At 46.9% G+C, this 115,343-nt stretch carries 81 protein-coding genes and 2 pseudogenes (2 of these 83 cut by a window edge); 33 read left to right on the forward strand and 50 right to left on the reverse strand.

Translation table 11 applies throughout. From position 1 onward, the window contains the following. Together icd and BACSA_RS00575 are read right to left on the reverse strand one after the other, a co-directional pair. Positions 1 to 475, reverse strand: the 5' portion of a protein-coding gene (gene icd / locus BACSA_RS00570) for an NADP-dependent isocitrate dehydrogenase (protein WP_013616183.1). 794 nt of this gene lie to the left of the window's left edge; 475 of the gene's 1,269 nt are visible here — the first part of the coding sequence; it begins with the start codon at positions 473 to 475; the stop codon falls past the left edge of the window. A gap of 100 nt (positions 476 to 575) precedes the next feature. Next, positions 576 to 2,822, reverse strand: coding sequence for an aconitate hydratase (locus BACSA_RS00575; RefSeq protein ID WP_013616184.1), 2,247 nt, complete (start codon positions 2,820 to 2,822; stop codon positions 576 to 578). A gap of 361 nt (positions 2,823 to 3,183) precedes the next feature. On the opposite strand from BACSA_RS00575, the pseudogene BACSA_RS00580 reads away from it, so the two are divergent. Next, positions 3,184 to 3,684 (forward strand): annotated as a pseudogene (locus BACSA_RS00580) (glycoside hydrolase family 127 protein); the annotation flags it as partial. A 298-nt stretch (positions 3,685 to 3,982) separates the two neighbouring features. Here BACSA_RS00580 and BACSA_RS20490 read toward each other — a convergent pair. The 7 genes from BACSA_RS20490 to BACSA_RS00620 all read right to left on the reverse strand — a co-directional run bounded on the left by BACSA_RS20490 (position 3,983) and on the right by BACSA_RS00620 (position 18,489). Then, positions 3,983 to 5,248 (reverse strand): glycerophosphodiester phosphodiesterase family protein, encoded by a 1,266-nt coding sequence (locus BACSA_RS20490; RefSeq protein ID WP_245546563.1) that lies wholly within the window; start codon positions 5,246 to 5,248, stop codon positions 3,983 to 3,985. Between the two features lie 17 nt (positions 5,249 to 5,265). Beyond that, complete coding sequence (locus BACSA_RS00595; RefSeq protein ID WP_394358875.1) at positions 5,266 to 7,509, reverse strand: GH92 family glycosyl hydrolase; 2,244 nt, start codon at positions 7,507 to 7,509, stop codon at positions 5,266 to 5,268. A gap of 284 nt (positions 7,510 to 7,793) precedes the next feature. Next, positions 7,794 to 9,410, reverse strand: coding sequence for a RagB/SusD family nutrient uptake outer membrane protein (locus tag BACSA_RS00600; RefSeq protein WP_013616187.1), 1,617 nt, complete (start codon positions 9,408 to 9,410; stop codon positions 7,794 to 7,796). A 23-nt stretch (positions 9,411 to 9,433) separates the two neighbouring features. After that, entirely contained in the window at positions 9,434 to 12,448 is a 3,015-nt protein-coding gene (locus tag BACSA_RS00605) for a SusC/RagA family TonB-linked outer membrane protein (RefSeq protein WP_013616188.1), read from the reverse strand. 195 nt (positions 12,449 to 12,643) lie between these two features. Further along, on the reverse strand, positions 12,644 to 13,573 hold the full coding sequence (locus BACSA_RS00610; RefSeq protein ID WP_041583807.1) for an Rpn family recombination-promoting nuclease/putative transposase: 930 nt from the start codon (positions 13,571 to 13,573) through the stop codon (positions 12,644 to 12,646). A gap of 194 nt (positions 13,574 to 13,767) precedes the next feature. After that, entirely contained in the window at positions 13,768 to 15,432 is a 1,665-nt protein-coding gene (locus BACSA_RS00615) for a RagB/SusD family nutrient uptake outer membrane protein (protein WP_013616190.1), read from the reverse strand. A 21-nt stretch (positions 15,433 to 15,453) separates the two neighbouring features. Further along, on the reverse strand, positions 15,454 to 18,489 hold the full coding sequence (locus BACSA_RS00620; RefSeq protein WP_013616191.1) for a SusC/RagA family TonB-linked outer membrane protein: 3,036 nt from the start codon (positions 18,487 to 18,489) through the stop codon (positions 15,454 to 15,456). Between the two features lie 118 nt (positions 18,490 to 18,607). On the opposite strand from BACSA_RS00620, the gene BACSA_RS00625 reads away from it, so the two are divergent. The 5 genes from BACSA_RS00625 (at position 18,608) to BACSA_RS00645 (ending at position 22,955) form a co-directional block, all read left to right on the forward strand. Continuing rightward, positions 18,608 to 18,811, forward strand: coding sequence for a hypothetical protein (locus tag BACSA_RS00625; protein ID WP_144005162.1), 204 nt, complete (start codon positions 18,608 to 18,610; stop codon positions 18,809 to 18,811). A 315-nt stretch (positions 18,812 to 19,126) separates the two neighbouring features. Continuing rightward, a complete protein-coding gene (locus BACSA_RS00630; RefSeq protein ID WP_013616193.1) occupies positions 19,127 to 20,344 on the forward strand; it encodes a hypothetical protein in 1,218 nt (405 codons plus the stop codon). Positions 20,345 to 20,383: 39 nt separating this feature from the next. Beyond that, positions 20,384 to 22,033, forward strand: coding sequence for an OmpP1/FadL family transporter (locus tag BACSA_RS00635; protein ID WP_013616194.1), 1,650 nt, complete (start codon positions 20,384 to 20,386; stop codon positions 22,031 to 22,033). Positions 22,034 to 22,047: 14 nt separating this feature from the next. Continuing rightward, positions 22,048 to 22,503, forward strand: a complete 456-nt coding sequence (locus tag BACSA_RS00640) for a DUF3990 domain-containing protein (RefSeq protein ID WP_013616195.1) — start codon at positions 22,048 to 22,050, stop codon at positions 22,501 to 22,503. Next, the gene (locus BACSA_RS00645; protein WP_013616196.1) at positions 22,500 to 22,955 is read left to right on the forward strand and encodes a hypothetical protein; all 456 of its coding nucleotides are present in this window, start codon (positions 22,500 to 22,502) and stop codon (positions 22,953 to 22,955) included. Before BACSA_RS00640 ends, BACSA_RS00645 begins: the two co-directional genes overlap by 4 nt. A gap of 90 nt (positions 22,956 to 23,045) precedes the next feature. Here the strand turns inward: BACSA_RS00645 and BACSA_RS00650 are convergent, their stop codons facing one another. Both BACSA_RS00650 and BACSA_RS00655 read right to left on the reverse strand, forming a co-directional pair. Continuing rightward, positions 23,046 to 25,535, reverse strand: a complete 2,490-nt coding sequence (locus BACSA_RS00650) for an alpha-L-arabinofuranosidase C-terminal domain-containing protein (RefSeq protein ID WP_013616197.1) — start codon at positions 25,533 to 25,535, stop codon at positions 23,046 to 23,048. A gap of 11 nt (positions 25,536 to 25,546) precedes the next feature. Next, positions 25,547 to 27,424 carry a family 43 glycosylhydrolase gene (locus BACSA_RS00655; protein ID WP_245546613.1) on the reverse strand — a complete coding sequence of 626 codons (1,878 nt, stop codon included), beginning with the start codon at positions 27,422 to 27,424 and terminating at the stop codon, positions 25,547 to 25,549. 263 nt (positions 27,425 to 27,687) lie between these two features. Here BACSA_RS00655 and BACSA_RS00660 point away from each other — a divergent pair, with 263 nt between their 5' ends. Then, on the forward strand, positions 27,688 to 30,042 hold the full coding sequence (locus tag BACSA_RS00660) for a beta-galactosidase (RefSeq protein WP_013616199.1): 2,355 nt from the start codon (positions 27,688 to 27,690) through the stop codon (positions 30,040 to 30,042). Positions 30,043 to 30,215: 173 nt separating this feature from the next. On the opposite strand, the gene BACSA_RS00665 is transcribed toward BACSA_RS00660, so the two are convergent. The 9 genes from BACSA_RS00665 to BACSA_RS00695 all read right to left on the reverse strand — a co-directional run bounded on the left by BACSA_RS00665 (position 30,216) and on the right by BACSA_RS00695 (position 37,465). Next, positions 30,216 to 31,205, reverse strand: a complete 990-nt coding sequence (locus tag BACSA_RS00665) for a Gfo/Idh/MocA family protein (protein ID WP_013616200.1) — start codon at positions 31,203 to 31,205, stop codon at positions 30,216 to 30,218. A 15-nt stretch (positions 31,206 to 31,220) separates the two neighbouring features. Next, a complete protein-coding gene (locus BACSA_RS00670; protein WP_041583808.1) occupies positions 31,221 to 32,039 on the reverse strand; it encodes a transporter substrate-binding domain-containing protein in 819 nt (272 codons plus the stop codon). A gap of 10 nt (positions 32,040 to 32,049) precedes the next feature. Further along, positions 32,050 to 34,146 (reverse strand): putative porin, encoded by a 2,097-nt coding sequence (locus BACSA_RS00675; protein WP_013616202.1) that lies wholly within the window; start codon positions 34,144 to 34,146, stop codon positions 32,050 to 32,052. A 117-nt stretch (positions 34,147 to 34,263) separates the two neighbouring features. Beyond that, complete coding sequence (locus BACSA_RS00680; RefSeq protein WP_013616203.1) at positions 34,264 to 34,809, reverse strand: 2-oxoacid:acceptor oxidoreductase family protein; 546 nt, start codon at positions 34,807 to 34,809, stop codon at positions 34,264 to 34,266. A gap of 27 nt (positions 34,810 to 34,836) precedes the next feature. Next, positions 34,837 to 35,604: a thiamine pyrophosphate-dependent enzyme gene (locus BACSA_RS00685; RefSeq protein ID WP_013616204.1), complete on the reverse strand. Its 768-nt coding sequence runs from the start codon at positions 35,602 to 35,604 to the stop codon at positions 34,837 to 34,839. A gap of 19 nt (positions 35,605 to 35,623) precedes the next feature. Beyond that, positions 35,624 to 35,800 (reverse strand): hypothetical protein, encoded by a 177-nt coding sequence (locus BACSA_RS20005; protein ID WP_013616205.1) that lies wholly within the window; start codon positions 35,798 to 35,800, stop codon positions 35,624 to 35,626. A 14-nt stretch (positions 35,801 to 35,814) separates the two neighbouring features. Then, on the reverse strand, positions 35,815 to 36,894 hold the full coding sequence (locus BACSA_RS00690) for a 3-methyl-2-oxobutanoate dehydrogenase subunit VorB (RefSeq protein WP_013616206.1): 1,080 nt from the start codon (positions 36,892 to 36,894) through the stop codon (positions 35,815 to 35,817). Between the two features lie 45 nt (positions 36,895 to 36,939). Further along, positions 36,940 to 37,167, reverse strand: coding sequence for a 4Fe-4S binding protein (locus BACSA_RS19055; RefSeq protein WP_013616207.1), 228 nt, complete (start codon positions 37,165 to 37,167; stop codon positions 36,940 to 36,942). Positions 37,168 to 37,186: 19 nt separating this feature from the next. Further along, positions 37,187 to 37,465 carry a tetratricopeptide repeat protein gene (locus BACSA_RS00695; protein WP_013616208.1) on the reverse strand — a complete coding sequence of 93 codons (279 nt, stop codon included), beginning with the start codon at positions 37,463 to 37,465 and terminating at the stop codon, positions 37,187 to 37,189. A gap of 180 nt (positions 37,466 to 37,645) precedes the next feature. Between BACSA_RS00695 and BACSA_RS00700 the strand changes: the two genes are divergently transcribed. Next, positions 37,646 to 39,940, forward strand: coding sequence for a bifunctional dihydroorotate dehydrogenase B NAD binding subunit/NADPH-dependent glutamate synthase (locus BACSA_RS00700; protein ID WP_013616209.1), 2,295 nt, complete (start codon positions 37,646 to 37,648; stop codon positions 39,938 to 39,940). Between the two features lie 558 nt (positions 39,941 to 40,498). Continuing rightward, positions 40,499 to 41,956 (forward strand): Na+/H+ antiporter NhaC family protein, encoded by a 1,458-nt coding sequence (locus tag BACSA_RS00705; protein WP_041583809.1) that lies wholly within the window; start codon positions 40,499 to 40,501, stop codon positions 41,954 to 41,956. A gap of 226 nt (positions 41,957 to 42,182) precedes the next feature. On the opposite strand, the gene BACSA_RS00710 is transcribed toward BACSA_RS00705, so the two are convergent. From BACSA_RS00710 to BACSA_RS00750, 9 genes are all read right to left on the reverse strand, one after another. Then, entirely contained in the window at positions 42,183 to 43,541 is a 1,359-nt protein-coding gene (locus tag BACSA_RS00710; protein ID WP_013616211.1) for a dipeptidase, read from the reverse strand. Positions 43,542 to 43,709: 168 nt separating this feature from the next. Beyond that, a complete protein-coding gene (aroC, locus tag BACSA_RS00715) occupies positions 43,710 to 44,786 on the reverse strand; it encodes a chorismate synthase (protein WP_013616212.1) in 1,077 nt (358 codons plus the stop codon). A gap of 175 nt (positions 44,787 to 44,961) precedes the next feature. Further along, positions 44,962 to 45,876 carry a TPM domain-containing protein gene (locus tag BACSA_RS00720; RefSeq protein ID WP_013616213.1) on the reverse strand — a complete coding sequence of 305 codons (915 nt, stop codon included), beginning with the start codon at positions 45,874 to 45,876 and terminating at the stop codon, positions 44,962 to 44,964. Between the two features lie 9 nt (positions 45,877 to 45,885). Further along, positions 45,886 to 46,467 carry a LemA family protein gene (locus BACSA_RS00725; protein ID WP_013616214.1) on the reverse strand — a complete coding sequence of 194 codons (582 nt, stop codon included), beginning with the start codon at positions 46,465 to 46,467 and terminating at the stop codon, positions 45,886 to 45,888. A gap of 242 nt (positions 46,468 to 46,709) precedes the next feature. Next, positions 46,710 to 47,687 carry an alpha/beta hydrolase gene (locus BACSA_RS00730; protein WP_013616215.1) on the reverse strand — a complete coding sequence of 326 codons (978 nt, stop codon included), beginning with the start codon at positions 47,685 to 47,687 and terminating at the stop codon, positions 46,710 to 46,712. A gap of 124 nt (positions 47,688 to 47,811) precedes the next feature. Then, positions 47,812 to 48,555 carry a shikimate dehydrogenase family protein gene (locus BACSA_RS00735; RefSeq protein ID WP_013616216.1) on the reverse strand — a complete coding sequence of 248 codons (744 nt, stop codon included), beginning with the start codon at positions 48,553 to 48,555 and terminating at the stop codon, positions 47,812 to 47,814. A gap of 103 nt (positions 48,556 to 48,658) precedes the next feature. Continuing rightward, the gene (ubiE, locus tag BACSA_RS00740; RefSeq protein ID WP_013616217.1) at positions 48,659 to 49,399 is read right to left on the reverse strand and encodes a bifunctional demethylmenaquinone methyltransferase/2-methoxy-6-polyprenyl-1,4-benzoquinol methylase UbiE; all 741 of its coding nucleotides are present in this window, start codon (positions 49,397 to 49,399) and stop codon (positions 48,659 to 48,661) included. A 156-nt stretch (positions 49,400 to 49,555) separates the two neighbouring features. Beyond that, on the reverse strand, positions 49,556 to 50,503 hold the full coding sequence (locus BACSA_RS00745; protein WP_013616218.1) for a phosphoribosylaminoimidazolesuccinocarboxamide synthase: 948 nt from the start codon (positions 50,501 to 50,503) through the stop codon (positions 49,556 to 49,558). 90 nt (positions 50,504 to 50,593) lie between these two features. After that, positions 50,594 to 51,574 carry a PhoH family protein gene (locus BACSA_RS00750; protein WP_013616219.1) on the reverse strand — a complete coding sequence of 327 codons (981 nt, stop codon included), beginning with the start codon at positions 51,572 to 51,574 and terminating at the stop codon, positions 50,594 to 50,596. A gap of 205 nt (positions 51,575 to 51,779) precedes the next feature. Between BACSA_RS00750 and BACSA_RS00755 the strand changes: the two genes are divergently transcribed. From BACSA_RS00755 to BACSA_RS00765, 3 genes are read left to right on the forward strand one after another with little or no spacing between them, the layout of a single operon-like run. Continuing rightward, positions 51,780 to 52,388: a DUF5715 family protein gene (locus tag BACSA_RS00755; RefSeq protein WP_394358876.1), complete on the forward strand. Its 609-nt coding sequence runs from the start codon at positions 51,780 to 51,782 to the stop codon at positions 52,386 to 52,388. A gap of 4 nt (positions 52,389 to 52,392) precedes the next feature. Next, entirely contained in the window at positions 52,393 to 53,199 is an 807-nt protein-coding gene (truA, locus tag BACSA_RS00760; protein ID WP_013616221.1) for a tRNA pseudouridine(38-40) synthase TruA, read from the forward strand. A 6-nt stretch (positions 53,200 to 53,205) separates the two neighbouring features. After that, on the forward strand, positions 53,206 to 55,065 hold the full coding sequence (locus tag BACSA_RS00765; protein WP_013616222.1) for an SLC13 family permease: 1,860 nt from the start codon (positions 53,206 to 53,208) through the stop codon (positions 55,063 to 55,065). A gap of 228 nt (positions 55,066 to 55,293) precedes the next feature. Here BACSA_RS00765 and BACSA_RS00770 read toward each other — a convergent pair whose 3' ends face one another. Together BACSA_RS00770 and BACSA_RS00775 are read right to left on the reverse strand one after the other, a co-directional pair. Next, positions 55,294 to 56,067 (reverse strand): TIGR03915 family putative DNA repair protein, encoded by a 774-nt coding sequence (locus tag BACSA_RS00770; RefSeq protein ID WP_041584142.1) that lies wholly within the window; start codon positions 56,065 to 56,067, stop codon positions 55,294 to 55,296. Between the two features lie 49 nt (positions 56,068 to 56,116). Further along, the gene (locus tag BACSA_RS00775) at positions 56,117 to 57,001 is read right to left on the reverse strand and encodes an aldose 1-epimerase family protein (protein ID WP_013616224.1); all 885 of its coding nucleotides are present in this window, start codon (positions 56,999 to 57,001) and stop codon (positions 56,117 to 56,119) included. 151 nt (positions 57,002 to 57,152) lie between these two features. Here BACSA_RS00775 and BACSA_RS00780 point away from each other — a divergent pair, with 151 nt between their 5' ends. The 3 genes from BACSA_RS00780 (at position 57,153) to BACSA_RS00790 (ending at position 61,459) form a co-directional block, all read left to right on the forward strand. Beyond that, the gene (locus BACSA_RS00780; RefSeq protein WP_013616225.1) at positions 57,153 to 59,186 is read left to right on the forward strand and encodes a tetratricopeptide repeat-containing sensor histidine kinase; all 2,034 of its coding nucleotides are present in this window, start codon (positions 57,153 to 57,155) and stop codon (positions 59,184 to 59,186) included. A 13-nt stretch (positions 59,187 to 59,199) separates the two neighbouring features. After that, positions 59,200 to 59,949 (forward strand): LytR/AlgR family response regulator transcription factor, encoded by a 750-nt coding sequence (locus BACSA_RS00785; RefSeq protein ID WP_013616226.1) that lies wholly within the window; start codon positions 59,200 to 59,202, stop codon positions 59,947 to 59,949. A 136-nt stretch (positions 59,950 to 60,085) separates the two neighbouring features. Further along, positions 60,086 to 61,459 (forward strand): DUF5723 family protein, encoded by a 1,374-nt coding sequence (locus BACSA_RS00790; protein ID WP_013616227.1) that lies wholly within the window; start codon positions 60,086 to 60,088, stop codon positions 61,457 to 61,459. Between the two features lie 279 nt (positions 61,460 to 61,738). Here BACSA_RS00790 and yfcE read toward each other — a convergent pair whose 3' ends face one another. Further along, positions 61,739 to 62,278: a phosphodiesterase gene (gene yfcE, locus BACSA_RS00795; protein WP_013616228.1), complete on the reverse strand. Its 540-nt coding sequence runs from the start codon at positions 62,276 to 62,278 to the stop codon at positions 61,739 to 61,741. A gap of 214 nt (positions 62,279 to 62,492) precedes the next feature. Between yfcE and BACSA_RS00800 the strand changes: the two genes are divergently transcribed. After that, positions 62,493 to 63,689, forward strand: coding sequence for an OmpA family protein (locus BACSA_RS00800; RefSeq protein WP_013616229.1), 1,197 nt, complete (start codon positions 62,493 to 62,495; stop codon positions 63,687 to 63,689). Positions 63,690 to 63,708: 19 nt separating this feature from the next. Beyond that, entirely contained in the window at positions 63,709 to 64,923 is a 1,215-nt protein-coding gene (locus tag BACSA_RS00805) for a hypothetical protein (RefSeq protein WP_013616230.1), read from the forward strand. A gap of 75 nt (positions 64,924 to 64,998) precedes the next feature. Here the strand turns inward: BACSA_RS00805 and BACSA_RS00810 are convergent, their stop codons facing one another. Further along, positions 64,999 to 65,391, reverse strand: coding sequence for a hypothetical protein (locus BACSA_RS00810; protein ID WP_013616231.1), 393 nt, complete (start codon positions 65,389 to 65,391; stop codon positions 64,999 to 65,001). Positions 65,392 to 65,532: 141 nt separating this feature from the next. Between BACSA_RS00810 and BACSA_RS00815 the strand changes: the two genes are divergently transcribed. After that, positions 65,533 to 67,863, forward strand: a complete 2,331-nt coding sequence (locus BACSA_RS00815) for a sugar-binding domain-containing protein (RefSeq protein ID WP_245546614.1) — start codon at positions 65,533 to 65,535, stop codon at positions 67,861 to 67,863. 227 nt (positions 67,864 to 68,090) lie between these two features. On the opposite strand, the gene BACSA_RS00820 is transcribed toward BACSA_RS00815, so the two are convergent. Together BACSA_RS00820 and BACSA_RS00825 are read right to left on the reverse strand one after the other, a co-directional pair. Then, positions 68,091 to 69,284, reverse strand: a complete 1,194-nt coding sequence (locus BACSA_RS00820) for an acyltransferase family protein (RefSeq protein ID WP_013616233.1) — start codon at positions 69,282 to 69,284, stop codon at positions 68,091 to 68,093. A 374-nt stretch (positions 69,285 to 69,658) separates the two neighbouring features. Further along, positions 69,659 to 71,248, reverse strand: a complete 1,590-nt coding sequence (locus tag BACSA_RS00825; RefSeq protein WP_013616234.1) for a DUF6377 domain-containing protein — start codon at positions 71,246 to 71,248, stop codon at positions 69,659 to 69,661. Positions 71,249 to 71,531: 283 nt separating this feature from the next. Here BACSA_RS00825 and BACSA_RS00830 point away from each other — a divergent pair, with 283 nt between their 5' ends. From BACSA_RS00830 to BACSA_RS00850, 5 genes are all read left to right on the forward strand, one after another. Then, entirely contained in the window at positions 71,532 to 73,388 is a 1,857-nt protein-coding gene (locus BACSA_RS00830; protein WP_013616235.1) for a glycoside hydrolase family 13 protein, read from the forward strand. A 255-nt stretch (positions 73,389 to 73,643) separates the two neighbouring features. Then, on the forward strand, positions 73,644 to 75,827 hold the full coding sequence (locus BACSA_RS00835; RefSeq protein WP_013616236.1) for a glycoside hydrolase family 97 protein: 2,184 nt from the start codon (positions 73,644 to 73,646) through the stop codon (positions 75,825 to 75,827). A 278-nt stretch (positions 75,828 to 76,105) separates the two neighbouring features. Next, positions 76,106 to 79,111 carry a SusC/RagA family TonB-linked outer membrane protein gene (locus BACSA_RS00840; RefSeq protein ID WP_013616237.1) on the forward strand — a complete coding sequence of 1,002 codons (3,006 nt, stop codon included), beginning with the start codon at positions 76,106 to 76,108 and terminating at the stop codon, positions 79,109 to 79,111. A 24-nt stretch (positions 79,112 to 79,135) separates the two neighbouring features. Beyond that, positions 79,136 to 80,803, forward strand: a complete 1,668-nt coding sequence (gene susD, locus BACSA_RS00845; RefSeq protein ID WP_013616238.1) for a starch-binding outer membrane lipoprotein SusD — start codon at positions 79,136 to 79,138, stop codon at positions 80,801 to 80,803. Between the two features lie 24 nt (positions 80,804 to 80,827). Next, entirely contained in the window at positions 80,828 to 81,997 is a 1,170-nt protein-coding gene (locus BACSA_RS00850) for a SusF/SusE family outer membrane protein (protein WP_013616239.1), read from the forward strand. Positions 81,998 to 82,261: 264 nt separating this feature from the next. Here the strand turns inward: BACSA_RS00850 and BACSA_RS00855 are convergent, their stop codons facing one another. The 3 genes from BACSA_RS00855 to BACSA_RS00865 are packed head-to-tail and all read right to left on the reverse strand — an operon-like array spanning position 82,262 to position 83,687. After that, positions 82,262 to 82,537, reverse strand: a complete 276-nt coding sequence (locus BACSA_RS00855; RefSeq protein WP_013616240.1) for a type II toxin-antitoxin system YafQ family toxin — start codon at positions 82,535 to 82,537, stop codon at positions 82,262 to 82,264. Beyond that, the gene (locus BACSA_RS00860; RefSeq protein WP_013616241.1) at positions 82,534 to 82,776 is read right to left on the reverse strand and encodes a hypothetical protein; all 243 of its coding nucleotides are present in this window, start codon (positions 82,774 to 82,776) and stop codon (positions 82,534 to 82,536) included. The genes BACSA_RS00855 and BACSA_RS00860 overlap by 4 nt, the downstream gene beginning before the upstream one ends. A gap of 20 nt (positions 82,777 to 82,796) precedes the next feature. Beyond that, on the reverse strand, positions 82,797 to 83,687 hold the full coding sequence (locus tag BACSA_RS00865) for a glucosaminidase domain-containing protein (protein ID WP_041584146.1): 891 nt from the start codon (positions 83,685 to 83,687) through the stop codon (positions 82,797 to 82,799). 552 nt (positions 83,688 to 84,239) lie between these two features. On the opposite strand from BACSA_RS00865, the gene BACSA_RS00875 reads away from it, so the two are divergent. Continuing rightward, complete coding sequence (locus BACSA_RS00875; protein WP_013616244.1) at positions 84,240 to 84,716, forward strand: cytidine deaminase; 477 nt, start codon at positions 84,240 to 84,242, stop codon at positions 84,714 to 84,716. A gap of 15 nt (positions 84,717 to 84,731) precedes the next feature. Here the strand turns inward: BACSA_RS00875 and BACSA_RS20440 are convergent, their stop codons facing one another. The 4 genes and pseudogenes from BACSA_RS20440 to BACSA_RS00890 form a co-directional block, all read right to left on the reverse strand. Next, positions 84,732 to 85,229, reverse strand: a complete 498-nt coding sequence (locus tag BACSA_RS20440) for a GNAT family N-acetyltransferase (RefSeq protein WP_174490723.1) — start codon at positions 85,227 to 85,229, stop codon at positions 84,732 to 84,734. Beyond that, positions 85,203 to 85,739 (reverse strand): annotated as a pseudogene (locus BACSA_RS20445) (GNAT family N-acetyltransferase); the annotation flags it as partial. The gene BACSA_RS20440 and the pseudogene BACSA_RS20445, both read right to left, overlap by 27 nt. A gap of 311 nt (positions 85,740 to 86,050) precedes the next feature. Continuing rightward, complete coding sequence (gene nifJ, locus BACSA_RS00885; protein WP_013616246.1) at positions 86,051 to 89,608, reverse strand: pyruvate:ferredoxin (flavodoxin) oxidoreductase; 3,558 nt, start codon at positions 89,606 to 89,608, stop codon at positions 86,051 to 86,053. Between the two features lie 43 nt (positions 89,609 to 89,651). After that, positions 89,652 to 90,830: an ATP-binding protein gene (locus BACSA_RS00890; RefSeq protein WP_013616247.1), complete on the reverse strand. Its 1,179-nt coding sequence runs from the start codon at positions 90,828 to 90,830 to the stop codon at positions 89,652 to 89,654. Positions 90,831 to 91,197: 367 nt separating this feature from the next. Between BACSA_RS00890 and BACSA_RS00895 the strand changes: the two genes are divergently transcribed. The 6 genes from BACSA_RS00895 (at position 91,198) to BACSA_RS00925 (ending at position 98,886) form a co-directional block, all read left to right on the forward strand. Continuing rightward, positions 91,198 to 92,364, forward strand: coding sequence for a hypothetical protein (locus BACSA_RS00895; RefSeq protein ID WP_013616248.1), 1,167 nt, complete (start codon positions 91,198 to 91,200; stop codon positions 92,362 to 92,364). Positions 92,365 to 93,098: 734 nt separating this feature from the next. Beyond that, complete coding sequence (locus tag BACSA_RS00905; protein ID WP_169311429.1) at positions 93,099 to 94,802, forward strand: tetratricopeptide repeat protein; 1,704 nt, start codon at positions 93,099 to 93,101, stop codon at positions 94,800 to 94,802. Positions 94,803 to 94,974: 172 nt separating this feature from the next. Then, entirely contained in the window at positions 94,975 to 95,367 is a 393-nt protein-coding gene (locus tag BACSA_RS00910; RefSeq protein WP_013616250.1) for a hypothetical protein, read from the forward strand. A 100-nt stretch (positions 95,368 to 95,467) separates the two neighbouring features. Continuing rightward, positions 95,468 to 97,750 carry a carboxypeptidase-like regulatory domain-containing protein gene (locus BACSA_RS00915; protein ID WP_013616251.1) on the forward strand — a complete coding sequence of 761 codons (2,283 nt, stop codon included), beginning with the start codon at positions 95,468 to 95,470 and terminating at the stop codon, positions 97,748 to 97,750. Between the two features lie 23 nt (positions 97,751 to 97,773). Then, positions 97,774 to 98,082, forward strand: coding sequence for a hypothetical protein (locus BACSA_RS00920; RefSeq protein ID WP_013616252.1), 309 nt, complete (start codon positions 97,774 to 97,776; stop codon positions 98,080 to 98,082). Positions 98,083 to 98,241: 159 nt separating this feature from the next. Next, positions 98,242 to 98,886 carry a serpin family protein gene (locus BACSA_RS00925; protein WP_041583814.1) on the forward strand — a complete coding sequence of 215 codons (645 nt, stop codon included), beginning with the start codon at positions 98,242 to 98,244 and terminating at the stop codon, positions 98,884 to 98,886. Positions 98,887 to 98,967: 81 nt separating this feature from the next. Here the strand turns inward: BACSA_RS00925 and BACSA_RS00930 are convergent, their stop codons facing one another. The 6 genes from BACSA_RS00930 to BACSA_RS00955 all read right to left on the reverse strand — a co-directional run bounded on the left by BACSA_RS00930 (position 98,968) and on the right by BACSA_RS00955 (position 106,525). Continuing rightward, on the reverse strand, positions 98,968 to 101,103 hold the full coding sequence (locus BACSA_RS00930; protein WP_013616253.1) for a peptidylprolyl isomerase: 2,136 nt from the start codon (positions 101,101 to 101,103) through the stop codon (positions 98,968 to 98,970). 108 nt (positions 101,104 to 101,211) lie between these two features. Further along, entirely contained in the window at positions 101,212 to 102,471 is a 1,260-nt protein-coding gene (locus BACSA_RS00935; protein ID WP_013616254.1) for a hemolysin family protein, read from the reverse strand. Positions 102,472 to 102,490: 19 nt separating this feature from the next. Beyond that, positions 102,491 to 103,111, reverse strand: a complete 621-nt coding sequence (gene lptC / locus BACSA_RS00940; protein WP_013616255.1) for an LPS export ABC transporter periplasmic protein LptC — start codon at positions 103,109 to 103,111, stop codon at positions 102,491 to 102,493. Positions 103,112 to 103,121: 10 nt separating this feature from the next. Beyond that, a complete protein-coding gene (locus tag BACSA_RS00945) occupies positions 103,122 to 104,483 on the reverse strand; it encodes a tetratricopeptide repeat protein (RefSeq protein ID WP_013616256.1) in 1,362 nt (453 codons plus the stop codon). A 34-nt stretch (positions 104,484 to 104,517) separates the two neighbouring features. Beyond that, positions 104,518 to 105,810, reverse strand: coding sequence for an OmpP1/FadL family transporter (locus BACSA_RS00950; protein ID WP_013616257.1), 1,293 nt, complete (start codon positions 105,808 to 105,810; stop codon positions 104,518 to 104,520). Further along, complete coding sequence (locus BACSA_RS00955) at positions 105,794 to 106,525, reverse strand: type III pantothenate kinase (RefSeq protein ID WP_041584150.1); 732 nt, start codon at positions 106,523 to 106,525, stop codon at positions 105,794 to 105,796. Before BACSA_RS00955 ends, BACSA_RS00950 begins: the two co-directional genes overlap by 17 nt. 142 nt (positions 106,526 to 106,667) lie before the next feature. Between BACSA_RS00955 and lnb the strand changes: the two genes are divergently transcribed. From lnb to secA, 3 genes are all read left to right on the forward strand, one after another. Then, the gene (gene lnb / locus BACSA_RS00960) at positions 106,668 to 107,846 is read left to right on the forward strand and encodes a lipoprotein N-acyltransferase Lnb (protein ID WP_013616259.1); all 1,179 of its coding nucleotides are present in this window, start codon (positions 106,668 to 106,670) and stop codon (positions 107,844 to 107,846) included. Next, entirely contained in the window at positions 107,843 to 109,426 is a 1,584-nt protein-coding gene (locus BACSA_RS00965) for an alkaline phosphatase family protein (RefSeq protein WP_013616260.1), read from the forward strand. Before lnb ends, BACSA_RS00965 begins: the two co-directional genes overlap by 4 nt. Before the next feature lie 98 nt (positions 109,427 to 109,524). After that, entirely contained in the window at positions 109,525 to 112,821 is a 3,297-nt protein-coding gene (gene secA, locus BACSA_RS00970; protein WP_013616261.1) for a preprotein translocase subunit SecA, read from the forward strand. Between the two features lie 438 nt (positions 112,822 to 113,259). On the opposite strand, the gene BACSA_RS00975 is transcribed toward secA, so the two are convergent. Continuing rightward, positions 113,260 to 113,997, reverse strand: coding sequence for an HAD-IA family hydrolase (locus tag BACSA_RS00975; RefSeq protein WP_013616262.1), 738 nt, complete (start codon positions 113,995 to 113,997; stop codon positions 113,260 to 113,262). A 3-nt stretch (positions 113,998 to 114,000) separates the two neighbouring features. Then, positions 114,001 to 115,343: the 3' portion of a glucose-6-phosphate isomerase gene (locus BACSA_RS00980; RefSeq protein WP_013616263.1), read on the reverse strand. 7 nt of this gene lie beyond the right edge of the window; the window shows 1,343 of its 1,350 coding nt (coding positions 8-1,350); its start codon lies off the right edge, out of view; the stop codon is at positions 114,001 to 114,003.

Raw genomic sequence — 115,343 nt, forward strand, 5'->3', positions numbered from 1 at the left:
CGGGAGTTCCCTGTTCCCATTCGATGCCTGCATAGATGTCTTCCGTGTTTTCGCGGAAAATGTGCATGTTTACTTTTTGCGGTTCTTTCAATGGGGAAACGACTCCCTTGAACCAGCGTACCGGGCGCAGGCATACATAAAGGTCGAGGGTCTGGCGCAGGGCTACGTTCAGCGAACGGATGCCTCCGCCTACGGGAGTGGTCAGCGGCCCTTTGATGCCTATCAGGTATTCGCGGAAAACATCAAGGGTGGCTTGAGGGAGCCATTCGCCTGTTTGGGCAAATGCTTTTCCTCCTGCAAGCACTTCCATCCATTCGATGGAACGTTTGCCTCCGTATGCGGCTCTGACCGCTTCGTTCACAATTTTCTGGCATACCGGAGTGATTTCGGCGCCTACTCCGTCACCTTCTATATAAGGTATGGTTACACAGTCGGGTACAATCAGCCGGCCGTCTTTCATTTGTACTTTGCTCATAATGGATTATTGTTTTAAATTTAGGTACTGGTAGACCGGATTTTTAGAATCTATTTAAAACCTAGTCAACTGGTATCTAGTCCCTGGTCCCTGATATTGTTTATAAATTCAATGCCGCTCCGGCTTTAAACCACTTTATCTGCATTTCATTATATGTATGTGCGGCTTCGAAAGTATCTTCGCTTCCGTCGGCATGCCTCAACTTGATTTGCAGGGGTTTTCCGGGTGTGAACTCTCTTAATCCGAAGACAGAGATGCGGTCGTTTTCCTGCACTTTATCGTAATCGTCTTTATGGATGAATGTCAGAGCCAGCATGCCTTGCTTTTTCAGGTTCGTTTCATGGATGCGGGCGAAACTCTTGGCAAGAACGACTCTTACGTTGAGAAAACGCGGCTCCATGGCGGCATGTTCGCGGCTGGAGCCTTCTCCGTAGTTTTCTTCGGCTACTACGATGGAGGGAATCCCTTTTGCCTTATAGCTTTTGGCAACGGCGGATACGGCTTCGTATTCTCCGGTCAGGGTGTTCAATACCCAGTTCGTTTTCCCGTTGAAAGCGTTTACGGCTCCCATCAGCAGGTTGTTGGAGATATTTTCCAAATGTCCGCGGAACCGTAGCCACGGGCCTGCCATGGATATATGGTCGGTGGTGCATTTCCCTTTTGTCTTGATCAAGAGCGGCATGTCGATAAGGTCATTTCCGTCCCACGGTGCGAATGGTTCCAGTTTTTGCAGGCGTTCCGAATCGGGATGTATGGAAACTTCGATGGATTTGCCGTCGGCAGGCGGGGCAATGTATCCGTTGTCGTCTACGGTGAATCCGTTTCGGGGCAGAGTTTCGCCGGCAGGTGCATCCAGTTTCACCTGTTCGCCCTTTTCATTGGTAAGGGTATCGGTCAGTGGGTTGAAGCACAAGTCTCCGGCGATGGTAAGTGCCATAGCCAGCTCCGGTGAAGCTACGAAGGCGTGCGTATTCGGGTTCCCGTCGGCACGTTTGGCAAAGTTCCGGTTGAACGATGTGACAATCGAGTTGGCTCTGTTCGGGTCATCGGTCACCCGTTTCCATTGTCCGATGCACGGGCCGCAGGCATTGGTCATAATGGTTCCGCCTACGGCTTCGAAGGCGCTTATCATGCCGTCGCGCCGGGCGGTGCAATAGATTTGTTCCGATCCGGGATTGATTATCAGGGGAGAAGCCATCTTGAGGGCTTTCTCCTTTACCTGACGTGCCAGTGAGGCTGCCCGGCTCAGGTCTTGGTAAGACGAATTGGTGCACGAACCGATTAATCCTACTTCCATGCGGCGTGGGTAACCGTTTGCTTTTACTTTTTCTGCAAAATCCGAAATGGGGCAGGCGGCATCAGGTGTAAACGGCCCGTTGATATAAGGTTCCAATGCCGACAGGTCGATTTCGATGATGCGGTCGTAATACTTTTCCGGTTGTGCCAGCACTTCGGGGTCGGCTTGCAGGCAATCGGCACACGCCGATGCCAGCCGGGCTATCTCTTCACGGCCGGTGGCACACAGGTAAGCGTTCATCTGTTCGTCGTAAGGAAAGATGGAGGTGGTCGCGCCTACTTCGGCGCCCATGTTGCAGATAGTGGCTTTCCCCGTTGCCGAAATCGATGCGGTCCCTTCGCCGAAATATTCGATGATGGCATTGGTCGCTCCTTTTACGGTAAGGATGCCGGCAAGTTTCAGTATCACGTCTTTGGGGGCAGCCCATCCGTTCAGGCTTCCTTTCAGGTGCACGCCGATGAGGCGGGGCATTTTCAGTTCCCATTCCATGCCGGTCATTACGTCTACGGCATCAGCTCCGCCTACTCCGATGGCTATCATGCCCAGTCCGCCTGCATTGGGCGTATGCGAATCGGTGCCTACCATCATGCCGCCGGGAAAAGCGTAGTTTTCCAATACGACCTGGTGGATGATGCCGGCACCCGGTTTCCAGAATCCGATGCCATATTTGGCAGACACGCTTTGCAGGAAGTCATACACTTCACGGTTCACCTGGCAGGCGGCAGGAAGGTCGGTTTGTACACCTTTGTAGGCTTGTATCAGATGGTCGCAGTGTACCGTTGCAGGAACGGCTGTTGTTTCTTTGCCTGCATTCATGAATTGCAGCAGTGCCATTTGCGCCGTGGCGTCTTGCATGGCAACGCGGTCGGGGCGGAATGTGGCATAATCTTCGCCTCGCCGGAAGCGGGGTTGTATCTCCGGATGATACAAGTGGGTATATAAAATCTTTTCGGCAAGCGTGAGAGGCTTGCCGCTTGCCTGTTGAGCCGCTTTTACCCGTTTTGCATACGAGGCGTAAAACGTTCTTAGCATGTCGATGTCGTAAACCATAAGACTTTTTGTTTAATGAATTGTTTTTATTTCACAAATGTAAGGGAAATGTTTATAAAAAGCAAGATTTTGCAAGCGGAATGCTTTGTTTAGTGTTTATTTGTTAATTATTCTGCTTTGTTTTGTATATTTATGAGGAAAGCATATCGTTTCAGAAACTTTTTGGAGAAATTCAAAACAGTTTCTAAATTTTGCTCAGGTTAATTTTGTGAATTGTTTTCGAGGATGTTTTTCTGATTTTATGAGGAGGATAGCGGGCTATCTGACGAATAAAATCGGGAAAACAGACCGGAAACAAACGCAAAAGGACCTGATAGAATATTACTTTATTGGAAAATTTAAACGACAGGCTCTAATGGCAGAGCCGGTGCGCACTACGTTCCGTCTGCGCTATCCTTCATGGAGCAAAGATGTGCAAGTCCGTGTTAATGGCAAGCGGGTGAAGGTACGCCAGCAGCCCGGCTCGTATATCGCGATAGAACGGGAGTGGAAGGATGGCGACCGCATCGAAGCGACCTATCCGATGCACCTGACGTTGGAGTCCGCGCCTGATAATCCTCACCGCGCCGCCCTGCTCTACGGTCCGGTGGTGCTTGCCGGAGCCTTGGGTACGGAAGGAATGTTGCCGCCTGCCCCCGATTCGGACCCGTTGAAGTATAACGACTATTACACCTACGATTACCATATCCCCGAAGGGTTGCCCACCGGCTTGATATGGGATGCCGGACATCCCGAAAACTGCGTGCAGCGGATTTCGGAGGACGGTTTGCGCTTCCGCACGGCAGACGGCGTGACGGTGTTGCCCCTTTACGATGTGCATCGCCAGCGTTACGTGGTGTATTGGGATATAGTTGATAATTAGGAATATTTAGAAACTGTTTTGAATTTCTCCAAAAAGTTTTCTTGCCTTAATGTATTTGTTTGCGTGTGTGCTTTGGGCGATTTTTTTGTCCTTTCCGCTCCTGTTCTTCGTCAGATAGCCCGCTATCTTCCTCATCACACAAACGGAAATGCCTCAAAAACTCATCCCAAATCAGCACACGATAAACTCAAAACAGTTTCTTAGTAAATGTCCCTAAAACATATAATGGCATATGAAGATGATAGAGCATAATCACTTCATATGCCATTTATGGTTTGGCGCACTTTGTGGTGGCGTTTTATTTATTGAGTATTTTTTGGAAAAGTTCAGGCTGGTCCAGATTGACCAAGTCTGGCTCTTTTTCTATTGCGGTGCGATAGGCTTCTTCTGTACCGTTCTGGATAGCCGCCATAATGCGGATGCCGTTAGCCTTGCAGAACGCCTTGAATTCCGGTGTGATTTGTTCGGGATTGATTTCTACGTACGATGGGCGGCATACCGTCATCCAATATTGCAGGCGGGCGATGTCATCCGCATTTACTTTGACTTTCATTTCCGGAGCAAGGCGGACAAACTCTTTCAGCATTCCTTCATCGGCGAACCAGAAGAAACTGTTCGTGGCGAATCCTTTCAGGCGGACCAGTCTTACGAGGTCTTTTACGGGCGTGCCGCGTTTCACATCGAAGAATACATTTGCTTTTCCGTAGAGCGAATCGAGCATTTCCGAGATGCGGGGGATACGTGTGCCGGCATATTCTTTTCCAAACCAACTTCCTGCGTCTAATTTGTCCACTTCGTCAGAATTCATATCGGCTAATGCGCCTTGCCCGTTGGTGGTGCGGTCGAGGGTCTCGTCGTGCAGGTTATACAGCACTCCGTCTTTGCTTTTCCGTACATCCAGCTCTATCCACGTGGCACCGTGTTCCAAAGCTGCGTATGCCGAAGCCACCGTGTTTTCGGGTGCCAAATGGTTGGCGCCCCGGTGTACCACTACCTCTATCGGGTCCTTGTATGTAGCAGAAGGATGCTCTACCTGCCAGTTTACGTTCAGCGGATTGTTCTGCATCTTCCATATCAAGGGCAGGGACTCATTATCCAATATCCATATTTCTGCTCCTTCGGTTTGGTCTATGCAATAGATGAGCGGGCATCCCAAGGCTTCTCCTTTTTTGTTTCCTTTCTTGTAAACCGTCTGGTTATAGTGAAATGCCCCGGTCGTCTTCAGTTCCTTGTAGGCTTGGCGTGAGAGCATGTAGGCGGTTTCGTTTATGCCTAACAGGCGGTTTTCTTTGTCTACGGGCTGGAGGAAGCATAATGAGTTTCCCGCTTCTTGCGATGCGGGAGCCATCAGGTAGCTTCCTTTTTGCCAATGCAGGTTCCGCAAGATGCGCCAGTCGATGCGCAACGTGTCGTTCTTTTCGCGGAATAACATTTCGTATTTGCGGGTCTGTCCGTGGAGTTTGAACACGAACAGTAATGTATCGGGCAGGGCGGTTTGCGCGCATATACTTCCGGTGCAGCATGCACCTATAATCAATAAGGAGAGAAGATATATCTTTTTCATGATGCAACTATATTCGTTTATAATCCTAATTCTGTTCCCCATTTGCCGGGTTTGTTTCCCATCTTCAAAACCAGTTCTCCTCCTGCTACGAGGTCTTTATGGCGCAGGGCGGAGTAAGGGTAATCCTTCCCGTTCAAAGTAGCCGACTGGATGTACCGGTTCTCATCCGAGAGGCGTTCTGCTCGGATGGTAAAGTCTTTTCCGTCTTCCAGATGGAAGGTGGTTTCCTTCAGCATCGGGGCATGTATCAGATAATAGTCTTGTCCGGCATTGGGATAAAGTCCTGTCATGTGGAAAGCAAGCCACGAAGACATCGCTCCCGAATCATCGTTTCCGGGAAGCCCCATCGGAGAGTCGTTAAAGTGGGTGGTGATGATTTCGCGGATGCGGTCATCGCTCCGCCAGGGTTTCCCTATCCAGTGATACAGGCAGGGGGTAAGAAACGAAGGCTCGTTGTTCACATTATAAAAGCCTTTGTCGAAGAAGATGTCGAGGCGTTCTTCGAATTTCTCCTTCCCTCCGCATTGTGCGATAAGCCCCGGCACATCGTGAGGGATGCTGAGCGAGTATTCCCACGAGCTGGCTTCGTAGAAGAACATGTCCCACCACGGGGTGTACCACGGTCCTTCGAAGGTGACCGGTGTGTAGGTGTACGTAGGCTTCTGCACTTTCGAGCTACCGAAAGGTATCTGGTCGAGCCAGTTTCCCTCCTTGTCGCGCGGCATGATGAATCCTTTTGCCCCTTCGTGTTCGTAATCGCTTCGCCACAGGTTTTTCCAATTCTCCGATTGTTTCAGGTAGTGTCGGTAGAGGTCTTCTTTTCCCAGTCCTTTGGCTACCAGAGCAATGGCATAATCGCAATACGCGTATTCCACGGTGCGGTTTCCTGCGCGTGGAATGCCATACGGGATGTAGCCTAATTCCAGGTAGGGAACCAGTCCGCCCCGTCCTTCCGCTTCCTGGTTTCCTCCGGGAGGCACGGTAGCATCCTGCAACATCGCTTTCAGCGCCAGTTCATAGTCGATGCCTTTCAAGCCTTTCACAAAAGCGTCGGCGATGACGATTTCGGCATTCGAGCCTCCTTGCGTACGTCCGTTGGCGTTTCCGCTTCGTGCATCGGGCATGTATCCATCCCGTTTATAGATGGTGATGAGCGAGCGCACGATGTCGGTTTCGCGTTGCGGGTCGATAAGTGTGATGAGTGGGGTAGAGGTGCGGTAAGTGTCCCAAATGGCGTAATAGTCATCGTAATAAGGCTCAGGGTCGTTCCAAAGCGGATTCTCTCCGGTGCGGTCTACGGGCATAATCATCGTGTGGTAGAGCGCGGTATAGAACATCCGCTTTTGCGTTTCGGGAGTATCGGGAGCGATTTCAATTGCCTTGAACAGCTTTTCCCATTGGACTAACAAGTCGTTATGTACTTTCTCGAAAGACCAGTGGGGAATGTAGGTACGGGCATTGTGCTTTGCCCGTTGGCTGCTCAGGAAGGAAATACCTATTTTCAGTTGTACTACCGAGTCTCCTTCGGCAAAGCGGAGCAAGGCACCCGTCTTCTCATACGAGTCGAACTGGGAACGTTCATCGGTGATGTCGCTTCCTTTCCACGTGCGGCTTTGGACGAAAGGCTTGTCGGTTTCGGCATAGAAGTAGACCGTATAGGCACGCCCGTTGTTCCAGCCTCCCCGGATACGGGTGTAGCCGCTCACTTCATGGTCGGACAGGATTTCTATTTCCGAGCCTACGAACTGCTGGGCTTCACGTGCATCGGGCACGGGGCTTTCTCCCAAGAAGAAACCGGCATCGATAGCCAATGATTTCAAGGAATCAGCGGGATAGGTGAAGCGGTAGAACGAAGCCCGCTCCGTGGTGGTGATTTCCGTACGGATGCCGCTCTGCTTAAATCGGGTATCGTAATATCCCAGCCGGATATTTTCGTAAGCCCGATAATCCAAGTGTTGGGTTTGGTCCATTCCGTTGCAGAAAGGCGTCACTAAAATATTCCCATACTTGGGACCTCCTCCGGTTCCGCTTACGTGTACTTGCGAGAATCCGTCCACCCGTTCGGGCATGGGCAGCCAGCCGCTATTGGGTGAAGGAGTGCAGTCGGGAGAAGGTTTGACCATTCCATAAGGGCAAGACGGACCGATAAATACCCGTCCCAGTCCTTCCGACCCGATGCGCGGGTCTACATAGTCGGTCAGTTGCGTTTGAGCGGAGGCGTATAGCGTCCCGCTCAGGCACAAGCCAAAGGCTATGCCCATCAGTTTTTGTAGTTTCATGCGGTTCTGAATTGATTTGTACAAAAATACTATTTTTAATGCAGAAAGGGAACAAAAGAAACGAAGACTTCTGATGTTTTTTGCAAATCAAATTTGTTCTGCTATAAATACCAAGCCATTTATGCCCGGCGTGACCTCGGAAAAGGCAAAACCCAAGAGTTTCATGTCCGCCGAAACCTCGGACAGGACAAAACTCTTGGGTTTCATGTTTGCCGAAGGTTCGGCAATATATCAGAGTCTCAAAAAAGAATCTGTGTTAAAGCGTATCAATATCCGGCGTTTTGGTTCCAGTTCGTGTTGGATTGCAATACGCTTTGGCTCAACGGGAAGATACGGTTGGTCAATAGAGCGTTGTCCGGATTGATGTATTTGAATCCCCAAGGACGTTCATAATCTCCAAAACGGATCAAGTCGTTGCGGCGCCAGTGTTCATCCAGAAATTCACGGCCACGTTCATCCAAGATGTCTTGCAGGGATGGAGCTTCTGTGAGCAGTGGGGCGTTTACATACGAACGGATTTGGTTGAAGAGGCTCATGGGGGTATCCCCTTGTGTCGCTGTTCCTCCACGGGTAATGGCTTCGCATTTTGTCAGGATGATATCCGCATAACGGAAGATAGGAATATCGTTGTCCTGATTGCGCTCATAGAGGTTATAGTCATCGGGATCCGGATAGAACTTGATGGAACGGTATCCTTGTCTGGTTCCGTTTGCGCCTACATCAAGGTCGCCATCTTCTCTGATGAGAGTGATGTTTTTAGTGAATACCACTTGTTTTCCTTCGTACATGTGGGGAACATCGGTGACTTCTCCGGTTTCGGGGTCATATTGGTAAACATAAATGGAATCTTGTGCCGGATCGCCTACGACGACATCATTACGGCGGTCACCGGGGAGGCAGAATAGCTCGGCAAATTCAGGATTCATGGCAAAGTTTCCACCGCAACTTGGGGTCAGTACGGTAGTGTAGAAACCGTTGGCACCTCCGTAACGCCATGTACGGTAACGCGCATACATCATGCCTTGGCTAAGAGTCGCTTCGTAAGGAACGGCATAGATGAAATCTTTGATATGCGACCCGTTGGTATACATGAATTTTGTCTTATAGTCATCGCTCAGGTCGAACATTCCCGAGTTGATGATACGGTCGCAAACCGTGATGCAGTCGTTCAGTTTCTCATTGGCGTCATCGGGACTCCAGCTTGCACTGGTAACGTCTTGTGTGTAGACATTCCAGTTGATATAAAGTTTGGCAAGCAGGGCGTCTACCATCCAGCAAGTCGGAGTACCGTATGTGGATTCGTTTACTTCGCTGGGGCAATCGTCGCGCACTGCAAGCAATTCCGATTCTATCCAGCGGGCTACATCGGCACGCGGAGAGCGGTCTATTTGGGTGGCACCTTGTGTCAGGTTATCATCGGCAATAGGGGTGTCGCCAAAGTTGTCCATGAAAAGGAACGTGTAGAAGGCGCGTGCAGCCCGGACCGGAGCGGAAAGTTCTGTATCGCCTTCTTCCAGGTCGCGCAGCAATATATTGCAATTGGTTATTCCTGACAATAAGCTGCTACATACATTCAACTGGTTATCATTGGCAGAAGCATTCCATGAGTGGGTGGAGCAGTTTGAATATTGGCGCCCGTCCAGCCAACCGCCATCGAAGCAAACCGCAGAATATTCGTCTGAACTAAGCGAAAGCAATTCATCGTAGCGGCGGTTCAACGGATCACGAAATGCGTAATAAGCGTTGCTTATTCTGGCTTCCAATGCCATGTCAGAGTCCATGGGATAATCCGTATATTGGGATTTGATATCCACATCCAAGTCTGAACAACTGATAGTTGCGAGTGCCAGCATGGCACCGGTAAATATGTTTTTTGTTTTCATATAATTCTGTTCCCTTGATTAGATTAGAAATTCATATTAACACCCACCATAAAGCTGCGTGTACGGGGATAATTGCTGTTGCGCATATCCATGCCCGGTGTTAAACCGCCTAAGTTTACTTCAGGGTCGATGCCTTTGTAACCCGTAATGGTGAATACGTTATTGCAAGTAGCGTAGATACGCATGTTGTTTACCCAATTGCCCAATTTGCCGAAGTTGTAGCCTAAGGTCAGGGTAGACAAACGCAGGTAAGAACCGTTTTCCAAATAACGGGTAGAAGGAGCTTGTGCACGAGAGTCATTATAGTTTTGCTCGGTGGCAACTTCTGCCAGAATATTTTTACCGAAACTTCTCAGCAAGGTGGGGTCGCTGTAGCTTGCGCGGATGGCATTGAATATCTTGTTTCCGGCTACGCCTTGGAAGAACATACTTAATGACCAGTTTTTCCAAGTCAGGTCGTTGTTCCACCCGAATGTGATTTTCGGTTGTGCCGAACCTGCCATACGGCGGTCGGTGTCATCCGGAGCATCGGTTACGCCAATCAGGTTTCCGTTTTCGTCGTAGTCATTGAATACGGACATTCCATTCTCATCGTATCCTGCCCATTCCCATAAGTAGAATTGTCCGATAGGAGCACTTTCCATTAAGCGTTGTACATGCTGGTTCGAATAACTGTTGATATTCGGGTCTGCCATTTCAATAAAGTTTACGCTGAATTCAGAATTAGACATAGATACGACTTCGTTTTTATTGTGTGATAGATTAAGCGAAGTGCTCCAGGTAAAATCTTTGGTTTGTACCGGTACGGCATTGATGGTGATTTCGATACCTTTGTTGCTGATGTCGCCTACATTGGCAACCATTTCGCTGTATGGATAAATCAGGGTTGATACTCCGTAGCTGTAAATTAAATCACTTGTCTTTTTATTATAGTATTCGATGGTACCGGTCAGGCGGTTGTTGAAGAAACCGAAATCCAAACCGACATTGAACATACCGGTCTTTTCCCATTTCAAATCCGGATTAGCATTTCGGGTTGCACCCAACACGTGGTAATTGTTTCCGTCAGAGCCGGTGAACCAACCGGTAGAACCGTATACCTGGCGTGCATAGAAAGCGTCGAATCCCAAAGAGTTACCGCTCACGCCATAACCGATGCGGAATTTCAGGTCATCGAATATATTTTGGTCTTTCATGAAGTCTTCTTCGATGATGCGCCATGCGGCAGATACTGCGGGGAAAGTACCCCAACGGTTGTTGGCACCGAATGCGGAAGAACCGTCGCGGCGGATAGTGGCTTGCAACAGGTATTTGCTTTTGTAGCTATAGTTGATACGTCCATAGTAAGAAATCATGCGCAGGGTAGAAAGCAGAAATTGTGAGTTCAGGTCAACGATTTCGTCTTGTGACATGCTGTTAGCCAATGCCAAATTGTAGTAGCTTAAGTCATCATTATAGAAATTATAAGCCCGGATTCCGAAACCGTCGTTATTGTCTGACTGTTCCCAAGAGTAACCCAACATAACGCCTACCTTGTGCGCATCATTGAACGTATGGTCCCAGTTGATGTAGGTTTCCATTTGTTTCTTGATGTTTTCTACAGTGCTGCGTTCAGCATCGCCGTTACGGGAAGTGTAAGTAACGATTTGTGATTGAGAAGAATGATACTTATTATAAATGTATTGTTCGTTCTGATAAGATAGGTTCAGGTTCCAGTCCAAACCGTCAATGATGTGTACTGTTGCTTTGGCTACACCTTGCAATAGTTTTTGTGTTGTCTTGTAACGGTCTTCGTTAATCAAAGATACCGGATTGTAATATTGCGAAGTGGTTCTTCCGTAATAAGTCCCGTCTTCATTGTAAATCGGATTCAGAGGCAAATAGTAATTCATGGCATCCAATGCGCTTCTGCCTTCGTTGTCTGTAGGACCGCTTTCATTGTTTGAAATGCTGGCGTTTACGTTGAACGAGAGGTCTAACCGGTCGTTGAATGCTTTGGTCTGCAAGAAAGAACGGGCGGTCAGACGGTCCATTCCTGTTCCGCGTACAACTCCTTGACGTTCGAGGAAGTTAATGGATGCGTTGTATGAGGTCTTTTCGTTTCCCCCGTTAATCGCCACATTGTGATTGTGGCTGAAAGCTGTGCGGAGCACTTCGTCTTGCCAATTCACGTCTGCCGGATTGTTTACGTCGTAATAACTTGACAAATCGATTCCGTTGGCGTCCGCGTATGCCAATACTTCATCGGCAGTCATCATGTCCAAGGTGTTCAAAGTCTTGTCCCATGCTACATATCCGCTGTAACTTACGTTGGTACGTCCATCCTTATTGCCTTTCTTGGTGGTGACGATGATTACGCCGTTGGCAGCTTTCGAACCATAGATGGCGGTAGCCGAAGCGTCACGTAATACATCGATGCTTTCAATGTCTTCCGGCGCAATGAGTGAAAGGCTTACACCCGGCACACCGTCTATAACGTAATAAGGCTCCATAGCTTCGCCTGTACGAAGTGTAGAGGCACCACGCAAAGAGATAGAAGCCGAACCGTTCGGGTCACTGGTGTTGGCGATAGTCAGACCCGGCACTTTTCCTTGCAGCAATTGTGCCGGAGTGGTGTAGACACCCACATTCAGGTCTTCGGCTTTTACGGTAGTGATGGAGCTGGTTACGTCCTTGCGTTCCATCGACCCATAACCGATAACTACTACTTCGTCCAATAGCTGAGCGTCTTCCGACAAGGTAATGTTAATGGTATTTGATTGGACTTCTACTTCTTGAGTCACGTAGCCAATGTAAGAGAAAACCAAAGTTTTACCTTTTTCTACATTCACAGTGTATTTGCCGTCGATGTCGGTAACGCTGCCATTGGTCGTGCCTTTTTCAACTACACTTACCCCAATTAAAGGCATTCCGGTGTTGTCTATAACAGTACCGGTTACTGCGTTTTGGGCAAATGCATACGTACTTACTAAAAGAAAAAATGCAAAGGAAAGGATTTTCCTTAGCAGGTGTTTGTTTGTAATAAGTTTGCTTTGCATACGATAAATGTTTAATAGGATTTAAATTCGTTGCAAAAGTAAAATAGCGGTTTTGCAGCGGTATTGCGTCCACTTTTCGTTTGTATGCAAATCTTATTACAAACCTGTTAAATCGTTTCCTGAAGTTATGATGTCTATATTATTATATATAAAAGGTAGAAGTAAGTACGCAAGTTTATTGGCACGAACATATAATTATAGTTGTTTTATTTCATCTTGCGTAAGTTGTGTACACTGGGCTATGTCTTTTATGGAAAGTCCTATCTCTTTCATCTTTTTTGCAACTTCTTTTGCTTTCTTTTTTTCTCCTTCCGCTCTTCCTTCTTCTCTTCCTTCCGCTCTTCCTTCTGCCATTCCTTCCGCTCTTCCTTCTTTAAAGCCTTCCGTATGTCCTTCGTCCCAGCCTGTCTTGATAACACTGCGTTGGTAGCGTAAGGCTTCCATATCTCGGTAATAAGCACGTTTCTCTACATCAGGTAAGGTGTCAATGCGGAGTCGTTCTCTTGCTTCCGGAAGTCCTTTCGCCGTAGCTTCTTTATCTATTTCTCCAGTCTTAAGGAATTTAATCCATTCGTCAAGAGGAGTTTTTGCTACTTTATCGAAATCATTTACGCGCAACACATAATATTCGGGAAAGATATCGTCGGCATCTTTTCCTATAAAGAGTTCTTGTTGGCGTGCGGATAGCTTTAGAAAGTTGTTTGAGTCGTGTAAACTACGAAAGACTATTTCCCCATGATATACATAGTCTTTACTTTTAACCATGCTGAAATAAACAATATTGATAGTATAAGTCTTGTATATTTTGCTATAATCTGCTTCCCAATTGGTATATTGCGATAGGATGTGAGAAGCACCATAAAGTAATTTGTGATAATAGTATAATTCGCGATAGTTTTGGATTTTGATGATAAGCTGCTTGCCTTTGCTGTCTTCAACCAAAATATCGGCACGGTTAAACTTATCTGTTTCATCCGTTTGGTTTGATTCGCTTTCCAAGAAACGGCAAATGCGTAAGTCTTCATTCAGCAATGTAGAAAGAAAACCTTCCAGCACGACATAATTGCTTTTGTCACGCAATAACCTTTTCATTGCCCAGTCGAAACGTATAAAATTATCTTTCATATCCTGATATTTATCGCTTGTGTGCAAATATACTGATTTATTTTGTTTTGGGACAAGAATGGAGGGAGTTTTTCTGATATGGAGAAATGAGGTGAAGAATGGAAAAGCCTTGCGCTACATCCGGTGTCATCGCGACAGCGGATGCGGCACAAGGCAAAGGTTATGGTTTGGAAACTTAAAAATGAATGTTCAGGTTAATATCCCGGATTCTGTTCCCAATTTGTATTAGCGTTCAATACATTAATACTTAACGGCCACAAGCGATACTGCGGGTTAGAGGCATTGGGGTTGAAATCGTTTTTGAATCCCCAGTCGCGTTCGAAGTCGCCGAAGCGGATTAAGTCGTTGCGGCGCCAGTGCTCATCCAAGAACTCACGGCCACGTTCGTCCAAAATCTCTTGCAAGCTTGGGTCTCCTACAATTTGGGGAGCATTGACATACGCACGGATTTGGTTGAACAAGCTCATGGGGGTGTCGCCGTTTGTCGCTGTCCCGCCACGTACGATGGCTTCACATTTCATTAGGATGATATCCGCATAGCGGAAAATGGGGAAGTCGTTATCTTGATTGCGGCTGTATACATTATAGTCGTTGATATCCGGGAAGAATTTGATGGAGCGGTAACCTTGTGTCCATCCTTTTAAGTCAGCGCCGCAGTTTAAGTCTGCATTCGGAACTACCGGAGGGTCGGCGGTAAGGTCTTCTTTTAAAGTAATGGATTTGGTGAAGGTTACATTTTCACCTCCATACGTGTTGCGTACACTCGTCGGCTCTCCTGTATTGTTATCGTATTGGTAAACATCAAATGTTTCCATACCGATATTTTCACCCGTACTTCCGGCGATTACATCATTCCGGCGGTCGCCCGGCAAGCAGAACAGTTCAACGAACTCGGGTGTCAAAGTCATATTGCCACCTACAGAATTAGTCATTTCGATGCTGTAAAAGCCATTGCTGTTCTGTCCGCGCCGCCAGGTTCGGAAGCGGGCAAAAGTCATACCTTGTGTAGTTACAGCATCAAAAGGCATGGCATAGATAAAGTCTTTGATTTGCGAACCGTTAGTGTACATGAACTTCGTTTTGTAATCATCGCTTAAATCGAAATTTCCTGACGCAATGATACGGTCGCAAGCGGCGATGCAGTCATTTAGTTTTTCATTAGGCGCATTTGCCGACCAGCTTGAACTGGTGACATCTTGGGTATATACGTTCCAGTTGATATATAGCTTTGCCAATAAGGCATCTACCATCCAGCGGGTAGGTTTTCCGTATGTAGAGGCGTCTACATTTTCATAACAATTGTCGCGGACCGCGAGCAGTTCCGACTCAATCCAACGGGCTACATCGGCACGCGGAGAACGTTCAATTGCTTCGTTATCATCCAATAAGTGGTCAATGATAGGTGTGTCGCCCCAATGTTCCATAATCATGAAGGTATAAAATGCACGGGCTGCACGTACCGGAGCAATTTCTGGAACATCTTCACCACCCATGTCAAAAATAATGCGGTTGCAATTGGTGATGCCTGTTTGCAGTTCATTGAACACGTCCAATTGGCTAGCTGAGTTGGTCGGGTCAATCATGTGAAGCGAGAAATTTGCCATATCGCGGTTGTTCAAATAATCAGTATCAAAACTGACCGCCGTATATTCATCGGAGTTACAGGAAACGCCTTCATCGAAACGTCTGCCGATAGCGGCACGGAATGCATAAAATGCATTGTTCATTTGTGCTTCGTAGGCGATTTCTGAATCGGGAAATTCGGTATATTGTGATTTGATATCTACGTCAAGGTCAGTACAACTGACACTTGTAAGTGCCAGAAGGGCGCCGGAAATAAGAATATGTTTTGTTTTCATAATAGTCTGTCTGTTTTTAAGTTAGAAATTCACATTTACACCAACCATAAATGTACGGGTGCGTGGATACGTGGCATTACGCCAGTCGATTCCGGGAGCCAAGCCTCCAAGGCTGATTTCAGGGTCAACGCCTTTATATCCGGTAATGGTGAAGACATTGTTGCAGGTTGCGTAGAGTCTCAGGTTATTTATCCAGTTGCCCAGCTTGCCGAAGTTGTAGCCTAATGTCAGTGTCGACAAACGGAAATACGAACCGTTTTCAAGATAACGGGCTGAAGGCGCATGGGCGCGGGAGTCGTTTGCATTTTGACCGGTTATGGCTTCTGCTAATGCGTTTTTCCCATTGGCTATTTGACCGGTGTTGTTATAATAGGCGCGTGTAGCATTAAAAATCTTGTTTCCTGCCACACCTTGGAAGAATGCGGTCAGTGACCAGTTTTTCCAGTTCAGCTCATTGTTCCAGCCGTAAACCAATTTCGGCTGTGCGGAACCGGCTTTGCGACGGTCTTCATCGGTAGGAGCATCGGTTGTGCCGATTAGATTGCCTTCAGCATCATAGTCATTGAATATAGAGCCTCCGTTTTCGTCATAACCAGCCCATTCCCATAAATAAAATTGTCCGATGGGAGAACCTTCCATGATGCGCTGTACGTTTGAGTTGGTATAACCTGCGATATCTGTATTGCCTTGGTCGATATAGTCTACCGAGAATGTTTCATTAGAAAGCTTTTCTACGACATTCTTGTTGTGTGAAAGGTTAATAGAAGTACTCCAAGTGAAGTCTTTGGTTTGTACCGGAACAGCATTTAACGTAATTTCGATACCTTTGTTGCTGATGTCGCCTACGTTAGCGGTCATCCAGCCGTATGAATACCGGTTGGTAGAAACCGGATAATCGTAAATCAGGTCGCTGGTTTTCTTGTTATAGTATTCGATTGTACCCGTCAGGCGGTTATTGAAGAAACCAAAATCAATACCGATGTTGAACATGCCGGTTTTTTCCCATTTCAGGTCTGGGTTCGAGTTGCGCGTTGCGCCCAGAATGCGATAATCGGCAGAGGTGCCGCTTGCGTTTACGTAGTTAAACCAGCCGGTCGAGCCATATACTTGGTGTGCATAGAAAGCGTCAAACCCTAACGAGTTACCGCTGACACCGTAACCGATGCGGAGTTTTAAATCGTCGAAAATGTCTTGGTCTTTCATAAAGTCTTCTTCAATAATGCGCCATGCGGCGGATACGGAGGGGAATGTACCCCAGCGGTTATTGGCTCCGAATGCGGAGGAACCGTCACGGCGTACAGTCGCTTGCAGCAAGTATTTGCTGTTAAAGCTATAGTTGACACGTCCGTAGAACGAAATCATGCGCAAGGTTGAGAGCAGGTAATTGTCGTTTACATCGCTAATGTCGCTGATGGAAACATTGTTCGCCATTGACATGTTATAATACAGTAAGTCATCGTTGTAGAAATTATAGACTTTGGCACCGAAGCCATCATTATTGTCCGCTTGTTCCCAAGAGTAACCCAACATGACTCCTACTTTGTGCTTGTCGGCGAAGGTATGGTCCCAGTTGATGTAAGTTTCCATTTGTTTGCGTACGTTTTCTACAGCCATGCGTTCTGCTTGGCCATGGCGGGATGTTTCCAACTGAGATTGGGTGCTGTTGTAGTTGCTGTAGATGTATTGCTGGTTTTGATAAGAGAGGTTTAAGTTCCAATCCAGGCCGTCAATGATATGTAAGGTCGCTTTGGCAACGCCTTGCAACAACTTTTCTTTTGTCTTGCGGATGTCTTCGTTTGCCATTGAAACCGGATTGAAGTTTTGCGAGATTTGCAAGTTGCTGTACCATGAACCGTCGGCGTTCTTGACAGGAACCAGCGGGCTGTAATAATACATGGCATCCAATACGCTTCTTCCTTGAACACTTTCACCTCCGTTGCTAATCGGACCGCTGGTGCTGTTGCGTACACTTGCGTTCAAACTAACAGAAATATCCAAACGGTCGTTCAATGTCTTGGTCTGTACAAATGAACGTGCGGTAAGCCGGTCCATATCAGTGCCTAATACTACCCCTTCGCGGTCTAAAAAACTGATAGATGCGCTGTATTGCGTTTTTTCATTCCCGCCGTTGATAGATACATTGTGGTTGTGGCTGAATCCGGTACGGAGTATTTCGTCTTGCCAGTTGGTATTGGCTGGGTTATTGGCGTCATAATAAGGTGAAAGGTCGATGTTGTTTGCGCTTGCATACGACAATAGTTGGTCTGCAGTCATCATGTCCAGGGTTTTCATCGTATGGTCCCATGCCACATAACCGCTATAACTTACGCTGGTACGCCCTTCCTTATTGCCTTTTTTGGTAGTGACGATAATTACGCCGTTGGCAGCTTTTGAACCGTAAATGGCTGTAGCCGAAGCGTCACGCAATACATCGATGCTTTCGATGTCTTCCGGCGCTACCAAAGACAGGCTTACGCCCGGGACGCCGTCAATGACATAGTAAGGCTCCATGGCTTCGCCTGCGCGCAGTGAAGAGGCACCACGCAAAGAGATAGAAGCCGAACCGTTCGGGTCACTGGTGTTGGCGATAGTCAGACCGGGCACTTTTCCTTGCAGCAATTGGGCCGGAGTGGTGTAGACTCCTACGTTCAGGTCTTCTGCCTTTACCGAAGTAATAGAACTGGTCACATCCTTGCGTTGCATGCTGCCGTAACCGATGACGACGACTTCTTCCAAAGACTGTGCGTCTTCTGCCAGCATTACGTTGATGGTGTTTGAATTGACTTTGATTTCTTGCGAAATAAATCCGATGTAGGAAAACACCAATGTCTTGCCTCGTTCTACATTGACGGAGTATTTCCCGTTTACATCGGTAATGTTACCGTTGGTTGTTCCTTTTTCCACTACATTTACCCCGACTAAAGGCATTCCGGATTGGTCTTTGACCGTTCCCGTAACTGTGTTTTGGGCAAAAGCACAGGTACACACGAAGAGAAAAACTGCGAGAGAAACGAGTTTTCTCTGCATCCATTTGTTAGTTGTCTGTTTGCTTTGCATAAATTATTAGATTTTAGTGTTTGACTTAACATTGCGAAATCGCAACGTTTCTTTACACAACGAAGTTATATAAATATTTCTGTAAAATTGCAACATGTATTACAAAAATGTTTCCGCCATGTTTGATAACATAAAAATAATGGCGAAGATTTTTCTTCAACCGGGTCGTGCGGCTTTCTGTCCCTGCTTGTGCGGGAGGGCAAGTGCGGTCGTTTTTAAGACAGATGAGGTTGCTCCGGCAGACAAACTTGCATTCTCAGCGAGTTTTTACATGCTGAAACCTTGGTTTCAAGGTGCTGAAACTTTAGTTTCAATTCGCTGAAACAACAGTTTCAGTTAGCTTAAACAAACGTGAAACTATGTTGCCTTGCGGAATGCGGCTGTATGCTGCTGGAAATAAGTGCGTTATGGGTTGGCTCGACATCAGGGCGAACTGCTTTACGAGGCGCGTTTTTCCGCCTTGCTTGTTATGCGGAGGGTTGCCAATGTGAGCCAGTAGTCGGGCATCGTTGCATGACAAATAGGGAAATTCCTATCGGGAAATAGGGATTTCCTACTTGCGGAATGCAGGAATCTTGTTAACTTTGTATTGCCGCAGAAGGCATTATATAATAGTAGGTATTAAAATGGTATGGATATGAAAACAAGATTAGGAATTTTGTTGTTGACAGCTTGCATGCCGTGGCTGGCTATGGCACAGAATGACGACCTTTATTTTGTTCCGAAGAAGGAAAAGAAGGCGGAAACGAAAACCGAGGTGCGTCAGGTGACGAGGCAGACAACAACGACTACAACTACAACGGCATCGGTTTCTCCGGGTACAACGGTGGTGGTAAAGGACGTGACGGGGAAAACGCGTGACATTGATGAATACAACCGCCGGTATACATCGAGAGAGAATACGTTCAGCATGCAGAACGATACCTTATACATAGAAGAGAAGCCCTATGGAGAGCGGGGCGAGTGGGTGAACGGCTTCGAAGGCTCGCAGGACGATTACGAATACGCCATGCGTATCGTCCGTTTCCGTAGTCCGGCGTATGCCATTCCCATCAGCAGCCCGCTGTATTGGGATGTGGTGTATGGCGCGTTCCCGTCGTGGGACTGGAATGTGTACGATGACGGACTGTATGCGTATGTCTTCCCGACATATACCAATCCGCTTTGGTGGGATTGGCGCTGGAACTGGAGTATAGCCGGTCCCCGTTGGGGATACGGTTGGGGATGGTACTCGCCGTGGTATTATGGCGGTTGGTATTCTTCGTATTGGTATGGCGGTTACTGGGGCGGCTGGTATGCCGGCTATTGGGGACCGTGGCATCATCCGCATCCGTATTGGGGAGGCGGATATCATCACCACTATCGGGGATTTACCGATTATCGCCCCACACGTTATATGACTTCGGGCGGTTCGTATACGCGTAATTCTTCGCGTTATGCCACAAGCGCTTCGCGTGTGACGAATGGGAACATAAGCCGGGCAAGAGGAAACAGTGCTGTGCGGCGTTCTTCTATCGGAAGAGTCGTGCAAGGTTCCGGAACGCGTGGCGAAAGCCAGTCCGTTCGTCCGGGAAGAGCGGTCATACGTGGAAACAATGCTGCTGGAACTGTGCGTTCAGGTTCACGCTCGCAAGGCGTATATACGCGTCCCAGCCGGAGTGTAGACCGCACAGGTTCTTCGTATAACCGTCCGAGCAGTACACGCCGGAGTGTGAATTACAACAATAGCAATTCATTTAACCGTAATTCAACGACACGGAGCAATAGCTTCAACCGCAGTTCGGGCGGAAGTTTCAACCGTAGCAGCGGTGGAGGTGTTAGCCGTTCTTCGGGTGGCGGAGGTCGCAGAAGATAAGCTATAGGTAATAAAAGGTATATAAAGGAAGCAACAAAGATGAAAGCAAAGATAATTTCTTTTGGAATATTGGCAATGGCTGCTTCTGCAGCTGTTGCCCAAACACAATATGATGCCGTCCGTTTCGGCACGGGAGAACTGAACGGAACGGCGCGTTTTGTAGGTATGGGAGGCGCGATGAGTGCCTTGGGCGCAGACATATCGACTATGGGGACGAATCCGGCAGGTATCGGGATGTTCCGTAGTAATGATGTCTCTGTCTCGTTCGGATTTAACAAGAACATGACGGAGAGCGATTTTGGCGGGTCGGTCATGAAAGACGACCGTACACGGGCTTCTTTTGACCAAATCGGCATTGTATATAGTATGAAAATCGGAAACCGTACTGACTTGCGTTACCTGAATTTCGGTTTCAACTATCATAAGCTGGCTAATTTCAACCGCCAATTCTCGTCGGGAGGCAATCTGAACGGTGCTTCGATGAGCTGGCAGATGCAAGATATGATGTTGAACTCCGGCGATGTCTATTCGCAGGAAACTTTCAACGACCTGCTTGATAACGATAATCCATACCGTTCGGACGCTTTTCTGTATACGCCTTTCCTGAGTATGATGGGAGCACGCACAGGTTTAGTGAGCAGCTCGGGCGATTTTGGAGATACCAGCGAGTTTTATATGATGGGCTGGAACGGTCAGAACGGTCAATATTACAGCCGCGAGGAAGGCGGCATCAATGCATACGACTTCAATGTGTCTTTTAACGTGAAAGACCGTTTTTATTTTGGTTTGACTTTAGGTGTTTATGATGTGAATTATCATCGCTATTCTTCGTATGCCGAAACGATTGTGGATGATTACGAAGCGGATAACGGAGGGTTTACACTGAATAATTGGTTTGATACGGAAGGTACGGGATTTGATTTGAAATTCGGAACCATTATCCGTCCGTTCGAGTATTCTCCTTTCCGTATAGGTCTGGCAGTACATACGCCGATATGGTATGCCTTGTCAGACACGTATACATCAACATTAGGCACCAATGTATTGGCTATGCCTGAGGATTATAGCGAGAATTTGGGCGAGTATTTTCCCTCGGGAGCGTATGGATGGGATTATTTGTTGAATACGCCTTGGAAGGTGAATGTAAGCATGGGTACAACTGTGGGTACCGTGTTGGCGCTGGATGCGGAATATGAATATGCGAATTACGGCGCATCGAAATACAAAGACCGTGACGGATATGAACTGGCTTCTTCGAATGAAGCGGTCGACAAGTATCTGAAGAGCACGCATACGGTACGTGTCGGTATGGAGGCGAAATTGACACCGAAGTTCAGTTTCCGTGCAGGATACAATTACATGACTTCCCCGATTAAGGATAATTCGGCACGTTATGTTCCGAGCTTGCCGACGAATGCGGCGGATCAGATTGTTTACGATGTGACCCGTACAGACCCTGAATATCATAACTTGAAAGCCCGCAATACATTGACATTGGGTTTAGGCTATCGTGGAAATCTGTTTTATTGCGACGTAGCTTATAAATATGATTTCTATAAATCGGATTTCTATATGTTCGATGACTATCGTTTCTCGGATGACGGCAATTCGATTGTGGGACGTAACCAGCCTGCAGAAGTGAATCATGACCGCCATCAGTTGCTCTTTACGTTAGGAGTAAATTTCTAACAATATTTCTTGTTATGGAGTTATATCACGGAAGCTATATGGCAATACCTTCTCCCGAAATCGTAAGAGGTAAATTTACGAAAGATTTCGGGGAAGGATTTTATTGTACAGAATTGAAGAGACAAGCAGTAAAATGGGCAAAGCGGTATGATACGCCAATAGTGAATATGTATGATTATCATAGGAATGACGCTTTGAAGATTTTACAATTCGACGGTATGACAGATGAATGGTTGGATTTTATAGTTGCTTGCCGAAGCGGAAAGCCTCATAACTATGATATTGTGATAGGTGCAATGGCAAATGATCAGATATATAATTATGTGGCAGATTTTATGAATGGTGTTCTTACGAGAGAGCAGTTTTGGGTATTGGCAAAATTTAAATATCCTACGCATCAGATAAGTTTCTGCACATGGGATGCTTTAAAGTGTATTACTTATAAAGGTTATGAGGAGGTAAAGGAATGAATGGTAGGGAAGATCGCAAGCTGAATGATTTGTTTTTCGTGTGCAGCTTGATTGAATATGTAGCACGAAAGACGAAGAATGAGCGTAAGATAATCGTAAATGCTTTGGGACATACAGGGCTGGAACATTTTTATGATTTGGCTGAGGTTTACCATTGTGAGAATATTGATAAAGTGACAAGCGAAATAATAAATAAATATCATATATCCATCGGGAAATATGACAATGTGGCTAAAGCGGAAGACAATGTGCCGACACATTGGGATATAGGAAAAGTGATGCAACGGTTAGTGTTGAAAGTGTCGGAAGAATCTCATAAAGACATTATCAGTGCACTTATTGAGGTCTACAATTCGTGGATAGTTCCTAAGATAGATAATTATAACAGCTCGATGTATTACGAGAATACGAGTTATCAGTATGCATCGTATTGTGCGGGAAGGGCTTTATAGGATTAAATGAATTGAACACAGAGACACAAAGGGACAGAGGAAATATTTAAATTATAAAACTCTGTGCCTTTGTGTCTCTGTGTTTTTTAGTTATTCTTTTGCCGAGAACCGAATTACGCTGAATGAGTAAGGCGGTAGGGTGTAAGATAACTTGTCACTGGCTTCTAATGCCTTTTCTACCGGTTTGGCATTCTGGTCGTCAGGGTCTCCAGAGAGAACGGTTACTTTGGCTTGCTTGTCTTTGGCGTCTGCCGGAAGATTCAGTTGGGAGTTGACAGCTGCGGGAAGCAGATTAACTAACTTGATGATTAAATCTCCGGTTTGGCTGTCACGCACGATGGAAGAAGCGATTCGGCTGCGTACATCGTTCCGGTTGTTATCAATTTTACTTTCGGCAGGCAGGTAACGGTCGCCTGAGTTTTGACCATACAGCAATTGGGTATAATATCCTACCGAGGGTTTTACTTCTTTGTTGTTGAAGTAAATCAGGTCCGGGTTCCATTGCGTGTAGCCTTCTTTCGCCAATAGCGGTGCATACGAAGTCATCAACACCATGTCGCCGTTTCTTTCTACAGCAGTCAGATACAGGGCTTCTGCCAATGCGGTTTCAATATTATTGGGACGTCCGGGCAAGTGGGCAGCATATTCGCCTAAATAGACTTTCGATTTCGAGCGGTCGTATTTGTCGTAATAGTTCTGATTGTAGATAAACCAGCCCGGTGTATTGTAATAATGCTCGTCGACCATTGGCACGTTCAGGCGGTCTGCCAAGTTCCAGCCTTCTTCGTAATCTGTTCCTTCATAGAACGGGCCTACTGTGCCGATAACCGTAATTTCGGGATGATGTTTCTTAATGGCATCATAAATCAAGGTGAAACGTTCTTCGAAAACATCGGTTATCAGGTCTTCATTTCCTATTCCGATGTATTTCATATTGAACGGTTTCGGGTGTCCCGATTCTGCACGCAGTTTAGCCCATTGGCTTTTCTTCGGGTCACCGTTGGCATAGTCAATCAAGTCGAGGATGTCTTGAATGTATGCGTCCATTTCTTCCATTGGAATACCTCCCTGTTGTCCTCCGCTCAGCAATTTGCCCGGAATGCATGCCGAGTTTTGGCAAGGCACACCTGCAGCGATTACCGGTAAAGGTTCGGCACCGATGTCTTCGCAGAACTGGAAGTATTCGAAATAGCCTATTCCCATGGTCTGATGGTATCCCCAAATGTTTTTCATGGGCTTGCGGGTTTCTAATGGACCTACCGTATTTTTCCAGCGATAGATGTTTTCCAATCCTTGTCCATGCGAAGCACAACCTCCGGGGAAACGTACAAAGCGCGGTCGGATGTCTGCAATGGCTTGTGCAAGGTCGGGACGGAGTCCGTTCTTATGCCCTTTGAAGGTATTTTGAGGGAAGAGTGAAACCATGTCCAAGTCGTATTCTCCTTCTGTCAATAGGCTTATGCCCAATGTGGCAGCATCGGCAGAGGCTTTTGCCTGTAGGGTTGTAGAAACTTTTTTCCAGTCTTTAGAAGATATGCTTACCGTTTTGTTGGCAAGTACAGAGCCGTCAGGACTGTATAGGCTGATTTTTGCCTTTCCGCTTTTCCCGGCTGTGCGGGCGAAGAATGAGAAATCGTATTTCTCGCCTTCCTTAATGACCATGCCGTCAAATCCGGTATTGCTCAGTTCCGCTCCGGCTTGGTTTACTTTCAAGGATAAGTAGTGCGAGTTGTTTGGATGAATGGGAGAGGAGGTTTGTATGCTCATTTCCGCTCCTTCGCCTTTCAAAGACCAGGCATAAGTAGGTCCCCATTCTTTTACCCGATGGTTTTCTCCTGCTACATATTCGAAGTCGCGGTTTTGTACCAGTTCGGCGTATAAGCCTCCGTCTGCTCCATAGTTGATGTCTTCGAAGAATACACCGATGAGTTTATCGCTGATGGCTTTTTCCTTTTCAGGTTGTACGGTCAGTTCTAAATTGACAGGTTTGAGGTCGGCAAAACGGGTCTTGTCTTGGTCGGTTTGCTCATTATACAACTGATTCCGGTATTCGCAACTTTCGGCAAACCGTTGCAGGCGTTCTACGTCATACCAAGCGACTTTTTGCAATGTACCTTCTTCGGGCGTGTTATTTATCTTGGCGGTCTGTTGCGGATATTTGCTCCACGCATCGGAGATATATTCCTTGTATTGGGCATCAGTAAAGTAGCTTTGTCTTTTCCAGTTCAGCAGGTCATCCGAAGCGGCATGCGCGAATTCTTTTCCATTGCCATTCAGTTGCCAAATGCAATGCCATACGCCTTGTGCGTCGCGGTACAGTTCGGGTTTTATCATCCGTTTTTCTTTTCCCCACGCTCCGTAATCACATTTGACGTATCCGTGTCCGTTCCCGATGCTGAACCATTCTTCTCCGTCTCTGCTCCAGGCGAATTTCAGTCCGCTTCGCCCTTCGTCCGGTGTAGTGGCATACGAGAACAGGTAAATCGAGTCGGGTTGGCTTAGTCCTACTTGTGCGGATGCCTGTACAGGCACAAGTCCCATGCAGGCACAATATGCTGCAAGCTGTATAAAATGTTTCATGTTTCAGATTCTTATTTGGTTAATGTCACGCGTTTGATGGTTCCGTCTTCATTGAACTCAAGCCGGTCGATGCAGACTTCGCGGTGTACGCCCGGACCTTTGTCTTTATCCAGATAATTCTTGTTGATGCGGTGGTAGACGATGTACCATTCATCGGTGCCGGGTTTGCGTATGACTGAGTTATGTGCCGGTCCGTAGATTTCTTTAGCCGGGTCTTGAATGGTTACGATAGGGTCTTTGGCTACCTTTATCGGACCGAGAGGCGAATCGGATGTGCCGTATGCCACATGATAGTTGGGCGAGCCGGTATCGTCTACCGACCATAAGAAGTAATAGGTACCTTTCCGGTAGAATACATACGGGGCTTCGCGGTAGGCATAGTCTTTCAGGCTTCCGCCTTTGGGAGTCAACACCTTGATGGTTTCTTTCTTTACCGATACCATATCGCTGTTCAGTTCGGCTCCTGCCATGTAACCGTTTCCCCAATATATATAAGGAGTGCCTGTCATGGGGTCGGTAAATACATCCACATCAATTTGCTGCCCGTGTCCGGCAGGAGAATCGGTGATGATGGGTTGTCCCATGTCCTTAAACGGACCTGTGGGCGAGTCGGCTACGGCTACACCGATTTGTTTGCGCGAATTGTCGTTCGGGTTGCCGCTATAATAGAAGAAGTATTTGTATTTTCCGTCTATCAGTTTTTCTTCAATGGCGGGTGCCCATGCATTGCCGTTTGCCCAAGGAACTTGTGGAGAGCGCAGGTCGAGGATTACGCCTTCGTAAGTCCAGTCTTTCAGGTCGGGAGAAGAGAATGCCGTGAAATACCAGCCTCCCCAACCGGGCTGACCGTCGGTAGTGGAATAAATGTAATATTTATCGGTTTTCTTTGAATAAAGTATTTCCGGGTCGGCATGAAAACCGGGCAATACCGGATTCTGAGGCAATTCGCCCAGTTCCTCCGGCTTTCCCCATTTATCTGTAATGCGTTTCAGTTCAGCACGGGTAATGGGGATAACGGTTCCGTGGCGCGGATGGAAATCCATACTGACGGCATGGTCAATAACCTTGAAATGTTCCAGGTCGCTTGTCTCGGTAAACTGATAGGCACCTTTTATATATACGTCATACATCAGGATGTATTTGTCCTGTCCTATCAGTTTGAATGTGCCTGCACCTTCTACCGCTTCCTTGGTCTGTTGCTTGTAGTCGGGGCTTTCTTTCCATTCTCCTGAAGTGAGCGAGCGGGTAGTGGCTGTTTTGATGCCGTTTCCATGTCCTTCTGTTTTATAGAATAAATGGTACACTCCGTCTTTATAGACAATGTCTCCGTCAATGCAGGATTTCTTGTCGGCAGGTATAAATAAAGGTTTAGGTTCACCGGTCAGGTCGGTGAAGTCCTCGTTGGCGTATGCGTAATAAATAACGTCCGGTCCGCCTTCGTATTGCATGGACCAGTAAAGCATATACTTGCCTGCTTCTTTATCGAAGATGGTCTGAGGCGCCCATACACGTTTCAGTTTTTCCTGTCCTTTATAACGCTTCTGCATGTTGATGATGGAGTGCGACCAGTTGACAAGGTCGGTAGATTTCAGCATCACCAGAGCGCGGTTCGAATCCCATCCGTTATCCGATACCATATCGGTCACGACCATGTAGAAAGTCTTTCCGTCTTCACACCGCAGGATATGCGGGTCGCGTACGCCTCCGGTCGAACTGATGACTTTCGAGTCGAGCACCGGCTTGTTGCCGTTCAGTGCATAAAAAGAATACCCGTCCATACTGACGGCAAAACGTACCGCTTCTTCACTGATGTGGTTTCCGGTGAAATACGTGAAGAGATAGCCTACATAGTCTTTTTCTTCTGTTTGGGATGCCTGTACTGTAGACATTCCTCCCAGAATCAGTGTGATTAGAGTCAGGATAGTTGTTTTGCAATTCATGGTTTATTCGTTTTTTTGATTAGATTCGTTAATAGCTAAACAAAGATAAAAGATTATCCGTTACGGTGTATGCTTTTTCGGCTTTTTGATTGGTTTGTCATGCCAAATTGACCGATTTGTTCCTATTGGGACGAATCTTTTTTCATTATCTTTGCGAACGAGAGAGGCTACGGCTCTATTGAAACTTATTTGTTAACTTAAAAAAAAAATGTATGAATAAATGGTCAACCATTGGCGTGTCGCTTCTGCTTTCGTTTGGGGCGATGGCTGGCTTCCAGTCGTGTTCGCCAAAAACCGAGAGTGGAACATTCGAAGCAGGAAAGGGGACTTTCTTGCTCAACGGAGAGCCTTTTGTGGTAAAGGCAGCCGAATTGCATTACCCGCGTATTCCGCGTGCCTATTGGGAGCATCGCATCAAGCAATGTAAGGCTTTGGGCATGAACACGATTTGCCTGTATGTTTTCTGGAATTTCCATGAAGAGAAGCCGGGAGAGTTCGACTTTACCGGGCAAAAGGACTTGGCTGAGTTTTGCCGCCTGTGCCAGAAGAACGATATGTATGTCATCCTTCGTCCCGGTCCGTATGTATGTGCCGAGTGGGAAATGGGCGGTCTGCCCTGGTGGCTTTTAAAGAAAAAAGACATCCGTTTGCGTGAGGACGACCCGTATTTCCTGGAACGTGTGGCTATCTTCGAGAAGGAAGTTGCCAATCAGGTGGCTGGATTGACCATACAGAAGGGCGGTCCTATTATTATGGTGCAGGTAGAGAATGAATACGGTTCGTATGGCGAAAGCAAGGAATATGTAGCGAAGATACGCGACATCGTGCGCGGGAATTTCGGCGATGTGACCTTATTCCAATGCGACTGGGCATCCAATTTCCAACTCAATGCATTAGACGATTTGGTGTGGACCATGAACTTCGGTACGGGTGCGAATATCGATGAGCAATTCGCTCCTTTGAAGAAGGTACGTCCCGACAGCCCGTTGATGTGCAGCGAGTTCTGGAGCGGATGGTTCGACAAATGGGGAGCCAATCACGAGACCCGTGCGGCAGATGATATGATTGCCGGCATTGATGAAATGCTTTCAAAGGGTATTTCGTTCAGCCTTTACATGACTCACGGCGGTACCAACTGGGGACACTGGGCAGGTGCTAACTCGCCCGGATTTGCACCGGATGTGACTTCGTATGATTATGATGCGCCTATCAGCGAATCGGGAAAGATTACGCCGAAATACGAGAAATTGCGTGAGACCTTGGCGAAATATATGGACGGAAAGAAGCAGGCTAAAGTGCCCGATGATATCCCGACTATCTCCGTACCGGCTTTCGAGTTTACCGAAGTGGCTCCGCTGTTCGCTAATCTGCCCGAACCGAAGAGCGATGATACCATCCGCACGATGGAAGAGTACGATCAGGGATTCGGAAGCATTCTTTACCGCACAACTTTGCCCAAGATTGACCGTTCGGCTACACTTACCGTAACCGAAGCTCACGATTATGCACAAATCTTTATTGACGGGAAATATATCGGCAAACTGGACCGCCGGAACGGGGAAAAGCAACTGGATATTCCGGCATGTGCCGAAGGCGCGCAATTGGATATCTTGGTGGAAGCCATGGGACGTATCAATTTCGGACGGGCTATCAAAGACTTTAAAGGAATTACCGAAAAGGTCGAATTGAAGAACGGAGGACGTACTACCGAATTGAAAGGCTGGAAGGTTTATAACCTGGAAGACCGTTACGAAGGGTATAAAGGTTTGAAGTTTGAACCGCTGAAATCGGTAAAAGATGCGCAAGGCCAGCGTGTGCCGGGTTGCTACCGGGCTACATTCCACGTAGAGAAGCCGGGCGATACGTTCTTGAACTTTGAAACATGGGGCAAAGGCTTGGTTTATGTAAACGGATATGGCATCGGCCGTATTTGGGAAATCGGTCCTCAGCAGACGCTTTACATGCCGGGTTGCTGGCTGAAGGAAGGCGAAAACGAAATTCTTGTATTCGATATCGTTGGTCCGAAAGAAGCCCGTACGGAAGGTCTGGAAGAGCCGATATTGAACCAGTTGCTGGTGAATAAGCCGTTGACCCATCGCAACGAGGGTGAAGAGCTCCGGCTTGCGGGAGAAACCCCGGTATTGAGCGGAAGCTTCAAAGCGGGCAACGGATGGCAGGAAATGAAATTCGGCAAGCCGGTTTCGGGACGTTATGTCTGCATAGAAGCCTTGAATGCGCAAGACGGAAAAGACTTGGCATGTATTGCCGAAATGTATCTGCTTGATGAAAACGGAGAACGTCTTTCGCGTGAACCGTGGATTGTAAAATATGCGGATAGCGAAGATGTATCGCAGGTAAACCGTTCGGCGGATAAGATTTTCGATTTGCAGGAGTCTACTTACTGGAGTACCGAAACCGGTTCGGCTTATCCTCATGCGGTTGTAATTGATTTGGGAGCGAAGCATACCCTGACTGCAATCCAATATCTGCCCCGTATGGAAAGCAATGTGCCCGGCGGCATCAAGGACTTTAAAGTCTATGTAAAGGAAGGAAATTTCAATTATTGATTTTTGTTTTGCCAAATGATGTGGCTATATGCGGGCGAAAACGCGTATAGCCACATCGGCAAACACAACCGCTCTCATCAGCAAACGTAACAGGCTGCATCGGATGATGCAGCCTGTCGCGTTTTTATCCGTTAAAGGACAAGCCTGTTGGACCGGTAAAATGTATCTGAATCTTACAGTTTGTTCAGAATGCGGTCCATTACCCAGTTGGTGGGAGTGGCACTCACGCCATCGCAGGTACAGATGGCTTTCCCTTGCAAGTGCTCCACTACAGCTTTGATTAGCGGGAGCTGTACGTAAGGCGGATTTTGAGGCAATATCTCTTCCCGTCCGCGCTCGGTATGCAGCCCGATAGGTTCGTAGGTGAAGACCGAGAAACAAATCATGCCCTTGTCTCCGATGATTTCGATGCGGTCTTCTTTGGCAGACTCGTGTGCCACAAAGCACCATGAACCCGAACCGGGCAATCCGGATTCAAATTTGAAGCAGGCGCTGATGGTGTCTTCTGCCTGATACAATCCGCCCCGGTTGCTCTTGTAGCCTTCGGCTTCCAGAATGCAACCGAACATTTCCTGCAACAAATCCAGCTGGTGAGGAGCCAGGTCGTAGAAATAACCTCCTCCTGCAATGTCGGGCTGTACCCGCCAAGGCAGGTTGGTGCTGTTATAGTCCAGGTTACGCGGAGGTTGTGCGAAACGGATTTGAACATTGATGACATTGCCGATTTCGCCTTCTTCTACCAATTGGCGCACTTTTTGGAAATAAGGCAAATAGCGCCGGTAATATGCCACAAAGCAAGGCACGCCGGTCTCTTGTGAGATACGGTTGATGCGGGCACAGTCTTCGTATGTGGCAGCCATTGGTTTTTCGATATAGACAGGCTTTCCTGCTTTCATCGCCATAATGGCGAATGTGGCGTGTGAAGAAGGCGGTGTAGCGATATAAATGGCGTTTACGTCTTCATCCCCAATCAGTTCTTGCGCATCGGTATACCAGCGCGGGATATTGTGCCGGCGGGCGTACGACTTCACTTTTTCCTCGTCACGGCTCATGACGGCAACTACTTTCGAGCCTTCTATCATGTTGAAGGCGGGGCCGCTTTTCTTTTCGGTTACTTCTCCGCAGCCGATAAAGCCCCAGTTAACAGTGTCTAATTGTATCATATTATAAGGTATATATCAGTTAAAATATTTTTGTTGCAGTTGGCGGTAAGCTTCAGTCTTGCTGAATTGGTCCAGCCAAAGGTTGAGGCTGTCGAGCAGGGCAGGAGCGTGTTTGTTTACGCCCCATGCATAAAATTGTGTGAAGCTTATGGCTGTGTTGATGTCGAGGTTGGGGAAGCGTGGCAACAACTGGCTGGCTATATTTTCATCGCATACGGCATAGTCGATGTCTTTTGCCGCTACCATGGCAAGCAATTGCTCGGGACCGTATTGGGCTACGTCTTCAATATAAATGGTATCGGCTATTTCATTCATCAGGTTGTGAATCCGGAGTAAGGCAGGGGAGCCTTTGATGACATGCAGCCTTTTGTGTGCCAAGTCCAGTTGGCTTTTAATGTATGTGCTGTCTTTTTCCCCTTCTTGCTTGCGTTGTACCAATACTTGTTTGCTTAACGTCAAAGGGCGGGTAAAAAGCAAGGTGTCTTTTGATTGGGTCGTGACAACGGTGCCTGTAGCCAGAATGTCGTATTTCCCTTCGATTACTCCTTTTAGCCGTTGCTCGAAGCTCATTTCGGGAGTTATCTCTAACCTGAGTTTTTGGGCAGAGGCAAAAGCGTGCAGTAGTTCGTAATCAAACCCTTGCAGGGTATCATTGGTTACATGATAACTGATGGTGTTGTATTCTGTAACGGCACGCAATACGCCTGATTCGATGATTTCGGCATAGTTGCGTGGGCGGTAGGACGGTTTTTCTTCTTTTTGTGTATTGAATGCGATAATGCCTATAATAACGGCAAATGCTGCCATTCCATACTTGACCATTTTTTTTCGCATAAGCTAAAGATTAATCAAAGAAGTTCCATGAAATGCCGATTTTAAACAAACGCGGATTCAATGGATAATGGGGAGCAAGGAAATAGCTGTGTGCTCCTCGTCCTTGAATCAGGTTATACATCATCAGGAAGATACGGGTACGTTTCAGGTGCAGGTTAATATATCCGTTCAGTAGCGGATAATTCCCGAGTTTATATCGTGTCTCTTTGTTTTGCAGATAGAATTGCCCGATAGCCGGTGCATAATCGGGTGCATAATATTCTGTAAAGTAACGGACATCGGCACCCATTTCCACTTCCAGTACCTTTTTCGCCAGTCCGAAACTGAGGTAGAGGTTGTGGTAAAGTGTAAGTTTGGGAAGCGGCAGGATGTCCTGGTTGCTGGAGGTCTGGTAAGTCACTTCATTGTCAAGGTGCAGGATACCGACTTTAAAGTCTTGGCGGAGCGAAGCACTGAACACCTGAATGCTTCCCGAATGTTGGGCTACGCCTACATTGTTCAGGAAAGAAGCGGACGTTTCCGAACCTTCCTCTCCACCTGTGACTACCGATGTATTATCCAAGTAAGTATAGTTTGTGATATTCTCCACTCCTGCCTTCAATTGGGTGCGCCAGCGGTCAATGCTCAGTTTGCCTTCGATGCGGGTTCTCATCATTTTAGACAAATCGTTGTTGTCCCACCAGTAATGCTTCGAATGGAAATGGCGGTAATAAAAGGTCGGGTTCTGGTTTTTAATGAATGCGTTTGCCTCCAGGCGTACGGTGTCGTTAAAGAGGCGGAAGTTCATGTTTCCGTTTCCTTCTACCGAGAATGCTCCGGCGTCTTCGCCTATCAGGGCGAATTCTCCCGTTACGTTGTAGTGGAACATCTTTCCTTGTTCTTTAATCAATTGTCCTCCTACCGAAATGACATTTTCAGTGTATTTGGTCGGAATGCGTTGCCCGGGTGTGCCTGTAATGGTATCGGTCATCGTAAACTGCCTGAGCTCATGGCTGATGAAAGCCGTCAGTCCGGCTTTTGCCCATTTATTGAATCCTTCACGGAGTGAGATGCCGAACGTGTTTTTTACCGCAAGGTAATCGGTTTTGTCCCGTTCCACGTCTGGCAAGAAGTTGTTCAAGAAGTATTCTTGATTCTGCTCTTCGTTTTGCGAGATGTACTTGCGTTTCGCTATATCTACTTTCAGCGTGTGCATAAAGCTGGTGACTGGCACAAAAACTTGCGTCACGAGGGTGTCGTTCTCATTCGGATTGTCACGGTAGAACCCGAGATTGTAACGGTGTGTCAGAAAAGCATGATATCCTGTATTATGGTTCCAAATATCAGTCAGGTTGGTAGGAATTTCACTATTGGCGTAGGTTCTTCCGCCTTCTGCCATATCAATAGGCGCACTGACATAGCGGTCATCGGTAATACCTCCGTTTTCAGCCACTTTCAGGTTGTCATTGATAAAGCTGAAGTGCATGTTGTATTTGTCGCCTAAATAATAGGCGAAAAGATTTCCGTTGAATAGCGCGGTGGATTGGTGTGCATATTTCCCTCGTCCGTACACGTAGTCAATATTGAAGCCGAATCCAAGCCGTTTATTGGCATTTACGGCAAAATAGGCTTTGAACCGTTCTTCTCCGTCGCGGCTGCTTCCTTGTTTATAGTAAGTCAGGTTGACGAAAGGGGATTTGGTATTGGTATAGGTTACGTCTTGCGGCTGCAGGACAGTGTAGTCGTATGGGTCGAAAAAGAAAAATTGGCTGGCGTCTTTCCGGTCGAAGTACACATGTGCGATACGTGGGGCACCCAGGTTTCCCAAATAGGTATAATGCCCGTACGGACCTCCTGTATCGTTTGTGTTCTGAAAGCCATGCTGTAGTGTATCAACCGGCACTTCGGTGCGGTTGCCGAAGCGGGCGTCAATTTTCCACGAGGTCAGTCCTATCGGAATCGTGCTGGCGTCGTTGACAGCTGTTGTGTCTATCGGATTGCCATTGCGGTCGAATCCGTCTCTGTCTGTTCCTGAAGCAGAACTGCCGAATTGGTTCGATAAGGTGTTTTGTGCGGATATCGTTCCGCATATCAATGCTATGATTGCTGTAATAAGTATCTTCTTCATAATGGAGGCAAAGATACAAAAGAAAAACGAAATGCAAGATAAGTTGTGTATGGAGTTTATATTTATTAAAGGAGTGACGACGCAAAGCCACATCGTCACTCCTTTACTCTTGGAGAGTCACTTCACTTCCTTGATGATATCCATACCGATGTGGATAGCTTCTTCGTTCATCGGAATCAATTTGTGATGGCGTTCTGGCAAGGTCTTGTAAAGGGCTTTCACGACACTTTCTATCGAGACTACCGGACGGAGTTTCAATAAGCCTCCTAAAACAATCATATTGAATGTCTTTGCCATTTTGCGTTCGTTCGCTTCGTCCATGGCATCAATGCGGTAGACATGAATGTCTTTCCGTGTAGGAGGATTGATAATGCCGTATCCGTCATAAATCAGGATGCCGCCCGGTTTCACTTTGTCTTCAAATTTAGCCAAAGAAGGTTGGTTTAAGATAATTGCCGTATCGTATTTGCTCAGAATCGGCGATGAAATCCGTTCGTCACTAATGATGACAGTTACGTTTGCGGTGCCTCCACGTTGTTCAGGACCATAGGCAGGCATCCATGTAACTTCCTTGCCTTCCATCAGTCCGGAATAGGCAAGGATTTTCCCCATCGACAAAACGCCTTGTCCGCCAAATCCTGCTATGATGATTTCTTCTTTCATGTTGTTTTAAGTTTTTGAGTTCATGACTTAAATAGTCGTATCTTTCAAATCTCCCAGCGGATAGAATGGGAACATGTTTTCTTCCATCCATTTGTTGGCAGCTTCCGGAGACATCTTCCAGCCCGAATTGCAGGTTGAAACGATTTCTACCAAACTCGAACCTTTGTGTTGCATCGAGTTTTCGAATGCTTTACGGATGGCTTTCTTGGCTTTACGGATGGCTGCCACGTTTTGCACCGATTGGCGGGTCACGTAGCAGGTGCCTTGAAGCGTAGCGGCTATTTCGGTCATCTTCAACGGGTAACCGTGAATTTCCGGATTGCGTCCGTAAGGGCAAGTGGCTGTTTTCATGCCGATTAGGGTTGTGGGAGCCATTTGGCCGCCTGTCATGCCGTAAATGGCATTGTTGATAAAGATAATGGTGATATTGTCGCCACGGTTCAGGGCATGGATGCTTTCGGCTGTACCGATACATGCCAAATCTCCGTCACCCTGGTACGTGAATACCAGACGGTCGGGCCATAGGCGTTTGATGGCTCCCGCCAAAGCGGGTGCGCGTCCGTGGGCAGCTTCCAGGCAATCTATGTCCAAATAATTATACATAAATACCGCGCAGCCTACCGGACTGATGCCGATGGCTTTTTCGGTCATTCCCATTTCTTCGATAACTTCTGCTATCAATTTGTGCACTACTCCGTGGCTGCATCCCGGGCAATAGTGCATCGGGTTGTCGTTCAGCAATGTAGGTTTCTTATAAACCAGGTTTTCGGGTTTTACTATATCTTCTTTCGTCATAATTTATCCTCCTTGTCGGTTAGCGTAGTAAAAAACGGAGCATATACTCAATCATTTTGATGAAAATAGAGCCTCCGCATACGTAGAAGAAGAGTGTCTTGTCATCGGTCTGTGTGAAATAGAGGATAACAGAGGCAAGTGCTCCTATCATAAAAATGACATTCAGTATGGTTCTGATTCGGTCTATATTGTTCATGGCCTGTTCTTGTTTTAACGGATGATTTTAGATTTCAACGCATCAACCACTTCATCCGGGTCGGGCACAATGCCTCCCAAACGTCCGAAATGTTCTACCGGAATGTTGCATTCTACCGCCAGTTTGACGTCTTCAATCATCTGTCCGCTATTTAATTCGACAACAAGGATGCCTTTTACGTTTTTAGCCCGTTCTGCCAAGGCTTTGCTTGGGAAGGGCCATAAGGTGATGGGGCGGAACAGGCCGATTTTAATGCCTTCTTCGCGTGCATGTTCCATTGATTTCTGTGCGATGCGGGCACATGAGCCGAAGGCTACTATCAGGTATTCGGCATCTTCGCAATTGATTTCTTCATAGCGTGTCTCGTTTGCTTCGATTTCCGCATATTTGGCTTGCAGGTGCAGGTTGCGCTGTTCCATTACCGCCGGGTCAAGTTCGAGGGAGGTGATGACGTTCGGTCTGCGTCCCTTGCGTCCTGTAGCCGCCCAAGGGCATTGGGCAATGATTTCTTCTTCCGTGCGGCGCGGACGGGGTTCGGGCAATACGACTTTTTCCATCATCTGGCCGATAACACCGTCGGCAAGGATCATTGCCGGGTTGCGGTATTTGAAAGCCAGTTCGAATGCCAGTCCTACGAAGTCTGCCATTTCCTGTACCGATGCCGGTGCCAATGCGATAACATGGTAATCGCCATGCCCTCCTCCTTTCGTTGTCTGGAAATAATCGGCCTGGCTGGGCTGGATGGTTCCCAGTCCGGGACCTCCGCGCATCACGTTTACCACCAGGCAGGGGAGTTCGGCACCTGCGATGTAAGAGATGCCTTCCTGTTTCAGGCTGACGCCCGGGCTGGATGACGAGGTCATCACCATTTTTCCTGTGCCGGCGCCTCCGTATACCATATTAATAGCTGCCACTTCGCTTTCTGCCTGCAGGACCACCATGCCGGTTGTCTCCCACGGTTTCAGTTCGGCAAGAGTTTCCAATACTTCTGATTGGGGAGTGATAGGATAGCCGAAGTAACCGTCTACGCCGAACCGGATGGCGGCGTGGGCAATGGCTTCGTTTCCTTTCATTAAGACTACTTCTTCTGCCATATCTTTTTTGAATTTTAGTTTTTAAGTTTCTAAGTCCTTAAGAACTTACGCTTCTTTCGCTCTGTATACAGTCAGACATGCGTCCGGACATACGATGGCGCACGAAGAACATCCGTTGCAGGTGTCTTCTACAATCTGCTGTACATAATTATATCCTTTTTGATTAACTTTAGAGGTGAGTGACAAAACGTGCAACGGACACGCTACAACACATAGGTTGCAGCCTTTGCAGCGTTCTGTATTCACGACAACTACACCTTTCATTTTAGCCATAGTAAACCTTATCTTTAATTTATTGATTAAACATATCTTTGTTATAGAAATTAAGAATGTCTATCACCATGTTCCGCGCTTCGGATGCCGGACTGTCCGGATTGATGTCTATGGCTTCCTGATAATTGTTCAGGGCGCCCTGCCAGTCTCCTTGCTTGCGGAATGCGTTTCCCAGTAAGTAATAGATGTCATCGGCATCCTCGGGCTGCTGGTTCAAAAGCTGGTTTAACCGGCTGACGGCTATGTCAACATTGCCTTCATCTATCCAGTCTTTTATCTCTTTCAGTCTTTCGGTCATGGTTACGGAATCATTTGTATTGTCGGCAAAGATAGGTTTTATTTTCTATCAAATTGTCTTTTCGCCCGAATATTTCGTATTCTTTCCTGAAAAAAACGTTACTTTCTTGGTATTTGGTTGGCAAATGTGCTTGAAAAGTCTAACTTTGCAACTGCTGAAACTAACTTATTTACATAGACAATGAATAAAATTATTTCTAAAGAACATTTTTCGGAGAAGGTATTCAAGCTGGTGGTAGAAGCCCCCTTGATTGCCAAATCCCGTAAAGCAGGGCATTTCGTGATTGTACGTGTCGGCGAAAAAGGCGAACGTATGCCCTTGACCATTGCCGGTGCCGACCCGGTAAAAGGTACCATTACGCTGGTCGTACAGGAAGTGGGCTTGTCGTCCACCCGTTTGTGTGAGTTGAATGAAGGCGACTATATTACCGATGTAGTGGGGCCGTTGGGGAAGGCTACGCATATCGAGAACTTCGGTACGGTGGTTTGTGCCGGAGGAGGTGTCGGCGTGGCTCCGATGTTGCCTATCGTCCAGGCTTTGAAAGCTGCGGGCAACCGGGTGATAACCGTACTTGCCGGGCGTACCAAGGAACTGATTATCCTGGAAAAGGAGATGCGCGAAAGCTCGGACGAGGTGATTATCATGACCGATGACGGCTCGTACGGAAAGAAAGGGCTGGTGACCGAAGGCGTCGAAGAAGTCATTAAGCGCGAGAAAGTGGACAAGTGTTTTGCCATCGGACCGGCGGTGATGATGAAATTCGTCTGCCTGCTTACCCGGAAATACGATATACCCACCGATGTGTCGCTTAATACCATTATGGTGGACGGAACGGGTATGTGTGGCGCCTGCCGTATTACCGTAGGAGGGAAGACCCGGTTCGTATGTGTGGACGGGCCGGAGTTCGACGGGCATCAGGTAGACTTCGATGAAATGCTGAAGCGTATGGGGGCTTTCCGCGATATCGAACGCGAGGAAATCCATAAGCTTGACCCGGTAGACCCTGATGCATGCGAGGCGGTCAAGGCGTTGGATGACCGTAGCGCTCCGTGGCGTGAGGCATTGCGCAAGTCGATGAAACCGAAGGAACGTACGGCTATCCCCCGCGTTAGGATGAACGAATTAGACCCCGAATACCGTTCGCACCGCCGGAAAGAGGAAGTCAACCTCGGCTTGAATGAAGAACAGGCACTGACCGAAGCCAAACGCTGTCTGGATTGTGCCAATCCCTCTTGTATGGAAGGCTGTCCGGTTGGCATTAATATTCCGGGATTCATCAAGAACATCGAGCGTGGCGAGTTCCTCGAAGCGGCACGGGTGTTGAAGCAGACCAGTGCCCTGCCAGCCGTATGCGGCCGGGTCTGCCCGCAGGAAAAGCAGTGCGAGTCGAAGTGCATCCACCTGAAGATGGGGCACGAAGCGGTAGCTATCGGTTATCTGGAACGTTTTGCAGCCGATTACGAACGGGATAGCGGGAATATTTCTGTTCCCGAAATAGCCGGAAAGAATGGCATCAAGGTGGCGGTTGTCGGCTCGGGCCCTGCCGGCTTGTCGTTTGCCGGCGATATGGCGAAATTGGGCTATGAGGTAACCGTGTTCGAGGCATTGCACGAGATAGGCGGCGTATTGAAATACGGCATTCCCGAGTTCCGTCTCCCGAACAGGATTGTGGATGTCGAAATTGATAACCTGGCGAAGATGGGCGTGCAGTTCGTGAAAGACTGCATTGTGGGCAAGACGATTTCGGTAGACGACCTGCAGGCGGAAGGGTATAAGGGCATTTTCGTGGCTTCGGGAGCCGGGCTGCCTAACTTCATGAACATACCCGGAGAGAACTCTATCAACATCATGTCATCGAATGAATACCTGACCCGTGTCAACCTGATGGATGCGGCAAGTGAGGATTCCGATACGCCGGTCACTTTCGGCAAACGTGTCGTAGTGGTAGGAGGCGGAAATACGGCTATGGACTCCGTGCGTACGGCGCGCCGCTTGGGAGCCGAACGCGCCATTATCGTTTACCGCCGTTCGGAAGCCGAAATGCCTGCCCGTATCGAGGAGGTGAAACATGCCAAAGAAGAGGGAGTGGAATTTATGACACTGCACAATCCGATAGAATATATTGCCGACGAGCAAGGCCGTGTGAAACAGGTCGTTCTCCAGAAGATGGAATTGGGCGAGCCCGACGCTTCGGGACGCCGCAGTCCGGTGCCCATTCCGGGTGCGACCGTTACCTTAGACATCGACATGGCGATTGTCAGCGTAGGCGTATCCCCCAACCCGATTGTGCCTAATTCGATTCCGGGATTGGAATTGGGGCGCAAGGGCACCATTGCGGTCAATGAGAATATGCAGTCATCCATTGCCACTATCTATGCCGGAGGCGACATCGTGCGCGGAGGCGCTACGGTGATTCTGGCGATGGGAGACGGACGCCGTGCCGCCGCGGCTATGGACAAGCAATTGCGCGGATAATTGACAAAGGATAATTAGTGGAACACAGAGACGCAGAGGCACAGAGTCTTATTTACGATTTTACAAATTACGGAGTACGGTTTCATATCAAAATAGTAAATGGGACATTGAAAAATAAATTATAGTAGAACAAAATTGGTTTGCGAAAAATGGATTGGAACACAGAGACACAAAGGCACAGAGTTTTATTTCTTTGAGAGAACAGAGTTCACGGTGCAAAGTGCTGACTTTATGATCTTTGCTTTTTCTGTATAATTATTTCTCCGTGTCTCTGCGTCTCTGTGTTCGATAAAGAATCACATTGATTTTTCGCAATCCATTTCCGATTAACTATATTATGAATATTCGCATTCTACCCAATTGCCTTGTAGGGGCGTATCGCATACGCCCCGAAAACATCCGCATGGGTTAGTTGGCGCATTCGGGCGTATGCGATACGCCCCTACATGGGATGTTTGCGGATATCCAAATACAATATTCCTCTGTGTCTCCGTGTCTCTGTGTTCCGTTATTAATTGATAGAAAAATATGGATACAAACGAGCGAGTGCAATCTACTATGCGCCGGCTGCCCTCGTGGCAGGTTTCGCTGGTGCCTTTTGGGGTATTGACCCTGTCGTTAGTGGTCGTAATCAAGATTTTTGGGGCGGATGCGCTTTTGGGCGGAAGCCAGGTGTGTCTGTTGCTGGCAACGGCTGTTACAGCGGCTATTTCCATGTTTGTTTACAAAGCCTCATGGAACAGGCTGGAGACGTGCATTTTGGATAACATCCGTGCCGTAGGGTCGGCTATTCTGATTCTGTTTCTTATCGGCGCGATAGCCGGAACATGGATGGTGAGCGGCATTGTGCCCGCCTTGATTTGTTACGGCTTGAAAATCATTTATCCGGCGGTGTTTCTTGCGGCGGCGTGCGTGATATGCGCGTTGGTATCGGTCATGACGGGAAGTTCGTGGACTACCATTGCGACCATCGGCGTGGCGTTGATTGGCATCGGGATTGCCCAAGGGTTCGATCCCGGCTGGACGGCAGGAGCCATTGTGTCGGGAGCGTATTTTGGGGATAAGATTTCCCCTTTGTCCGATACGACGGTGCTGGCTTCTTCCGCTTCGGGGACTCCCTTGTTTACGCATATCCGCTATATGATGATTACCACGGTTCCTTCGCTGGCTGTTACGCTGGTTGTCTTTCTGGCGGCAAGCCTGATGCATCCGCCGGTAGAAGCGTCGCAGGCAGATGAGTTTGCCGGCGCATTGGAAGCCGCTTTCCATGTCACTCCCTGGCTGCTGGCGGTCCCGGTGCTTACGGGGGTGCTGATTGTGAAGAAAGTGCCCGCTATCCTGACGCTGTTCTGTGCGGCGGTAATGGCGGCGGTTTTCGCGCTTCTTTTCCAGCCTCAGGCGGTGTGGGCGGTAGCTCATCCCGATTTGCCCGCCTCGGCTTATCCGGGGCTTTCGTTTTGGGATGCCTGCAAGGGGGTGGCCGTCACGTTTTACGGCTCTACCGCCATTCAGACCGGCAATGCCGCCATCGACTCGTTGATTGCCACGCGCGGTATGACGGGCATGCTCAATACGGTTTTCCTGATTATCTGCTCGGTGACGTTCGGAGGCGTGCTGGCAGGAAGCGGCATGTTGAGGAGCCTCACCGAATTGTTCGCGCGCTTGGCTCATCGGGCGGTTACGCTGGTCGGGGCTACGGTTGGGACCGGAGTAATGTGTAATGTCGTTACGGGCGACCAGTATATCTCCATTCTGCTGACCAGCAGCCTGTATAAGAAATTGTATGAGCGGAAAGGGTACGAAAACCGTTTGCTGAGCCGTGCGGTAGAAGATTCGGCTACGGTCACTTCGGTACTCATCCCGTGGAATTCGTGCGGCATGACGCAAGCCACGGTCTTGAAGGTGCCGACGCTGGAGTACCTTCCTTATTGCTTTTTCAATATCTTGTCCCCGTTTATGTCGGTGCTCATTGCCGCGATAGGCTATAAGATTTTCCGGAGGAAGACGGAGGAATGAAGAATGAAGAGTGAAGAATGAAGAATTCCATGCGGGCGAAGCGATTCTTCATTCTTTTGTCACGCTGGATTTGTAATCCAGCGTAATCCATGTGTGGATTTGTAATCCGCATCATCAGCCAACGGTGCTTGTTTTGCATGAGCGTCATGCCGTTCGCCTTTTCCGAGGGCTTGGCAGACGCAAACGGCTTGGTTTTGACATAAGACGGATGCTGCTGATTATGGGCTTATAAGTCCAATGCCTTATAAAATTCTGTAACCGCTTCGATTCCTTTTCGGAAGATGTCGAGGCGGAAGTTCTCGTTGGGCGAATGGATGGCATCGCTCTCCAGCCCGAAGCCCATCAGGATGGTTTTGATGCCGAGAATCTGCTCGAAATCGCTGATGATGGGGATGCTTCCTCCGCGCCGTACCGCCAACGGCTGCTTGCCGAATGCTTTGGCGAATCCTTGTTCCGCTGCCACGTAAGCAGGGTGTGTGATGGGGCATACGTAGCCCTCGCCGCCGTGCATCGGGGTTACCTTGACTTGTACGTATTCGGGAGCGATGCTTTGGATATAGCCGGTGAACAGGCGCGAGATGGTTTCGTGGTTTTGGTGGGGTACGAGGCGGCATGACACCTTGGCGTATGCTTTGGATGGCAACACCGTTTTCGAACCTTCGCCTGTATACCCTCCCCAAATGCCGCAGACATCGAATGACGGACGGCAACTGTTCCGTTCCAGCGTGGAATATCCCTTTTCGCCTTTCAGGGCTTTCACCCCGATAGCTGCCTTGTAGGCTTCTTCATCGAAGGGGATGCTGGCTATCATCCGGCGTTCGGCTTCGGGTACCGGCTCTACATCGTCATAGAAATGCGGGATGGTGATGCGTCCGTCGGCATCGGTCACCTTCGCCAACAGTCCGCACAACACGTTGATGGGGTTTGCCACCGCTCCGCCGAAATGTCCCGAGTGGAGGTCGCGGTTGGGTCCTGTCACTTCGATTTCCCAATATGCCAGGCCGCGCAGGCCGGTGGTGAGCGAAGGCAGATCGGCTCCGAGCATGCTGGTGTCTGATACAAGAATCACATCTGCACGCAAGAGTTCGCGATGTTCTTTGAGGAAAGCGTTCAGGCTGGGCGAACCGATTTCTTCCTCGCCTTCGAAGATGAATTTCACGTTGTGGCGGAGCAGGCCTTCGCGCACCATGTATTCGAATGCTTTTACCTGAATCATGGATTGCCCCTTGTCGTCGTCCGCGCCGCGTGCCCAGATGCGTCCGTCGCGGATTTCCGGTTCGAATGGCTGGCTGTTCCAAAGTTCCAGCGGTTCGGCGGGCATCACGTCGTAGTGGGCGTAGACCAGTATGGTAGGTGCGTTCGGGTCAATGCGTTTCTCGGCATACACTAACGGATTGCCTTCCGAAGGCATAACCATTGCCTCATCGGCTCCGGCTTCCAGCAGCAGCTGGCGCCAGCGTTCGGCGCAGGCGAGCATGTCTTCTTTGTGTTGGGGCAGGGCGCTGATGCTGGGGATGCGGATCAGGCTGGCCAGTTCGTCGAGGAACCGCGCTTCGTTTTCTTGGATGTATTGCTTGATTTCCATGTAATTGTGTGTTTTTGTTTCACCACAGATTACACAGATTTAATTAATAATTAATAGTTAATAAATAATAATTGTATATTCTGTTCTATACGAAAAACTGACATCCGGCGTGACCAAATTATTAATTGTTAATTGTTAATTAAATCTGTGTAATCTGTGGTGAGAGGTTTACATTCGGGTGGTTTTGTTCAATAAGTAATAGTCGAGGATGGTCATGGCAGCCATCGCCTCTACAATGGGGACTGCACGGGGCAATACGCAAGGGTCGTGGCGCCCGCGGGCTTTCAGGATGGTTTCGTTTCCTTCTTTATCTACCGTGGGCTGTTCCATGAGAATGGTGGCTACGGGTTTGAACGCTACACGGAAGTAGATGTCTTCTCCGTTGCTGATGCCTCCCTGAATGCCTCCCGAGCGGTTGGTGTGCAGGGCAATATGTCCATTTTCGTTGTAGAACACATCGTTTTGCTGGCTCCCTCTCAGTTCCATGCTTCCGAATCCTTGCCCGTATTCGAATCCTTTGGCGGCGTTGATGCTTAGCATGGCATTCCCCAATGCGGCATGAAGCTTTCCGAAGGCGGGTTCTCCCAGTCCGACAGGGCATCCTTGGATGATGCAGCTTACCGTTCCTCCTACGGTATCGCCTTCACCCTTTACCCGGAGGATAAGCTCTTCCATTTGCCGGGCTAATACGGGGTCGGGGCACCGCACCGGATTGTCTTCGATGTGTCGCAAGTCGTATTGGGTATAGCTTTTGTCTAACACCAGTGTGCCTACTTGTGACGTGAATGCCGTAATCTGTACGCCTATCTCTTTTAACGCTAGTTTCGCCAAAGCGCCTCCTACAACGCGGGATATGGTTTCGCGTGCAGAGGAACGCCCTCCGCCCCGATGGTCGCGTATGCCGTATTTCTGCGTATAGGTGAAATCGGCATGTGAGGGGCGGAATACATCTTTCATGTTGTCGTAGTCGGACGAATGCTGGTTGGTGTTCCATACCACGAACCCGATGGGGCATCCCGTTGACACCCCTTCGTAGATGCCCGAAAGGAATTCTACGGTGTCGGCTTCCTTGCGTCCGGTAGTAAGGGCGGACTGGCCCGGGCGCCGGCGTGCAAGCTCGTTCTGCACAAAGTCTTCATCGATGCGGATGCCTGCGGGGAATCCGTCTATGATGCCTCCGATTGCCTTCCCATGCGATTCGCCGAAGCTGGTTAATGTGAATATGTTTCCAAAAGTGTTGCTCATTTGAGTTTTAAGTTTTTAGGTTTTTGAGTCTTTGAAACGCAGATTTCCGCAGATTCACGCAGATTATTTTATAATTTATTTTCAGTGTTGTCTGTGTTCTGATATTTAATCTGCGTTAATCTGCGTTTCAATTTCCGGTATGGAAATTGTCAATTATCAATTCCTCTGTGGTGAATTAGAATTTGCTTCCTGCGCCTCCGCCTCCGAAGTCTCCTCCTCCGAAACTTCCTCCGCCGAAGCCTCCGCCTCCATGTCCTCCTCCGCCTCCGAAGAACGGACCGCCTAAGAAGGGCCAGCCGTTTCCGCCGCGGTGGTGGAAATCGTCATCGTCACGTATACGGCGTTGCTTGCGCACCACATTGCCGCAATTCCCGCATACGTATGTTGTTTCTTCTATGCGCTCGCCTTCTTGTGAAAAGTTCTGTACGGAAATCTGGCGGAGCTTGTATTTATGGCACTGGGGACAACGTTTGCGCTGCTTGGCGCTGAGCCACAGGAACAGGGGCACAAGGATGAAGCAACAGAAGAAAATCGTAAACAGGAGCAGGGTATCGTCTTCGCTTTCTCCGGAAGGCTGGGCGGGGGAGCCGGTTTCTTCTAATCGGGCGCACAGGGCTTGGATGCCTGCCAACATGCCTGCATCCCATTCGTCTTTACCGAAATGCGGGTTCATGTAGCGCACTTGTATCCGTTTGCATACGGCATCGGGGAGGTCGCCTTCCAGTCCGTATCCCGTAGCGAACTGGATGCACCTTTCGCTTGTGGAGAGCAGGATGACCAACCCTTTGTCGGTTTTTTTCCTGCCTACTCCGTTTTCCCTTCCCAACCGGTAGGCGAAATCAAAACAGTCTCCGCCTTCTATTTGCCCTACCGCTACTACCAAAGTCTGTATTCCCGTTTTGCGTTCGAGGGCATACAGTGCCGTATCAATGGCATATACCGTGGTTTCGCTCAAGATGCCGTCGGGGTTGCTTACGTAGCGCCGGGCATCCTGCAGGTGTACCATGGGAATGTCTTCTACCTTGTATACCTTGGCCTGTGTCCAAAGTACAAAGGCGGATAGCAAGAAGAGTAACAACTGTTTTTTCATAGGCGAGGGTTAGAACTTGACTTCAGGGGCTTGATCGGCTCCTTCTTCCGCTTCAAAGTACGGGCGTTTCTCGAATCCGAAGATACCTGCGAAGATGTTTTTCGGGAAACGGCGGATGGCGGTGTTGTATTCGCGTGCCGTTTCGTTGAACTTGCGCCGCTCTACGCTGATGCGGTTTTCCGTGCCTTCCAGTTGTGCCTGAAGTTCCTTGAAGTTTTCGTTGGCTTTCAGGTCGGGATAGTTTTCGGTCACGGCAAGCAAGCGTCCCAAAGCGCTTCCTATCTCGCCTTGCGCCCGTTGGTAAGCCGCCAGTTTTTCAGGCGTAAGGTCATCGATATCGATTGACATTTGTGTCGCTTTCGCACGGGCCGATACTACGGCATCGAATGTTTCTTTCTCGTGTGCCGCATATCCCTTGACGGTATTTACAAGGTTCGGAATCAGGTCAGAGCGCCGTTGGTACTGGTTTTCCACATTGCTCCAGGCGGTTCCCACTTTTTCTTCTTGTGTCACCATCGAGTTATACGAAGAAACACCGTATCCTATCAGTACGACAAGTACTACAATCACGATAATCCAAGTTTTTTTCATACAATTATTGTTTTATTGGTTTTACTTTTCTGTTTTTGTCTGCTCACAAAGATACGTCTTTTCTTTTAGAGCCTGTTTAAATTTTCCAATAAAGTAATATTCTATCAGGTTCTTTTGCGTTTGTTCCCGGTCTGTTTTCCCGATTTTATTCGTCAGATAGCCCGCTATCTTCCTCATAAAGTCAGAAAAACATCCTCGAAAACAATTCGCAAAATTAACCTGAGCAAAATTTAAACAGGCTCTTAATTTCCAATTTCCGTTTCATTGGAAAGGCAGGGCATAACAAACGCTTTTACTTTTTCGGTGTACGCTTCGGGATAGTTACGGTACGAATGTGCATGGTCTGTCTCCGGAACTATCCATAGCGCCTTAGGTTGAGGTTTGGCTTCGTAAAGCTGGTATACCATCCGTGTGGGCACAAAGTCGTCTTTCTCTCCATGAATGAAAAGCATGGGTTTGTGGCATTTCTTTATCTGGTTCAGTGCGGATGCCTCGTGGAAGTTCCATCCGTTTTGAAGTTGGCATATCCATTCCGTCACGTATAGTAAGGGAAAGGCGGGCAGGTGGAACAGGTTTTTCAGTTCCTTTTCGAACTGGTCCCATACGCTGGTGTATCCGCAATCCTCTACGAAGCACCGTACATAGTCGGGGAGCGTTTCGCCGGAGAGCATCATCGTAGTGGCTGCTCCCATGGAAATGCCATGTACTACGGTGCGGATGGAGTCGCCGAAGATGTGCGGGGCGGCATCTATCCATTGCATCACGTCTTTCCGGTCGAGCCATCCCATTTGGATGGCGTTGCCTTCGGTCAATCCCGCATAACGCAAGTCGGGCAGGAGGATGTTGTAGCCTAAAGAACGGTTGTAAAGGTATCCGATGTGGAACATGCGGATGGCATTGTCTGTATAACCATGTACGATGACGGCAGTATGTGCCGTAGGTTGCGGTGCCCGTACATAAAAAGCGTGCATACGGATGCCGTCGGGAGCGGTGATAAAGGTGTCGCGCAGGGCTTGGCATCGGGTCAGGCTGTCTATCCAAGGCACGATGTGCGGGTATGTCTGGCGCATATATGCCATCGAGCCTTCCATGTCTTTCCCGCGGTTTACGGGGCGGAGGGAGAAGTCGAGCATATACAGCCCTGCTCCGATGGACAGTCCGATAAGGAGGAGCAAGGTGGCTCCACCTATGACGAGGGCTTTTTTCTTTTTCTTATCCATTCCGTGTGATTTTTTATTGCACACAGAGACACGGTAATTATCAATTGTCAATTAAAAAAACTCTGTGCCTTTGTGTCTCTGTGTTCCATTCCATTTTCGCAAACCCATTCTGTTTTGTACTCACTTATTGGTTCCATATTTCCCATGACCCGAAGGCTTGGAGCAAGAGCATTTCGAGTCCGTTTTTTACAGCGGCTCCCCGGTCACTTCCTTTTTTCATGAAGAGTGTCGTGTCGGGATTATAAAGCAAGTCGTAGAGTAAATGTTTGGAAGTAAGGCATTCGTAAGGAATATTCGGGCACTGGTCTGCTTGCGGGTACATTCCCACAGGGGTACAATTGACGATGACCTTGTATTCGTCCATGATTTCGGGAGTAAGCTCATCGTAAGTAATCGTTTGTTCGTTGTGCTGGTTTCTGGATACGAAAAGCGTTTCCAGCCCTAATTCTTTCAATCCATAGTTGATAGCCTTCGAAGATCCTCCGGTCCCCAGGATGAGCGCTTTCTTGTGGTATGATTCCAGCAACGACTCTATCGAACGGGTAAAGCCGATAACGTCCGAATTATATCCTGCCAGTTTTAGCTTCCCCTTAACCTGTTCGAATTTAATGACATTGACCGCACCGATTTTGGCGGCTACCGGGTCTACCCGGTCTAAGAAGGAGATAACTTTCTCTTTGTAAGGAATAGTGACATTTAATCCGCATAAATCGGGATTCATTGTCACGACTTTGGGAAAGTCTTCGATGGTTGGTATCTCGAAATTGATGTATTGCGCGTCAATGTTTTCCGATGCGAATTTCTCATTAAAAAAGTTCTTGGAAAAAGAATGTCCGAGCGGATAACCTATCAAACCAAATTTTTTCATGAATATAAGTTTTTTAAGTTCTTGAGCTTTTGAGTTCTTAAGTTCTTGAGTTTATTAATTCCTGTTATGCATGAAGAACTTAAAAACTTAAAAACTAAACGGGTTATTTAGTTGCAAAGTATAGCGTGCAGATGCCCATGGTCAGCCTTTTGAATGCCACTTCCCGAAAGCCCGCCTTGCGGAGGATGCCTTGCATCACTTCTCCCTGAGGGAAAGCCTTGATGGAATTGGGCAGATAGGTATAGGCACTACGGTCTTTAGAGAATAGTTTTCCTAAATTCGGAATAACCACTTTCGAGTAGAGGGCATAAAGTTGCTTCATCGGGAACCATTCGGGTTCGGATAGCTCCAATATCACAAGATGTCCGCCCGGAATCAACACCCGATGCATTTCTTGCAGCCCTTTGTCCAGATTCTCGAAATTACGCACTCCGAAAGCCACGGTGATGGCATCGAAACGGGCATCGGGAAAGGTAAGGGCGGTGCAGTCTTCTTTGGCGAAAGAGATATGTGCTTCCAGGTTTGCCTGTTTCACTTTCTCTCTTCCCACGTTCATCATCCCTTCCGATATATCTGTTCCTATCAGTTCTTCGGGCTGGAGCATGTGGTATGCCTGTATGGCAAAGTCGCCCGTGCCTGTAGCTACATCCATGATGTGTTGAGGGCGGTAAGGCTTGAGCAGGCGGATTGCTTTACGCCTCCAGCTTTTATCAATGTCCAATGAGAGCAGGTGGTTCAGTTTGTCGTAGGCAGGGGCGATGTTGTCGAACATCTTCTCTACCTGCGCCGCCTTCCCTTCGCTTTCATTATAAGGTTTGATTTTCTCTTGGGGGTAATGAGTCATGTTTTTTAATGTGCTAATTGTTATAATGAACAATGTGCTAATGTGTCAATGAGTTTTTAATGTGCTAATGAACAATGTGCTGATAGAAAAAATATTCCCACATTAGCACATTCTCGCATTAGCACATTGTCACATTCTCACATTCTCACATTGTTATCATTCCATCAGATAGTCCATCACATTCTTTTCGATACGTTCGGCAAGGTGGTCAGTATCGGCTTTTACAAACGGTTCGCCTGTGATGTGTTCGAACAGCTCGATGTAACGGTCGCTGATAGAGTTTACGATTTCGGGAGTCATTTCGGGCACCTGTTGCCCTTCTTTTCCTTGGAAGCCGTTTGCCATCAGCCATTCGCGTACAAACTCTTTCGATAATTGCTTTTGGGGCAATTCTTTCTCGAAACGTTCCTGATAGCCTTCCGAGTAGAAATAGCGGCTGGAGTCGGGCGTATGGATTTCGTCCATCAGGTAAATCTGTCCGTTGTGCTTTCCGAACTCGTATTTCGTGTCTACCAGAATCAGTCCTCTTTCGGCTGCGATTTGTGTGCCGCGTTCGAAAAGGGCGAGGGTATAACGTTCCAGAATTTCATATTCTTCGGGAGTGGCAAGTCCGCGGGCAAGGATTTCCTCTTTCGAGATGTCCTCGTCGTGCATGCCCATTTCGGCCTTGGTGGTAGGAGTGATAATCGGGTGGGGGAACTTCTCGTTCTCACGCATGTTGTCGGGAAGGCGTACGCCGCAAATCTCGCGTACTCCGCTCTTATAGGCACGCCATGCGCTTCCGCACAAGTATCCGCGTACAATCATTTCGACGGGGAATCCCTGGCACAATACGCCTACGGTCACCATCGGGTCGGGAGTGGCAAGTTTCCAGTTGGGGCAAATGTCGGCGGTAGCATCCAAGAATTTGGCTGCTATCTGGTTCAGCATCTGTCCTTTATAGGGGATGCCTTCGGGCAAAACCACATCAAAAGCCGAGATGCGGTCGGTAGCTACCATAATCAGTTTTTCATCGTTGATGTTATACACATCACGTACTTTGCCATGATAAACACTTTTCAGTCCCGGAAAGTGAAAATCGGTTTTTGTTAAAGCTTTACTCATATTGCTATATATATTATAGGTGTATTTTTTTTAGTTGACAAGCTTCGGTTGACAAGTTGGCGAGGTTCTGAATGCCGTTGGTAAAACAAATCAGGACCTTGTTCCCTTGTCAGCTTGTTGCTTTGTTGCCTTTATCTCTTCTTCGAACTTTTCGTATGCCTCCACAATGCGGGTCACCAGCTTGTGGCGCACGATGTCTTTCTTGTTCAGCTCGATGAAGCTGATGCCTTTTATTCCTTTCAGAATCTTCAGGGCTTGTATCAAGCCTGAAGTCTGGTGCGAGGGAAGGTCTATTTGCGTCATGTCGCCCGTTACAATCATCTTTGTGTTCAAGCCCATGCGGGTAAGGAACATCTTGATTTGTTGGGTTGTGGTGTTTTGCGCCTCATCGAGAATCACCACGGCATCGTTCAACGTCCGTCCGCGCATGAAAGCGAGCGGAGCAATCTGAATGATGTTCAAGTCCATGTATTCCTTTAGTTTGGCTGCCGGAATCATGTCTTGCAGGGCATCGTAAAGCGGTTGCAGGTACGGGTCGATTTTGTCTTTCATGTCTCCGGGAAGGAAACCCAGCTTCTCGCCGGCTTCTACCGCCGGTCGGCTTAAGATGATTTTCTTGATTTCCTTGTTCTTCAACGCCCGCACGGCAAGGGCTATCGCCGTATAGGTCTTTCCCGAACCGGCAGGCCCGATGGCGAAAGTCAGGTCGTTCTTCTCGAATTCCTTGACCAGCTTCAACTGGTTCTCGCTTCGGGGCGTAATCGGTTTTCCCGTCACGCTGTATACGATGGCATCGCCCGTCTTTTCTACCGCAGGCTTGTTCCCTTTGATAATGTCCAGAATCGCTTCCTCGTTCAATGAATTGTATTGTGCGCAATGTTTCTCCAAGTCCAGAACGGTTTCTTCGAAAGCGCACATTTCTTCTTCATCTCCCATAACTTTGATGACATTTCCGCGCGCCACGATGCGCAGCTTGGGGAATAATGCCTTAATCATCTGCATGTTGGCGTTATTGGCGCCATAGAAGATTACCGGGTCGGTATCCTCCAGTACGATATGCTTTTCTATCATTCAGTCTTTGCTCGTAATTAAATTTTCTGCAAATTTAATCATTCCTTTGAATCTACAAACGCCTTATCGGGCAAATTCTTTCTTTTTTCATCTTGTGTTTCATCGAATATCCTTATCTTTGCGTGTCTTAAAATGGGAAAGTATGAAGAAAATATCGGATATAAGCTTGATTGTGTGCGGATTCCTGCTGCTTTTGGGAAGCTGTATGGAGCCCGACCGCACAATCGTGCTGAACAACCCTCACAATATACGGGGGGTGGTGAGTTATAAACGGAGTTTCAATGATTTGAACGATGTGCAGCTTGCAACGGCGAAGCGTATCGGCATCCGTCCGATAGCATCGCGAAAGGACGCCGAAGACGAGGTGGAATCTTCCCACCTTACCCGAATCGCTCCGTGCGAGCGGTACGATGTGGATTCGTTGACTCACTCCATTCCTTACCTCATCCCGAAAGCCGAAGCCTTGCTTGATACCATTGGCGTCAATTTTCTCGACTCGTTGAAGCAGAAGGGGCTGAACCCGAACAAGATAATCGTGACCTCGGTGTTGCGTACCAAAGATGATGTGAAACGCTTGCGCCGCACCAACGGGAATGCTTCGCTTAATTCGTGTCATTTTTATGGAACCACGTTCGATGTCAGTTGGAAACGGTTTGTGAAAGTAGAGCATCCCGAAGGACGCCCCATGCAGGATGTGGGGGCGGATACGTTGAAGATGGTGCTCTCGGAAGTGCTCCGTGACTTGCGGAAAGCCGACCGGTGTTACGTAAAGTACGAGTTGCGTCAAGGATGTTTTCACATAACGGCACGGTGAGCGTATGGCACGGTATTTCATGTATTTAGGATACGACGGTACGAATTATCACGGCTGGCAAATCCAGCCCAACGGGGCGAGTGTGCAGGAAGAGTTGCAGAAAGCGCTCTCTACCTTGATGCGCCGTCCGGTAGAAGTGGTGGGGGCAGGACGCACGGATGCGGGAGTGCATGCCAGCCTGATGGTGGCGCATGCGGATATAGATGCGTTGGCGGATGCGGCTATATGGGTGGGCAAACTCAACCGCTTGCTTCCGCCCGACATTGCGGTATACCGTATGCGGAGGGTTGCGGACGATGCCCATGCCCGTTTTGACGCTACTTATCGGAAGTATCAGTATCATGTCACGACAAGCAAGAATCCTTTTCTCCGGCATTATGCGTGGCGGGTGTTCCAGCCGCTTGACTTCGGGCGGATGAACGAAGCCGCTTCCGTGCTTTTCGAGTATACCGACTTTACGAGCTTCAGCAAGTTGCATACCGATGTGAAGACCAACAATTGCCGCATCCTGTATGCCCGCTGGGAGCAGACGGGAGCGGATGAATGGGTATTTACCATTCAGGCAGACCGGTTCTTGCGCAATATGGTGCGGGCGGTGGTAGGTACGCTGGTCGAAGTAGGGAGGGGGAAGCTCACCATAGAAGGGTTCCGCCGGGTAATAGAAGCGAAAAACCGGTGCAGTGCGGGTACGTCTGTGCCCGGAAATGCCCTTTTTCTGGTCGATGTGGGGTATCCCGAACATTTGTTCCTTGATGCGGAAGAAAAGGCTTCTGTTTCTTCTGCGGTGAATGATAGTCATTTAAATAGTTGATTTATTATGCTGGTTACATTAATTATATTGGTGCTTTCGGCGGCTTTTTTCGTTTCGGGAAAGGTCCGTTCGGATATCGTGGCGCTTTGTGCCTTGATAGGCTTGTTGGTATTTCAGGTTCTTACCCCCGAAGAAGCTTTATCGGGCTTTTCCAATTCGGTGGTGATAATGATGGTAGGACTGTTTGTAGTAGGCGGCGCTATCTTCCAGACCGGGTTGGCGAAGATGATTAGTTCGCGCATCCTGAAGCTTGCCGGAAAAAGCGAGCTGAGGTTGTTCTTGCTGGTCATGCTGGTCACTTCGGCTATCGGAGCTTTTGTGAGCAATACGGGAACGGTAGCCCTGATGCTCCCCATCGTAGTAAGCCTTGCCGCAAATGCGGGCATGAATCCCGGACGTTTGTTGATGCCTCTTGCCTTTGCAAGCAGCATGGGAGGCATGATGACGCTTATCGGTACGCCTCCCAACTTGGTTATCCAGGATACGTTGGTGCATGCCGGATTCGAGCCTTTGTCGTTTTTCTCGTTCTTGCCGGTGGGCTTGATTTGCATGTTGACCGGTATTCTGGTCTTGTTGCCTCTTACCAAATGGTTCCTTTCGAAAAGGAAGAAGAAGGACGAGGAGGTTTCTTCCGGAAAATCGTTGAGCGAACTGGTGAAGGAGTATGGCTTGGCGCACAACCTGTTCCGCCTGCGGGTAGATGCCGCTTCGGATATCGTAGGGCAAACGGTGCAGACGCTGGATGTGAGGCGGCGTTATGGACTGAATATTCTGGAGGTGCGCCGTGGGGAAGCATCGCAACACCGTTTCCTGAAGACGGTTACGCAGAAGCTGGCTTCGGCGGATACGGTTATTCAGGCGAATGACGTATTGTATATTAACGGAGACGCTTCGGCGGTAAACCGTTTTGCCGGCGAGTGCAGGCTGGAGATGATGGACGGACATGCCACCGAGGAAGCTGGCAATGGCGAACGCTCATTGGGCTTTTACGACATCGGCATTGCTGAAATTGTGTTGATGCCTACCTCCAACATCCTCAATCAGCGGGTGAAAGAAGCCGGTTTCCGCGATAAGTTCAATGTGAATGTGCTGGGCATCCGCCGGAAGAAAGAATACATCTTGCAAGACCTTGGCAACGAGCGGATGCATAACGGCGATGTGTTGCTTGTGCAAGGGCAATGGCAGGACATAGCCCGGCTGACCAAGGAAGATACCGATTGGGTCGTATTGGGGCAGCCGCTTGCCGAAGCCGCCAAGGTGACACTGGATTACAAGGCACCGGTGGCAGCGTTTATTATGGTTTTGATGGTGGTGATGATGGTGTTCGACTTTATTCCGGTGGCTCCCGTTACGGCGGTGATGATAGCCGCCATGCTCATGGTGCTTACGGGGTGCTTCCGCAATGTGGAGGCTGCATATAAGACGATTAACTGGGAAACAATCGTGCTTTTTGCCGCAATGCTTCCCATGTCGCTTGCCTTGGAGAAAACCGGCGCTTCCGAATCCATATCCAATTCCTTGGTGAGCGGGTTGGGGGCTTACGGACCCATAGCTTTGATGGCTGGAATTTACTTTACCACTTCTCTGATGACGATGTTTATCAGCAATACGGTGACGGCTGTGCTTATGGCGCCTATTGCCTTGCAAAGCGCGGTGCAGATAGGGGTTAGTCCGGTTCCGTTCCTTTTTGCGGTGACCGTAGCGGCAAGCATGTGTTTCGCTTCTCCGTTTTCCACTCCGCCCAATGCCTTGGTGATGCCTGCCGGGCAATATACGTTTATGGATTATATTAAGGTGGGTCTTCCGTTGCAGATTATCATGGGAATCGTGATGGTATTCGCGCTTCCGATGCTTTTCCCGTTCTGACGGGGGAGACACATAGTCTCAATAAACGATGCGGGCTGCTTGTTCTCCGGCATCAGGCTTTTGCGTGGCGGGTCCTCACAGGTCAGGACTGCAGTTTTATGGGGTCAGGACTCCAGTCCTTACAGCATAGGACTGCAGTCCTTGCCGGGAGGACTGGCGGAAGGAGCAGGATGTCTTAGGTTATGTATGCGTTTGCGTGGGGGAAAGCGGATGCATGGCGGAGGCTTTTCAGCCTTCGTTCTTTTCGGTCAGAAACTTCCAGTACCGGACGGGCATATCTTTTTTGTGCTTTACGGGATTGAGCCGTTCGCGGATGCAGATGGAGTCGAAATAGTTTTTCCAAAGTGCTTGGTATAGTTTTTCGTTTTTGTCCAACAGGTTTTCGTCTACTTTCCCTGTGCGCAATGCCCCTTGGCTGGCATGGGTGAATGTGATTTCATCGACGTGTGTGCCATTATAGGAATAGCCGTATTTGCGTTTGGCATCGTAGATAATCCAAGGCTGGTCGGCAAAACGGTCCCGGAAATGTCCGATTGTGAGTGGAATGACATCGTAGAGCGGCTCCATTATTCCGAAATAAGTGCCGTCTGCCAGCTTTTGGAAACGCATGAACTGGAGGATGCGGTACCGTTCTCCGCTCACTTTCCTTCCCAGTTGGGTTACGGAAAGGATGGTCGGGTCGGCAAAGTCGGTATGGATTGGGACGGGCGAGTCTACTACTTTTTTCATGTACCGCAAGAGGAGCATGGGGGCTTCGGGCGTTTCCGAAAGCCAGCAATAAGTGAGTAGGGTAGCGTTCCGTCCCGGAAGCTTCCGGCACAAGGCTTTCCATACTCTTTCGGCTTTGCCAAGGTCGGTTATGACGCGGTGCACTTCATCATAGAACAAAGGCAAAGGCTCTGCTTCATGCAACAAAGCATGGGGGAAGCTTTTTCGGGCGTATGCATCAAACAGAGCCGTAAGCAATCCTTCGAATGTGCGGTCGTATGTGAAAATAATCATTCTGACTGATGTCATGGAATTAAGCATTGGCCATGCTGGAGGGCGCGGGTTATTTAACGTCCTCCAGTATGATAGAGTATCCGGCATTGAAACTCTTGCCGGGTTCGAGCGACTGCATCCATCGGCGGTCCTTGAACTCTCCGTGATAACCTACGGCATCACATCTTCCATACCACGGCTCGATGCATACAAAAGGCACATCGGGATGGGCTATGCTGGGTGACCAGATAGCCACAAGCGGGCTTTCGAATTCCAGGCTGATGTAAGGATTCTTTTGCTTGTCGGTCAGTGTGATTTTCTTCAGCTGGCTATTGTCGAAAATGTAGGTGTCACATAGGAAAGTCGCGGGTGTCAGTTCCAGCATGCCATTGTTTAGTGTAAGCGTCTTCCGCTTTTCAGAAGTACATCCTTTTTCGGTAGGAAATACAAAGTCCAATGTGTCTTTATTTTCCCCGAAGTCAAGGAATCCCCTTTCGTTTGTGACCGGGTCCAAGTCGCGGTAGTAAAATGCCGGATGTGCCCCGATTTGGAAGTACATGGTTTCGTCTCCGGTGTTCTGTACGCTCCAAATCACTTCAATTCGGTTTCCTTTCAAACGGTATCCTATTTCGAGCACAAACGGGAACGGGTATTTTTTTAATGTTTCCTCATCGCTCTCCAAGCTGTAGATAAGTGCATTGTCTTCTTCATAGGTAAGCTGGAAGTTCATGTCGCGGGCGAATCCGTGTTGTCCCAGTTCGTAAATGTGTCCTTTGTGACGGTAAATATTATTCCATACCCTGCCTACGATAGGAAAAAGTACGGGTGAATGGCGTCCCCAATATTTGGGGTCGGCTTGCCACAAGTATTCGGTGTCATTCGCTACGATGCTTACAAGTTCGGCTCCGTGGCCGGCGATTTGGATGCTTACTTTGTCGTTGGATAGTGTTTCCATATCTTTCTTTTTTAGTTGTTATAGTTTACGTCAGGTATATTCCTTTCCCAAAAGTAGTAAAATTCTTTGCTCGCAAGAATAATTTTTTGAAGTAATTTTTGTTGTGTATATTATTTTTACATACATTTGTGATAGTCAATAAGAGAAACCAATGTACCGGAAGATTATAATAAGTGTATTTGTCTGTCTTGCCTTGCTATTGGTAAGTAATTGTGGCAGGCGGAAAAATGTAGGGGAACATCTGATGTCTTGCCGTTTCTTGTTCGAACAATGGACGGATACGTTGAGTAATGACCCGGCATACGTTTGCGCACAAGTAGATAGCCTGCTTGTCCATGTAAAGGACAGTGTGGTATATTATCAGGCGTTGGTGCTGAAGTCGAAAGCGAAAATGTTTATGTCCGAAATTGATTCGGCTGAGTGCTTGTTGGATGCAATCAGCCGGTTTTGCTCGAGTCATGGGGATTCAGGGGAAAAGGTGTGGATGTTGTCTGCGGATGCCGCCAACATGAAAGGAAACCTCTATGTGCGTAGGGCGGTCTATGACTCGGCGAGGGACGCTTTTTCCAATGCTTATCGCCTGTGCGAGAAAGCCGGAGGATATGACAAGCTGTTTGATATCTCTTTAAATTTGGCTGATTCATACGTAGTAGAAGGGGAATATGACAGGGGTGCCTTTTGGTATCGGAAAGCCTTGAGGCTTGCCGATTCATTGGATTTGGGCGATGAGTATCGTTTCCCGGTATATTATGGCTTGGCTCAAGTCAATATGAATTTGCGTGATTTTGGCAGGTGTGATTATTTTTTCGATTTAGCCGGAAAATATTACGATAGGATGAAGCCTTATGAGAAGCATATTTATCTGAATAATCGGGGAAATTCGTATTATTATCGGGAAGATTATCCGTCTGCCTTGGCTTATTTCCGCCGTTTGCTGGCATTTTTAAGCCAGTATCCGGAAATGAAGTTCGAACGGAATCTGACAATGGTGAATATGGGGGAAGTCTTCTTGTTGATGAACGAAACCGATTCGGCTACTTATTATTTGGACCGGTGCTATCCTTATTTCCGGGAAATAGGGAATACGACGGCTTTGTATTACATCGATACGCAATTGATAGAGCTGGCATTGAAGAAAAACAATTTGGCTTTGGCACGGAAACGCTTGCGCGATGCGGTAAAGCCGGATTTCGTTGATCCGAATATGCTCCATATCCGCAACCGCTATTTGCAGCATTATTTCGAGGAAAGCGGTAATTTCCGGCAAGCTTACCTTTATCTGAAAGAAAACAACCGCATTGATGATTCGATACGGAATGAGCGTGTGAAGATGCGTACGGCAATGATTGCCTTGGAATACCGGCAAGACAGTACTTTGATGGAAAAGGAAATGCTCATCCAGCAGAATAAGAATAAGGTGCTGCGTCTGAACCAATGGCTTTATGGAGGTGCGCTGGTGGTGCTTCTTGCGGTGATGTTCGGAGTCTTTGCCTTTCTTTATCGGAAGAAGAAGCGCCTTGAGAAAGAGCGCAACCTGCAGATGTCGATAAACTCGTTGCGTTTGGCAAATATCCGTAATCGTATTTCTCCACATTTCATCTTTAATGTGTTGAACAGGGAAATGCACTTGCAGCGGGAGTCGGAAGGAGACAGATATATGAAAAGGCTGGTGAAGCTGATCCGGCGTAATCTGGAATTGGCGGACAGCTTATCGGTATCATTGCGTGACGAGTTGGATTTTGTCCGGACTTATATTGACCTCGAAAGCGCGACTTTGCAACCGGATTTCGTTTATACGTTCGATGTTGACGCTTGTATTGACACGGCAAACGTACAAATACCTTCGATGCTGGTGCAAATACCGGTAGAGAATGCAATCAAGCATGGCTTACGGGGAAAGCCAGGGCGGAAGCGCTTGTGCATTCGGATAGTTAAAGAGGATGAGAGTATTATGATTGCAATTCGGGACAACGGAGGTGGTTTCCGGAATGCAGACAGTGTGATGGCCTCTTCTAATGGGACGGGTACGGGCATGAAAGTGATTACCCGTACGCTTCAGCTGCTGAATGCATATAATCGCTTTCCAATTGAGATGAGAATCGCCAATATAGAGATAGAACACGAAGCTGGGTGTGAGGTTTATTTTAAAATACCCATAGATTACTCGTTTGAATTGAAGAAATAAAAAGAACTTTTTTATGGAACAGGTCTTTAGAACAATTATAGTTGACGATGAGGAAAGTGCAATCGACAACCTGTGTTTCGAATTGCGCCGTTATGTTTATGTTTCGGTAGAAGGAACGGCTCGGACCGGTGCCACAGGGCTGAAATTGATAGAAAAAGTCAAGCCTGATTTATTGTTTTTGGATGTGGAGTTGCCGGATATGTCGGGAATGGATGTCGTGGCAAGATTGCGAGACCGTATTTCATGGGATATGCGTGTGGTTTTCTATACAGCCTATAATAAATATGTAATAGATGCTTTGCGCAGTTCCGCATTTGATTTCTTGCAAAAACCTGTAGATTCGGATGAATTGCAATTGATTATGTCCCGCTTGTGCGGACAGGGAAATAAGGGGGATGTCAGCAAGTTGGAGACTGTGTTTGCCGGACGTCCGTTTATGTTGGTTACGCCTACAGGGGATTTGCGTTTCGTCCATGCTTCCGAAATCGGTTTTTTCCGTTATCTTTCGAACCGTAAATTATGGGAAGTCGCATTGACCGATGGTACATTTTTGCCCTTACGCCGTAATACTACGGCCGAACAATTGTGTGCTTACGATTCGGTTTTTGTTCAGATACATCAGTCGTTTATCATCAATATGCATTATTTGATTATGGTGCAGGATAACCGTTGTATCATGTATCCGCCTTTCAATGCCGTTGAAGATTTAATCGTTTCCAAGAAGTATAAAAAGAAGATGCAAGAGCGTTTCTATCAATTGTAACTTTTGACCGTATAGTCGTTAAATTAGAACGGTTAGTATGGAAAAATGCCCGTTTAGTGAAGAATGAGCTTTTCATAAGATGCATGACATTTAATTATTGTTTATTTTTGCAATAATTATTAACGATAGAGCTTATATGAAAAGTTTGTTAAGTAAAAAAATTGGATTAATTGTGGGGTGCGTGTTGTTTGGGGTAGCGGCTCACGCTCAGTATCTTCGTTCTTCGTATTTTATGGAAGGAACAAGTTCGAGATTGCAATTAAACCCTGGGTTACAACCTACAAGAGGATATTTTAATGTTCCGGTTTTGGGTTCATTTAATATCGGTACTTCTTCGAACGTATTAGGTATCAACGATATCGTTGATGTGCTGGATTCTGGAGAAGATATATTTGAAAATGATGATTTATACAGTCGGTTAAAATCAGATAACCGCCTGAATGTAAATCTCAATACCGATATCCTTTCTTTTGGCTGGTATGCGGGGAAGGGATTTTGGAACGTAAATGTTGGTTTACGTGCTGATGTGGGAGCTTCCATTCCCCAGTCTATGTTTGAATACTTGCGTAAGGTAAACAGGACGGAAGACATTAATGGCAGTTTCTCGAATATGAATTTCAATCTGAATGCTTATACCGAAATCGGTTTGGGGTATTCTCGTCAGATAACCGATAAACTTTCTGTGGGCGGACGTGTGAAAGTGCTGTTAGGAATAGCACGTGCTGAAATGGCAGTTGACAATTTTGATATTTCTGTGGATGACGCATTGGTGAACGGTGATTATACGAACTTGAATCCTTATCAGACGTATGGTCGTGCTATGGTCAATGCCCGTGTTTCCACGACGATGAAAGGCGGAGGCTTGAGCTTTGATGAAACTACGGGGCAGATTGACGGGTTTGACATTGATGGAAGTAATTTTGGTATAGCGGGTGCAGGATTCGGCATCGACTTGGGAGCCAGTTATAAGGTATGGGATAATTTGACCGTATCAGCTGCTGTGCTTGATTTAGGATTCATCAAATGGAAAGAAGGTGAAACTACAGTGGCTGCACCTGCTAACGGCTCTTTTGAAGTGACTGGCAGCAATTATCAGGATTTTATAGATGGAGACTTCTTGAGTATGGATAGGTTTAATTTTGTGCAAGATAAAGAAGCGGCAGAAAATGTCAAGACTACGTTGGCGTCTACTATCCTTTTGGCTGGCGAATATGGATTGCTTGATAACAAGTTGAGTGTCGGTGCCATATATACAGCGCGTTTTGCCGAACCAAAGACATTGAATGAATTAACCCTTTCGGCTACTTATCGTCCGAAGAGTTGGTTCAACATAGCAGGAAGTTATTCTCCGATTCAGGCAGGCGGTAAATCATTTGGTCTTGCGTTGAAATTAGGTCCTTTGTTTTTGGGTACTGATTATATGTTTTTCGGAAATAGTTCGAAAGCCGTCAATGCATTCTTAGGTTTGTCCATCCCATTGGGGAAGCAAAGATGTTCAGATGATATTTGATTGATAGATAAATAAATACAAAGTTTTAGTTGTTAATTGAGAAAGACTCTCTTAGGGCAGTAGTTATTTTGTCTTGTCTGTCTTATATTAGAAAAACTGCTTTCCCTAAGTGCAGTCTTTCTTTTATAGCTAATCAGAACAGAAATTATTGAACGCAGAGGCACAGGGACACGAAGAAACAATTTATTTTTCAATGTACGATTTCAACGGTTTAATTGTACTTCGTAAATTGTAAAATCGTAAATAAGACTCTGTGCCTTTGTGTCTCTGTGTTCCATTTTACAGCCGGACGGATTTGAGCAGAGTCCCGTTCAGTTGGTGAATGGAAATGGTCCCGTTTTCGTACGTGGCAAAAGTTGGGGCATTGCCTCCTTTGGGGAATGTGATGGAGCCGGTGTTGCAAAATAATGCAGTCGGTTCTTTTTCCAGTTTCCATAAATGTGTATGTCCGTAAAAAAACACATCATGTTTTCCTTTCGGAAGGTTATTTTCATTGTAAACATGTCCGTGAGTCAAGAAAAGTTTTTTCCCATTGTCAACGAGTAAGGCATAGTCTGCCATTATCGGAAAGTTTAAGAGCATTTGGTCTACTTCCGAATCGCAATTTCCGCGGACAGCAATGATAGGGTCGGAAAAATTATTCAGGCATTCGGCAATGCCTTTAGGATTCAGGCCTTCCGGCAGTCCGTTCCGGGGACCGTAATTTAAAATGTCACCTAAGATGCAAAGCATATTGCATTGTGCTTTTTCATAAAAATCCAATACTTGCTCCAAACGTGTTAAGGAACCGTGGATGTCGGATACCATTAAATATTTCATATTGTTTTCGGTTTATGCTATATTTTTTCATGCAAAAATAAGGAATATTTAAAGAAAAACGAGGCTTTCCCATTTACTAATTTTTTATGGATAAGTTTAAATTTAGTCTGCTTATTCGTGTTTTGGATTATGATAGTTTCAAAATGATATTTTACACTTTTGAAGAATTATGAAATCTGGGTATATTCGTTTTCAAATTTTAAATGAAAGAAACATGATAAGTAGAAGATTTTTGTTTGCAGCCATGTTTTCTGTCTTGTGGCTGTCATCGTTTGCACAACTGACGTCCGACCGTATTTATTTGGGTGTCAAAGGTGGCGTTGGGCTTTCATGGGCGAAGTATTCTGAGTTGAAAAACCGTGATCCGAAAATGTTGTTTGGAGGTTCTGGTGGCGTGTTTGCAGAATTTGAGTTCGGTGAGAATCGTTTGTTTTCTATCCGTCCTGAAGTGGATTGGCTTTCTCGTGGAACCAAAATCAGTGATAATGATTTGGATTATAAGTTAAAGCCCAAGTATGTAGATGTGCGTTTGCCATTGATATTTAATTTCGGAGACTATGAAAGTGTCCGTCCGTATGTGTATGTAGCTCCAATAGTAGGGTTTGTCAGAGGAGGAGATATTTCGTTGACTGAAAACGGGATAGATTACAAAGTAGATGTATCGGAAGCAAATATGGCTGGCACTTATTTTGGAGGTGCAATCGGTGCAGGTGTGAAAATACCGATTTTACTGAATAATAATAAACGGTTGCAACTGGCATTTGAGGCGAACTATCAGCATGGTTTTACTGATACCTATAGCGATATGGAGAAGAATGGGGAAGCAATTGCGGTCAACCGTTTCTGGTATGATATCCGAGGAAACCGTAAATTGCATGGCTTGGAAATTACCGCTTCATTGTCTGTTCCATTGAGCATATTCAAACGTGCGCCGAAGAAAAAAACGCCAGTTCCGGTTTATGTTCCCGAACCTGTGGTAGTAGAAGAAAAACCGGTTGTCGTGGAAGAGAAACCTTGTTATACGTTAGAAGAGATTATGGAATTGTTGGGTAAGGGCGAGTCTATTACAGGTAAGACCATTTGTGCGATAGACATCATTAATTTTGAATTTGATAAGAGTACCATCAAGAAAGAGTCGTATCCGTATCTTGACAAAATTGTGCGCTTGATGAAGAATACGCCGATTCATGTGGTTGTAAGAGGGCATACGGACAATGTTGGTGATGCCGATTACAATATGGAACTTTCGAAAAAACGTGCGGAGGCCGTTTACAATTATTTATTGAAAGCGGGTGTAGAACCCAGTCATTTGTCGTATGAATATTACGGCATGACGCGTCCTATCTCGACCAATGATACTCCGGAAGGTCGTTTGATGAACCGTCGTGTAGAATTTGAAATTACCGAATAAGATATAAGGAGGAAAGATTATGAAAAAGATAAATGCAATAATAAGTAGCTTTGCGTTTTTATTGCTGGCTGTATTGATGTCTGCGTGTAATAAAGACGGCATTGAAACCATTGTGATAGAAGACGGACAGCCGAGTCTGGCACAAATGCTGATTGGTCGTTGGAATCCTACAGGAGGTGAAATGGCAAATCCCAATACGGGGGAAGTGACAGAAGATATAAATATAAGTGATATCCCATGGCTGGATTTTGGAGAAAACGGAATAGGTTCATGGGGTAATGGAGGAAGCGGAACCGGTGGAAGTGCCGGAGAAAGCTTCGATTGGAATGCAGATGAGGGGAGTGGACCCATTATCGGCGGTGGAAGCGGTTATGACGGTGAAGGTCCTTCTGTTACTTTTGGAGGCGAACGTTGGTATATCTTCCAGCTTACCGAGCGTATCTTGATTATTTACCGATTTTATGGCGACTATATTATCATTTATTACTATTATCGTGTAGGTGATTATAATGAGCCGGAACCTGAACCGACACCGGAACCGGATAACCGTAATGTAATTACAGAAATTCGGGAAACGACCCTTCAGGGTGCAGCAGCTCCGTCTGTTGTTAAAATACATAGTTTTGCTTATGACGGTGAAGGGCGTATTCAAAATTATACCATTATAGATGGAGATTATACGTATGAGTGGACATATAGCTATGAAGGTGTAGAAGAAGTGTATGTGTCTGGAAGTGAATCTTATATGGGATATATAGGTGTAGAAGGCATTAATTCGTTGTATAGCTTGCCATCGTCCGGTACAAATCAAGTTTTGGTTGCTAGCCCTCAATATAATAGTGATGGGTATATGCAGTCATTAAATAATAATGTATTGGATTATGAAAATGGAAACTTGTCAACTTTTAATTGTCGTGGCTCTGTTTATACTTATGAATATACGGAGGAGAAAAACAATGCAAATATTGATTTGAACTGTTTTATTTCAAATTGCAGTATGTATGAGTATGATTATAGTCACTTTTCATTGTTTGCGCCATTCGGGTTTTATGGAAAGTCATCTGAAAATTTGATTTCTAAGGAAATTTGGTTTGAAAGTGCTGATTTTGATTATGAATATACTTATGAGAAAGATGAACAAGGAAGAATTTCTTCGATTACAAGAAGAACGGTGCCTCGATTCAGTGGAAACATATTGAGTATGACCACTTATAGAATCACTTATGCGAATTAATTCTCTCTTTCATACATAGATTGTAGTTAATCCAAGGGAAGCGAGGTTGTTTGATAAGCAACCTCGCTTTATGCTTTATTCATTCTCTTCTTTCAGATCCTGCAGCTGCTGTTTTATATCATCTACAAAATCATTTGCCTGTTCCATAATATCATCGAATTGCTTTTTCAGTTCCTCATGATTGAACTCGGCGGCTTTGTCTGACATCTCTTCTGAGAATTTTTCCAGTTCTTTCCGTTGGTCTTCGGTCATGTTTTCCAGTACTTTTTTGCCTTTTTCATTGATGCTGCGGTATTCTTCGCCTACCCGTTTCCAGTCTTCTTCCGTATAGGTAGATGCATTTTTGAGAGTTTCTTCGGTCAGGTTTTTCATGTCGTTCACGTAATCTTGGGCACTGTAGCTGGTGCATGCGGTGAGGCATATACCGGCAAAGCCGATGGCAAGGGCAAGGTGGGATAGTTTTTTCATAAATAGAAGTTTTTTGATGTGAGTAAATACAAAGGTAAACAAATTCTTGAAACCTGGCGGATATTTTTTTTATTTTTGCAACAGATTCAGAAACCAAAATTGATACCCATGAAAAAACAGATTCTTATATATGTATTTCTGATGCTGTGCCTTTCGGTTTCGGCATCTTCCGGAAAACAATTGTTCAATGACGGCTGGCGGTTCCAGTTAGGAGATATTGCAGAAGCGCAAAACGAAATGTTCGATGACGGGGCATGGAGGAAACTGGTTCTTCCGCACGACTGGAGCATCGAAGGACGTTTTGACAAGGATGCACCAGCCGGTAATGATGGAGGCTATTTACCTGCCGGCATCGGATGGTACCGCAAGACGTTTGAACTACCCAAGGCTATCGAGGGCAGGAAATACCAACTTTATTTCGAAGGAATCTATATGAACTCGGAGGTCTATGTCAACGGGCAGCGTGCAGGCGGGCATCCGTATGGCTATTCTTCGTTTTTTGTAGATATTACATCGTATGTGAAAACGGGAAAGAATACGGTGGCGGTCAGAGTTGATAATTCGCAGCAGAAGAATTGCCGTTGGTATACAGGTTCGGGAATTTACCGTAATGTGTGGCTGGTTGAAAGTGAACTGGTGCATATCGCAAATTGGGGGATTCAGGTAACAACTCCCGATTTGCATACAGCAGTCATTAAGACTGACATAGAGAACGAAACGGATGAAAAGAGGACAGTTGAAGTAAAAACAGAAGTATCCGGACAGCATCAGACTGAAACAATCGTGCTGGAGCCGGGTGAGCGGATTGGCGTAACGCATACTCTGACATTACCCGATGCAAAGCCTTGGTCGCCCGATACCCCGAACTTGTATACCGCCCGCATTACCGTGACCGAAGAAGGGGAAACGGTAGATTGTAAAGAAGAACGCTTCGGTTTCCGTACTTTGGCCTGTTCAGCCGAAAAAGGTTTTCTGTTGAATGGAAAGGCTGTCTTATTGAATGGCGGATGCCTGCATCACGACAACGGCATTTTGGGGGCGGCTGCCTACGACCGTGCCGAATGGAGGAAGGCAGAGCTGATGAAACAGGCTGGTTTCAATGCCGTACGTACTTCACACAACATTCCTTCGGAAACTTTTCTTCATGCTTGCGACGAGTTGGGGCTGTTGGTTATCGATGAAGCTTTCGACGGTTGGCGTGATGCCAAAAATACGTATGATTATCATACGTTGTTTGACGAATGGTGGAAACGTGATATTGAAGCGATGGTGCTCCGCGACCGCAATCATCCCAGCATCTTCTGCTGGAGCATCGGTAATGAGGTCATTGAGCGGAAGAAGATAGAGGTCGTAACTACGGCACGCAAACTGGCAAGCCTTTGCCGCAAACTGGACCCGACACGTCCGGTGACATCGGCGCTTGCCGCATGGGACAAAGACTGGGAGATATACGACCCGTTGGCTGAAGCACACGATATTGTGGGGTATAATTATATGATACATAAATCAGAGGGAGATCATCAGCGTGTCCCTTCACGCATCATGATGCAGACTGAATCGTATCCCAACGATGCCTGGAAGAATTTTCGTAAAGTAAAAGACCATGCATACATTATCGGTGATTTTGTATGGACGGCGGTAGACTATATCGGTGAGTCGGGTATCGGGCGCTGGTATTACGAAGGCGATGTGCCGGGCGAGCATTACGAACGTCCGCTCTATCCGTGGCATGCAGCTTATTGTGGCGACATCGACCTGACCGGGCTGCGCAAACCTATCAGCCATTACCGCTCCATGTTGTGGAACGAAACGGATGGCGGGCATCTGTATATTGCAGTAAAAGAGCCAGATGGTTATAAAGGTAAGATACAGACCACCCTTTGGGGGACATGGCCCACTTTTGCCAGTTGGAATTGGGAAGGGCATGAAGGCAAACCGATTGAAGTGGAAGTATATTCGCATTATCCTATGGTGCGGCTTTACCTGGATGACCGGCTGATAGGGGAAAAGCCGGTAGAGGAAATGAAAGCGGTTTTCTCCTTGACCTATACACCGGGCGTGCTGAAAGCTGAAGGCATCCGCAATGGAGAAACTATCGAAACACAGACCTTGCGAACAGCAGGAAAACCTGTTGCTCTGCGCCTTACAGCGGACCGAAGTAAGCTCAATGCCGACGGGCAGGACCTTTCGTTTATAGTAATAGAGGCAATCGATGCGGAAGGGCAGACCGTACCGGTGGCTGATAACCGGTTATCGGTATCTGTCGAGGGGGCGGCTACGTTGCTTGCTTTAGGCAATGCCGACATCAAAGACGAAGACCCGTATTTCGATTCTACGCATTGCTTATGGAAAGGACGTGCATTGCTGGTGGTGCGTTCCAATAAGAAGAGCGGTAAAGCAAGCATACAGGTATCTGTCGGGGATATCGGCGGAAAGGATGTGAAGCAGCGTCTTTCTCTTTCGTTCAGGTGACGTTGAAGCATTGGGGGCAGCACACAGAGACTGGCATCATCTGTGTGCTGCCGGTTGGTATTGTTTATTATGAATGTCCACGGTTAGCCAATCCGGCTGAGTTGAAAACGCAGTATATATCCATAGGCGTATGCAGTATATATTCAAATGCGTATGCAGTATATATTCAACCGCGTATGCAGTATATATTCATTTTTCAGGACTATATATTGGCTGTGGGCGGACATTCATTTTGTCTTATTTGCATCAGAAGGGGTGGCAGGTTTGAACAATTGCTTTTTCAGCCATTCACGTACTGGCAGGTCGTAGAGGCGGTAAGCTCCGTATGCTATCAGAATAGCAAGCAGGAAAGTGCTGACTGCAACGAATATGTGTGTGCCTGTGGGGGCATCTTTGTGGCTGTTTGCCCATGCCATTTGCATATAAATAAGCGGGTAATGGGTGATGTATAGTGGAAAAGATATATCGCCGAGGAACTTATTGATGCTTTCCGAGGTGCTTCCCTTTACGCTGCTTCCGGCGCCTATGGATACGATAAGCGGAAAGAAAACCAGGATACAGGCAGCTTCGTAAAGCCCGTTTGTCCAGCGTGCGTTTCCTTCCGGACCTAATCCCATCCAGGGCATGCACAGTAATACGACAATCATTGCCGAGCACCACCAGAATCCTCCTTTTACCTTGATAAGTTTTCCGGTGCGCGACAACAGCAGTCCACAGAAGAAAGGATAGAGCAGGCGTGTCAATCCTATCTGTAATTGGTCGGGAGAAAGACACCAGCCTCCTATTACCGTATAGGAAGCCGAAGAGCGTGCAGCCAGGAAACCGAAAATGTCAATGTTCAGGCAAAGCACGAGGGTCATGATACCGAAGAGTACCACACAGGCACCCAATGCTTTTCGTGAAAAGTGCCTGAAAAGGACGGCATATAAGAAATTGGCAAGATATTCCCATTGCAATGACCATGCCGGACCGTTCAGGGGATTGGTTTCTCCCCATCCACGGATGTCCATCGATGTGGGTATGGGAATCATGGTAAATGCCCATAGCATAATCAGGGCTGTTTTATACCAAGGCGTGTCTCCGATAAGCGGAAAGCTGGAGCAATCACCGAAATAGAATAGGGCGGCTCCAAACAATGAACCGAATATCACCATCGGATGCAGGCGGATAAGCCGCCGTTTGACAAATCCCCATGTCGACATACGGTCCCATCGGTCATCGTAAGCATATCCTATGACAAATCCCGACAAGACAAAAAAGAAGTCTACAGCAAGATAGCCGTGATTGATGGGCTGGCTGGTACCGCCGTGGTAATAGGTTTCAAACAAATGGTAGGCTACGACAAGCACAGCGGCTACACCGCGTAGTCCGTCCAGTATTTCGTAGCGTGGCTTAGAGGCAAGATATACATTGCTTTTCATGCGTAAAATATTTTATAGTTAATCGGAAATGGATTGCGAAAAATCAGTGTGATTCTTTATCGAACACAGAGACGCAGAGACACGGAGAAATAATTATATAGAAAAAGCAAAGATCATAAAGCCAGCACTTTGCACCGTGAACTCTGTTCTCTCAAAGAAATAAAACTCTGTGCCTTTGTGTCTCTGTGTTCCAATCCATTTTTCGCAAACCAATTTTGTTCTACTATAAGTAATTGTTTATAATCAGTTTATAGGATAAAAAATCACCACAAGGGGCACAGAGTATCACAGAGCAATATTGTAGGTTCTGTGTGTCTTTGTACCTTCTGTGGTGAAACATCAATTCTTTATGTACACATACTTCGCATTCCGTTTCAGAGCTTCATCACGTCCTGTTCGAATGTTTCCTTGTTGAACTTTACCTTGTTACGGATGCGGCTGCGGTAATTGTAAACCGTAGCGAGAGAATAGCCGAGGAAGTGCGCGATGCGTGCGGTATCGGTTACTCCGAGGCGTATCAGGGCAAAAATACGCAACTCTGTATTCAAAAGCTCTCCTTTTTTGGGGTATATTTTCCCGTCGTCCGTTAGTAATGCATTGAAATCATCAATAAAATTAGGAAAGAGTTCGAGGAAAGACTTGTCGAATTCCATATAAAAATCCTTTCGTTCATCGCGCAAGAACTGGTCGGAACGGATGGCTTTGAACAAATCATCGATGCGCGAAGCCATTGCCAGTTTCTCCAGCGAACGCCGGTATTGTTCCAGCTTGTCGAGATAACTCACGCAACGGTCCAGGTAGTTGGCGATATATACCTCTTTTATCTTACCGGTTTGTGCCAACTTTTTGTTCACCGTCTTCAGTTCTTCGTTAGCCGCCGAAAGGTTCACCCGCATGAGCGATAATTTCTTGTTCCATGAATACAGGCGTAACGCTACGATGACGAGCAGCACCGCTATCACCGCCAACGTAAAGAAAAAGATATTCATCATACGCCGTTCGTTCGCTACACTGTCAGAGTAGGCATCGTTGACAATGGGAAACACTTCAGTCACTTCTAAAAAACGCAAACGGGCATTGCATGCAACGGCATCTTCCATTGAACAACGAAGGTAGCGGTAAGCCCGTTCGATATCTCCCTGCCGGTAAAGAACCCATGCCAGCCGCTGGAGGGAAGCGTATTCACGCACTGCCATGGTGAGGTCGATAATGGCGGTCTGGGCCAAATAATAAATCTGCATTTCGACATCGCCTTTCGCTTCATAGACTGATGCCAGTGTATAGTTGACGTATGCCTTTTCCTGCATGCTCATCGGAGCGGACAAGGTTTTGTTCAGTACTGGAATGGCGGCATCGAATTGCGATTCGATCAACATCTTTTCAGCCAGCGAAATGCTCCGTCCGGGACCTTCGGGCACCAGCATCAGCACCGAATCACGGTAACAGGCGGTCTTGCGGATGTATTTTTCCTTTTCCGAAAGGATAATGGTGTAATCCGCCATCCAGCCGTAATAGGTACGCATGGCGTAGTAATACTTTAACCGCACGTCCGGAGTCACCAGGTTGCGGTCTATCTGCTCTAAAGTCTGTAAGGCTTCGTTATATGCTCCCATAACGCCCATCGCATCGGCACGGTTGATAATCACGTCGGCTTCCGCTCTCTGTGGCTTTTCCGAACCGACATACCGTTCCATCTCATCGACATAATGCAAGGCGGAATCCGCCTGATAATGCAAGTATTGAGTGAACAGTTCACTACAGATTGTGTATCTTTGTGCATTATCGTATTCGTTGGCAAGGCGTTGCTTCAGTTGGGCTATCGTTCTTTCCCGTTCTTCGCAGTGCTCTTTTTTCTTCCCGATTACCTCGTCCAATTCTTTCAGAATCCGTTCGTTTGAAGACTGCCCCATGCAAGCAAACGCAAGAACATGCGACAATACAATTAATATAATAGTTTTTTTCATACAATCTGATTTATATTTTTCACCTTTAAATTTAAGATAACTATCTTATTCTCATTGTTTTAATAATATATTCCACTTATATTCCACTTATATTCCGCTTCCAAATGTACGAAATATTCCTCTATTTTCCTATTTTTGTTTAAAAGAAAAGTAAATAGTTCCAACGGGCTATGCACATACTTGCGTTAGCCTACGCATATACTTGCATTGGCTTACGCCGATATATGCATCAAGGCATGATGGCATTAACATTAATTCATACTATCATAAAACAATTATTATCATGAAAAAACTATGGCTTACCCTGCTTGCCGCTTTTGCTTTCTTGGGATTCAGCAAAGCGGCTCCGGTGATGGAAATCGACCGGATAGCCCCTAACTTCTGGTGGTCAGGAATGAAAAATCCCGAGCTTCAAATCATGCTTTATGGCAAGAACATCGCTACGTCTGCGGTTTCGGTTACAGGCAAGAACATCGTCTTGAAAGAAACCGTAAGGCAAGACAGCCCGAATTATCTTTTTCTTTATCTTGACCTGACGGATGCTCCCGCACAGACATTCAATATCGTCCTGACTCAAGGGAAAAAGAAAACGGCTGTCCCTTACGAATTGAAGCAACGTGTGCGCAAGGGGAGCGACATACAAGGATTCACTTCCGAAGACGTGCTTTACCTGATTATGCCCGACCGCTTTGCCAACGGCAATCCGGAAAACGACATTATAGAAGGTATGAAAGAGAACAAGGTAGACCGCAATGATCCGTTCGCACGCCATGGGGGCGACTTGAAAGGCATTGCCGACCATCTGGACTATATCGCCGATTTGGGCGTGACCGCTATCTGGCTCAACCCCACACAAGAGAACGATATGCCCAGTGGCTCATACCACGGTTATGCCATCACGGATTATTATCAGATAGACCGCCGGTTTGGAAGCAACGAGGAATTCAAAGACTTGGTAGGTCAGGCACACAATAAAGGGTTGAAAGTGGTGATGGACATGATATTCAACCATTGCGGAAGCGAAAACTATCTTTTCCTTGACAAACCTTCGAAAGATTGGTTTAATTTCCGTTCGGAATATGTGCAGACTTCATTTAAGACCGCCAGCGTGATGGACGTTCATGCCAGTCAGTATGAGAAAAAAATCGCCACCGACGGCTGGTTTACCCAAGTGATGCCAGACTTGAACCAGCGCAATCGCCACGTGGCACGCTATCTTATCCAAAGCAGCATCTGGTGGATAGAATATGCCGGCATCAACGGTATCCGTCAGGACACTCATCCGTATGCCGATTACGATTTCATGAGTCAATGGTGTAAGGAAGTATTGGACGAGTATCCTTATTTTAATATAGTAGGCGAGACCTGGTTGAACAGCAACGTGTTGGTATCCTATTGGCAAAAAGACAGCAAACTGGCTGCTCCGAAGAACTCTAATCTGCCTACCGTAATGGACTTCCCCTTGCAGGGGCTGATGAACCAGGCTTTCGATGAAGAAACGACCGAATGGGCAGGAGGATTATACAAGCTGTATGATTATCAGACACAAGACTTGGTATATGCCAATCCGATGAGCCTGCTGACATTCTTCGATAATCACGATACCGCCCGCTTTACTACCGATGACGAAAAAGCGCAAAACATCAACCGTTATAAGCAGGCTCTGGCCTTTCTACTTACCACACGAGGCATTCCGCAAATCTATTACGGAACTGAAATCCTGATGACGGGTGACAAGGCGAAAGGAGACGGTGACTTGCGCAAAGACTTTCCCGGAGGCTGGATAGGGGACGCTACGGACAGCTTTACTCCCGAAGGACGCAAAGGCTTGCAGAAAGAAGCCTTCGACTTTACCCGTAAGCTTTTGAACTGGCGCAAGGGAAATGACGTATTGGGAAAAGGTTCGTTGAAGCATTATTCTATTCAAAGCGGAACGTATGTGTACGAACGCAAGTACGACGGACGTTCGGTGGTGGTAATGATGAACGGAACCGGTCAGGCTCAGACGCTCAATCTCACTCCGTACCGTGAAATCCTGCCCCAAGCGGAAGCCAAAGATTTTCTAAGCGGACGTACCGTAACATTGGGCGAGACATTGGAATTGCAACCGAGGGAAATCCTCTTGCTGGAGTTCAATTAAATGAAGAATGAAGAATTAAGAATGAAGAATAAGACATAAAGGTATTCTTCATTCTTAATTCTTCATTCTTCATTTAAATCCTGTTTCTATTTTACCACTTACAAACAATACATAGCGCACTAATTACCAGTAAATTATACTTTATACATCTTTATATTTTCCGTCATACGAGAAGAAATCGTTTGAAAGACACATAATTTTGCTTCCAGAAAATTGTAGCACAAATTTCATTAACTTTTAATACCTATTAAACGTATGAACATCAAGAAAAGTTTTGCCCTCATGGCAATGTGTGGCTTCGCCTTTTGTGCAAGCGCGCAAAAGTTGACTTCGCCGGACGGAAATCTGGTGATGAATTTCAGCCTTAATGAGCAAGGCGCACCTGTGTACGACCTTACTTATAAAGACAAAGCAGTCATCAAGCCCAGCACATTGGGATTGGAACTGAAGCGGGAAGACCCCGAAAAGAAAACCGACTTCGAATGGACCGAAATGAAAGACAAAGCCGGAGTAGACAAACGGGCTAATCTGATGACCGGATTTAAAATCAAAGACACACGCACCTCTACATTCGATGAAACGTGGCGTCCGGTATGGGGCGAAGAAAGCGAAATACGCAACCATTACAATGAGCTGGAAGTTACCCTCGACCAGCCGATGAACAACCGGTACATCGTTATCCGTTTCCGCCTCTTTAATGACGGACTGGGATTCCGTTATGAATTTCCACAACAACAAAACCTAAACTATTTCGTAATAAAGGAAGAGCATTCGCAATTTGCCATGGCGGGCGACCACACCGCTTATTGGATTCCGGGCGACTACGATACGCAGGAGTATGATTACACTACGTCCCGTCTTTCCGAAATCCGTGGCAAGATGAAAGACGCCGTTACGCCCAATTCATCGCAATACGTATTCTCGCCGACAGGCGTACAGACCGCATTGATGATGAAGACCGATGACGGACTTTACATCAACCTGCACGAAGCGGCATTGGTAGATTATTCGTGTATGAGCCTGAACCTGGACGACAAGAATATGGTATTTGAATCCTGGCTGACTCCCGATGCCAAAGGAGACAAAGGCTATATGCAGACTCCGTGCAACTCGCCTTGGCGTACCATTATCGTAAGTGATGACGCACGCGACATTCTTGCTTCACGTATCACTTTAAACTTAAACGAGCCTTGCAAGATAACCGACACGTCATGGATTCACCCCGTAAAATACGTAGGCGTATGGTGGGATATGATTACCGGACGTGGCACATGGGCTTATACCGATGACGTATACAGCGTGAAATTGGGCGAAACCGATTACATGCAGACCAAACCGAACGGCAAGCACTCTGCCAACACCGAAAACGTAAAACGCTACATCGACTTTGCAGCCAAGCATGGATTCGATGCTGTATTGGTGGAAGGTTGGAACCAAGGCTGGGAAGACTGGTTCGGAAAGAGCAAGGATTATGTATTCGACTTTGTAACCCCTTATCCCGACTTCGATGTGCAGGAACTTCACCGTTATGCCGCAGGGAAAGGCATCGAGATGATGATGCACCACGAAACTTCCTCATCGGTACGCAACTATGAACGCCACATGGACAAGGCATACCAGTTTATGGTAGACAATGGCTACAGTTCGGTAAAGAGCGGTTATGTAGGCGACATCATTCCGCGGGGCGAGCATCACTACGGACAATGGATGGTAAACCATTATCTCTACGCCGTGACCAAGGCGGCAGACTATAAGATTATGGTCAATGCCCACGAGGCAGTGCGTCCTACCGGCTTGTGCCGTACGTATCCGAACCTTATCGGAAACGAATCAGCCCGCGGAACGGAATACGAATCATTCGGCGGAAGCAATGTAAACCATACGACTATCCTTCCGTTTACCCGTCTGGTAGGAGGCCCCATGGATTACACACCGGGTATTTTCGAAACAGATTGCAGCAAAATGAATCCGACCAATACGTCGCGTGTACGCTCTACCCTTGTGCGCCAGCTTGCTTTGTATGTCACGATGTACAGTCCGCTCCAAATGGCTGCTGATGTGCCGGAAAACTACGAGCGTTTCATGGACGCTTTCCAGTTTATCAAAGACGTGCCTGTAGATTGGCAAAGGACTGAATACCTGGAAGCAGAACCGGGAGAATATGTTACTATCGCCCGTAAAGATAAGCATTCGAATGACTGGTATGTAGGATGTTCGGCAGGATATAACGGACACGAGTCGAAGCTTACGCTCGATTTCCTCGATCCGGACAAAAAATATGAGGCAACTATCTATGCCGATGCAAAAGGCACCGCATGGGATAATAACCCGCAGGCATATACCATTACCAAAAAGAAAGTGACCGCCAAGACCAAGCTGAACTTGAAAGCCGGCATCGGCGGAGGATACGCGATATCGATAAAGGAAATAAAAGATTGATTTTTTCAGGATTAGTTGGATGATTTTTTGAACACAGAGACACCGGGACACAGAGTCTTTTTATAGTTAAACTAAAGGCATAATCACAAGAGATAAAAATAAATCTCTGTGCCTTTGTGTCTCTGTATTCAAATTAAAGAAAGAAACATACAGTTCTCAATAGGTAAATACATAAACAAACGCATCCGCAAGTCCCCTCCTCTGGGAGGGGATTTAGGGGAGGCTACAGAAAGAGAGAACCAATTTTATTATTCATACTTAAACTAATAAACATGAAAATGAAAGATTTGAAAAGACGAAACAAGCTCCTGCTGCTATGGCTGGCGGGAATGCTGTTCTCCGTACAAGCCTTTGCGCAAAGCATTACGGTCAACGGAGTAGTGAAAGACAACTTGGGTGAACCGGTTATCGGCGCCAGCGTGTTGATAAAAGGCACTACCACCGGTACGATTACCGACTTCGACGGTAATTTCACCTTGCAAGCCAACCAGGGAGACATCATCGCTATCTCCTTTATCGGATACAAAACGCAGGAACTTCCTGCTGCTGCCAACATGAACGTCATCCTGTCAGACGATGCCGAATTGTTGGACGAAGTAGTGGTTATCGGTTATGGTCAAGTGAAGAAAGACGATGCCACCGGTTCGGTTACGGCTATCAAGCCCGATGAATTGAGTAAAGGTATCACGACTAATGCACAAGACATGTTGGCTGGTAAGGTAGCCGGTGTAAGTGTCATTTCGAACGATGGTACTCCAGGCGGCGGTGCAACCATCCGTATCCGCGGAGGTTCTTCATTGAACGCCAGCAACGACCCGTTGATTGTCATCGATGGATTGGCGTTGGATAATAGCGGTATCAAAGGTATGTCGAACGGACTTTCTATGGTTAACCCGAACGATATCGAAACCTTCACCGTATTGAAAGATGCTTCGGCTACCGCTATCTACGGTTCGCGTGCGTCAAACGGTGTCATTATCATCACTACTAAGAAGGGAAAGAGTGGACAGGCTCCGCGTGTAAGCTATAGCGGTTCGGTATCGGTGTCTACTACTCAAAAACGTTACGATGTATTGAACGGGGACGAGTTCCGTGACTATGCACACCAATTATGGGGCGACAATTTGCCTGCTGAACTGGGCGATGCCAATACCGACTGGCAAGACCAAGTGTTCCGCACAGCAGTCAGCACCGAACATAACGTATCTATCAACGGTGGATTCAAGAACCTGCCTTACCGTGTATCGTTAGGCTTTAACAAGAACAATGGTATTGTGAAGACTTCCGATTTCCAACGCTTCACTGCATCGGTCAACTTAGCTCCTTCGTTCTTCGATGATCATTTGAAAGTGAATGTGAACGCTAAATACATGAACGGGAAAAACCGCTATGCAGATGGAATCGGCGGTGCCATGGCCATGGATCCGACCCGTCCGGTATATAGCGATGATCCGATGTATACAACTTCAGGAGGATATTACCAAACGATGCAAGCAACCTCAGCTTTCTCTGACCCCGACTGGAACTATACAACAAACGTGAACACTCCGGGAAACCCCTTGGCTGCATTGGAACAAAAAGACGATACGGCTAACAGCAACGACTTCGTAGGAAACGTAGAAGTGGACTACAAATTCCATTTCCTGCCCGACCTCCGGTTGCATGCAAGCATCGGCGGTGAATATGCAGAGGGAACTCAAACCACAATCTGGTCTCCCTATTCCTACTCATACAACTACTACGGAAGAAACCAGCTTTCGACCGAATACAAGTATAACCTTTCTTACAACGTATATGCGCAATACATCAAGGAAGTGGGCGACCACATGATTGACGTGATGGCAGGTGGTGAAGAGCAACACTTCCACCGCAACGGATATACCGAAGCGCAAGGTTGGGACAGCTATGCCGGAGTGGCACACGACGTGCAAGAACGTGGTCAGACTGCCTACGCAACCCGTAATACATTGGTATCTTATTTCGGACGTTTGAACTATTCATACAAGAACCGTTATTTGCTTACTTTCACCATGCGTTTCGATGGTTCATCACGCTTTGCCGACGGAAACCGTTGGGGTAAGTTCCCTTCGTTGGCATTGGGTTGGAAACTGAAAGAAGAAAACTTCTTGAAAGACGTGAATTTCCTTTCTGACTTGAAACTTCGTTTGGGCTGGGGTATTACCGGTCAGCAAGACGTAACCGCCGACTTCGCCTATATGCCGTTGTATATCGTGAGCGATGACTATGCACAATATCCGTTTGGAGACGAATATTATCATTCTTCCCGTCCGAATGCGTTCAACACGAACCTGAAATGGGAGCAGACAACTACATACAATGCCGGATTGGACTTCGGATTCCTGAACGGACGTATCGTGGGTAACATCGATGGATATTACCGTAAGACCGATGACTTGTTGAATAGTGTCAAGATTCCGGTAGGAACCAATTTCAATGCCCAAATGCTTCAGAACATCGGTTCGTTGAAGAACTACGGTGTGGAATTTTCTATCAATGCCAAACCGGTTGTTACGAAAGACTTCATGTGGGACTTGACTTATAACTTTACTTGGAACCACAATGAAATTACCAAGCTGACCGGTGGAGATGATTCTAATTATTATGTAGAAACTGGCAATAAAATCAGTCGGGGAAACAACACCAAAGTACAAGTGAACAAAGTAGGCTATCCGGCTAATTCGTTCTATGTATATCAACAAGTGTACGATGAAAACGGCAAGCCTATTGAAAACATGTTTGTCGACCGTAACAATGACGGTATCATTAATCCTGACGATAAGTATATTTACAAGAAACCGGCTGCCGACTTCCTGATGGGTCTTACTTCGAAGATGACTTACAAGAACTGGGACTTCAGCTTCGCGCTCCGTGCCAGCCTGAACAACTATGTATATTATGACTTCTTGGCAGGCAAAGCCAATACCAGCCAGTCGGGTATCTTCTCGAACACTGCTTATAGCAACACCACCAAAGAAGCGATTGCATTAGGCTTTACCGGACAAGGTGACTATTACATGAGTGATTATTTTGTACGTAACGCTTCATTCCTCCGTTGCGACAACATCACATTGGGTTACTCGTTCCAGGAACTCTTCAAGAGCCAGGCATACAAGGGTATCGGAGGACGTATCTACGCTACTTGCCAGAATCCGTTCATCATCACTGCATACGATGGACTTGACCCTGAAGTGCAGAGCGGTATTGACGGAAGTCCTTATCCGCGTGCGTTGACGTTCTTGCTGGGATTAACTTTACAATTCTAAACCTTGAAAACAATTGATTGATATATGAAAACAAGATATTTCAAACCTATATTGTCGGCAGCACTGCTTGCTGCTACTACACTGGGAAGCGTGTCATGCATCAACGATCTTGACATCAGCTCCATCGACCCGCAAAGCTCTTCCAGTTTCGACCAATGGGGAGCATTCGTAAAACAATATTCCATGCTGGGATTGACCGGTCAGAAAGGTCTTGCCGGAACTCCTGACCTTGACGGACAAGATGAAGGCGAATCTGGCTTTTACCGTACCGTATTCAACTGCAACGAACTCTCGACAGACGAATGCATTTGGGTATGGCAGGACAATGTGGACATCCCTCAGTTTACCGGATTGTCATGGAACTCGTCCAGCCAACGTACCGAATGGGTTTATGTGCGCTTGGGATACGACATTACCCAAATGAACTTTTTCCTCGACCAGACTGAAGGAAAAACCGATGCCGAGACCCTTCAGCAACGTGCCGAAGTGCGCTTCTTGCGTGCCCTGCACTATTGGTACTTTATTGATTTGTTCGGCAAAGCTCCGTTTAAAGAACATTTCAACAATGATTTGCCTGTAGAAAAAGGCGGTAAAGAATTGTATGACTATATCCAGACCGAACTGGCAGAAGCCGAAGCCGATATGTACGAACCGGGACAAGCGCCTTTCGGACGTGCGGACAAAGCTGCCAACTGGTTGCTCCGTGCCCGTCTCTACCTGAATGCAGAAGTCTATACAGGTACAGCCGATTATGAAAATGCCAAGACGTATGCCGATAAAGTTATCAATTCGGGGGCTTACCAACTTTGCGATGACTACCGCCTGATGTTCATGGCAGACAATGACCGGAATCGGGAAGCGATGCAAGAAATCATTCTTCCTATCCGTCAGGACGGTATGAAAACCCGTAATTACGGAGGTTCTACGTATTTGGTATGCGGAACCCGTACAGGCGGTATGCCTTATATGGGAACCACCAACGGATGGTCTTGTATCATTGCACGCAACGCATTGGTGTATAAGTTCTTCCCGAACAAAGACGTGCCGATGATTCCGGAAGACGTAGATGTTCCGGCACAAGCCGACCTGCCCAATGATGCAGCTATTGATGCATGGGACGCACAATACGGTGTACGTACCGTAGATATTATCGCAGCTGCCGGAGACGACCGTGCTATGTTCTATGCCGGTGCGGGTGGCGGACGGCGTACCATGGACCCCAGTGCCATCAATAGTTTCCAAAGCGGCCTTTCCATCGTAAAATGGCAGAACATCTGTTCCGATGGAGCAGCAACCAGCCACACTGAATATCCGGATACCGATATTCCTTTGTTACGTCTGGCAGAAGCTTACCTGACACGTGCGGAAGCTAACTACCGGTTAGGGGATACCAATGCGGCTTTGCAAGATATCGTGACGTTAAGAAGTCACCGTGGCTGCACTACTCAGCCTGTGGCAAGTGATATCGACGAAATGTATATCTTGGATGAATGGGCACGCGAATTCTATCTGGAAGGACGCCGCCGTTCTGATTTGGTACGCTTCGATTGTTTCACCACAGACAAATATCTTTGGGATTGGAAAGGCGGTGTAAAAGAAGGACGTCCGGTAAGCGATATCTACAATGTATTCCCGATTCCGGAAACAGACATCAACAACAACCCGAACATGACACAGAATGAAGGGTATTAATGAACTATTTAAATAATGAAAGCCATGAAAAGAATAACCAACATACTCTGTATGGCAGGAATGGGATTGATGCTCTTCTCTGCCTGCGAAACGGATAGAGACGATAACCCGACTTTATACGAACCGGAAAGTTTTGTACTGAATACCCCGGATGACAAAATGTATGACTTAGGCGCTAACGACACGATACGATTGACACTGACTCCTCCCGAATACGGATTTTCAGCAGCCACGACGTATAGCGTACAAGTCAGTTTGCAACAAGACTTTATTGATGAAACAGAGGAGGCGGATGCAAACTATTCGACTCTGAGCACACCATATGATACTGCTTCGATAGCATTGCGTCCGGATCAGTTGAACTCGGCTTTAGCCGGTCAATACCAGACGTTGCATCCTGATGAAAACCCGACCGGAGCTACCGTTACGGCATATATACGCGTGAAAGCGGAAATCACGGGAAGCGGAAGAGGGCTTTCCACTTCAAACACAATCGCTGTCAACCAAGTGAAGCTGGGCGAAGTGGTAAATGCGCTTGAACCGCCTACCACTATGTATCTGATAGGTTCGTCAATCGGTGCCGGAGGCTGGAGCGAATGGAAGCCAATGGTAGCGGTTAATGGCATGGCTGGCGAATTCTGGTCGATGGTATACTTCGATGCGAATGCCGTATTTAAGTTTGGCACGATGGTAAACGAATACATCGGTTATACCGATAGCCGTTTGACAATCAAAGACAATGCAGGAGCCGGAGTATCTGAGGCACCAACTGACGGTAACATTCAGGTAAGCAAAGCCGGATGGTATATCCTCTATATCCAGGCAGCTGTCAATGGCGACGACTATGCATTCACCATGACTTTCTATGAACCCAATGTTTATGTATTCGGAGCAACAGCAAAAGATTCATGGGGTTATACAGACGAATGGAAGTTCACCGTTCCAGATACCAAAGAAGGTAATTTCGAATCACCTGTTCTTGGTGCAACCGGCGAAGTGCGTATGTGTATCCAAGCCAACACCGATTGGTGGAGATTGGAATTCACCTTGAAAGATGGAACAGACATCTTCTATCGTGAGAATAATGCTGTCAACAGCGGATGGACCGATATGGGGTCTGAATATTCCGTAACCGGAAAATCTGGTCAAAAGATTTACCTGAACTTTGCCAGTGGAACCGGAGAAGTAAAATAAGATATTCAATGATTACTCACAGGTAATAGTTAAGTTAAACTTGCATTTAAAAGCCCCCGGCTGCAAAGAGCGGTCGGGGGCTTTTTGTAAGATTTCTGAAAAAAGAGGAACGATTTATCAGAAAAAGACGTAGCTTTCCGTAATTTAGCGGGAATATGGGCAAACGATTCTGAGGCAGAAGCAATGACATCTATCATACGTGACGGAAGAAGCGACCGCCAGCGATGCTGATACGGGCGGTCGCGTTCTCTCCATAATACGGTATCAAAACAAATCAGAATGAGTCCCCGTATTAGCCATCAACATAATCAACTCGTTATCATCCTGTTGCCATAGCAATAACCAATCCGGACGGATGTGACACTCCATCGTACCCCTTTTATCTCCTTTAAGCGGATGGGGGTAATACTTTGCCGGAAGGTTGCCGGTTTCTACCAATAAATCCATAACCTCTTTCAGTTCTTCCATAGGCAAGCCACGACGTTGACAACGCTTTACGTCTTTCTTGAATTGCTTAGTGACTTTTAAACGGTATTTCATGGTTCAGGCTCATTCAACACATCATTGAAAAAATCATCCACGCTTTTATACTCGTAAACATCGCCATTTCGAATATCGTCTAAAGACTGTTCGTATGTCGACCGTTTCCTGATATGCCATCCCATACGGTCTATTAACGTTTTGAGAAAACCTAAATCAGCTTTAGGCAACTGCACAAGCACCGTTTCCGTCAAATTATCCGGTTCAATAGCCGGAGTGTGTACCATTTTGTCTTTCATATCTTTTCTAATTTTATCCCTTATCTCAACCAAATAATATCCCCTACCTTAATCTGCGCCGTTTCCGGATCCAGCTTGTTCAGCTTATAGAGGTTCTTTATCTTGATGCCGAACATCTGCGAAATGCTGTACATCGAATCCCCTTCTTTCACAATATAAGATATGTGGTCTTTGGTGGCTTTCTTTCGTTTCTCTTCTAAGTAAACGATTTCGCCCCCTTGGAACTCGTAATCTTTCGGTAACTCATTGTACTTGCGCACATTTTTCTTCTTGATGTCAAACTCCTTGCCGATGCTCTTGAACGTATCTCCCCGACGGGCTATGATATAAAGGAGTTCGTTTGCCAGATAAGGCTGGTGCGGGTTGGGAAACTCTTCCGCCCATTTCAAGCCTCCTTTTTTATCATATTTGTCCAAATCGTACGTCTCGATGATGTTAATCAGGCGGGTCGCATAACGGGGGTCGGTGGCATATCCTGCCTTTTTCAACCCTTTTGCCCAGCCTTTATAATCCGTTATTTTCAGGCGGAACAAGAATGCGTATCGTGCACCCGAACGCAAGAACTTGGAATGGTCGCGATACGAATCCTTGGGATGCTTGTAAGCACGGAAACATTCGTTGGGCGCATCATCGGTATACCGCACCGAACGCCCGTCCCACGATCCGCCGCACTTGATGCCGAAATGGTTGTTCGACTTCCGTGCCAACTGGCTTCTGCCCGCACCCGACTCTAACAACCCTTGTGCCAACGTAATGCTTGCCGGAATACGGTAATGTTTCATTTCGTCTACCGCAATGCTGCGGTATTTCTTGATATAGTCTTCGTATGCTTTGTTCCGTTGCTGTGCCGAAACCGCGCTTGTCCCGCATAGCAGGACGATAACCATCAGCCAATGAATGAGTTTCTTCATGATGTATGTGCCGTTTATTTGTCGGCAAAGATAAAACTTCACGTGAAGAAAAGCAAAATAAGATAGGAAATCTCCTTTTTTTTCTATTAATTTGTACATTGAAGGGAATAAGGCGACAGGCAGACAGGTTGACAAAGCCTTGTATCTTCTTATAGAAAATGGAATGGAACACAGAAACACGAAGACACAGAGTTTTATTTTTAATGAATATCCGCAATGATCCACTGTAGGGGTGGGGGTAGCCCGCCCGTATTGACCTTTGCCTTCTCTATATTTATTTCTCCGTGTCTCTGCGCCTCTGTGTTCAATAAAAAAAGAATCACATTGATTTTTTGCAATCCATTTCTGATTAGAGCCTGTTTAAATTTTGCTCAGGTTAATTTTGCGAATTGTTTTCGAGGATGTTTTTCTGACTTTATGAGGAGGATAGCGGGCTATCTGACGAATAAAATCGGGAAAACAGACCGGAAACAAACGCAAAAGAACCTGATGGAATATTACTTTATTGGAAAATTTAAACAGGCTCTTAACTATAACTAAAATCTTCAAAGCATGAAAGAAATAAAACTGGAAATCAATATCTGTTCTTGCGCTTACGAAGAACTGGGTGAAGAAGAACGCAGGCTGGTCAGTGCAGCCAAAGAAGCGGCGGCGCGGAGTTATGCTCCTTACTCGCGTTTCCATGTGGGAGCAGCTGCCTTGCTTGCGGGCGGTATCATTGTAACAGGCTCCAATCAGGAGAATGCGGCATATCCTTCGGGCATCTGTGCCGAACGCACGACTGTGTTTTATGCCAATTCGCAATATCCTGACCAACCGATAAAAGCTTTGGCAATAGCTGCCCGTGATGTGTCAGGTTTTACCAAAAATCCGATTCCGCCTTGTGGGGCATGCCGCCAGGTTTTGTTGGAAGCCGAACAAAGATATGGCTGTCCCATGCGCATTCTTTTGTACGGCGCCCAAAAAATATATTGCCTGAACGGAGTAAAAGACTTGCTTCCTCTTTCTTTCGGAAGCGAGTTTCTATGAAATTTCTGTGGCAGATTACCGTCCACCTTTATGAAGCTTCAATTGCATGTGCAATATCGGGAAAGGGTTTCCTTGGCTGTCGGTTTCATTGCGGCGGAAGACTTCGAAACCGAGGTGGCGGTAAATGTCTGTGGCTTGTGCATTCTGCTCGTTTACGTCGATGTAGAAAGCTTTGTATCGATTGATAGCCAACCGGATGAGCCGTTTCCCGATTCCTTTTCCGATATGTCCGGGAGCAAGGAACAGGGCTTCTATTTTCTGGTCTTGGATGCACATAAAGCCAACAGGCTTGTTGGCGGCAAACGCTATAATCAAGGTATCGATGGTGCGCAATGCTTCTTCGGTCATGGGACGAAGGTTGCAGATGTCTTGTTCGCTCAGAAAGTGATGGGTGGCGCGGACGGATGATTCCCATACCTGCATCAGTTGGCTGATGAGTTCCGTTGGCCGGGCATCTTTGTTTATTTCCCGAATCTGTTGAAGCGCCTTCCACTCTTCTGCCGTAATCCGCATGAAATGTTCCGTGCGTATGTCGCCCAAAGGAGATGTGTTGCCGCTCTCCGTGTGATGATAGGTAAGTCCGCATTTCTCCATTACGCGGCGCGATTGGGTATTCCCATCGTAATATCCACACCACACCGCCGACATGCCTAAGTCGGTAAAGCACCGCTGCAATAGGCATCTTACAGCTTCGGGTATCAATCCCTGCCCCCAGTAGGGCACACCTATCCAATAGCCGATTTCAGCTTCATCAGCCTGCATGGCAGCACTGTGCATGCCGTCGCCGAACATAATGCCGGCACTTCCTACTGGTTCATTTGTTTCTTTCAGTACCACGGCGTAGGTCTCGGGAGCAGTAAAGACGGTGCGGATGATTTCCAGGCTGTGTGCTATGGAGGTATGGGGTGGCCATCCGGCTATAGGTCCGATAGCAGGGTCTTTCGCATACTTGTACAAGGCTTCCGCATCGGCTTCTTGCCAAGGGCGGAGAATAAGTCGGGAGGTTTCTAAAAATGTATTCATAGGTTGAGGGAAAATATATTATGCATAAATAAAAATTTGAATCTCCGCATTTCACCCAATTGCCATGTAGGGGCGTATCGCATACGCCCGAATACGTCAACTAATCCACGTGGATGTCTTCAAGGCGTATGCGATACGCCCCTACATGGGATGTTTAGTAAATGTATTGGCTTCTAACTCCCTTTGACTTACTGAAATAACTCCTTATTGGTGAAATGCGGAATTCATATAAATAAATGTCGCGGGAAGTATAAAAAAACAGCCGGTCCGAATGTTCAGACCGGCTGTTCTTAATATTTGTCAGCGATTGATTATTCAGCTTTTTCTTCGCTCCAGTCCATTGCTGCCATACGTTTGTAAGAATCGTAACGTTTCTTCGCCATCTTTTCGCAAGCTGCGAACAAGTCGGCTGCTTCTGTCGGATATTGTTTCATTACAGAAGCGAAACGTACTTCACCTTTCAGGTAATCCTGGAAGTTAGCCCAGTTCGGTTCTTTCGAGTCGAGCGAGAACGGATTCTTGCCTTCGTCTTCCAAAGCCGGGTTGAAACGCCACAAGTGCCAGTAACCGCATTCTACGGCCTTAGCCTCTTCTGCCTGGCTCTTACCCATACCTGCTTTCAATCCGTGGTTGATACACGGAGCGTATGCGATAACCAATGACGGACCAGGATATGCTTCTGCTTCGCGGATGGCTTTCAATGTCTGAGCCTGGTCGGCACCCATCGCAATCTGAGCTACATATACATAACCGTAAGTAGTGGCAATCAGACCAAGGTCTTTCTTGCGTACACGCTTACCGGAAGCGGCAAACTTGGCGATAGCGCCCAGCGGAGTAGCCTTAGATGACTGGCCACCGGTATTCGAGTAAACTTCGGTATCCAATACGAGGATGTTTACGTCTTCGCCCGAAGCGATTACATGGTCGAGACCTCCGTAACCGATATCGTAAGAAGCACCGTCACCGCCGATAATCCATTGAGAACGTTTGATGAGGTAATCTCTGAACTCGTAGATTGTAGCGCAGTTTGCACACTTGTCTTTAGCGGCTTCTACCATCGGGATAATCTTTTCGGCAGCAGCTTTGCTCTTGTCTGCATCGTTGCGTCCGTCAATCCATTCCTGGAATGCTTCCTTGTATTCAGCCGGAGTTTCATCCGAAGCGATAGCTGCCTTCATGGCATCTTCGATACGGTTGCGCAGCTTCTTGTTGGCAAGTTCCATACCCAGACCGAATTCGCAGAAGTCTTCGAACAAAGAGTTTGCCCATGCCGGACCCTGGCCTTTTTCGTTCGTAGTGTACGGAGTAGAAGGAACAGAACCTGAGTAGATAGAAGAACATCCGGTAGCGTTAGAAACCATTTCGCGGTCGCCGAACAACTGAGAAATCAGTTTCACATACGGAGTTTCACCACAGCCTGAGCAAGCGCCCGAGAACTCAAAGAGCGGAGTAGCGAACTGAGAGTTCTTCACGTTCGACTTGATGTCTACCAAGTGCTGTTTGCTTGATACGTGTTCCGTGCAGTAAGTCCAGTTGTCTGCTTCTGCCAATTGGCTTTCCAGGTGTTTCATGGTCAGCGCCTTGCCACCCTTCTTCGGATTGCCCGGACATACGTCAGCACAGTTGCCGCAACCCAAGCAGTCGAGTACGTCAACCTGCATACGGAAGGTCATGCCGTCGAATTGCTTGCCTACAGCCTTCAGGGTAGTGAAGTTTGCACCCTTCTGTTCTTCTGCATCGAGAACGAACGGACGGATAGCAGCGTGAGGACAAACGTATGCACACTTGTTACACTGGATACAGTTTTCAGGATTCCATTCCGGAACGAAAGCAGCCACACCACGTTTTTCGTATTTGGCTGTTCCCTGATACCAGGTACCGTCTTCGATGCCCTTGAATGCAGATACCGGCAGCAAGTCGCCGTCTTGTGCGTTGATCGGACGAACTACTTCGTTGATGAATGCCGGGTCGTCGTTTGCTGCGGCAGGTTCAACTTCCAGGTTAGCCCAAGCCGGGTCAACGGTCAGTTGCTTGTATTCGCCGCCGCGGTCAACGGCTGCATAGTTCTTGTTGACAACGTCTTCACCCTTCTTGCCGTAAGATTTCACGATGAACTTCTTCATCTGTTCTACCGCCAAGTCTACAGGGATAACGCCTGTGATGCGGAAGAATGCAGACTGCAGGATGGTGTTGGTACGGTTGCCCAAACCGATTTCCTGTGCAATCTGGGTAGCGTTGATATAGTAAACGGTGATGTTGTTTTCAGCAAAGTATTTCTTTACTTTGTTCGGCAGGTTCTTAGCCAGTTCATCGCCTTCCCAGATGGTGTTCAGCAGGAACGTACCGTTCTTGCGCAGACCACGGGTCACATCGTACATGTGCAGGTAAGCCTGAACGTGGCAAGCCACGAAGTTCGGGGTAGTTACCAGATAGGTAGAGTGAATCGGGTGGTCGCCGAAACGCAGGTGAGAGCAGGTGAAACCTCCCGACTTCTTCGAGTCGTAAGAGAAGTAAGCCTGGCAATATTTGTCGGTATTGTCACCGATGATTTTTACAGAGTTCTTGTTGGCACCTACCGTACCGTCAGCACCCAAACCGTAGAATTTAGCTTCGAATACGCCTTCTGCACCGAGAGCGATTTCTTCTTTCTGAGGCAGAGAAGTAAAGGTAACGTCATCCACAATACCGATAGTGAAGTGGTCTTTCGGCATCGGGAGTTCCAGGTTTTCGTATACCGACAGAATCTGAGCCGGAGTGGTATCTTTCGAACCCAAACCGTAGCGTCCGCCTACGATAAGCGGGGCATTTTCTTGTCCGTAGAATACGTCTTTTACATCCAGGTACAACGGTTCGCCGTTCGAGCCCGGTTCTTTGGTACGGTCGAGCACTGCGATGCGTTTCACTGTCTTGGGCACCTTAGCCAGGAAGTGTTTAGCCGAGAACGGACGGTACAAGTGAACAGCCACCAGACCTACTTTCTTGCCCTGAGCGGTCAGGTAGTCGATTGCCTCACGGGTAGCTTCTGTTACCGAACCCATGGCGATGATGATGTTTTCTGCATCTTCTGCGCCATAGTAGTCGAACAGTCCGTAGTTGCGTCCCGTAATCTTGTTGATTTCGTTGATGTATTCTTCAACGATTTCCGGCACAGCTTCATAATACGGATTGCATGATTCTCTGTGTTGGAAGAAGTGGTCGGGGTTTTCAGCCATACCGCGTGCTACCGGTTTGTTTGGAGTCAGTGCACGTTCACGGAATTCAGCCAACGCTTTTTGGTCGATAAGCGGAGCAAGGTCTTCGTTGTCCAGCTTTTCAATCTTCTGGATTTCGTGAGAAGTACGGAAACCGTCGAAGAAGTTAACGAACGGAACACGTGCTTTGATAGTAGCCAAGTGAGCTACACCAGCCAAGTCCATAACTTCCTGTACAGAGCCTTCGCACAACATAGCGAATCCGGTCTGGCGGGTAGACATCACATCCTGATGGTCGCCGAAGATACACAATGCGTGAGAAGCCAGTGTACGTGCCGATACATGGAATACGCAAGGCAACAGTTCGCCTGCAATTTTGTACATGTTCGGAATCATCAGCAACAGACCCTGAGATGCAGTATAAGTAGTAGTCAATGCACCAGCCTGAAGCGAGCCGTGTACTGCACCGGCAGCACCGCCTTCAGATTGCATTTCCTGTACCAAAACAGTTTCGCCGAAGATGTTTTTACGACCTGCGGCAGCCCATTCGTCTACGTGCTCAGCCATGGTAGACGACGGAGTGATGGGGTAGATGGCAGCTACTTCCGTAAACATGTACGAAATGTGAGCAGCAGCTTCATTACCATCACACGTGATAAATTTTTTTTGTTTAGTCATACAATTACTCAATTATATTAGGTAATAAAAATATCATTCTCCTTTAATATAAAAAGCCGAACAACCACAACGGAATCTGGTTTCCATGCCCCAGTTCCGTGCGGTGCATGGCGTAATAGATGCCCGGATTGCTCTTTATCTTGTACCCTTCGTGGCAGATGCGGAAGTTCAGGTGCCCGTCTACAAGGAAAGAGGTGCCTTTTTCTCCTTTGTTCACCTTGTGGTCTTTCCACAACGAGTTGACAAAGAAGGTTTCCAGCACGTCCTGTTCTTCCACTTTTACCGGATAGATGCTGTACATCAGGTTGGTGTTGTGCATCATAATCTTAGCCGGTTTTTTCGGGAAGACTTCCCCCTTCGGATATACCATGTTTATCAGCCGTGCGTCGGCAAGGTATTTGATGTAATTCATCACCGTAGCGCGCGACGTCTGTATATCGGAAGCAAGCTGGCTGATGTTGGGCGCAACCGGTCCGTCTACCGCCAACAAATATAATAATTTTTTTATTCTCGAAAGATATTTCAGTTCAATTTGTTTGATAAGAAGAATATCCACTTCAATCATCATGTTCATGGTCTTCAGCAGATTCTCCGAAAAGTTCCGTTTCTCCAGGAAAAAAGGATAAAATCCGTGGTGGATGTAGTCTTGGAAATAATTGATCGGGTTGATGTGCGGGAGTATCGTTTTCGCGATGTGTTCATGATTGGTCAGGATTTCTTCGAGCGTATAGGGCGAGAAATGGTTTCCTGTCTGCAGGTTCAGAAATTCCCGGAAGGAAAATCCGCGGAGGTTGTAAGAGTGCACGATGCCGTTCAGTTCCGGATTCTCGTCTTTCAGCCGCATCACCGAAGAGCCGGTGAAGACGATTTTCAGGTTGGGGTAACGCTCGTAGCACGTGCGCAGGTCGTGGCTCCAGTGCGGGAGCTTGAATACTTGGTCGATGAGAAGCACCTTTCCTCCGCGCTTTACGAATTCGCCGGCAAAGTTCACCAGGCTGTATTGCGAGAAATAAAAGTTATTCATGTTTACGAACAGGCAGGAGCGGTCATAACCGAACTTTTCTTTGGCGTATTGCAAAAGGAACGTAGTTTTCCCTACTCCTCGTGTGCCTTTGATGCCGATGAGGCGGTCGCTCCAGTCGATTTCGTCCATCAGGTCACGCCGCACGGGGGCATTGGTATGTTCGACCAAATAATTATGTGTTCTGTAGAATGCTTCCATGAATTTCGATTTCTTCGGTGCAAATATAGTAATAGTTCCTTAATTTGCAAACTGGGGTTGTCAAAATATTCTTTTTTTCGTGTAACTTTGTGTGGATATATCAACACAGAGACGCAGAGACGCAAAAGAATTGACAATGTGAATCAGGAGTTAAAGGTAGTTATGTTTCACAGGAGTTATCACTTCGTTCAGGAGTTAAAGGCCAATAGTCCTGCTTCTGAAAACCATGCAGAGGTATTGGCATCTAACTCCCAGCCCGCCAAGCGGGCGATAACTACCTATAACTTCCTTTTAACTCCTGATTGGCATTGTCGATTAAAAAATGTATCTTTGTGTCTTTGTGCCTCTGTGTTCAATAAATAAAAATATGGAGAAAGCGATTTACTATTTCAATCCGGAGAACGATATGGCACTTGCCAATTTCACTCCTTATTACAAGGCACCGGCGGAGATTGTGCGCATGGCGGACGATCTGGCTGCATTGCCGGCCTGGTATGCGCCCGAAGGAAGCGTGGTGAAGGTGAGGCGCGAGGCGGACATCCCTTGCTGGGAGAAGCTGTGCGAGGGAGGGATGTCCTTTCCGCAGGTAGGCTGGACGGCGCATTGGCTTTCTTCCGCTTACGTCCCCTGGGGCTGGAGTCCGGCTTTGGTGCATACGTTGCTTCAGGCCGGAGTCGGTTCCGGCTTCCTTCCTTCTGCCGGAGCTTTGGAGGAGTGGAGGCGTCTCTCGGGCAGGGTGTGCGCTTCCGAAGTCTTGCGGAGCTTTGCGGGAATGAAAGGGATATGCGGCGAGTCGTGGGTTTGCCTTACGCTGGAAGAAGTCCGGAAGGCATGGGGCGGATGGGGGAGATGTGTTCTGAAAGCGCCTTGGTCGGGAAGCGGAAGGGGATTGGTCTTCTTGCCTTGCGGTGCCTTGCCGGCTTCGGCGGAAGGCTGGGCGGCACGCATCCTCCGCACGCAAGGGGCGCTGATGGCGGAGCCTATATATAATAAGGTGTGCGATTTCGCCATGGAGTTCCGTGCCGATGGGGAGGGAAAGGTGTCGTTTGCCGGTTATTCGTTGTTCGAGACCGATGCGTTCGGCAATTACAAGGGAAACCTGCTGGCTTCCGATGCGGCAATCGGACAGAGGCTTTCGGCATACGTTCCGCCCGAAACCTTGCACGGCGTGCGCCGGCATTTGCTTCGGGTCTTGCCCGATTGGCTGGGCGGGCATTATGCAGGCTATTTGGGGGTGGATATGATGATATGCCGGGAAGAAGCCTGTAGGGTGCATCCGTGTGTGGAAATCAACCTGCGGATGAACATGGGCGTGCTTGCCCGCCTGTTCTTCGACCGCTACGTGCATCCCGCCTCGCAGGGCCGTTTCTGCATCGCGCATTATGTCGAGGGCGGAGAAGCCTTGCGTTTCCACGAAAGCATGTCTGGGGCGCATCCGCTCCGGCTGGCAGAGGGGAGGCTGGCAGGCGGTTATCTTTCGCTCACTCCCGTGTGTGGCGACACGCGTTATCAGGCGTATGCAGTCATCAGATAGTAATGCGTTAACGGATTCATTTATATGTGTTTACGGATAGGATTAAGTTTCACGTTGGTTCAGATGTGCTGAAACTATAGTTTTGGCATGCTGAAACTTTAGTTTAGATGTACTGAAACTGTAGTTTCAGTACATCTAAGCTGGGTATGAAACAGCTCTGTGCCGGCAAAGCGGATGTATGCGCAGTTGCGAACATAAGTGATACGCCTGACTCACTTATGTGGAACGTCCGAGTTACTTATGTTAAACGGCCTACTCACTTATGTTCGTCAAAACGCATGCTTGAATAATTTTAGAAGCTGTTTTGAATTTATCGTGCGATGATTTGGGATGAGTTTTTGAGGCATTTCCGCTTCTGTGATGAGGAAGATAGCGGGCTATCTGACGAAGAACAGGAGCGGAAAGGACCAAAAAATCGCCCAAAGCACACACGAAAACGGATACATCAAGACAAGAAAAACTTTTTGGAGAAATTCAAAACAGCTTCTTACTGGATGTCCCATGTTGCCAAATTGCCTGTAGGGGCGTATCGCATACGCCCGAAAGCGTTCACGTGGATAAGTTGGTGCATCCGGGCGTATGCGATACGCCCCTACATTGGCTGTTTGCGGTATTCAATATAATTTTTCGCAAACCAATTTTGTTCTACTATAAACAGGGACTGAAGTCAATCTGTATGGGGCGGGAAGCTGGTATTGCTTGCATTTTTCCGTAATTTTGTTTATCATTGCAGCATGAAACACTTGCCGCTTTATATGATTCTGTTGCTTTTCCTGTCTGCCTGTGCGGGCAGGCGGGCAGATTATCCGGAACGGCTGCAGCGGGCTTCACAGCTGGTGGAAGCCCGTCCCGACAGTGCGCTTGGGTATCTGGATTCGTTGGGTGTGCCTTTGTCCGGGCTACCGGAAGAGGCGCGGATGTATGCGCAGCTGCTCCGCATCAAGGCGAACGACAAGCTTTACATTCCGCATACATCCGATTCCGTCATCAATCGCATCGTGAAGTTTTACGAAGGTTTCGGCGACCGCGAGCGGCTGGCGGAGGCTTATTTCTATCAGGGCAGTGTGTACCGCGACTTGCAGGATGCGCCCCGTGCGATAGCGGCTCTGCAACGTGCAGCCGACCAAAAAAGCAAGAATGATACGTTGAACGGGCGCATCTACGGGCAGCTTGCCAGCCTCTTCGCATACCAAGGGGCTTACGGGGAAAGCAAGGAGGCAATCCGGAATGCGTGTATATATTATATAAGGTGTAAAGATTATAAGGGACTTGCTTATAGCTGCCGGGACATGGCGCGCCTTTTCGATGTGGAAGGCAGGAAAGACAGTGCGGAAGTCTATTACCGGAAAGCTTACCAATTGATGAAAGAAAAGTCGGAACCGAGGTGGGCATACGGCATTCTGAGCGAGTTTTCCAGTTTTTATTCCAACTGGGGAAAGCCGGATTCGGCAACGGTGTTGGCAAAGGCGGTGTTGAGCCGGTATGCTTATCCTGTGGCGCAATTGGTTTTGGCGGAAACGTATTACCGGCAGCAGGCTTTCGATTCGGCTCAGGTGTATTGCCGGAAAGTGTTAGCTACGGGTGATTTGTATCACCGGTGCGATGCTTCTCTGTTGCTTGCCCGCATGGGGGAACAGCGCGATTCCATTCAGCATTATTTGTCCCGTTATGTGGCTTTGAGCGATTCCATAGACGAAATCACCCGCACCGAAGCGGTGATGCAAGTATACCAGCGGCAGGTTGAGCAGGAAAACAACCGCTTGGCTTTGCAGTCCAGCCGGCGCATCAGTTGGATATTGGGGCTGGTGGCATTGGTGTTGGTGCTTGTCCTTCTTGCGGCTTATTTGCTTTACGCCTTGCGCGAACGCCGCCGCCGTTTTGCGCTTCGCGAGCAGGTGTGGCAACAGATTCATCGTGAATTGCGGGAGCAAAGCAACCGTCGGATTGCCGAAAACGAGGAGAAGATTGCCGAATTGACCAGCCGGCTGCAATCGTTATCCGAGGGAAAAGAACAGCGCGACGTATGGAAACAGGAAGTGGAAGCATTGCGTTCCGTCAACGTAAGCATCCTGCATACCCAAGAGTTGGACGCTGCCCGTGTCACGGCATTGCTGCATTCCGAGGCCTATCGGTTATTTCACGACGCTTCTTCCGGTACGAAAGTCAGTGAGGACGATTGGGAAGCGTTGGCGCATGCCGTTGATGAGGCTTACCCGCATTTCACTTCCCGGCTGAAAGCGCTTTGTCCCGTCAAGATTAGTCAGAAAACGTACCGCATCTGTTACTTGGTGAAAATCGAGGTGTCCCGTCGGCGGATGGCTGATTTGCTTTATATGTCTGAATCGGGTATTTGTTCTGCCCTTATTCGCCTGTATAAAAAGATAAAAGGCAAGGACGGTGCTGTAAAAGACATGGAAGAGTTGCTTCGGGAGCTGTAACCGATGTGTACAAACCGTTCGTTCGTGTGCACAAAAATTCCACATGCTCTTTCTAATCGTTTGGTATTTAACGCCTGTATGAAAAGAGAAAAAATGAGAAAATAAATTTGCGGCTATCTTCTTGATTCGTTCTACTTTTACAGCGGAAAAATAAAAACAGAACGAAATAATTATGAACAAGAAAGGATTTCTTTTAGGATTCGCAGTTTGCCTGTCTGTGGTCGCTTATGGAAAAGCGGATTCAAATACAGGTATGGAGCATATAAAAGATGAAGGGACGCATTGGGAAAATCAAGATGATCGTTCTTTGTCTTTACCGTTCTCTATTCAGGTGGAGGGCGATGTGTTGCTGTTCGGTTCCGATAAAGAGGCGGAAGGCGTATCCATTCTCATTCAAGATGCGCAAGGCGTTACGCTGTGGTCGGAAGAAGGTGTGCCGGAAGAACGATTGGAAACAGATCCATTAGCCGTGGGAGGTTTGATTGATTTGTCTAATGGAAATGGCATTGAACCTGCATGTTGGTTTGATTGTCCTAGTCTGCAAGGTTGTGACTTTACAGATTAAAGCCAAAATTTAAGTATGCTGGAATAGTTGCAAATTATTTTGTGCTATTCTATGCATACTTTTATATTGTAACGGATTTGAAATAGCAAAAGAATATTTTATGTATATAAAATCATCAATTATATGCTGCTTTTTGTTGAATGTGTTAATATCCAATGCACAGGTAGTTATAAAGGGGACAGTTCAAGGTGGAAATAAAAAGGATATTTATGCTTCTATTCGATTACTGCGCCCAGATTCTACTTTTGTACAAGGAACGGTGACAGATAACAACGGTCTTTATTGTTTGCCGGATATTTCTGCCGGAGATTATCTACTTTGTGTAAGTTCGATGGGATATATACCGCAATGGCATGCTATTTCAGTCGAAAATCAAGATAAGACGCTTCCTTTGTTTACACTAAAAGAGAATAGCGTTTTGTTGCATGAAGTAGAGGTTAATGCTTCATCTTTTATCCGTCAAAAAGATAGGGTATTGATTATTCCCGAAGAACAACAAGTGAAGCACGCTTATACAGGATATGATTTGCTGTACAATCTAATGATTCCGGGTGTATCGGTCGATGTGCGAAAAGGAACAGTTAATACACTGTTAGGGGAAGCCACTTTATATATTAATGGTCAAAAAGCGGATTACCGAGAAGTGCGTGCCTTACGTCCGAAAGACATTGAAAAAATAGAGTATTTCGAAATGCCTACGGGCAAGTATGCGGGCGATAAGGCTTCTATCAACTATATACTGAAGGAAAAATATACGGGCGGTTATGCGGCACTGGATGGGATGCAGACTATCGGTTATTTGAAGGGAGATTATAATGCCAACTTGAAAGTAATGCATAAGAATACCAGTTACACGTTGTTTGCCGGACATTCAATGGAAAGTAATGATGGCGTACGGACAGATAAAGAAGAAACATTTTATTATCCGGAGGGAGAAATAAACCGCACGACCCATGTGGACGATGCACATATGAAGAAGAACAGCCAATATGTGCAATTGAATATCAACAATCGCAATGACAAGCGTACTTTGGCGGGGAAGTTTTCTTTTGTTCGTCAAGACACGCCCGATAGCAATAGTCGGAGCACATTGTCGTATGCGGGTATATCGTCAGGAACTTTGCATTCGAGTCGCGAGATGGAGAACACAGGTCTGATGCCCAGTGTGAATCTCTATGGCAGCTTTCAATTAAGCCCTACGCAGAATTTGGATGCCAGCCTGACGGCAACTTATACAAGGAATGATTACATGCGCCGGTATAGTGAGAATGATTTCCGTTCTTATACCCAAGCGGACGAGGACTTGTATGACATTGATTTCTCGGCGGATTATGTGCTTCAACTGAAGCATCACAATTCTTTCGGCCTGAACCTCCGTCACCTGCATACCGTGTCTTCTTCGGCTTATCAAGGAGACCGTACCGATTGGAGCCATCTATGGACAGCAGAGACATTGCTATTGGGGCAATACAATCAAAGTGCTGGGAAGGCGTTCTTCAGCATTCAGTTCGGAGGTGACTTGTTGCAATATCGTGTGCATGGAAACGAAGCGAAACGTTACCTGTCCCCTCATGCCAATGTAATGTTGAATTATCGGATTAACTCCAATCATTCGTTGATGTATGGATTGAACACAGGCAATTCCAATCCACCGATGGAATGGGTGAGTAATGTCAGCCAAGATGTGGATTCCCTGATGGTGAAGCGTGGTAATCCGGATTTAGAGAAAACAAATTATTACATCAGCTATTTGGTTTATTCTTTTCAAAAAAAGAGAATCAACATGCAAGTATCCGTTTATTATTTTGGTGCAATAAACAACACATCTTCTGATTATTACATAGAGGGCGGCAAGTTGGTCAATAGTTTTTATGCAGATGGAGGGTATCATCAATTGAGGGGAAGTGTATCATTTACCTATAAGATTCGACCGAACCTGCATGTGAAATTGTCCGGCTTTTACCGCTATAATAAGTTTTCTGGAAAAACGAAAGAGGAAAGGAATGAATGGGGAGGCAGTGCGGACGTGAATTATTATTGGAGGGATTTCGCTTTCAATGTACATGGCAAATCGACCGGAAGGACTTTGGAAAATCATCCAGCTTTTATCAATACGCCTGCCACATACGGTGCATTCGCGCGTTGGAATCACAACAACTGGATGATAGAAGCCGGTACGGACAATACGTTTAGTAAACATAACCGGAATGTGATGTATATGCGTGTCGGTGCTTATCGTTTCCATAATACTTCGTATAGTGACACATATCAGCAAACTGGTTATGTAAAGGTGGCTTATACCTTTGATTTCGGAAAGAAGACTTCAAAGGAAAAACGGAAAATTAATACTACAGTCAATAGCGCGATTATGAAAGTAGATTGATATACCTTATTATATATAACTATATGGAGAATTACAAACAAATACATTTGCAGAAGCTTTCGACCGCTGCGGCAGCCGACCGTTACCTTTTGGCTTGCAACGGAAGGTATTACGAGGCAGGGGCAGGCGTGGCAGAACTCTTGGCTTGCCTGCAAACCCATGCTACGGAAGCCGAAGCCGTGGAAGCCTACGTGGAACAGAAGCAAGGACGGGTATCGGCAGCGCAAGTGGAGGCTTTTATCGGCGAGCGGCTGCAACCTATGCTATCCGAAGAAGCGCAGCCGAAAAAGCGTACTTTCCTTTTGTTACGCTGGATTACAAATCCGTCGTGACAAAAAAACGCAGCCTGTCCGGACAATTTCCATACTGAGTCGGGCAGCGTGGTGCAGGCACAGTTCATGCGCACAAGCCGTGAATATGCCGGCTTGGCGAAAGGAGAGTTGTTCACAAGTGTTGCCTTGTCTTAGAAACTGCTTTGAATTTATCGTGCGATGATTTGGGATGAGTTTTTGAGGCATTTCCGCTTGTGTGATGAGGAAGATAGCGGGCTATCTGACAAAGAACAGAAGCGGAAAGGACCAAAAAATCGCCCAAAGCACACACGAGAACGGAAACATCAAGACGAGAAAAACTTTTTGGAGAAATTCAAAACAGTTTCTTACTTGGACGGAGATTATGAGATGCGTTTCATTTTGCCGAATGAAGGTGTAGGAATCGATGAAGTGGTTGAAACGTTGGCAGTTCTGGGTACACTGGAAAAAGCGGTAGCCAATGGAGAACTTTGCCGCATCCATTATGCTGTTCCTCGTTTTGAACTGGAAAGCGACATGGATTTGAACGGAAGTTTGCAGGCATTGGGCATGAACTTGGCGTTTACTTGGGATAGTGACTTTTCGGCATTGTCCGCTCCCTATGCTCCGATTACTTCCATCCGTCAAGTGACAACCCTGAAAGTGGACGAAGATGGTTCGGAAGGTGCGGCGGTGACTGTGGTTGCCGGTGAAACGGCCAATCTTGGTGGGGAAGAAGAAATAAAGGAAGCGGATTTCACGCTCGATCGTCCTTTCCTTTTCCAGATAACCGAAAGCGCTACAGGAACGGTACTCTTTATGGGTAAGGTAGGGAAGCCGGAATGATTAAGATTGCTTCCATAATTAAAAAAGGCATGTTCTTCAATAGAGCATGCCTTTTTTAATTATAGAATGAATAAAAGTTCCTTAGAAGTACAAGTAGCGTTGGTCAGTAACCTTTGCTTTCTCACGCAATTCGTAGATGCATTGGTTCGCATAGTTCGGCGCCATGGAAGAAAGGCTTGCTTCTTCTTTCTTTGCATCGAACTCTTCCGTACCGTTGTCTTTTGCGTATGCCTGAATCATGTAAACACCGGCATTGCCTTTGATGGGAGCCGATACTTTACCTGTTTCTGCCTTAGATGCGTATGCACTGATAGCCGGTTCGCTGGCGTGAGTGACTGAGATATAAGCCGGAGCACTGAACGTAACGTGTTTCACGCTGTCGCTGACTGCATTGCTCATGCCTTTTACCTGGTCTAAGCTGTTGAAGCCCTGCATCTGGCTCATCAACTGTGCCGCTTTTTTGTCGCGGATGATTTCCGCTTTCAATGTATTGGCTACTTTGTTGATGTTGACATAGCCTTTCTTGTTGACGCGTTCCAATCCAACCACCATCATGTGGTCGTTTTCTCCACATTCGTAGAGCGGAGACACTTCGCCTTCTTTGGCATCGAAAATCCATCGCAATGCTTCCTGCGTAGAACGTACGCCGCCTACATAGTGCTCGTCGCTGCGGAAATCGCTGCGCGGAATGACGGTATAGCCTGCTTCTTCCGCATTCTTCTTCATGTCTTCCACTGTCGTGTTCTGAGCGACAAACTGGCTGAACTTGTTGTACGCATCGCTATAGGTCTCCTTGCTGAATTCAACCGGCAACTTGATGACAGCCACCTGGTATTTGGGTTTCATTGCCTTTTTGCCTGTCACTTGAATAATCAGGTTGACTTGTCCTAACTGCAGGTTTTTCAGTTCGTTTACGGGCTGGTTGATGAGGGTTTTGATGTAAGTGGTATTGTCTGCATCGAGTGCGGCACTTTCCCAACTCATGGCGTTCACCCAAGTAGATTCGCCGGTTTGTCCGTATGCCTTGGCTATTTCAGCGAAATCCGCACCGCCTTTGATTGCATCGAAGATACTGTCTGCCAATGCGGTTCTCTTTGCCTCGGTGTCTGCTACCACTTGAATCTGGCGGAACTGGATAGAGTCGGGGGCTGTCGTCTTGGCAAGAATCTTGAATGCGTTGTATGAATCGTCGCTTGAGTTATAGTATGGACCGTATACTTCATTGAGCGAAGTAGAGTCCAAACGGGCTACTACGTCTTGTGGCAAGGCTGTTTTGTTGATGGCGAAATCAGCGTAATTGACAGCAGAGCCGGTCGAGCGGATAAATGCGGCATAATCGCCTGTTGTCTTGTCCAGCTGGTTGCTGTATTCGGTCGCTTCTTTCAATACGGCCGCACGGTCAGCGTCAGACGGAAGCACATGTACATCGATGAACTGGATGTCGCGTGTCTCTACCGGCTGTTTGTAAGCTTCTTTCCGTTCGTTGTACAGGTCTTTGATTTCGCTGTCTGAAACCGTGATGGTTGAATCGCTGATGCTGGCATACGGAACTCCTGCCAACAAGATGTCAGACTGCGCCGTACGGCTTTTGAATGCGTCTTCCGCTGCCACCGGATTTGAAATCAATGATTTGGCAATCAGGTTCTGATACTTGGAAGCCAGTGTAGACGCTTTCAATGTCTTTTCTACGAATTTCCAGAAATTGCCCATTGTCTGGTAGTATTCTACGTATTGCGCAGGCATCTGCGAAGAACCGAGGTTCGCATATTCCACCAAGAACTTCTTCAGCATGTCCTTATCGAAAGCTCCTGTCTGCGGATTGCGGAACGGGGTCTGCATCAGCAGCGGGTTTGTGCCTTCATCGATGATGGCCTGCAGTTCTTTGTCTGTTACTTTCAAGCCTAATTTTTCCGCTTCGCTTGCAATCAGCTGGTTGGTGACATACGTATTCCATACTTGGTCTTTTACGTTTGTCAGCTGGTCTTCGGTTAATGAATTCAGTCCGTTGGTCAGTTTGATGACTTCGCTGAATTCGTCTACCAATTGCTGATACTCTTGTGCGGAAAGTTTTTCTCCGTTTACTTCTCCCACGTCTTGTCTCCCTTGGTGCGGCTGGAGCACTTTCCAGGCGTCACCCGCAATGAAAGCGAAAAGGGCAAGACCGATAACAATGACCAAAAGTGGTCCTTTGCTTCTGATTGATTGTAAAGTTGCCATTCTTTAATGTTATTATTTTGTTTATTGTTTTTCTTTTAGCGCACGAAGATACAAAAAATGTGCTTAGCAGAGTTGTTTTTCCGCAAAAAAATGATGTTTTCCTTTGGTTTATGCTGTAACTTTCAGTTTTACCAGTTCTATTTTGGTAGCTGTAACCTTGATTATCTTAAAATGAAAGCGGCCGATGGTTACCACTTCATGCGCTTTGGGGAAACGTTGGAATTCATGCAGGATGAGTCCGCCGATGGTTTGGTATTCGTCGCTTTCCGGTAAATCCAGTCCGAATTCTTCGTTTGCTTTTTCTATTTCGAGCCGTCCCGAAAAGACATATTCATGGTCGCTGAGCACTTTGGCTATTGTTGAGTTGGTGTCGTGTTCGTCTTCAATATCTCCCAGGATTTCTTCTACCAGGTCTTCCATGGATACGATGCCGGATGTCCCTCCGAATTCGTCTACCACTACCGCCAGCGAGCGTTTCTGTTGCATGAGCTGTTTCATTAATTTTTGGGTGCCCATCGATTCCGGCACAACGGGGATGCGGCGTATGTTCTTGTGCCAGTCGGTCAGGGGCTTGAACATTTCAGAAGAATGGATGTAGCCGACAATGTTGTCGATGTTTTCTTTATAGACAATGATTTTGCTGATGCCGTTTTCGATGAATGCCTCTTTCAGTTTATCCAAAGGCGTGTCAAATTCAGCCGCGATGATTTCGGTTCTTGGAATCATGCAATCGCGTACTTTGGTGTTTGAAAAATCCAATGCGTTCCGGAAGAGTTCGATTTCGGTATGGATGTTCTCTTTTCCGTTTGCGCTGTTCAGGCTGTTTTGGATAAACGTATTCAGGTCGAATTTGGTAAAAGCCTTCTCTGTGTCTTCTTTGTTTACCTTGTGTCCGGAAATACGTAAGATTCCGGTTGAGAGCGAGGAAACCAGCCTGCTGACCGGATATAACAGTATGTAGAGAATAAAGGCGGGCAGGGCAAAAAGACGCAGCGCATAGCCCGGAAATATTTTGAAAATGGTTTTAGGAATGAATTCGGAAAAAATAATCTGGAATATGAACGCAAGAATGATTCCTGTTATAAGGATTAGTAATGGATGGGTTATCCCTATGGTAAACAGATAGAGTTCGACTAATTGCAACGTCCAAAGGCAGCATAAGACCAGGCAGATGCTGCTTCCTGCAAGCATGGTGGAGATGAAATGATTGGGGGTGCGGTAGAAAGCGGACAATGCTTTTGTAGGCAGGCTGTTGTCTTTGTTCATTTCGAAACGTAGCTTGTTGGATGAAAGGAAAGCAGTTTCCATTCCCGAAAAGAACGTAGAGAATGCCATGCATAGCACTAATTTTATAAGAAGTTCCGTCATTGCCTTTATGGGTTCATGGTCAGTTTGCAGTACGTTGTTGGACGGTATCTGCAGGTGCTGTGTCTTCTACAGTAAAGATGCCTGTATTGTTGAAGATTTGATATTCGGTCATTTGTTGGTTGGATTCAAACCCGTATCCGGTCAGGACTTTATCCGGCTGTTCAATTCGGATAAACTGGTCGGAATAGATTTTCTCTTTGCCTTGATCCCAAAACATGATTTGGGTATCAAACTTGTCTCCCCGCTGGCTGCGGATATGTACGTTTCCACGCAATTCCCATAGCTTTTTGGGTTCGTAATAAAAAGCCGTGTCTGCTTTGATGCTCGCATCAATGCGGAACAAGGTGTCGAATTTTTCCAGATAGATGCCTTTTTTGAATGCCCAATAGGGACTGTCGACCTGGCTGAATATTAACCATTCCGCTGTAATGACTTTGTAGCGGATCATTCCTGAATCGGATATATAGGTGGTGACCCCTGTGGTACGCATGTCCGGCAAGGAATCGTTTTCGTTGATGGCATCTGCCAAGCTTTCTTTCTTGCCGCATGAGGGCAATAAAATAAACATAACAGTTGCCCATACGGCAACTGTTATGCTTAAAGAAATTACATATCGTTTGTTTTTTTGTCTATAGGACATAAGGTCTTGTTTATCTGATCATTGTCGTTTCGCCAATCCATCCGCCGATAGTAACTGTATTGCCTTTCTTCAATCCTAAGAAGAACAAGTCTTCGTCTTTCGGAGTGTGTGCCGCATAAGTGCTAATCAGTTTGTTGGCTTCTTCTGCTACGCTGGGGTCTACCGACTTCGCTCTTTGCAATTTGTCGATTACGGCAAAGTACGTACATTTGTTCAATGCCGGTTCATCGCTCCAATTCGGGCTTGACGCATACATTTGCGCAATCAGGATGTAAGGCTTTCCGCTATTGCCGTTCAGTGAGATTGATTTCTGTGCATATTGTTTAGCGCGTGCCAATTGTTTTTTGCTGAACAGGACAACGGCTGCATTGTAGCTGTAATCCGCTTTCTTTGCGTCGTCTTGCGCCAGTTCGATAGCCTGGTCGAAGTATTGCATGCTCTTGTCCATGTCACCTTTCTTATAATACATGTAACCGCATCCTGCAGCTGTTTCGGCGGTCGGTTCGATGGCATGAGCAGCCTCAGAAGCGGCAAAGTATGCTTCTTCATTGGTACATTTCAGCATTTCCATTACAGAGATGACTTGTTTCAGGTAGTCCAGGTTGGTCTTGTTCTGTTCTACCTTAGGACCATAAATGCCTTGCAGGTTTTCGCAGGTTGCAGTACCGCTGTTGATGAAATAAGCGTCGATGTTGTCTTTTGCGGTCTTCAACAGTTTCTTGTCGCGTTCTTTAGTCGCGGCTTTCAGTGCTGCATCCGCATATTCGGATACGGTCAGATAGTCTTGGATGAATTGTTCTTTATGCGTATCGTCTGCTTTGAGCTTGCGTGATGAAATATCCATCATGTCCTGCAACATGAAATAATCGGATTGCGCTTTTTCCAGACCGATGGCTTCTTTTTCCATTTCATAGGCTTTGTTTACATCAAAGTTGCCTCCGGTGAACACGATGTAGTCGTGCGTTTTCATTCCGAGGATAGAACCTTTCGTAGTCGGAGTCTTTACCAATGTGTTCAATTTATCCAAGTATTGGATGCGTTGGTCATGAACTTTCATCAACTCATCCAGATAAGCCTTCTGTTGTGCGGCGTCTTTTGATTCAGCAATCAACGCGCGTAAAATCTTTGCGCCGTTGGTATAGGTGCTGACCTGTGCCCACGGAGCTTCTGTGAATACTGCTTTCCAAGGCGAGTAAGCATCTTTGAAATTATCCGTCTTTACGTATTCAGAATAAATACTGATGTTCTGCAAACAGCGGATGCTGTCTTCTCCATGTCCGAAACGGGAACCGTCATCTACTCCTTTTTGAGCGAATGTTGCTGTTGAGCCTAATGAAAGGGCAACCAGCATAGTAAATAAATTCATTTTCATGGCGTGATATATTTAGTTGTTCTTAATGTGTTTATTAGTTAACTTTCCATTTCATGAACCAATGTTCGTTGAATGTCAGACCCAGCTTGATGACAAAGCGGTTTTCGGACAGCATGTTGGATGTGGACGGGTTCACGCGTATGTATTGTCCGGTCAGGTTGAGAATCGTGTTCCGCTGGAATAGATATAGCGGGAATCCGAATCCGGCACTGATGCTGTACTCCGACGGACCTTCACATTGCGGCAGGTTTAAATAAGGAGTTGCATAGTTGGCTCCTATGCGGTACCGGATGCGTTGCAGGTAATTCCTTCCTATCGGGTTGGGCAGGATTTCAGCGCCTAAAGCAATCTTGCTCCGGTCTTTATACATCGTAGACGGAGTATAGTATTTTGCCGAAGACCATTTTTGCAGCGTATAGTCTGCCGCAATGGTCAACCTGTTGTTCCGGAGGTAAGACAAGCCGACACCAAACGTATGGGGGATGCCATACGCGTTTTTAATCTCATGCTCGTTTACCGATGAGTAAGACGGATTGGTGAGGTTGTCCGTAACCCGGATGCCTCTGGTATCGGTTGAGTTCAACGTATGTCCCAATCCGTAAACCAACCCTAAAGTGATATTGTCGGTCTTATTAATCTTCTGCGTGTATTGCAGGCCGAAATCGGCTACATAGCTTTTTATTTTCAATGTATTGTAAACATAGGTCGCGTCACTGTTCGTGTTGAATGCAACCATGTTCTGGTAGCTGAGCGAGCCGTATATATAACCTGCGCTTGCGCCGATAGACAGGTTGTCCAGAATTTTGAATCCAAGTCCTGCCGTAACTTGTTGCAATCCTCCATCGCCTTGGAAGGTATTGGTAGCCGTCACGTCTTCACTTCCGCTTACCGGAGAAGTCGTGGAGAAATTGTATCCTACTGTAGAATAAGGCGTAAAGCCGATTGCCATACCCAGACGTTTATGTAGCCTGAACTGGATTGCCAAATAGTCGAAACTTGCGTTTTTAGCATTGGAAGATATTCCGTTTTCCTTGTAGTTCGAGCTTTTCAGGCTCATGCCGATGTCGAACATGAAAGAAAGGGAATCGACTGAAGAATATGCCGCCGGATTGGTCAAGTTGATATGCCCGCTGTAACGGAGCCCATAGCCTACACCTCCCATCGCCGCATTGTTGGCGAATCCTCTGTCGGACAATTCGCCTAGCCCATAGCGTGTATAGGGAGAGTTTGTGCTTGATTGAGGGGGATATGGCGTTAATTGAGCGGTAGCCGTCAGCCAGCTTCCCGTTAACACAGCAGTAAGGAGTATCTTATTTCTTAGTAACATTATAGTTCAATATTCTGTTTAAACCTTTCAACACTAAAAATCTATCTGCAAAGATGATACTTTTTAAGTTTGTATCAAAAGAAAATTTATCTCCGCCAGTTAAAAAAACCAAAAGATCGGGATATTTCTTTTGCATAAGCCGGATATAGCCCATGATTTCAAACTCTATCCCCTTGATTACGCCTGCCCGGATAGCCGTCTCGGTGCTGTATCCGAATTCGGGCAAATCGCCTCCTTTTTCGATTAGGGGAAGCTTGTCGCAACATGCGTTCAGGGTCTTGAACCGGATGTAAATGCCCGGCGAGATATTCCCTCCCCAGTAACGTCCTTGTGCGTCGATGAACTCGTAGGTCAATGCCGTTCCGGCATCAATCACCAGCAAGTTCTTGTCGGGGCAGAGGTAATTGGCTCCTACTACCGCCGCCAGCCGGTCCATGCCCAATGTCTCGGGGGTCTTATACATGTTCTGGATGGGAACCGGGGTCTTGTGGGTAAGCTCTAAGATGGGGATGTCCACTTTTTTCAATTGCCTTTTTATCGTATTGCTGAGCGTGATGACCGACGCAATAATCATCCGTTCTATCGGATATTTATTGCATAGCATGGGCAAGCAATCAAGCGAGTGGTTAGAACCGCGGATAATTTCCACGATGTCTTCGTGGTCGAATATAGCCAGTTTGGCTACGGTGTTACCTATGTCAATAACTAAATTCACTTTTTCGTCTTTTTGAGCTGCAAAGTAAGCTAAAAAAAAGATAGGTCGGACAATAAAACCGGGAAATTCTTTCGAACTTTTCAATTATTCCATGTATTTTTGCGCCTAAATAGGCATAAAACAGGTATAAATGGCATATATGATGAAATACAAACTCAGATACTTGCTCGTGGCGTTGCTCTTATGTGGCTTTGCCAATGCATATAGCTCCAAGTCCGACAGCATACGCTTTAGTTTGCTGACGTGTGCCCCCGGAAGCGAAATTTATGCGCATTTCGGGCATACGGCTATCCGTTATGAGAATTATACCCGGAAGGTTGACTTGGTTTTCAATTACGGGATGTTTAATTTCCGCGAGCCGCATTTTGTATGGCGCTTTGTGAAAGGGGAGACCGATTACCAGCTGGGCATTACACCTTATATATATTTCAAGGCGGAATACGCCATGCGGGGCTCTTCGGTGTATCAGCAGGTGCTGAACCTGACGCAGGCGGAAAAGGAGAAGCTTTTGGATTTGCTCGAGACGAATTACCGTCCGGCAAACAGGGTTTACCGCTATAATTATTTTTACGATAATTGCACGACCCGTGCACGGGATAAGATAGAAGAAGCCATCGGTGGGGAAGTGGTTTATCCGGATTCGATAGCGGGTAAGACGTTCCGTAGCATCGTACATGAATTTACTTCCGAAGCCAAGTGGGATGAATTGGGCATAGACATGTGTCTGGGCGCGGAAGCGGATGTAGAGATAGGGAAACGCTTGCAGATGTTCGCTCCGTTTTATATGTTGCATTATGCGGATGATGCGTATATTCTCGGGGCAAACGGGGAAAAACGCCCGCTTGTGTTGGAGAAAACGAAAATTGTGGATGTGGAGCCGGAGCCTTTTGAGCCGGGGTTCCCTTTGTCGCCTATGGCGTGCGGCATTCTTTTTCTGGTGATATGTCTTGTCATGGGGTGGATACAATGGAAGAAACGCCGTATCTGGTGGGGATGGGACTTGTGCTTGCTCCTCTTGCAGGGGCTTGCCGGATGCTTGGTCGCCTTCCTTTTTTTCTTCTCTGTGCATCCTACGGTCGGGTCGAACTGGCTGCTTTGGCTTTTCAATCCGCTTCCCTTGTTTTACCTTCCTTTTCTTGTTTGGCACGAGAAAAAGGGGCGAAAAGACCCTTACCATGTCATAAATGTGGTGTATTTAACACTTTTTATAGTGATATTCCCGATTTGTGGGCAAGAATTTAATTTAACAGTATTACCTTTGGCGCTTGGTTTGCTGATGAACTCAGTGAGCCGTGTATTAGTTTGGAAGAAAAAGGTATGAAAGAACGCATATTGACATCTTTGATAACGGCAATTGTCCTGACCGGATTGCAGGCGCAGACCGTGTCGCCCGTACCCCGTTTGGTGGTGGGGCTGACCATTGACCAGCTCCGTTCCGATTACATCGAGGCTTTCTCGGCGTTGTATGGCGAAAAGGGATTCAAGCGGTTGATGAAAGAAGGGCGGGTATATTGCAATGCCGAATATGACTTCATCAATATAGACCGCTCGTCGGCGGTGGCTTCTATCTATACCGGTGCTACTCCTTATTATAATGGTATCGTAGGAAACCGGTGGATGGACCGCAGTACGTTGCGGATGATAAAGAGTACGGACGACCCTGCCTATATGGGTATCTATACATCGGAAAGCACGTCGCCCCAGCACTTGCTGGTTTCCACCCTGTCGGATGAACTGATGGTGGCTACTCATGGCGTGGCGGAGGTCTATTCTATTGCTCCGACGCGTGAAATGGCTGTGTTTTCCGCCGGACATGCGGCGAAATGTGCGCTTTGGTTGAATGATGAAACAGGCAAATGGTGCGGCTCTACGTATTACGGTGCTTTTCCGGAATGGGTCACTACGTATAATGACCGGGAAGGGCTTGATTTCCGTATCGGGAGCATGACGTGGGGACCTTATCTTCCTGTAACTTCTTATAAGTATGTGACCTCGGATGTCAAGCAATTGACTTTCAAGCATGATTTCACAGATGAGCGTGCGGCAAAATACCGGAAGTTTAAGACCAGTCCGTACGTGAACGATGAGGTGAACCGTCTGGTACGTGCGTGCCTGCTTCATTCGCAAGTGGGAAAAGACAATATCCCGGATTTGCTGACCCTTTCTTACTATGCGGGGAACTATGACCATAAGCCGAATACGGAATATGCGATGGAAATCCAGGACGTGTATGTACGTTTAGACCGTTCGATAGGGGAGTTGTTGGACTTGATAGACCAAAAAATAGGTTTAGGCAATACGCTGTTCTTCATCACCTCGACAGGTTATGCGGATTCCGACCCTAAAGACCCGGAGCAATACCGGATTCCCAGCGGAGAGTTCCATATCGAGCGGTGTGCCGCATTGCTGAATATGTATCTGATGGCTATTTACGGTCCGGGGCAATATGTGGAGACGTATTACGACCGTCAGATATACCTGAACCATAAGCTGATAGAAGACCGTAAGCTGAATCTGACGGAGATGCTGAATGTGTCTTCCGACTTTATCGTGCAGATGAGCGGAGTGCGTACGGCTTATTCGTCCCAGCGTTTGTTGCTTGGCGCATGGACACCCCGCATTGACAAAATCCGTAATACCTTCAATCCGAATTGTTCGGGGGATATCTATATAGAGGTGATGCCGGGCTGGTCGGTTATCAACGAGTATTCGCATACGAATCATGTGGTGCGTGATACTTATGCTTCAGTTCCGCTTATTTTTATCGGGAATAATATAAAACCGGAGATTTTGTATGAGCCGGTGAAGATGGCTACAATCGCTCCTACAGTAGCTCATTTCATGCGCATTAGGGCGCCCAATGCCGCTATGTCAGCCCCTCTTACGGGCATTCGCAAGTAAATTTGTATCGGAAAGTGTTTCAGATACTTAGCGAAAATGTGTATCTTTGCAACCAAAATTAGAATAAACCAGTTAGAAATAATAAAAACAACAACATAATGGGATTTAATGAATTTATAAGCAAGATTTTCGGAAATAAGGCAACCCGCGATATGAAAGAAATACAACCGTGGGTGAATAAAGTGAAAGAAGTTTATCCGGAAATCCAGAAGTTGACGAATGATGAGTTGCGTGCCAAAACAGAAGAGCTGAAGAAGTATATCAAGGATTCGGCTTTGGAGGAGACTCAGAAAATTGCAGACTTAAAAGCAACTATCGAGGATACAGATATTGAAAAGCGCGAGCCGATTTTCAATCAGATAGATAAGCTGGAGAAAGAAGTTCTCGAGAAATACGAAAAAGCATTGAACGAGGTGTTGCCTACGGCTTTCGCCATCGTGAAAGATACGGCACGCCGTTTTGCCGAGAACGAGGAAATAGAGGTGACGGCTACAGAGATGGACCGGAACCTTGCTGCGCAGGGGCGTGATTTCGTGCGGATAGAAGATGATAAGGCTATTTGGAAGAACCATTGGGTAGCCGGCGGCAATGAAGTTACTTGGAACATGATTCATTACGATGTGCAGTTATTCGGTGGTGTCGTATTGCATCAGGGCAAGATTGCCGAAATGGCGACAGGTGAAGGTAAGACCCTGGTGGCTACGCTTCCGGTATTCCTCAATGCGTTGACCGGAAACGGTGTGCATGTCGTAACCGTTAATGATTACTTGGCTAAGCGTGACTCGGAATGGATGGGCCCGCTGTATATGTTCCATGGCTTGAGTGTGGATTGCATCGATAAGCATCAGCCCAACTCGGAAGCCCGCCGCCGTGCTTATATGGCAGACATTACATTTGGTACCAATAACGAGTTTGGCTTCGATTACCTGCGTGATAATATGGCGGTTAGTCCGAAAGACTTGGTACAACGCCAGCATAATTATGCCATTGTCGATGAGGTCGACTCGGTCTTGATTGACGATGCGCGTACGCCGCTGATTATTTCCGGTCCGGTGCCTAAGGGTGACGAACAATTGTTCGAAGTGCTTCGCCCCTTGGTAGAAAGACTGGTAGAAGCTCAACGCAAATTGGCTACGCAGTATTTGGCAGATGCCAAGCGCTTGATTGCTTCGGACAAGAAAGAAGACCAGGAAGCCGGTTTCCTTGCCTTGTTCCGTAGCCATAAGGCATTGCCGAAAAACAAGCCGTTGATTAAGTTCCTGAGTGAGCCGGGGATTAAGGCGGGCATGCTGAAAACAGAGGAAATCTACATGGAGCAGAACAACAAGCGTATGCCCGAGGCGGTAGAACCTTTGTATTTCGTGATTGACGAAAAGCTGAAAAGTGTAGACCTGACCGATAAGGGTATCGATTTGATAACGGGTAAATCACAAGACCCGACCTTGTTTGTGTTGCCGGATATAGCCGCACAGCTTTCTGCATTGGAAAATGAAGAGGGTTTGAGCGATGAAGAAAGACTTGCCAAGAAAGATGAGTTTATGACCAACTATTCCATTAAGGCAGAACGTGTACATACCATCAATCAGTTGCTGAAGGCTTATACGATGTTCGAAAAGGATACCGACTATGTGGTGATGGACGGTCAGGTGAAGATCGTGGATGAACAGACTGGCCGTATCATGGAAGGACGTCGTTGGAGCGATGGATTGCATCAGGCGGTAGAAGCTAAGGAAGGCGTGAAGATAGAAGCTGCAACGCAGACATTCGCAACGATTACCTTGCAGAATTACTTCCGTATGTATCATAAGTTGTCGGGTATGACCGGTACGGCTGAAACTGAAGCAGGCGAATTTTGGGACATCTATAAATTGGATGTAGTGGTGATTCCGACTAACCGTCCGATTGCGCGTATCGATATGAACGACCGTGTCTATAAGACCAAACGTGAGAAATATAAGGCGGTTATCGAAGAAATCGAGAAGATGGTAAACGCCGGACGTCCGGTATTGGTAGGTACTACTTCAGTGGAAATTTCTGAAATGTTAAGCAAGATGCTTACCTTGCGTAAGATTCCTCATAATGTCTTGAATGCGAAGCTGCATCAGAAAGAAGCCGAGATTGTGGCAAAAGCGGGTCAGAGCAGTACGGTGACCATTGCTACAAACATGGCGGGTCGTGGTACCGATATCAAATTGAGTCCAGAGGTGAAAGCTGCGGGCGGTTTGGCTATCATCGGTACAGAACGCCACGAATCACGTCGTGTAGACCGTCAGTTGCGTGGTCGTGCCGGACGTCAGGGAGACCCGGGCTCTTCTGTATTCTTTGTTTCGCTGGAAGATGATTTGATGCGTCTGTTTGCTTCTGACCGTCTGGCTCATTGGATGGATAAGATGGGATTCAAGGAAGGCGAGATGATTGAGCATAGCATGATATCGAAATCCATCGAACGTGCTCAGAAAAAGGTAGAAGAAAATAACTTCGGTATCCGTAAGCGTTTGTTGGAATACGATGACGTGATGAATAAGCAACGTACGGTGGTTTATACGAAACGCCGTCATGCCCTGATGGGTGAACGTATCGGTATGGATATAGCCGATATGATTTGGGACCGTTGTTACAATGCGGTTGACCAACCGACCTATGAGGATGCTAAAATGGAAATATTGCAGACATTAGCAATGGAAACTCCGTTTACTTCTGAAGATTTCCGCAATAAGCAGAAAGAGGCGCTTGCAGAACAAACATTCCAAAGTGCAATGGAATTATTCCGCCGTAAAACGGAACGTATGGCGCAGATTGCCACTCCTGTTATTAAGCAGGTGTATGAAAATCAGGGCAAAATGTATCAGAATATCTTGATTCCGATAACTGATGGCAAGCGGATGTATAATATTTCTGTAAATCTGAAAGAAGCTTATGAAACTGAGGGTAAGGCGATTGTAAAGGCTTTTGAAAAGGCGATATTGCTTCATGTCATTGATGATGCCTGGAAAGAGAATTTGCGTGAGTTGGACGAACTGAAACATTCGGTACAGAATGCAAGTTACGAACAGAAAGACCCGTTGTTGATTTTTAAATTAGAATCGGTGAACTTGTTTGACTCGATGGTTAACAAAATCAATAATAATACCATTTCTGTTTTGATGCGTGGACAGATTCCGGTACAGGAACCGCAGCAAGTGCGTCAGGCAGCTCCAGAACCTCAACAACCCCGCCAACAGTATCGTGAGGAGAAGCAAGATTTGAATGACCCGAATCAGCAAGCGGCAGCTGAAAAAGATACACGTGAGGCTAAAAAGGAACCTTATCGTGCAGAGAAGACTGTAGGGCGTAATGATCCATGTCCTTGCGGTAGCGGGCTGAAGTATAAGAACTGCCATGGACGTAATGCATGATGAGTCCCTTTTATTGGGGTTAAACAGAGACCGTTCATAGCTTTTAGATTTAAAATAAACATTTGCCACCTTGAAAGTCCTTTCCTTTCAAGGTGGTATTTTTTTGTTTTGTAACCATAGTATAACATAGCCATACATCGGCTTTTCCTGATTCTATATTATGTGTGGTATGTTGTATGTCTAATGAAATCAGGGAAAGATACACAGGCAACACTGAGAAAAGATGAACATAAGTGATAAGGCTGACTCACTTATGTTAAACGCCCGAGTTACTTATGTGAAACGGCCAACTCACTTATGTTCATCAAAAGGCATGCTTGACTGTTTGTCTTTTTATAAGTTGTGATGTAATAAAAAAGGCTGCTTTTCCCAAAGCAACCTTTTCTAATACTCAATCTGTCCGGATTGGTTTAAGCAATTATATTTCCTTATTTTTAACTACGGCTTTTGTTTGACCGCATGATAAAAACGTTCCCAACTGTTATTGAATTCCATCATAGAATGGAAAAGAAGGTTAGCTCCTTCTTGTGTCAATACTTCGTCAGGTAAGGGACCGGTATTTACCGCTACTGTAAAAATGCCTGCCGCTACTCCTGCTTTTACTCCCAATGGGGCATTTTCTACCACGATGGCTTCGTTTGCTTTTACCCCTGCTTTCTGGAGTCCCATAAGATAAGGCTCCGGATTGGGCTTTCCGTATTTGACATCAAAAGCCGTTACCATTAATTCAGGTCTGAAAATATCCGGAAAGTTCTTATTGAGCCGTTCCAATAATGATTTTTGACCTGAACCGGTGACAATGACCGGCGTTAATCCTTCTCCTTTTATTTTTTGTAATAATTCGTATGCGCCCGGCATACGTTCTGCTTGGGGTAATGAATTGAAAATTTCGGATTTGGTTTCGTAGATGTTTTCAATTTCTTCATCCGTCGCTTCTTTCTTCCGCTGGCGGGCGCTTATGATGTTGATAGTATCTGCTCCCGTACGCCCTTCGTGCAAATAAGCCTCTTCAGGAGACATTTGCAGGTTGTAACGTTTCATCGCTTCGTGCCACGCTGCCGCATGGTTTTTCATGGAGTCGAACAATACGCCGTCCATGTCGAATAATACAGCTTTCAAGTCGAGTGACCCGAAGCGATGTGCTTGCAGATAAGTCCGAATTGCTTCTTCAAACATAGGCTACTTGTTCAAACGGGCTTGGATAGCTTTCGATTCTGCTTCGTATCCCGGTTTGTTCAGCAAGGCGAACATGTTTTTCTTGTAAGCTTCTACACCTGGCTGGTTGAACGGATTGACTTCCAGCAAATAGCCGCTGATACCGCATGCTTTTTCAAAGAAATAAATCAGCTCGCCCAGATAGAATTCATTCAGCATCGGAACACTGACGCGCATATTGGGCACTCCTCCGTCTACATGGGCCAATTGAGTACCTAATTCTGCCATCTTATTGACTTCATCAATGCGTTTTCCGGCAAGGAAGTTCAGACCGTCCAAGTTTTCTGCATCGGTAGGAACTTTCAATTCATGGTTAGGCGTCTCGACGGACACTACGGTTTCATAAATGGTACGTTCGCCTTCCTGAATCCACTGTCCCATTGAGTGTAAGTCTGTAGAGAAGTCTACCGAGCTTGGATAAATGCCTTTGTGGTCTTTTCCTTCCGATTCGCCGAACAATTGTTTCCACCATTCCATGAAATAGTGCAGTTTAGGCTGGAAGTTGACGAGGATTTCAATTTTCTTTCCATTCTGGTACAGTTCATTGCGAGTTGCCGCATATAAGGCAGAAGGATTTTCCATCAGGTTCTCGCTGGCACATACCTTTTCCATTTCGCGTGCTCCGTTTACCAGCTGTTCGATATCGAATCCTGCCACGGCAATGGGCAACAGACCTACCGGAGTCAATACAGAGAAACGTCCGCCTACATTGTCAGGAATGATAAACGACTTGTATCCTTCTTTGTCGGCAGTAGTGCGGGCTGCACCTTTCTTGGCATCGGTTACAGCTACGATAACTTTGCGTGCCATTTCTTTACCGCGTTGTCTTTCGCATTGCTCTTTCAACAAACGGAATGCGAGGGCGGTTTCTGTTGTTGTTCCTGATTTGGATATGTTGATGATACCAAACTTTTTATCTTGCAAGTAAGTGGTCAACTCGTACAGATAGTCTTCGCCGATGTTATGTCCTGCGAATAAAATAACGGGCTGGCCTGCTTTTTTCTCTTTCAGCCATGCAAAACTGTCAGACATCGCTTCGATAACGGCACGGGCACCCAAGTAGCTTCCTCCAATGCCGGCAACAACTACTACTTCACAATTTTCACGTAATACTTGAGCTGTAGCTTTTAAATCGTCCAAGTGTTCTTGAGTGATAGAAGAAGGCAGGTGCAGCCATCCCAGGAAATCGTTTCCAAGGCCGGTGCCTTTTTCCAGAGTTTCCATACAAGCTTTTACTTTGGGTTCGTAAGAAGCTAATTTTTCTTTAGAAATGAATCCTAAAGTCTTTTCGATGTTAAGTTTGATAT

The organism is Phocaeicola salanitronis DSM 18170 (assembly GCF_000190575.1).
Taxonomy (GTDB): Bacteria; Bacteroidota; Bacteroidia; order Bacteroidales; family Bacteroidaceae; genus Phocaeicola; species Phocaeicola salanitronis.

Coding starts and splice junctions, on each gene's coding strand:
- BACSA_RS00810 (WP_013616231.1), bottom strand. CDS start 65,391: ATGAAAAAACTATCCCACCTTGCCCTTGCCATCGGCTTTGCCGGTATA.
- BACSA_RS00710 (WP_013616211.1), bottom strand. CDS start 43,541: ATGGAAATCAAGCAATACATCCAAGAAAACGAAGCGCGGTTCCTCGAC.
- BACSA_RS00750 (WP_013616219.1), bottom strand. CDS start 51,574: ATGATAGAAAAGCATATCGTACTGGAGGATACCGACCCGGTAATCTTC.
- BACSA_RS00930 (WP_013616253.1), bottom strand. CDS start 101,103: ATGGCAACTTTACAATCAATCAGAAGCAAAGGACCACTTTTGGTCATT.
- BACSA_RS00680 (WP_013616203.1), bottom strand. CDS start 34,809: ATGAAAGAAGAAATCATCATAGCAGGATTTGGCGGACAAGGCGTTTTG.
- BACSA_RS00665 (WP_013616200.1), bottom strand. CDS start 31,205: ATGATACAATTAGACACTGTTAACTGGGGCTTTATCGGCTGCGGAGAA.
- BACSA_RS00735 (WP_013616216.1), bottom strand. CDS start 48,555: ATGAAAAAATTTGGTTTGATAGGTTATCCGCTCGGACATTCTTTTTCC.
- BACSA_RS00625 (WP_144005162.1), top strand. CDS start 18,608: ATGTTTGATAACATAAAAATAATGGCGAAGATTTTTCTTCAACCGGGT.
- BACSA_RS00945 (WP_013616256.1), bottom strand. CDS start 104,483: ATGAAAATGAATTTATTTACTATGCTGGTTGCCCTTTCATTAGGCTCA.
- BACSA_RS00820 (WP_013616233.1), bottom strand. CDS start 69,284: ATGAAAAGCAATGTATATCTTGCCTCTAAGCCACGCTACGAAATACTG.
- BACSA_RS00855 (WP_013616240.1), bottom strand. CDS start 82,537: ATGAAATACCGTTTAAAAGTCACTAAGCAATTCAAGAAAGACGTAAAG.
- BACSA_RS00785 (WP_013616226.1), top strand. CDS start 59,200: ATGGAACAGGTCTTTAGAACAATTATAGTTGACGATGAGGAAAGTGCA.
- BACSA_RS00835 (WP_013616236.1), top strand. CDS start 73,644: ATGAACATCAAGAAAAGTTTTGCCCTCATGGCAATGTGTGGCTTCGCC.
- ubiE (WP_013616217.1), bottom strand. CDS start 49,399: ATGACTCATTACCCCCAAGAGAAAATCAAACCTTATAATGAAAGCGAA.
- BACSA_RS00730 (WP_013616215.1), bottom strand. CDS start 47,687: ATGGATAAGAAAAAGAAAAAAGCCCTCGTCATAGGTGGAGCCACCTTG.
- BACSA_RS00725 (WP_013616214.1), bottom strand. CDS start 46,467: ATGAAAAAAACTTGGATTATCGTGATTGTAGTACTTGTCGTACTGATA.
- BACSA_RS00640 (WP_013616195.1), top strand. CDS start 22,048: ATGGAGTTATATCACGGAAGCTATATGGCAATACCTTCTCCCGAAATC.
- BACSA_RS19055 (WP_013616207.1), bottom strand. CDS start 37,167: ATGGCTAAAATGAAAGGTGTAGTTGTCGTGAATACAGAACGCTGCAAA.
- BACSA_RS00685 (WP_013616204.1), bottom strand. CDS start 35,604: ATGACGAAAGAAGATATAGTAAAACCCGAAAACCTGGTTTATAAGAAA.
- BACSA_RS00595 (WP_394358875.1), bottom strand. CDS start 7,509: ATGGGCATAGCCTTTGGCTTGTGCCTGAGCGGGACGCTATACGCCTCC.
- BACSA_RS00675 (WP_013616202.1), bottom strand. CDS start 34,146: ATGAAGAAGATACTTATTACAGCAATCATAGCATTGATATGCGGAACG.
- BACSA_RS00805 (WP_013616230.1), top strand. CDS start 63,709: ATGAAAAAGATAAATGCAATAATAAGTAGCTTTGCGTTTTTATTGCTG.
- BACSA_RS00830 (WP_013616235.1), top strand. CDS start 71,532: ATGAAAAAACTATGGCTTACCCTGCTTGCCGCTTTTGCTTTCTTGGGA.
- lnb (WP_013616259.1), top strand. CDS start 106,668: ATGAAATACAAACTCAGATACTTGCTCGTGGCGTTGCTCTTATGTGGC.
- BACSA_RS00910 (WP_013616250.1), top strand. CDS start 94,975: ATGAACAAGAAAGGATTTCTTTTAGGATTCGCAGTTTGCCTGTCTGTG.
- susD (WP_013616238.1), top strand. CDS start 79,136: ATGAAAACAAGATATTTCAAACCTATATTGTCGGCAGCACTGCTTGCT.
- BACSA_RS00890 (WP_013616247.1), bottom strand. CDS start 90,830: ATGGAAGCATTCTACAGAACACATAATTATTTGGTCGAACATACCAAT.
- BACSA_RS00700 (WP_013616209.1), top strand. CDS start 37,646: ATGAATAAAATTATTTCTAAAGAACATTTTTCGGAGAAGGTATTCAAG.
- BACSA_RS00655 (WP_245546613.1), bottom strand. CDS start 27,424: ATGTCTACAGTACAGGCATCCCAAACAGAAGAAAAAGACTATGTAGGC.
- BACSA_RS00840 (WP_013616237.1), top strand. CDS start 76,106: ATGAAAGATTTGAAAAGACGAAACAAGCTCCTGCTGCTATGGCTGGCG.
- BACSA_RS00950 (WP_013616257.1), bottom strand. CDS start 105,810: ATGTTACTAAGAAATAAGATACTCCTTACTGCTGTGTTAACGGGAAGC.
- BACSA_RS00860 (WP_013616241.1), bottom strand. CDS start 82,776: ATGAAAGACAAAATGGTACACACTCCGGCTATTGAACCGGATAATTTG.
- BACSA_RS00895 (WP_013616248.1), top strand. CDS start 91,198: ATGGAGAAAGCGATTTACTATTTCAATCCGGAGAACGATATGGCACTT.
- BACSA_RS00915 (WP_013616251.1), top strand. CDS start 95,468: ATGTATATAAAATCATCAATTATATGCTGCTTTTTGTTGAATGTGTTA.
- BACSA_RS00575 (WP_013616184.1), bottom strand. CDS start 2,822: ATGGTTTACGACATCGACATGCTAAGAACGTTTTACGCCTCGTATGCA.
- BACSA_RS00935 (WP_013616254.1), bottom strand. CDS start 102,471: ATGACGGAACTTCTTATAAAATTAGTGCTATGCATGGCATTCTCTACG.
- secA (WP_013616261.1), top strand. CDS start 109,525: ATGGGATTTAATGAATTTATAAGCAAGATTTTCGGAAATAAGGCAACC.
- truA (WP_013616221.1), top strand. CDS start 52,393: ATGGCACGGTATTTCATGTATTTAGGATACGACGGTACGAATTATCAC.
- BACSA_RS00780 (WP_013616225.1), top strand. CDS start 57,153: ATGTACCGGAAGATTATAATAAGTGTATTTGTCTGTCTTGCCTTGCTA.
- BACSA_RS00705 (WP_041583809.1), top strand. CDS start 40,499: ATGCGCCGGCTGCCCTCGTGGCAGGTTTCGCTGGTGCCTTTTGGGGTA.
- BACSA_RS00920 (WP_013616252.1), top strand. CDS start 97,774: ATGGAGAATTACAAACAAATACATTTGCAGAAGCTTTCGACCGCTGCG.
- BACSA_RS00775 (WP_013616224.1), bottom strand. CDS start 57,001: ATGGAAACACTATCCAACGACAAAGTAAGCATCCAAATCGCCGGCCAC.
- BACSA_RS20440 (WP_174490723.1), bottom strand. CDS start 85,229: ATGCGGATTACGGCAGAAGAGTGGAAGGCGCTTCAACAGATTCGGGAA.
- BACSA_RS00610 (WP_041583807.1), bottom strand. CDS start 13,573: ATGAAAGATAATTTTATACGTTTCGACTGGGCAATGAAAAGGTTATTG.
- BACSA_RS00695 (WP_013616208.1), bottom strand. CDS start 37,465: ATGACCGAAAGACTGAAAGAGATAAAAGACTGGATAGATGAAGGCAAT.
- BACSA_RS00975 (WP_013616262.1), bottom strand. CDS start 113,997: ATGTTTGAAGAAGCAATTCGGACTTATCTGCAAGCACATCGCTTCGGG.
- BACSA_RS00745 (WP_013616218.1), bottom strand. CDS start 50,503: ATGAGTAAAGCTTTAACAAAAACCGATTTTCACTTTCCGGGACTGAAA.
- BACSA_RS00800 (WP_013616229.1), top strand. CDS start 62,493: ATGATAAGTAGAAGATTTTTGTTTGCAGCCATGTTTTCTGTCTTGTGG.
- BACSA_RS00825 (WP_013616234.1), bottom strand. CDS start 71,248: ATGAAAAAAACTATTATATTAATTGTATTGTCGCATGTTCTTGCGTTT.
- BACSA_RS00670 (WP_041583808.1), bottom strand. CDS start 32,039: ATGCGAAAAAAAATGGTCAAGTATGGAATGGCAGCATTTGCCGTTATT.
- BACSA_RS00690 (WP_013616206.1), bottom strand. CDS start 36,894: ATGGCAGAAGAAGTAGTCTTAATGAAAGGAAACGAAGCCATTGCCCAC.
- nifJ (WP_013616246.1), bottom strand. CDS start 89,608: ATGACTAAACAAAAAAAATTTATCACGTGTGATGGTAATGAAGCTGCT.
- BACSA_RS20490 (WP_245546563.1), bottom strand. CDS start 5,248: ATGAAAAAGATATATCTTCTCTCCTTATTGATTATAGGTGCATGCTGC.
- BACSA_RS00790 (WP_013616227.1), top strand. CDS start 60,086: ATGAAAAGTTTGTTAAGTAAAAAAATTGGATTAATTGTGGGGTGCGTG.
- BACSA_RS00660 (WP_013616199.1), top strand. CDS start 27,688: ATGAATAAATGGTCAACCATTGGCGTGTCGCTTCTGCTTTCGTTTGGG.
- BACSA_RS00770 (WP_041584142.1), bottom strand. CDS start 56,067: ATGATTATTTTCACATACGACCGCACATTCGAAGGATTGCTTACGGCT.
- BACSA_RS00650 (WP_013616197.1), bottom strand. CDS start 25,535: ATGAAACATTTTATACAGCTTGCAGCATATTGTGCCTGCATGGGACTT.
- aroC (WP_013616212.1), bottom strand. CDS start 44,786: ATGAGCAACACTTTTGGAAACATATTCACATTAACCAGCTTCGGCGAA.
- BACSA_RS00755 (WP_394358876.1), top strand. CDS start 51,780: ATGGAGCCCGACCGCACAATCGTGCTGAACAACCCTCACAATATACGG.
- BACSA_RS00850 (WP_013616239.1), top strand. CDS start 80,828: ATGAAAAGAATAACCAACATACTCTGTATGGCAGGAATGGGATTGATG.
- BACSA_RS00645 (WP_013616196.1), top strand. CDS start 22,500: ATGAATGGTAGGGAAGATCGCAAGCTGAATGATTTGTTTTTCGTGTGC.
- BACSA_RS00925 (WP_041583814.1), top strand. CDS start 98,242: ATGATTTGGGATGAGTTTTTGAGGCATTTCCGCTTGTGTGATGAGGAA.
- BACSA_RS00965 (WP_013616260.1), top strand. CDS start 107,843: ATGAAAGAACGCATATTGACATCTTTGATAACGGCAATTGTCCTGACC.
- BACSA_RS00615 (WP_013616190.1), bottom strand. CDS start 15,432: ATGAAAACAAAACATATTCTTATTTCCGGCGCCCTTCTGGCACTTACA.
- BACSA_RS00620 (WP_013616191.1), bottom strand. CDS start 18,489: ATGCAAAGCAAACAGACAACTAACAAATGGATGCAGAGAAAACTCGTT.
- BACSA_RS00765 (WP_013616222.1), top strand. CDS start 53,206: ATGCTGGTTACATTAATTATATTGGTGCTTTCGGCGGCTTTTTTCGTT.
- BACSA_RS00905 (WP_169311429.1), top strand. CDS start 93,099: ATGAAACACTTGCCGCTTTATATGATTCTGTTGCTTTTCCTGTCTGCC.
- BACSA_RS00875 (WP_013616244.1), top strand. CDS start 84,240: ATGAAAGAAATAAAACTGGAAATCAATATCTGTTCTTGCGCTTACGAA.
- BACSA_RS00630 (WP_013616193.1), top strand. CDS start 19,127: ATGAAAACAAGATTAGGAATTTTGTTGTTGACAGCTTGCATGCCGTGG.
- lptC (WP_013616255.1), bottom strand. CDS start 103,111: ATGTCCTATAGACAAAAAAACAAACGATATGTAATTTCTTTAAGCATA.
- BACSA_RS00605 (WP_013616188.1), bottom strand. CDS start 12,448: ATGCAAAGCAAACTTATTACAAACAAACACCTGCTAAGGAAAATCCTT.
- BACSA_RS00815 (WP_245546614.1), top strand. CDS start 65,533: ATGCTGTGCCTTTCGGTTTCGGCATCTTCCGGAAAACAATTGTTCAAT.
- BACSA_RS00865 (WP_041584146.1), bottom strand. CDS start 83,687: ATGAAGAAACTCATTCATTGGCTGATGGTTATCGTCCTGCTATGCGGG.
- BACSA_RS00635 (WP_013616194.1), top strand. CDS start 20,384: ATGAAAGCAAAGATAATTTCTTTTGGAATATTGGCAATGGCTGCTTCT.
- BACSA_RS00720 (WP_013616213.1), bottom strand. CDS start 45,876: ATGAAAAAACAGTTGTTACTCTTCTTGCTATCCGCCTTTGTACTTTGG.
- BACSA_RS20005 (WP_013616205.1), bottom strand. CDS start 35,800: ATGAACAATATAGACCGAATCAGAACCATACTGAATGTCATTTTTATG.
- BACSA_RS00600 (WP_013616187.1), bottom strand. CDS start 9,410: ATGAAAACAAAAAACATATTTACCGGTGCCATGCTGGCACTCGCAACT.
- yfcE (WP_013616228.1), bottom strand. CDS start 62,278: ATGAAATATTTAATGGTATCCGACATCCACGGTTCCTTAACACGTTTG.